69 protein-coding genes and 1 other RNA gene are annotated in these 87,576 nt (G+C 32.9%); 23 read left to right on the forward strand and 47 right to left on the reverse strand.

Translation table 11 applies throughout. The features are described 5' to 3' along the window. From BLR17_RS16515 to BLR17_RS15055, 6 genes are all read right to left on the reverse strand, one after another. Window positions 1–798, reverse strand: a 798-nt coding sequence (locus tag BLR17_RS16515) for a hypothetical protein (RefSeq protein WP_217635911.1), incomplete at its 3' end; no start/stop codon positions are given. 30 nt (window positions 799–828) lie between these two features. Then, window positions 829–2,016 carry a carboxypeptidase-like regulatory domain-containing protein gene (locus tag BLR17_RS15035; protein WP_066325964.1) on the reverse strand — a complete coding sequence of 396 codons (1,188 nt, stop codon included), beginning with the start codon at window positions 2,014–2,016 and terminating at the stop codon, window positions 829–831. Between the two features lie 43 nt (window positions 2,017–2,059). Continuing rightward, complete coding sequence (locus tag BLR17_RS15040; protein ID WP_139148984.1) at window positions 2,060–4,396, reverse strand: hypothetical protein; 2,337 nt, start codon at window positions 4,394–4,396, stop codon at window positions 2,060–2,062. Window positions 4,397–4,804: 408 nt separating this feature from the next. Then, window positions 4,805–6,466: a 2-succinyl-5-enolpyruvyl-6-hydroxy-3-cyclohexene-1-carboxylic-acid synthase gene (menD, locus tag BLR17_RS15045; RefSeq protein WP_066325855.1), complete on the reverse strand. Its 1,662-nt coding sequence runs from the start codon at window positions 6,464–6,466 to the stop codon at window positions 4,805–4,807. A 309-nt stretch (window positions 6,467–6,775) separates the two neighbouring features. After that, complete coding sequence (locus BLR17_RS15050) at window positions 6,776–7,363, reverse strand: glutathione peroxidase (protein WP_066325854.1); 588 nt, start codon at window positions 7,361–7,363, stop codon at window positions 6,776–6,778. Between the two features lie 74 nt (window positions 7,364–7,437). Beyond that, complete coding sequence (locus BLR17_RS15055; RefSeq protein ID WP_066325849.1) at window positions 7,438–9,651, reverse strand: TonB-dependent receptor; 2,214 nt, start codon at window positions 9,649–9,651, stop codon at window positions 7,438–7,440. A gap of 210 nt (window positions 9,652–9,861) precedes the next feature. Here BLR17_RS15055 and BLR17_RS15060 point away from each other — a divergent pair, with 210 nt between their 5' ends. From BLR17_RS15060 to BLR17_RS15070, 3 genes are all read left to right on the forward strand, one after another. Next, on the forward strand, window positions 9,862–10,392 hold the full coding sequence (locus BLR17_RS15060) for an RNA polymerase sigma factor (RefSeq protein ID WP_066325847.1): 531 nt from the start codon (window positions 9,862–9,864) through the stop codon (window positions 10,390–10,392). Between the two features lie 4 nt (window positions 10,393–10,396). Then, window positions 10,397–11,182 carry an anti-sigma factor gene (locus BLR17_RS15065; protein ID WP_066325845.1) on the forward strand — a complete coding sequence of 262 codons (786 nt, stop codon included), beginning with the start codon at window positions 10,397–10,399 and terminating at the stop codon, window positions 11,180–11,182. A 161-nt stretch (window positions 11,183–11,343) separates the two neighbouring features. Next, on the forward strand, window positions 11,344–12,288 hold the full coding sequence (locus BLR17_RS15070; protein ID WP_066325843.1) for a tRNA dihydrouridine synthase: 945 nt from the start codon (window positions 11,344–11,346) through the stop codon (window positions 12,286–12,288). 54 nt (window positions 12,289–12,342) lie between these two features. Here the strand turns inward: BLR17_RS15070 and BLR17_RS15075 are convergent, their stop codons facing one another. The 5 genes from BLR17_RS15075 to BLR17_RS15095 all read right to left on the reverse strand — a co-directional run bounded on the left by BLR17_RS15075 (window position 12,343) and on the right by BLR17_RS15095 (window position 18,288). Next, window positions 12,343–12,891, reverse strand: coding sequence for a chlorite dismutase family protein (locus tag BLR17_RS15075; RefSeq protein WP_066325841.1), 549 nt, complete (start codon window positions 12,889–12,891; stop codon window positions 12,343–12,345). Between the two features lie 157 nt (window positions 12,892–13,048). Beyond that, on the reverse strand, window positions 13,049–14,989 hold the full coding sequence (locus BLR17_RS15080) for a PAS domain-containing hybrid sensor histidine kinase/response regulator (RefSeq protein ID WP_066325839.1): 1,941 nt from the start codon (window positions 14,987–14,989) through the stop codon (window positions 13,049–13,051). Window positions 14,990–15,127: 138 nt separating this feature from the next. After that, window positions 15,128–15,934 carry an ABC transporter ATP-binding protein gene (locus BLR17_RS15085; protein WP_066325837.1) on the reverse strand — a complete coding sequence of 269 codons (807 nt, stop codon included), beginning with the start codon at window positions 15,932–15,934 and terminating at the stop codon, window positions 15,128–15,130. Window positions 15,935–16,053: 119 nt separating this feature from the next. Beyond that, window positions 16,054–16,941, reverse strand: a complete 888-nt coding sequence (gene ntrB, locus BLR17_RS15090) for a nitrate ABC transporter permease (protein ID WP_066325836.1) — start codon at window positions 16,939–16,941, stop codon at window positions 16,054–16,056. 114 nt (window positions 16,942–17,055) lie between these two features. Beyond that, on the reverse strand, window positions 17,056–18,288 hold the full coding sequence (locus BLR17_RS15095; protein ID WP_066325832.1) for a CmpA/NrtA family ABC transporter substrate-binding protein: 1,233 nt from the start codon (window positions 18,286–18,288) through the stop codon (window positions 17,056–17,058). A gap of 950 nt (window positions 18,289–19,238) precedes the next feature. Here BLR17_RS15095 and BLR17_RS15100 point away from each other — a divergent pair. The 3 genes from BLR17_RS15100 to BLR17_RS15110 all read left to right on the forward strand — a co-directional run bounded on the left by BLR17_RS15100 (window position 19,239) and on the right by BLR17_RS15110 (window position 24,859). Further along, a complete protein-coding gene (locus BLR17_RS15100; RefSeq protein ID WP_066325830.1) occupies window positions 19,239–22,757 on the forward strand; it encodes a nitrate reductase in 3,519 nt (1,172 codons plus the stop codon). A gap of 76 nt (window positions 22,758–22,833) precedes the next feature. Then, a complete protein-coding gene (locus BLR17_RS15105) occupies window positions 22,834–24,279 on the forward strand; it encodes a rubredoxin (protein ID WP_066325828.1) in 1,446 nt (481 codons plus the stop codon). Between the two features lie 28 nt (window positions 24,280–24,307). After that, complete coding sequence (locus BLR17_RS15110; protein WP_066325826.1) at window positions 24,308–24,859, forward strand: acyl-CoA thioesterase; 552 nt, start codon at window positions 24,308–24,310, stop codon at window positions 24,857–24,859. Between the two features lie 175 nt (window positions 24,860–25,034). Here BLR17_RS15110 and BLR17_RS15115 read toward each other — a convergent pair whose 3' ends face one another. From BLR17_RS15115 to rocD, 11 genes are all read right to left on the reverse strand, one after another. Further along, the gene (locus tag BLR17_RS15115; protein ID WP_066325824.1) at window positions 25,035–25,487 is read right to left on the reverse strand and encodes a hypothetical protein; all 453 of its coding nucleotides are present in this window, start codon (window positions 25,485–25,487) and stop codon (window positions 25,035–25,037) included. Window positions 25,488–25,563: 76 nt separating this feature from the next. Then, complete coding sequence (gene moaA / locus BLR17_RS15120) at window positions 25,564–26,571, reverse strand: GTP 3',8-cyclase MoaA (protein ID WP_066325822.1); 1,008 nt, start codon at window positions 26,569–26,571, stop codon at window positions 25,564–25,566. Further along, window positions 26,558–27,472, reverse strand: a complete 915-nt coding sequence (moaCB, locus tag BLR17_RS15125; protein WP_066325820.1) for a bifunctional molybdenum cofactor biosynthesis protein MoaC/MoaB — start codon at window positions 27,470–27,472, stop codon at window positions 26,558–26,560. Before moaCB ends, moaA begins: the two co-directional genes overlap by 14 nt. A 2-nt stretch (window positions 27,473–27,474) precedes the next feature. Further along, window positions 27,475–27,906, reverse strand: coding sequence for a molybdenum cofactor biosynthesis protein MoaE (locus BLR17_RS15130; protein ID WP_066325818.1), 432 nt, complete (start codon window positions 27,904–27,906; stop codon window positions 27,475–27,477). 69 nt (window positions 27,907–27,975) lie between these two features. Beyond that, the gene (locus tag BLR17_RS15135; RefSeq protein ID WP_083189211.1) at window positions 27,976–29,046 is read right to left on the reverse strand and encodes a HesA/MoeB/ThiF family protein; all 1,071 of its coding nucleotides are present in this window, start codon (window positions 29,044–29,046) and stop codon (window positions 27,976–27,978) included. A 27-nt stretch (window positions 29,047–29,073) separates the two neighbouring features. Then, a complete protein-coding gene (locus tag BLR17_RS15140) occupies window positions 29,074–29,310 on the reverse strand; it encodes a MoaD/ThiS family protein (protein ID WP_066325816.1) in 237 nt (78 codons plus the stop codon). Further along, the gene (gene cobA, locus BLR17_RS15145; RefSeq protein ID WP_066325814.1) at window positions 29,310–30,110 is read right to left on the reverse strand and encodes a uroporphyrinogen-III C-methyltransferase; all 801 of its coding nucleotides are present in this window, start codon (window positions 30,108–30,110) and stop codon (window positions 29,310–29,312) included. The genes BLR17_RS15140 and cobA overlap by 1 nt, the downstream gene beginning before the upstream one ends. A gap of 5 nt (window positions 30,111–30,115) precedes the next feature. Further along, entirely contained in the window at window positions 30,116–30,685 is a 570-nt protein-coding gene (locus tag BLR17_RS15150; protein WP_066325859.1) for a molybdenum cofactor guanylyltransferase, read from the reverse strand. 8 nt (window positions 30,686–30,693) lie between these two features. Further along, the gene (locus tag BLR17_RS15155; protein ID WP_066325812.1) at window positions 30,694–31,866 is read right to left on the reverse strand and encodes a molybdopterin molybdotransferase MoeA; all 1,173 of its coding nucleotides are present in this window, start codon (window positions 31,864–31,866) and stop codon (window positions 30,694–30,696) included. Between the two features lie 235 nt (window positions 31,867–32,101). Next, window positions 32,102–33,064 (reverse strand): arginase, encoded by a 963-nt coding sequence (locus tag BLR17_RS15160; RefSeq protein WP_066325811.1) that lies wholly within the window; start codon window positions 33,062–33,064, stop codon window positions 32,102–32,104. A gap of 6 nt (window positions 33,065–33,070) precedes the next feature. Beyond that, the gene (rocD, locus tag BLR17_RS15165; RefSeq protein ID WP_066325809.1) at window positions 33,071–34,321 is read right to left on the reverse strand and encodes an ornithine--oxo-acid transaminase; all 1,251 of its coding nucleotides are present in this window, start codon (window positions 34,319–34,321) and stop codon (window positions 33,071–33,073) included. Between the two features lie 216 nt (window positions 34,322–34,537). On the opposite strand from rocD, the gene BLR17_RS15170 reads away from it, so the two are divergent. The 5 genes from BLR17_RS15170 (at window position 34,538) to BLR17_RS15190 (ending at window position 38,655) form a co-directional block, all read left to right on the forward strand. Next, window positions 34,538–35,554 carry a M28 family peptidase gene (locus BLR17_RS15170; RefSeq protein WP_066325807.1) on the forward strand — a complete coding sequence of 339 codons (1,017 nt, stop codon included), beginning with the start codon at window positions 34,538–34,540 and terminating at the stop codon, window positions 35,552–35,554. 237 nt (window positions 35,555–35,791) lie between these two features. After that, window positions 35,792–36,439, forward strand: coding sequence for an HAD family hydrolase (locus tag BLR17_RS15175; protein WP_066325805.1), 648 nt, complete (start codon window positions 35,792–35,794; stop codon window positions 36,437–36,439). Between the two features lie 115 nt (window positions 36,440–36,554). Beyond that, window positions 36,555–37,190 (forward strand): HAD family hydrolase, encoded by a 636-nt coding sequence (locus BLR17_RS15180; protein ID WP_066325803.1) that lies wholly within the window; start codon window positions 36,555–36,557, stop codon window positions 37,188–37,190. Window positions 37,191–37,208: 18 nt separating this feature from the next. Further along, window positions 37,209–37,757 carry a DUF1697 domain-containing protein gene (locus BLR17_RS15185; protein WP_066325801.1) on the forward strand — a complete coding sequence of 183 codons (549 nt, stop codon included), beginning with the start codon at window positions 37,209–37,211 and terminating at the stop codon, window positions 37,755–37,757. A gap of 199 nt (window positions 37,758–37,956) precedes the next feature. Continuing rightward, window positions 37,957–38,655 (forward strand): Crp/Fnr family transcriptional regulator, encoded by a 699-nt coding sequence (locus BLR17_RS15190; RefSeq protein ID WP_066325857.1) that lies wholly within the window; start codon window positions 37,957–37,959, stop codon window positions 38,653–38,655. A gap of 1 nt (window position 38,656) precedes the next feature. Here the strand turns inward: BLR17_RS15190 and BLR17_RS15195 are convergent, their stop codons facing one another. Together BLR17_RS15195 and BLR17_RS15200 are read right to left on the reverse strand one after the other, a co-directional pair. Further along, window positions 38,657–39,706 (reverse strand): AMP-binding protein, encoded by a 1,050-nt coding sequence (locus tag BLR17_RS15195; protein WP_066325800.1) that lies wholly within the window; start codon window positions 39,704–39,706, stop codon window positions 38,657–38,659. 3 nt (window positions 39,707–39,709) lie between these two features. Beyond that, window positions 39,710–40,633 carry a CPBP family intramembrane glutamic endopeptidase gene (locus tag BLR17_RS15200; protein ID WP_066325798.1) on the reverse strand — a complete coding sequence of 308 codons (924 nt, stop codon included), beginning with the start codon at window positions 40,631–40,633 and terminating at the stop codon, window positions 39,710–39,712. A gap of 97 nt (window positions 40,634–40,730) precedes the next feature. On the opposite strand from BLR17_RS15200, the gene arsC reads away from it, so the two are divergent. The 3 genes from arsC to fumC all read left to right on the forward strand — a co-directional run bounded on the left by arsC (window position 40,731) and on the right by fumC (window position 45,518). Next, window positions 40,731–41,081: an arsenate reductase (glutaredoxin) gene (gene arsC / locus BLR17_RS15205; protein WP_066325796.1), complete on the forward strand. Its 351-nt coding sequence runs from the start codon at window positions 40,731–40,733 to the stop codon at window positions 41,079–41,081. A gap of 80 nt (window positions 41,082–41,161) precedes the next feature. Beyond that, window positions 41,162–43,648, forward strand: a complete 2,487-nt coding sequence (locus BLR17_RS15210; protein WP_066325794.1) for a TonB-dependent receptor — start codon at window positions 41,162–41,164, stop codon at window positions 43,646–43,648. Between the two features lie 484 nt (window positions 43,649–44,132). Next, window positions 44,133–45,518, forward strand: a complete 1,386-nt coding sequence (fumC, locus tag BLR17_RS15220; RefSeq protein WP_066325790.1) for a class II fumarate hydratase — start codon at window positions 44,133–44,135, stop codon at window positions 45,516–45,518. Between the two features lie 151 nt (window positions 45,519–45,669). Here fumC and BLR17_RS15225 read toward each other — a convergent pair whose 3' ends face one another. Beyond that, window positions 45,670–46,866 carry an NAD(P)-dependent oxidoreductase gene (locus BLR17_RS15225; RefSeq protein ID WP_066325788.1) on the reverse strand — a complete coding sequence of 399 codons (1,197 nt, stop codon included), beginning with the start codon at window positions 46,864–46,866 and terminating at the stop codon, window positions 45,670–45,672. A gap of 208 nt (window positions 46,867–47,074) precedes the next feature. Here BLR17_RS15225 and BLR17_RS15230 point away from each other — a divergent pair, with 208 nt between their 5' ends. Continuing rightward, window positions 47,075–48,286, forward strand: a complete 1,212-nt coding sequence (locus BLR17_RS15230; RefSeq protein ID WP_066325786.1) for a serine hydrolase domain-containing protein — start codon at window positions 47,075–47,077, stop codon at window positions 48,284–48,286. 91 nt (window positions 48,287–48,377) lie between these two features. Next, window positions 48,378–48,775, forward strand: a transfer-messenger RNA (tmRNA) gene (gene ssrA / locus BLR17_RS15235). Window positions 48,776–48,989: 214 nt separating this feature from the next. On the opposite strand, the gene BLR17_RS15240 is transcribed toward ssrA, so the two are convergent. Further along, on the reverse strand, window positions 48,990–49,307 hold the full coding sequence (locus BLR17_RS15240; protein WP_066325785.1) for a DUF6922 domain-containing protein: 318 nt from the start codon (window positions 49,305–49,307) through the stop codon (window positions 48,990–48,992). 425 nt (window positions 49,308–49,732) lie between these two features. On the opposite strand from BLR17_RS15240, the gene BLR17_RS15245 reads away from it, so the two are divergent. After that, window positions 49,733–50,113 (forward strand): PcfJ domain-containing protein, encoded by a 381-nt coding sequence (locus tag BLR17_RS15245; RefSeq protein WP_066325783.1) that lies wholly within the window; start codon window positions 49,733–49,735, stop codon window positions 50,111–50,113. A 349-nt stretch (window positions 50,114–50,462) separates the two neighbouring features. Here BLR17_RS15245 and BLR17_RS15250 read toward each other — a convergent pair whose 3' ends face one another. The 15 genes from BLR17_RS15250 to BLR17_RS15320 all read right to left on the reverse strand — a co-directional run bounded on the left by BLR17_RS15250 (window position 50,463) and on the right by BLR17_RS15320 (window position 75,002). Next, entirely contained in the window at window positions 50,463–53,441 is a 2,979-nt protein-coding gene (locus BLR17_RS15250) for a hypothetical protein (protein WP_066325767.1), read from the reverse strand. A 117-nt stretch (window positions 53,442–53,558) separates the two neighbouring features. Then, window positions 53,559–56,705 (reverse strand): efflux RND transporter permease subunit, encoded by a 3,147-nt coding sequence (locus BLR17_RS15255; RefSeq protein ID WP_066325765.1) that lies wholly within the window; start codon window positions 56,703–56,705, stop codon window positions 53,559–53,561. Window positions 56,706–56,714: 9 nt separating this feature from the next. Next, window positions 56,715–57,884 carry a signal peptidase I gene (lepB, locus tag BLR17_RS15260; protein ID WP_066325762.1) on the reverse strand — a complete coding sequence of 390 codons (1,170 nt, stop codon included), beginning with the start codon at window positions 57,882–57,884 and terminating at the stop codon, window positions 56,715–56,717. Between the two features lie 15 nt (window positions 57,885–57,899). Continuing rightward, complete coding sequence (locus tag BLR17_RS15265; RefSeq protein ID WP_066325760.1) at window positions 57,900–59,414, reverse strand: TolC family protein; 1,515 nt, start codon at window positions 59,412–59,414, stop codon at window positions 57,900–57,902. Between the two features lie 223 nt (window positions 59,415–59,637). Beyond that, complete coding sequence (locus BLR17_RS15270) at window positions 59,638–62,733, reverse strand: efflux RND transporter permease subunit (protein ID WP_066325758.1); 3,096 nt, start codon at window positions 62,731–62,733, stop codon at window positions 59,638–59,640. A gap of 155 nt (window positions 62,734–62,888) precedes the next feature. After that, window positions 62,889–64,013 carry an efflux RND transporter periplasmic adaptor subunit gene (locus tag BLR17_RS15275; RefSeq protein ID WP_066325754.1) on the reverse strand — a complete coding sequence of 375 codons (1,125 nt, stop codon included), beginning with the start codon at window positions 64,011–64,013 and terminating at the stop codon, window positions 62,889–62,891. A 56-nt stretch (window positions 64,014–64,069) separates the two neighbouring features. Continuing rightward, window positions 64,070–64,174 carry a DUF1573 domain-containing protein gene (locus BLR17_RS16670; RefSeq protein ID WP_074517205.1) on the reverse strand — a complete coding sequence of 35 codons (105 nt, stop codon included), beginning with the start codon at window positions 64,172–64,174 and terminating at the stop codon, window positions 64,070–64,072. 372 nt (window positions 64,175–64,546) lie between these two features. After that, window positions 64,547–64,921, reverse strand: a complete 375-nt coding sequence (locus BLR17_RS15285; RefSeq protein WP_066325753.1) for a DUF1573 domain-containing protein — start codon at window positions 64,919–64,921, stop codon at window positions 64,547–64,549. Between the two features lie 134 nt (window positions 64,922–65,055). Then, the gene (locus tag BLR17_RS15290) at window positions 65,056–65,697 is read right to left on the reverse strand and encodes a hypothetical protein (protein ID WP_066325751.1); all 642 of its coding nucleotides are present in this window, start codon (window positions 65,695–65,697) and stop codon (window positions 65,056–65,058) included. Between the two features lie 5 nt (window positions 65,698–65,702). Continuing rightward, window positions 65,703–66,824, reverse strand: coding sequence for a 6-bladed beta-propeller (locus BLR17_RS15295; RefSeq protein WP_066325749.1), 1,122 nt, complete (start codon window positions 66,822–66,824; stop codon window positions 65,703–65,705). A 63-nt stretch (window positions 66,825–66,887) separates the two neighbouring features. Then, a complete protein-coding gene (locus BLR17_RS15300; protein ID WP_066325746.1) occupies window positions 66,888–67,313 on the reverse strand; it encodes a hypothetical protein in 426 nt (141 codons plus the stop codon). Between the two features lie 221 nt (window positions 67,314–67,534). Beyond that, the gene (locus BLR17_RS15305) at window positions 67,535–69,364 is read right to left on the reverse strand and encodes an O-antigen ligase family protein (RefSeq protein WP_066325743.1); all 1,830 of its coding nucleotides are present in this window, start codon (window positions 69,362–69,364) and stop codon (window positions 67,535–67,537) included. A gap of 1,044 nt (window positions 69,365–70,408) precedes the next feature. Continuing rightward, window positions 70,409–72,199 (reverse strand): hypothetical protein, encoded by a 1,791-nt coding sequence (locus BLR17_RS15310; RefSeq protein ID WP_066325736.1) that lies wholly within the window; start codon window positions 72,197–72,199, stop codon window positions 70,409–70,411. Beyond that, on the reverse strand, window positions 72,199–74,355 hold the full coding sequence (locus BLR17_RS15315) for a coiled-coil domain-containing protein (protein WP_066325735.1): 2,157 nt from the start codon (window positions 74,353–74,355) through the stop codon (window positions 72,199–72,201). The genes BLR17_RS15310 and BLR17_RS15315 overlap by 1 nt, the downstream gene beginning before the upstream one ends. Beyond that, window positions 74,352–75,002, reverse strand: a complete 651-nt coding sequence (locus BLR17_RS15320) for a hypothetical protein (RefSeq protein ID WP_066325733.1) — start codon at window positions 75,000–75,002, stop codon at window positions 74,352–74,354. The genes BLR17_RS15315 and BLR17_RS15320 overlap by 4 nt, the downstream gene beginning before the upstream one ends. Window positions 75,003–75,530: 528 nt before the next feature. Between BLR17_RS15320 and BLR17_RS15325 the strand changes: the two genes are divergently transcribed. From BLR17_RS15325 to BLR17_RS15335, 3 genes are all read left to right on the forward strand, one after another. After that, window positions 75,531–76,358: a hypothetical protein gene (locus tag BLR17_RS15325; protein ID WP_066325731.1), complete on the forward strand. Its 828-nt coding sequence runs from the start codon at window positions 75,531–75,533 to the stop codon at window positions 76,356–76,358. 149 nt (window positions 76,359–76,507) lie between these two features. Beyond that, window positions 76,508–77,092: a hypothetical protein gene (locus tag BLR17_RS15330; protein ID WP_066325729.1), complete on the forward strand. Its 585-nt coding sequence runs from the start codon at window positions 76,508–76,510 to the stop codon at window positions 77,090–77,092. Window positions 77,093–77,188: 96 nt separating this feature from the next. Next, entirely contained in the window at window positions 77,189–78,034 is an 846-nt protein-coding gene (locus BLR17_RS15335) for a nucleotidyl transferase AbiEii/AbiGii toxin family protein (protein ID WP_217635912.1), read from the forward strand. Window positions 78,035–78,702: 668 nt separating this feature from the next. Here BLR17_RS15335 and BLR17_RS15340 read toward each other — a convergent pair. After that, window positions 78,703–79,743, reverse strand: coding sequence for a methyltransferase (locus BLR17_RS15340; protein ID WP_066325727.1), 1,041 nt, complete (start codon window positions 79,741–79,743; stop codon window positions 78,703–78,705). A gap of 274 nt (window positions 79,744–80,017) precedes the next feature. Next, the gene (locus tag BLR17_RS15345; protein ID WP_066325726.1) at window positions 80,018–81,142 is read right to left on the reverse strand and encodes a cysteine desulfurase family protein; all 1,125 of its coding nucleotides are present in this window, start codon (window positions 81,140–81,142) and stop codon (window positions 80,018–80,020) included. A gap of 82 nt (window positions 81,143–81,224) precedes the next feature. Between BLR17_RS15345 and BLR17_RS15350 the strand changes: the two genes are divergently transcribed. Next, window positions 81,225–82,193 (forward strand): hypothetical protein, encoded by a 969-nt coding sequence (locus BLR17_RS15350; RefSeq protein ID WP_066325725.1) that lies wholly within the window; start codon window positions 81,225–81,227, stop codon window positions 82,191–82,193. Window positions 82,194–82,275: 82 nt separating this feature from the next. On the opposite strand, the gene BLR17_RS15355 is transcribed toward BLR17_RS15350, so the two are convergent. Together BLR17_RS15355 and BLR17_RS15360 are read right to left on the reverse strand one after the other, a co-directional pair. Continuing rightward, entirely contained in the window at window positions 82,276–82,827 is a 552-nt protein-coding gene (locus tag BLR17_RS15355; protein WP_066325724.1) for a Smr/MutS family protein, read from the reverse strand. After that, the gene (locus BLR17_RS15360; protein WP_066325723.1) at window positions 82,817–82,999 is read right to left on the reverse strand and encodes a hypothetical protein; all 183 of its coding nucleotides are present in this window, start codon (window positions 82,997–82,999) and stop codon (window positions 82,817–82,819) included. The genes BLR17_RS15355 and BLR17_RS15360 overlap by 11 nt, the downstream gene beginning before the upstream one ends. A gap of 240 nt (window positions 83,000–83,239) precedes the next feature. Between BLR17_RS15360 and epsC the strand changes: the two genes are divergently transcribed. Both epsC and cysM read left to right on the forward strand, forming a co-directional pair. Next, complete coding sequence (epsC, locus tag BLR17_RS15365) at window positions 83,240–84,031, forward strand: serine O-acetyltransferase EpsC (RefSeq protein WP_066325722.1); 792 nt, start codon at window positions 83,240–83,242, stop codon at window positions 84,029–84,031. A 2-nt stretch (window positions 84,032–84,033) separates the two neighbouring features. After that, window positions 84,034–84,921 (forward strand): cysteine synthase CysM, encoded by an 888-nt coding sequence (gene cysM / locus BLR17_RS15370; protein ID WP_066325720.1) that lies wholly within the window; start codon window positions 84,034–84,036, stop codon window positions 84,919–84,921. Between the two features lie 80 nt (window positions 84,922–85,001). Here the strand turns inward: cysM and BLR17_RS15375 are convergent, their stop codons facing one another. Both BLR17_RS15375 and BLR17_RS15380 read right to left on the reverse strand, forming a co-directional pair. After that, window positions 85,002–85,412, reverse strand: coding sequence for an OsmC family peroxiredoxin (locus BLR17_RS15375; RefSeq protein ID WP_066325718.1), 411 nt, complete (start codon window positions 85,410–85,412; stop codon window positions 85,002–85,004). 163 nt (window positions 85,413–85,575) lie between these two features. Next, window positions 85,576–87,576: T9SS type A sorting domain-containing protein (locus BLR17_RS15380; protein ID WP_139068329.1), on the reverse strand; the 2,001-nt coding region annotated here is incomplete at its 5' end.

The raw sequence follows: 87,576 nt of genomic DNA on the forward strand, positions 1-87,576 counted from the left end.
ATATCCACTTTGTGAAGCTTTTGGCAAATCCTGCTGGAACTCAAATCCGTTTTTGGTTTTGATTTTCGCATAATAACTTTTGCCTTCAATTGGTAAAATTTGCAATTTTCCCATACCATCATGCACACTTTCGAAAGTGGAAACTAATTCATTGTCGGAATCGTAAATTTCGCCTTTAATATCTATTGGTTTTCCGTTTAAATCAACGGCTTTGAAACCAATCACACTAGCTACATTTTCTATAAGCGAGCCGCCTTCCGGAAAGAAATCAACTCGAAATGTATTTTGCTTAGTTACTACTTTTTCAGAAATTTTAGTTTCTAAAGGAATCTTTTGTGATGTTTTTAATTTATCATGCGATTCAAAAACATCAATAACTTCGATATCTTTTTTGAAAACAAAATCATCCCCGAAATTCCGATTCCAGTTGGTGTAAGCTCTTAATTGATAAGTTCCTGGTTTTATTCCAAGAGAATCCTGCAATTGAAAATCGCCATGACCTAAACCCATTGCTAATTGAGTTTTGTTTCGGGCAATGATTTTTGCATCGGGTGAAATCAATTCGACATATAAAATACCACTTAGATCAAAAAGCAAATTATTAGAAGCCCGAACCACATACGCCTTGTACCACAAATCTTCTCCTGTAAAATAGACGTTTCTATCTGTGTGCAGGTAGATTTTTTCGATATCCAAAATACTTTTTGATTCTTGAGCTTTTGAAAATACTGTTATCATTAACAATACTAAAAGTTGAAATAAAATATGTGTTTTTTTGGAAATAAAAACGTCAGGCATTTGAATGTTTTTTTTAAAATTAAACAAAAACTATTTCCCTTCTATAAAATCATTTTCTTCTTTGGATAACAATATTGAATTTGCAGTTGTAATATTATCTTTGGGCAAATTTTGATAAATAGGTTTTGATAAATTAATCAGCCCCACATTCTTAACTTTTTCTATTTGAGTATTTTTTAAAACAAATAAATTGTTTTTCAAATTTCCCTGATGAATACTGTCATTATATGTAATATTAAAATCGGCACTAACTTCAAAAGAGTTTAAAGCCCATTGATTACTCGTGTTTTTTCTAAAATTTAGTTTTGAAACAGAATTAATAGTTTCATACGAAAACTCTTTATGACCTCTGACAGTAAAATTCTTAGTGATTCTATTTTTATTTTCCACTTCATAAATAAATGAAATGATAGCTTTGGTCTTTTTATCAAAAATAATTTTCCCCTTACTTCTATAGGAATAACTATAAGTTCTTTTCCAATCAGACGTAAAAGAAACAATCAATTCATTTTCAGTAGAATTTTCTACAACAGCCTCAAGATCTGGATTATATTTTATAAAATTAACCAGAAAGCTATTCAGGTAAATAGAACTAATTAGATTTTTTGTATTTATAAATCCGCTATTCGAAGGGATATTTTCTTTCGGAATATCCGTAAAAACATCCATCGGATTATTGATATTATAATCGATGGCACCTAAACGCATTTTTAAATCACTTAAATGTTTGATTTTATAACTTTTACTCCACCAATTCACCTTAGTCAATATCAATCTTTTCAATTTATTGTCTATTGAAAGTGTTTCTTTAAAATTACATTCTTTTTCAAAAGCCTTATTCTCATACAAATTTTCATAATTTTTAAGTACAAAAAGTAATGCTTTATTTAGATTAAAAGAACCTACAACAACTTCATCGAGATTAATTAATTTTGGAATTAAATAAACAATATTTGAAGTTTGTAAATTTTTCGCATTGATAATCCTTTCCTGATAAGCAATGTGCGAAATTTTTAAATCATTATCCCAAATTCTTATGTTTGCTTTTCCATCTGCATTTGTAAAAGTACCTTCCTGAATTTCCGGATAATAAATATTTACGGTTTCAATGGGTAATTTCGTAGTACTGTCTAACACTAAAATTTCTCTGTATTGAGAATAGGAAACCATATTTATAAGTAACATAAAAACCTTAAAATACACTTTTGTTGTTTTCATTTGTTATAAATTTATTTTATCTTAATAAACAAATTCAAAGTTGTTATTTCTTAATAGAATAATAAGTATTTCGTACCACAGGAATTCCACTGCCTGTAATACCTTCTAAGGCTACTTTTACTTTAGTTTCAACACTACTATTAAAGTAATTCATACTCATATTTCCAGTTTTATCAGGATGTACATAAGGATTCCAATAAATCGTATTTCTTACGACTGTATTTTTATCCAACTCTGGATTGAGTTTTTCAGGATCTAACGAATAAAAAACTCTGGCTGCGTAAAATCCTTCCATTCTTTTGCTAATAGAACTAAATTGATTTTTGGAAGGTTGATTTCCAGAAAACGATTTGGTCCAAATTGCAATAAGACCATATGGTGATTCTTCACCATACCACTTTACTCCCTTAATATCTGCGGTGGCCCATATACTCCCAATATCTGAAAGTGAAATATTAGAAATTTCATTCAAAAGAACTATCTGACCATCCAATGTAAAAAGTGGAGGTTCCTTATAATTTAAAAATCTAACAAAATTCTTAAAGGGGGTGACATCTGGAATTTTTTTAGAAAGAAGATCAAAAATATTGAGATATGAATCTGTATCTGCACCTCGATTATATGTAAAACCTCGAGCTCCAACCCAAAAATCAAAAGGCTGTACTCTATTTTCCTTGCCAACTATGGCAACTTCGCTCAAAACACCTTCAGGTTTAAGATTTAAACCAGTATATTTTTTAAACACATTTTCGATCGCTATCTGCGTTGTTTCAGTAAAATTAATTGATTCGTTTTTAAAAAAAATTGGCAATCGAGCTTGTTCAATGGGATCCAATACAATTTCTCCTGCAAACTTTCCTTTTTCATTTCTAGCGTTCAACTGCATATTTGTCTTTCCTGAAAACATCAGTTTTTCAAATTGGAAACGTCCAATCGAATCGGTCACCGCACTGAAAATCCCATTATTTTTTTCTCCCATTAAAGCCAAAGTTACATTATTATTTACCAATGGTTTGTCAGCAAAAAGTTGTTTCACTCTGCCGGAAATAGTAATTCCTTTTTCTGCTTTATAACTGTTTTTATCATCAATTTTTGGCGAAATTTTCCAAACAAAATCACGCCAGCCCTGAGTTAATAATAAATTGTCTAAATGTTCTAATCGTTTTAGATTATTGGAGTCAAAATAATATGCAGGATGATAGACTTTTCCCCTAATATCGGATTCCATTAAGAAATACGAACAAATATTAGAATCATAATTATCCTCTTCTACTCCATTTGTATCGGTTACACTCAAAGAAAAACTGGCAGATTTTCCTTCTCCCGATTTTGATTTTGAAGAAACATTCAACGTTACTTTTTCTTCTGGTTGATAGCTCGTTTTATCAATGGAAAATTGAACTTCTAAATCGGGTTCTTTCTCAAAATAAACTAAGCGTTCACTTTGCGGTTTGTTTACATTATCAAACAAAGTAATTTGGCTAATGCCATCGGGAATTTTATCTTTTGGCAATTCAAAAGAAAGACTGGTTTCAGTTAAGGTTTGTGTGGTTTCTAAATAGGAAACTCCTCTGGATTTACAAATTACAATCAAAGTTGCATTTGGATTTTGGACTAAAGTTTGCTGATTTGTATTAATCGTTACAATGTTTCTCCCCTTAAAATTGCGATAACTTAGGGCATATCCACTTTGTGAAGCTTTTGGCAAATCCTGCTGGAACTCAAATCCGTTTTTGGTTTTGATTTTTGCATAATAACTTTTGCCTTCAATGGGTAGCAATTGCGTTTTTCCCATGCCGTCATGCACACTTTCAAAAGTACTGACTAATTCATTGTCGGAATCGTAAATTGTGCCTGTTATTGCAATTGGTTTTCCGTTTAAATCAACGGCTTTGAAACCAATCACACTAGCTACATTTTCTAATAATGAACCACTTTCAGGGAAAAAAGCGATTTTATATGGATTATTGGTAAAATTTCTCTTTTTTAGGGATTTAGATTCTGTTACATTATTTTGAACTGATTGTGATTTATCATGAGATTCGAAAAGATCAATGATTTCAATATCTTTTTTAAAAACAAAATCATCACCGAAATTCCTATTCCAGTTAGTATAGGCTCTTAATTGGTATTTCCCGGGTTTAACATCAAGTGAATCCTGCAACTGAAAATCGCCATGCCCTAATCCCATCTCTAAACTGGTCTTATTTCGAATAATTATATCTGAATTTGAGGAAATCAATTCGACATATAAAATACCACTTAAATCAAAAAGCAAATTATTAGAAGCCCTTACCACATAAGCCTTATACCATAAATCTTCTCCTGTAAAATAGACGTTTCTATCTGTGTGCAGGTAGATTTTTTCGATATCGGGCATGGATTTTTGTTCTTGGGCAGGAGCCCAAAAAAAAGTAAAAAACAATCCCAAAAGCAAAAACCAGAATGGCTTTTTGTAACAAAAAGAGACTTCAATCATTTAGCTAAATTTAAGTATTCAACAAAAAAAGATTAAAGAGAAATTGAATTTTCTAAAAAATATACAATTGTAATTTAAATTCAACCTTCTCTAAACAATTATTTTAGCCAACAATTATCAAGCCATTTATTACAAAATATATGTTAATTATTAAGAAAAGTTTTAAAATCAAGTTCAAAACGTAATTTTAGAAAAACCACATATAAAAAAAATGGGAATCATGTAGAAATTAAAATTCCACGATTCCCGATTTCATCTGACTAAAATTAGCGGTACAATACCACATTTCAGTCAGGAAGTACTATATTTTTAAACCAGCTCTTTGAAAAATTGCTTTAAAATAACATCGTTTTCTGTTGTGGGTGTAAATACTTCTAAAATGGCTGCCTTTGTGTTTTGTGCATACAATTGCTTCAAACCACTTTTTAAACTGTTTTCATCTGCAGCTGTTATGTATTCCAAACCATACATTTTAGCCAGATGCTCAGCTGTTAAACCATGCGAAGTTTCGAAAAAAGTATTAAAAACAGCATTCTCTTCATGACCCGGCAAAATCCTGAAAATACCTCCACCTCCGTTATTAATGATAATAATTTTGAAATTCTTGGGAATGTAATTATTCCACAAGGCATTGCTATCGTATAAAAAACTCACATCTCCGGTAATAAAAACCGTTGGTTTTTTACTTGCCAATGCTGCTCCAATAGCCGTAGAAGTACTGCCGTCAATTCCGCTCGTTCCACGATTGCAATAAACCTCAACAGAAGAATCAATAGCTATTAATTGCGCATAACGAATGGCTGCACTGTTGCTAATTTGCAATTGGCTGTTTTTAGGTAAACTTTTAATTACTGTATTAAAAACCGCAAAATCAGAAAAAGGTATTTTAGCTAAATAAAGCTCTTGTTTCTCTTTTCGAAGCAATTGAATACGCTTGTTTTTTTCGAAATAATCACTTTTTACAGCTGTAGTTAAAGGCAAAAAGCTTTCAAAAAAAGTATTCGGATTAACTTCGAAATGTTTTGTCAAAACCCCAAAAGTATCATAGGCTCGTAAAGAATCAATATGCCAATGCTGTTTTGGTTTGTACTTACGTAAAAAGGCTTTGATGCGTTTAGACACAATCATTCCACCAAAAGTAACTAAGATTTCCGGGCAGAAATCTTCAAAATCACCATTATCAAACGGTGTAATGATAGTATCAATATTCGAAATAAAATCAGGATGATATAAATTCGAAGTGGTTTCAGTCATCACTACCACCGATTCATCATTAGCTAAAGTTTCAATAGTTGCATTCGAAACAGAATTAGGATTGTTTACTCCTGCCAAAACCAATTTCTTAGTCGATTGATTCCAAATTTCAACAAAACTAGTCAAATCTTCCAAAGGAGTTAGCGGGTTCAAACTTGCAAAATGATGCACCATCACATCAACAGAAAGTTCTGAAACTGTTTCATACAAAGGCTCTTCAAAAGGGGCATTAATATGTACCGGTCCTTTTTTATAAAACGCTACATCTATGGCTTCGTTGATTTTACAATCGTTTTCTTTGGACGCTTCTTCGGTCAAATTAGCATTGTAAAGCGAATGATTTGCAAAAACATTTTCCTGACGGATGGTTTGACCATCGCCAATATCAATCTTACTTTGCGGTCTGTCTGCCGAAATAACAATCAATGGAATCTGACTGTAAAAAGCTTCAGCAATGGCGGGATAATAATTCAATAATGCCGAACCTGAAGTACATAAAACTGCTACGGGACGCTTGATTTGCTGGGCAATTCCCATAGCAAAAAATGCGGCACAGCGCTCATCAGCAATACTATAGCAGTTAAAATCAGGATTAGAGGCAAAACCTATGGTTAATGGTGCATTTCTGGAACCTGGAGAAATGACGATATCGACGATTCCTTTGGCTAAACAAATCTGAAGAATGCTTTGCGCTAAAGGTATTTTGGGGTAAATCATTGTTATTATTTCAAAAAAATCAAAGATACAAAGTTGCAGTGCTTTTTTCTTTATTTCAAACTGATTTTTTATACTTATCAAGCATTATAAAGATAAGAGAATTTAGAAAACAGATTTTTTTAAAACCACATAAGTCATATAAGTTTTAAGCTCAAAGCTTATATGACTTATGTGGTTAAAATTATTTTATCAAGAAGCTCATAAGTAAACATAGTATTTTCTCAATAGTAAAAACTAAAGAAAAATAAAAAAAGCGATTTCTAAATTCAATTAAAAATCGCTTTTGCTAAAACTATATATAAATACAACTTATTGTTTAATCCAGTTTACAATTTCCGGAGCATCCGGTTTAGTTTTAGAAAAATACACTTCTACTAAATGTCCTTTTTCGTCAATCAGGTATTTTTGAAAATTCCATTTTACTTCAGAATCTTTCACTCCGTTTTTGTCTTTTTGAGTTAAAAACTGATAAATCGGACTCATATCAGCACCTTTTACTGAGATTTTAGCCATCATTGGAAAAGTTACTCCGTAATTTAATTTACAGAAAGTCTCAATCTCTTTATTGGTTCCCGGTTCTTGTCCGTTAAAATTGTTTGCCGGAAAACCTACAATTGTAAAACCTTTGTCTTTATATTCTTTATAAATCGCTTCCAGTTGCTCGTACTGTGGCGTATACCCACATTTTGAAGCCGTGTTGACAATCAATACTTTTTTGCCTTTTAGTTTCGAAAAATCAAAAGTTTCTCCTGATAAATCTTCGACTTTAAACTGATAAATACTTTGGGTATCCACTGCTTTTTCTTTTTTTACTTTATCTGTCTTTTTACTTTGTGCCTCAATATTTCCGCTTAAAAACAATAAGGCAGTACAAAGGCTAAATACAATTTTTTTCATAGGTTTCTTTTTGGATAAAATTAATCAAATCAATTCTTTTTTACAGTCGAAAAGTTAACAAAAACTGTACCTTTTTAGAATCGATAGGTGATTTTAGCTTTTAAATTAAAAGGTGTTCCCGGAGTAAAATGAATTTCATCAACAGGATTTGCTTCATTTTTTAATCTTGATTCGGTTGCAAACTGGGTTTCGTTCCATTCGGTATTGAATAAATTTTGAATGGTAAAACCAAAACTAACATTTTTAAAATCGTAATTCAAATTCATATCGGTCACAAAATAGCCTTCGGCCACAATAGAATTATCTTCGTTTGCCGGACGACTCTTTAAATAACGATAACGTATTCCACCTGAAAAACGGTGCCAGTTCTGAAAACTTATCCCTCCTGCTGTAGTAAAATCAGGCGATAACGGAACATAATCCTGTCCTTTAGGTTCGTCGATACTTCTGGCAAAAGTATAATTGGCATCCGAATAGATATACAAAATCTCATTTAAATGATAACGTATTCCAAAATCGGCTCCCATTCTTTTAGTTCTTCCACTTGGCTCAATAGTTCCTCCATCGCCGGAATACACAAATTCCTGTTGCAGATACATGTACCACAAAGCCGAGTTGATGATTAAATTGTGTGATGGTTTCCAAATTGTCCCAATATCAGTCCCAACAGCTGTTGGCAACGTTTTATATCCGTTATTTTCAACCACAACGCGGGTATCATTCGAATGAAAGCCCATTCCTGATTTTAAAAAAAGCTGCAAATTGTTATTGTGAGAATAAATAAAATTCAATTTTGGAGACAATTTCACTTCGCTTTCTGATTGATTCGCATAGGTATCGCTTAATTTATCCTGATAATTAAATTTAAAATAGTCGAAACGCAAGCCTGGATTAATCATCCATTTCCCGAAAACAAATTCTGAATTCAAATAAGCATATTGGTTGCTTTCATCGATATCTCCTAATTTAATACGCTCCAGTGTTGTTTTTCGATTCAAAGTATGCGACAATTCACTGTCTTTTGTAGCATCGGCTCTAAAACCAAGTCCTAATTGGTAATTGATATCCCAAACGTTATTTTTAATTTTTTTATTGATTTCAGCATTCATTCCATAAAGCATCCTGCTTTCTTTTTGCCTGATTTGGTCTCCATTTACCGGATCATTTAAGAAAAACGTAAAATTCGAATACAGTTCTAAAGCATATTTACTTAAAAAAGTATTGACTTTTACGAAGGTATTTTTATCTATTGGTTTCACCAAAGATGCAATAATATTACTTCTGGAAGTGTTTCCTCCCTCGGTATCATCAACTGCACCAAATCTGGAAATAGTGCCATTATCTGTTAATCGCTGTGGAATTTGCCCGGAAGCATCCCACTTACTCGAAAAATGCGATGCCGAAATCGAAAATTTACTATTCAATCCTAAGAGATAAGTGTATTTCCCTTGTAAATTAAACCGATTAAAATTTTGAGGCGATTCAAAAGGGCCATCAGTCAAAAAATACTCTGTAGCAATATAAGCTCTTTGATTTTTTTCATTATTCAAAAGATTAAACAAACCCACAGTACGTTTCATATTAAACTGCCCTGCTTCAACACTAATACTACTATTATCCAGTTTTTCTTTAGTTTGAAAACCTACATATCCCGCTGTTGCAAAATCACCTTTATTGGCATAATACGTTCCTTTGCCATAATCAATTTTGTCTACTGTTTCCGGGATGACAAAATGCAAATCGGCATAACCCTGACCATGCGCATGCGAAACCATATTCACCGGCATTCCATCGACTGAAATAGCAACATCGGTCCCATGATCAATATCAAAACCTCTTAAAAACATTTGTTCGCTCTTACCTCCGCCAGCATGCTGACCAATAAACAATCCGGGTACTTTTTGCAAAATTTCCTGAGATGTATTAACAGGCGAAGTTTGTAAATCTATTTTCGAAATCAGGTTCATCGCCGAAAGTTTGTGCTGAATGACCACATCATTTAATTTCAAAACACCATCAGCTAATACGATCTTATTCTCCCCTTCAACAACAGTATGATTTTTAATTTTAAAACCTAAAGCAGTAATCCTTAATACATCACCAATATTGGTTTTCTCAATTACAAAAGCCCCTGATTCATCTGTATGAGAGTGCATCTCCGAAGTTGGATTGTAAATAAAAGCATTGGTAACAGCGTTTCCGTATTCGTCAAGAACAACCGCTTTTTGCGTTTGAGAAAAAGAATAAAAACTAATGAGAAAGATAAATGCTGTTAAAAGCGGTTTCATAAAACTTTATATAAATTGGGGTGACTGTTAAATAATCTTCAAACGCCAAATATAAAATGACTACTTATAAGTAGCATCCTGTATCTAATCAAAATGTTTAATTTTAAAATTAACTAAAATAAAAATAAGATTTTTATTCCTCTATTTTAATAAAACCAATACTATTCTAAATAAGTTTACCTAAGTTTGTAATGCAAAAACATAAAAACGATGAGTCAGGACGAATTATTAATTTTAATCTATAGAAAGGACGAAAAAGCCTTTACGCATCTTTATGATATGTATGCCAAAAGTTTATTCGCTGTGATTAGTACTCTTATCAAAAATACCGAAGAAGCTGAAGATGTGCTACAAGAAGTTTTTGTTAAAATATGGAAAAACTTAGACAGTTATAACGAAAACAAAGGACGTTTTTACACTTGGATTCTAAACATAGCCCGTAACACTTCCATTGACCGATTACGTTCTAAAAACTTTAACAACAGTCAAAAAAACCTTTCTACAGATAATTTCGTAAATCTATTAGAAGACAGTAATAAACTTGTAAACAAAGTAGATGGAATAGGAATGGAGGAATTTATCAAAAGATTGAAGCCAAAATGTATCCAAATAATAGACTTATTGTTTTTTAAAGGTTATACTCAACAGGAAGCTGCGGATGAGTTGGAAATTCCATTAGGAACCGTAAAAACGCACAACAGAAACTGTATTAATGATTTAAGAAACTATTTGAAAGTATAGTACAATGGAAACGAAAGAATATATAGAATCAGGTATCTTAGAACTTTATGTTTACGGCTCATTATCAGAAGCCGAAAGCGAAGAAGTAGCCGCAATGGCCAAAAAATATCCTGAAATAAATGCCGAAATTATAGCAATTGAAAAATCAATTTTAGCGTTATCTTCCAGTTTTTCACCATTTCAGTCAGCAGAAAATTACGCTCAAATAAAAGAAAAACTAAATCTAAAAGCAGCTGAAGTAATCCCAATGAAGCCTAAGAAAAATTGGGCAGCTGTTATAGGCTGGGCAGCTGCTGTTGTATTGTTGGCCGGTATTGGCTTTCTGTACACTCAATTGGAACAAACCCAAACTGCTGTAGCAAACGCTACTATTGAAAAGACCAAAATTGAAAAAGAACGCGAAGAATTAGCACTTAAAAAAGCAGCTATTGAAAATAATTTGGCAATAATTAAAGATGAAAAAAATACTGTAGTTACTCTTACCGGTCAAACTGTAGCCCCGGAATGTTCGGCAAAAATATATTGGAACAAAGAAACTCAAAAAGTCTATGTTGATGCTTCGGGATTACCAGAACCACCTAAAGGGATGGTATACCAAGTCTGGTCTATTACATTAAACCCTTTAACTCCTAGCAGCATTGGATTATTGGAAAACTTTAAAGACAATGAACAACACTTCTTTACGGTACAAGCTACACTCGATGCACAGGCATTTGGAATTACCCTTGAACCTGCCGGAGGAAGTATAGCACCTACTATGGAACAGCTGTATGTTTTGGGGAAAGTGTAATATTCTAAACATTTCTTATATGCTCTTAAATTCGAACAATAGTCAAAAACTTATATGACTTATATGTTTCAAAAAAAATCAAAAAGGCTTTCATTCGAAAGTCTTTTTTTGTTTTATAAAGTTCTAATTACATTGAGTATATTTGCACAATTATAATTTTCATGAACTACACACTTCTTTCCTCTCCTCTTCAGGGATTTACTGATTTTCGTTTTAGAAATGCCCAAAACAAATACTTTGGAGGAATCGACACTTTTTATTCGCCTTACATTCGTTTAAACGGAAAATTAGTTATTAAATCTTCTTACCAACGAGATTTACTTCCTGAAAACAATACAGGTTTGGAAGTCATTCCGCAGGTGATTACTAATGATGCCGACGAATTTTTATTTGTTTCTAAATACGTTCAGGAATTAGGTTATAAGGAACTCAATTGGAATTTAGGCTGTCCTTATCCGATGGTAACCAAATCAGGAATGGGTTCGGGATTAATTTGTCAAACCCAAAAAATTGATGATATACTTAAAAGGGTACATTCAGAATCAGATATTCTTGTTTCAATGAAAATGCGTTTAGGCTATGACAATGCCGACGAAATTCTGAATGTTTTACCACTTTTAGAACAATATCCAATCAAAAACGTAGCAATTCATGCCCGCATTGGCAAACAATTATACAACGGAGGAGTGAACTTAGACGGCTTCCAACAATGCGTAGACAACACTAAATTAAAGTTATATTACAATGGCGATATCACTTCGGTTTCTCAGTTCCATAAAATACAGGAACGTTTCCCGACCATAGACCATTGGATGATTGGTCGTGGTTTAATTGCTGATCCGTTTTTACCGGGCATGATTAAAAACAACAGCTCGGAATATCCATCCAATAAAATGGAATTATTCAGCGATTTTCACGACACCTTATACGCCGGTTACAGCGAATCCTTATCGGGAGCAACACATATTTTATTGAAAATGCACCATTTATGGGAGTATTTTTCGGTTATCTTTTCAAATCCGCATAAAGTTCATAAGAAAATTAAAAAAGCCAAAAGCATTCGAAATTATGAGCAGGCAGTAAGAGAGATTATTAAGGAGGGGTAAACATTTTTTTTTTTTTAAACACTTCCCAAATTCAAAAAAATTTCTCGAATAAACCTACCCCTTTAACAACCTCATATCTACTTCTCTGTCCACATAAGTCCATTCTTCTGTTTTTCGCAAAGCATATAATAATTCTTCGAAAGCTTCTTCGTCTGAAGGGGCATATTCAAACCAGGTTAAAAAATCAAAAGCTTCACCTATGTCACGACTGTGAAATAATTTTCGAGCGATGGCCGGCAAATATTTTAATCCGGTTTGGGTGTGCTTAGAGGACTCCTCCATGATTTTTCTTCTTTCATCCTGAGCGAGATTCCACCATTCATCCGATTTTCGCAAAGGAATAAATGCTGCCCGACTTGCTGATGGTCTTCCTAAATCTTCCTGAATAGCTATCAGTTTTTCTTTTTCGGCTTTCTCTGTATATCTAAGGTTACTAATAATACCTTTTAAAGTCCAAATCCCCTCATTTCCTCTAACAAGCGAACTTGAAATTTTATCAATATGAGTAATTTCGGACAGCGAATCCCCTTTAAGAGTTGTCATTTTTAGTACTTCCCATTCTCCTGATGTACCTCCTACGAAATCAAAAATTGTGCTACTCATTAAGTAATTAATTTAAAGTTATTATTCGAAACTAAATTTAAAAAACACCTAAAAATCCCTATCGCAAGACTACGACAGGGATTTAAAAACAAACAAAACAAATTAAACTAAACTAAAACTCTTGTAATTTTATTTTTATGCCTTCAATATCAAATTTTTATCCTGTTTTTTTCAAACTTTTATTAGTATTGAACAGATAAGACTTCTTCGTATAAAAATCAATTTTATTAAAAAGGGTCTCCGGATTAAATGGCTTACTGATATAATCATTCATTCCTGATTTTAATACTTCTGCTTTCACATCGCCTACCGCCGAAGCAGTAAGGGCTATAATAGGAAGTTCCCGGTATTTTCCTTTTAATTTTCTAATTTCCCGTGTTGCTTCATAACCATCCATTACTGGCATTTGCAAATCCATCAAAACCAAATCATAATTTGTTTGTTTGACTTTTTCCAAGGCAATTAATCCGTTTTCGGCCTTATCACTTTCAATATTCCATAATTTGAAAAACTGTTTGACCAATAGCACATTAATCTTATTATCATCAACTATCAGTATGCGTAATCCTTTGAGTGCATTTTCCTGAACATTTAGCAGCTTAGGTTCATTAACATCAACATAATCAGGAATAACGGAATAAGAGGCACTGAAATCCATATTTAAATGAAAAGAAAAACGACTTCCTTTTCCTGGCTTACTATCCAAATGTATACTGCTTCCCTGAAGTTCTATTAACCGTTTCGATATTGCCAGTCCTAATCCTGTACCTCCATATTTTCGGCTGGTCTCTGAACTAGCCTGTGTGAAAGATTCAAAAATTAATTCCTGTTTCTCTTTGGCAATACCTATACCGGTATCTTTAACCTCAAAAACGATATCCATACTATTACATTCATAGCTTTGAGAAACTACTGTTGCACTGATAACAACTTTACCTGTCTCGGTAAATTTAACAGCATTACTGGCAAGATTAGTCAAAATTTGCCCCAACCGAACCGGATCTCCCATAACCATTTCCGGAAGTTTATCATCTAAGCTTACCTTTAATAAAATCCCTTTTTTTCTGGCTTTTTCAATTAGAGCACCTTTAATATTATATATTAACTCTTTAATATTAAAATCTACTTTTTCAAAGTCAATTTTGCCGGCTTCAATTTTACTGAAATCTAAAATATCGTTTATTAAGACCAGCAGATTATCACCTGAATATTTAATCATTTTTAAATGCTCAATTTGGTCTTTTCTTGCATTTTGAAGCAAAATCGTTGTAAAACCAAGCACTGCATTCATAGGAGTACGGATTTCATGACTCATCGTCGAAAGAAAATTAGCTTTTGCAATAGCAGCTTGTTCCGCTCGGATTAATTCCTCCTTAACTTCTTTTTGTTCGGTGATTATCTCCGTAAACATAACCAGACCGCCAATTCTTTCTTTATCTTCATACCAGGGTCTGATTTCCCATTTCATCCATTCGACATTTCCATCCGGACGAATGAAAGAATCTTCATCATTTTTTATTATTTCTCCTGCAAGGCATCGCTTATAATTGGCTTTCCAATAACCATGGGTAATTTCGGGAAATAATTCATCATGGCTTTTTCCAATAACATCCTGTTCTTCTAACTTATATGTGGTTTTCCAAACCTTGCTGACTGAAATATATCGCATATCCATATCCAGCATAGCAATGGCAACGGGTGTATATTCGATAAAAGTTTTAAGCTGATTTTTTTCATAAAGGATTTTCTCCCCTGCCTTTCTCTTTCTTAGTTTATTTTTTTCGTAAAGATTTCTTCGTTGTATAACCAGCCATGCATTTACAATTACTGCAAAAATTGATATGCAACGATTAGCAATTACCATCCAATTTGTTTGTGGCGTATAAAAAATAGCCAATTTTAAAAAAATCAAAAATGAAACAACAATGGCAAAAGTGATAATGGTCTTTTTTGTTTCTCTACTGATTAATAAAAAATTAAACATATACAAAACTCCAATAACAACACCCAGCGGAAGGGAAAGATCAACACAAAAAACAATTGCCGCCCCGGCTGCTCCATAAAGTTGTGCCTTGTTTATTTTAAAATTGATTCCCATTTTTATAATTTCCTTCTGACAGAAACACTTCTTTGTGCCTCTAAAAAAACTGATTTATAGTAATAAAGGCTAAAAAATTAAGTTTCTAATACCAAAACTTACTGTTTTAAAACTTAATTTTTCAGCCCTTGATTTGTATCATCCTTTATAAACCATTCCCATATCTTCGATAGAAAAATGATCGGTTAACAAGTGTAACAATTTATCTCTTAAATCAATGTACTCCGGCATTTTTACAATTTCGATTTTATTTCTTGGTCTTGGCAAATGCACTTCCACAATTTCTTTTATCGTTGAAGACGGACCATTATTTAAAACGATGATTCTATCCGATAAGAATAAAGCTTCTTCGATATCGTGCGTAATCATTACAATTGTTTTTTCACGATTATCCAAATTCCATAATTTTAATACTTCTAATTGCATCGAACCTTTAGTCAAAGCATCTAATGCTCCAAAAGGCTCATCCATTAACAAAACTCCCGGATTGATGGCAAAAGCACGGGCAATAGCCACCCTTTGTTTCATTCCCCCTGAAAGCTGTCCAGGTAATTTGTCTTTATGCTCGAATAAATTAACCATTTTTAGGTTTTTTTCAACGATTTCATTTTTTTCTGAAGCAGTACCTGTCATTACTGAATCGACTACCTGATAAATGTTTTGATACACTGTTAACCAAGGTAAAAGAGAGTAGTTTTGAAAAACAATTCCTCTATCCGGGCCTGGTCCTTTAATGTTTTGATTGTTTAATACTACTGAACCGGCTGATGGTGTTAACATCCCTGCAATTGCATTTAAAATTGTAGATTTACCACAACCAGAATGTCCAATAATTGATATGATTTCGCCTTTTTTAATTGATAAATTAATATCTCTTACGGCTGTATATTTCCCTTTTGGTGTTGGAAATGAAATTTCCAAATCTTTTATTTCTAAATAACTCATGATAGTTTTTTTTAAGTTTCAAGTTTCTGAGATTCTAAGTGTCTAAGTTATTGGGGTTACTGAGTTATTGAATTACTAAAACTTAGCAACTCAGAACCTTACTAACTTAGCATCTTTCCCTATGCTTTATAAGCTACTTTGTTTTCTATGTAAGTGAATAATTTGTCAAAAAGTAATCCCACTACACCAATGATAATAATTGCTGATATTACTTTTTCAAGACTTAACGCATTCCAGCTGTCCCATACAAAAAATCCAATTCCGGCTCCTCCTGACAACATTTCACCCGCTACGATTACCAACCAGGCTACACTAATACTTAAGCGTAAACCTGTAATGATATGAGGTAAACTAAAAGGAATTAAAATTTTAGTCAGGTATCTCATCTTAGAAAATCCAAATGCTTTGGCTACATTTTTATGATCCTGTGGTAAAGATGCTATACCAAAAGAAGTATTAATTAATGTTGACCATAATGAGGTAATAAACACAATAAAAATGGTTGCTAATCCTGTGTCTTTGAATACAACTAAACCTATTGGAAACCAAGCTAATGGTGAAACCGGTTTTAAAAGTTGTACGATAGGATAAAAAATTTGTTTGCAAATTGTACTTGCTCCCATCAAAATTCCCATTGGAATAGCTACTAATGAACCTAAAAAGAAACCTAATAATACGGTTTTGATAGAGTTAATCAATTGCAATCCGATTCCTTTATCGTTAGGACCATAATCATAAAAAGGGTCGCTAAGCATTTCATATAAAACCGTCAATGTCGCTATAGGTGTTGGTAAAGCGCCTTCGGTTAGACTACTTACTAATTCCCATATTCCTCCAAATATCACCAATCCTAATACTGCCAAAAAAACTGATTTTGATTTTGCTACGAGTTTTTCAGTTAATAAACTTAATTTCTCGTTTTTACTTTCTTCACTTTGAGAAGTCGCTACTGAAGCAACTTTAACCTCCTCAAGAGCATCAATTGTTAATGTTTCTCTTTCTGCCATGATTCAATCTGTTTTAGTTTAACTTTTGTAATGTTTTGTTTTAATTGTTTTTGTTTAATCTAGGGTAAATTTTTAATATCCCTCCCTTTCAGGAGGGATTATATATTGTTCTTTTTATTTTCTTACTACTTTAAGATAAGCAGCAGGATTTGCAGGGTTAAAAACCGTTTTATCAATTGTTAGTGAAAATGGTTTCATATCATCAGCAGGCACTTTTACTTTCATACTTGCAGCCACTTCTTTATATAAATCCTGTAGAATTAATTTATCTGCAATTGCTTTGTAATTTGGAGCTTCTTTCAAATATCCGAATCTAACAAACTGTGCCATTGCCCAAATTGCATAAGATTTACGAGGAAAGTTTACCATTCCACCTTTATGAAAAACCATTTGGTCTCCTTTGTAAATTTTTTGTCCCAGTTTACAACCCAAGTTGTATTCACCGTTCAATCTATCCTGAATAACATCATTATTAGCGTTTACATAAGGTGCTTTACCAATGATATCAGCTGTCTTTTTACGATTTGCAGGAACATCTAACCATTTACAGGCTTCCAAAATAGCTTTCATCACTTTTTTAAGATCTTCCCTTCTTTTTGCACTAAAATCTTTATTTACAACCAACGCTTTTTCAGGATGATCTTTCCAGATGTCTTGAGTAGCAATTTGTGTAAATCCAACTCCCTGCATTGCTGCAACTCCTCCCCATGGCTCACCAACGCAGAATCCATCCATGTTGCCTACTTTCATATTAGCTACCATTTGCGGAGGCGGAATAGTAATGATTTTAGATGTTTTTTGATTTACACCCGCAATTGCTAACCAGTTACGAAGCCATAAATCATGCGTACCTCCTGGGAAAGTCATTGCAAAAGTTACTTCTTTCTCTGCTTTCAACTTAGCTGCTACTACCGGAGCAACTTTAGTCATATCTTTAAAACCTACTTTTCCACAAAAATCATTTGATAATGTAATAGCCTGTCCGTTTGAGTTAAGCATCATCGCAATTTTCATTTCAGAACCAGCTTTTCCTCCTACTCCGGTATAAACCGAAAATGGCATTGAATACAAACAGTGTGCTCCGTCTAATTCCCCTGTTAAGATTTTATCCCTAACATTAGCCCAGGAAGACTCTTTTGTTACAATTACTTCTACTCCGTATTTTTTAAACAAACCTAATTCTTTAGCCATTACAATTGGAGAACAATCCGTAAGTGGAATAAACCCTAATTTAACTGGCTCACCTTGTGCACTAGTTTTAATTGACGTTAATGAAACTATTGTCACCAATCCTGCTAGCATCAATTTCGAAAAAAGTTTTGCTATTTTTTGAGTCGTTTTTTTCATTTTACTTATTTTAATTATTTAAACTTATTATTCTATTTTTATTAAAAGCCTGATTTTTTTCTGATTAAAAATTCAATTTAAGAAGTTGAATTTTGCTGTTTTGATTTTATAAACTTCATGTTATTTATTGTTTTATGTTTTTGTATGAAGCAAATTTACGTAAGTATATTTACGTAAATAACATCTAAAAACCAGCACAAAACAGCTTTTTATTACAACTATTCAGTGTATAAAAACTTCTTTAAAACTTGCTAAAACGCAATAAAACAACACAAACCCTTATAAAAAGGAAGATTACAACAAAGTACCTACGTAGTAAAAAAAACTTAGTAACTAATTTAACCAAAGAAAAAAGGGATTTATAGTAAAAAAGAGAGTTCAAAAACTTCGATTTTATAAAATAAACTCAATAGTAAATGAAGAGATATACTATAATAAATAATAGGTTTATTTATAAAGAATAAATAGTAAAAAGAATCCGCTACGTACAGTTTGAAGTTCTTTAAATAACGTTTAAAAAAACAACAATTAAAAAATCTGTCTCTATAGCTTAAAAGATTCCAAAAAACTATTCACTCCAATTATAATAAAGGCATCTGAAGATTTTTAAACAATACATCAAAAGAATTTACCAAATAAAACACTGAATTACCTCAAACAATATATAAAACAATACTATTTTGTTCATTTATGTTATCAGTTATCTGTTTTCATCGGTAAATTCAAAAATATGACTTTATCTTAAATGTTATTATTTTCAAATAATCATTGTTTTTTTAACAAAAACCAAGATAAAAAGCATTATTTTAGGTTTCTCTTATTTTTTCAGCAAACTTGAAAAATAAATCAACCAAATAAGTATTTATACTTAATTAATACTTACTTTTACATTTTAAATAGAACTATTCAAGTTTGTATAAGGAGTTCGCCATTAAAAAACACAAATGATAATGCAAAATTCAGAAATCAAAACTACGTGTTCATATTGTGGAGTAGGATGTGGAATCATAGTAAGCAAAGATTCCAGTAATGGAGTTACGGTAAAAGGAGACATCGATCATCCTGTAAACAGAGGGATGCTTTGTTCTAAGGGAATGAACCTGCATTATGTAGCCAACGACACTTCTGACAGGATACTTTTTCCTGAAATGCGCTGGAGTAAATCACACCCAATGGAGCGTGTGACCTGGGACGAAGGCTTAGATCGTGCTGCAGCAGTATTTTCTTCAATTATAAAAAAACATGGGCCTGACAGTGTAGGTTTTTATATATCCGGACAATGTTTGACAGAAGAATACTATTTAGTAAATAAACTGGTAAAAGGTTTTCTAAAAACCAACAACATTGATACCAACTCACGGCTTTGTATGAGTTCAGCAGTGGCAGGATACAAAAAAACATTTGGAGAAGATGCTGTGCCAATTGCCTATGACGATATTGAATTAGCCGATACCTTTTTAATCACCGGAGCTAATCCAGCCTGGTGTCACCCTATTTTGTTTAGACGTTTAGAACAACATAAGGAGAAAAACCCTAAAGTAAAAGTAATTGTAATTGACCCCCGAAAAACAGATACTGCTTTATCCGCCGATTTACATTTACAAATTTTACCGGGAAGTGACATCATTTTATATCATGCTTTAGCAAAAAGAATCATCGAAAAAGGATACGCCGATATTGATTTTGTTAAAACACACACAGAAAACTTTGAAGCCTATAAAGAATTAGTACTATCTACATCTTTAGAAAAAGCCACTCAATTGTGTGGTATTTCAATAAAAGAAATTGATTTAGCTGCCGATTTGATAGGTAAAGCCGAAGGTTTCCTTAGTCTCTGGGCAATGGGATTAAATCAAAGTGCTGTGGGAGTTGATAAAAACACTGCACTTCTTAACATTTCGCTACTAACAGGACATGTAGGCAAACCGGGTTCCGGACCATTTTCATTGACAGGACAACCTAATGCTATGGGTGGGCGGGAAGTGGGCGGAATGGCCAATTTACTAGCCGTTCACAGAGAATTAGCTAATCCTGAACACCGTCAGGAAGTAGCTGATTTTTGGGGAGTAGATTCTATTTCAGAGAAACCCGGACTAACGGCAACCGAAATGTTTGAAGCACTGGAATCAGGTAAAATGAAAGCGGTTTGGATTATTTGTACCAACCCAATGGTAAGTTTACCTAATTCAAGACAAGCCGAAAAAGCCTTGAAGAATGCCAAATTTGTAGTTGTTCAGGAAATATCGCACAATGCGGATACCGCTAAATTTGCTGACTTATTACTTCCGGCGGCCGGATGGTTAGAAAAAGAAGGTACGATGACTAATTCTGAAAGACGAATTTCGTATCTGCCTAAAGGAATTAATGCGCCGGGAGAAGCACTTCCTGATTTTGAAATCCTTACCCGATTTGCTAAAAAAATGGGATTCTCAGGTTTTAATTTCAATACACCTGAAGAAGTATACAAAGAATACACCCAAATGACTAAGAACACCAATATTGATGTTTCTTATCTCAATTACAACCGATTAAAACACGAAGGAACTTTCCAATGGCCGGTTTCTGATTATGGACATCCGGGGACTCCCCGCCTTTTTACCGATAGAAAATTCTACACTCCTTCACAAAAAGCAATTTTCAATTTGCCGGCAACAATTGAAAATACTTCTGTGGAACCAGATGATAAATTCCCGCTTATCCTAACCACTGGTCGTATCAGAGACCAATGGCATACCATGACAAAAACAGGAAAAGTATCCCGATTATTATCTCACATTCCGAATCCTTTACTAGAAATCAATCCAATTGACGCTTTTAAAACCGGTATCGAAAACGGAGATGTAGTAGTTATTAGTAGCCGAAACGGAGAAGTTCGTGTAAAAGCAAATATTACGGATACAATCAAAGAAGGCGTTGTATTCTTACCAATGCACTGGGGAAAACAATTGGAAAACGATTTAAACAGAACCAACAACCTCACCAATACTTTGGTTGACCCTGTTTCTAAAGAACCCGATTTTAAATATACAGCAGTAGCAGTTAAAAAATACGAAAAACCATTCCAGAAAATAGCAATTGTAGGAGCCGGAGCAGCTTCGTTCCGATTTATACAAAATTACAGAGAACTCAATACTACCGATGAAATTGTAGTTTTCTCTAATGAAGCCAATCCTTTTTACAACCGCGTACTTTTACCGGAATATGTTACCAATGAATTATCCTGGGAAAATTTATTAAAAATCCGAACGGATGATGGCTTAAGCAAACTTAACATTAAATTGAAATCTTCTGTTGGAATTGACAACATTGACACTGTCAATAAAACCATTACCGACAGTCGTGGTGAAACACATACTTTTGATCGTTTGATTCTTGCTACCGGCAGCCGTCCTTTTATTCCTGAAAATGCTCAGTTACATTTACCGGGACGTTTTACCATGCGTAGAAAAGAAGATGCTGATCGATTGAAAAACTATTTAGACCAAACTAATTTGGCTCCGGAAAACCAACACGTGGTAATTGTAGGCGGAGGTTTATTAGGATTGGAATTGGCAGCAGCCTTAAAACACAAAAAAGTAAAAATTACGATTATTCAACGAGCTTCCCGATTAATGGAGCGTCAACTGGATCGTATTTCCTGTAAATTATTGGCTGAAGAAGTACAATTGAGAGACATTCAGATTTATTTTGATAATGAGGTAAGTACTGTTTTCGAATCGGATAATCCGAACGAACTGGAAATTGCACTAAAAAGTGGTAGAATACTAACTGCTAATGCTATTGTTTACGCTATCGGAACTGTTCCGAATATAGAAATTGCCAAAGAAGCAGGTATTGCCTGTGGTCGTGGAGTAAAAGTAAATCAGTATTTACAATCTTCAAATCCGGATGTTTTTGCAATTGGAGAAATTGCCGAATTCGACGGAAAACTATTCGGGATTACTTCCGCTGCCGAAGAACAGGCAGATATTTTAGCCAACTATTTTGCCGGTGATATCAGCAGCTATTACAAAGGTTCTGTACTGATGAATATTTTAAAATTAGAAGATATTAACCTGTGTAGTATTGGAGAAGTAAGTATTCCCGAAAATGATGATAGTTACGAAGAAATTGTTTTCTCTGATTTGAAAAAACGTTACTACAAAAAATGTATTGTAAAAGATGATTTGCTGGTTGGAGCTATTTTGATGGGAGACAAAAACGAATTTGCCGAATTCAAAACCATGATTGAAAGCAAAATCGAATTGTCAGACAAACGAAATCAATTGCTACGTGGAAGCAATGCCAGTGCTAAACCGGTAGTGGGCAAATTAGTTTGCTCCTGCAGTCAGGTAGGAACCGGAAATCTTGAAGAAGCTATCAAAGCCGGAACCATTAATTTCACTGAATTATGTAAATCAACCGGAGCCGGTTTAGGATGCGGAAGTTGCAAAACCGAAGTAAAAGAAATATTAGCTAAATGCAAATAAGTTTGTAGTTTATAGTTTGTAGTTCAGTGTTCGGTAACTATAAACAATAAATGACAAACCATAAACTTTAAAGAACATGGAATTAACACGATTAATAGTAAAAGGAGGCGTTATTTCGCCGGGCGAGTTAAGAAACATTGTCAACCTGAGCTTAGAACAAGGGCTAAAAAACATTTCTTTTGGTTCCAGACAAGATATTATTTTCCCTAATGGTTTCAAATATTCGGAATCAGAAAACAATGGAAAACTACATATTGTTTATCCAAATGAACAAAGCGGAAACAACATTGTTTCTTCTTATGTTTCTACTGATATTTTTAGAAACACCCCTTGGCTTACCGGTAATAAATTCCTGTATATTTTAGAACAATTCAAAGAACAACCTGTCTTAAAAGTAAATATCACCGATCCAAAACAACAATTAGTTCCATTATTTACCGGACATATCAATTTTATTGCTTCAGAACATGAAGATTATTGGTACTTATACATTCGTTTGCCTAAATGGCAGCGTATAGAAGTGTATCCTGTTTTGATTTACAGCTGGGATATTGCTAAAATTTATTACGAAATAGAACGTATTGTTAGCGAAGAAGCTATTGGAATTGACATGATTTTCAATTTGGTTAGCGAAAATATAGATTCTAATAACCGAACCATCGACAAAGCTTTAAATATTCCTTTTTATCCGTTTCCTTATTACGAAGGAATGAACCGTTTGGGTATTGATCAATACTGGCTAGGACTATATTGGAGAAACAACCTTTATGATTTAGAGTTTTTAAAGGAAATGTGTGATTTGTGTTTTGATTGCAAAATCGGAAAAATATGTATTACTCCCTGGAAATCTTTTATTGTTAAAGGAATTCCAAAAGACCGAAAATTAGACTGGGAAAAATTCCTTGGAAAAAAAGGAATCAATGTACGCCATTCCTTATTGGAACTAAACTGGCATTTGCCTGTAGCCACCGACTGGTCTTTGAATCTAAAAACGTTCTTAGTGAGAACATTAGATCAATTTGACATCAGTACTTACGGACTTACTTTTGGTATTTCCGATTACAATCGCGAAGGACATTATTTTACCTCAATTGTAATTGAAAAAAATAGGTTACCAAAGGATTTGGAGTCTATTAAAATCAGAGACACTTACAATGTGCTGTACGCCAAACATTTCGACCCTAACACCAGAGAATACATTGTTCACACTCAGGATATTGACAAACTGGAATTACCAAGTATTTTAATCGAATTGAGTAAAAAATACTTTAATGAATTAGGAAATATCACAACAGTTGAAAATAATGCGGCTGCGGCTGCAACTAAAAAAGAAAATCAGGAACATGATATTTACCAATGTACAGAATGCTTAACCATTTATAACCCTGAATTTGGTGATGCGGTACAAGGAATCAAAAAAGGAATTCTGTTTGAAGATCTTCCTGCTGACTATTGTTGTCCGTTATGCGAAGCTCCAAAATCAGATTTTGTACTTTTGACAACAGAAAAACAAGATATTTAAATTAAAATTATCCTAAAAAACACCTTTTATGAGTCTCGAATATAAAACTGTTGATTCTTCAAAAATAACTATATCAGAGTTAATGCTTCCTTCGCACACTAATTTCAGTGGGAAAATTCATGGTGGCTATATTTTATCCCTAATGGACCAAATTGCCTTTGCCTGTGGTTCTAAATTTTCAGGAAATTATTGTGTAACAGCTTCTGTAGATACCGTAAACTTTCTGAAACCAATTGAAGTAGGCGAATTGGTAACAATGAAAGCAAGTGTGAATTATGTTGGAAACAGCTCCATGATTATCGGAATTCGGGTAGAAGCCGAAAACATTCAATCAGGAGTGATTAAACATTGTAACTCTTCTTATTTCACAATGGTTGCCAAAGATAAAGAAGGGAAAAACACTCCTGTTCCGGGTTTAATTCTTACTACCTTAAAAGAAGTGAGTCGTTTTCAAAACGCATTAAGACAAATTGCATTGAAAAAAGAAAAAGAATACCAAAAAACCATTGCTACTTTTGGTTCTATTGAGAACATATTAAAATCAAACGAATACAAAGTAAAAGTAGACTTTGAAAAATAAAATGTTGCTATAAACCCGACCGTTTGCTAAAACGGCCGAATCTATAAACAACATCTAAAAACGCGAAAAGCACAGTGTAATACTGTGCTTTTTGTATTTAAACTACAAACTTGTCATTCCGACGAAGGAGTAATCTCATCAAATGACTTGAAGGAAAAATTCTTTCCAAAATTAATTAATACCTTGATTCTTTATTAAATTCTGCTTTTTGCCATTGGGTAAATTCATAATAAAAATATCCAAACCAAATAATCATCCCTAATATCAACAAGATTATTCTTTGTTTAAATTTCAAAATGTAATTTTCTTGTTTTAATTCGTAAAGAACTCTCCATTGCTTCATAAGTATAAAAGGAGAAACAACAACAATAAAAATCATTTCAAAAATATTATACTTTTCAAGTTTGTTCAACTTTCTTTTACTTTCTAAATTTTCATTCTCATTATTAATTTCTTTGAGTATTTTTTCAAAATAATCATCTTGTTGTTTTTCAGTAATATTTCTCTTTTTTAATTCAGATTTGGCTTGATTAATTGCATCTTGTTTCCAAACTTTAGTTGACGAATTTGCAATTAAAATTAGTTCATCAGTTTTTCTTTCAGCTATTTTGGGATAATATTCAGGCATTTTTAATGAAGATTTGGGTTTTATAGTTTCGCTTTTTGATTTAAACTTTCTTTAACTAATATGTTGGAACAACAAACTACCCCCCAATAGCAATCATAGAACGATTATCCTGATTTAAAACAGGATTATCAACATCTTCAATAGTTGTCATACCTGCTCTAACTTTCTTCTTATTTTTAATTGCAGAAGCGATAATCATTTCTATTGCTTCGCCATTTCTATAAGCCGTAAGTAAATCCGTTTCTGAATTGGAAAACAGGCAATTCTTGATTTTTCCATTTGCCGTAAGGCGGATTCTATTACAGCCATCACAAAACGGATTGGTAATCGAACTAATAATCCCGAAACTTCCTAAATGATTTTTGATTTTGAATTCTCTGGCAGTGAAGTTTTTTTCGTCTTGTAATTTTTCAATATTCGATTCCGAGAAATGAGTTTTCAGCTGATTTAAAATTTCCGTTTGAGAAACCATTTTGCTCCTATCCCACTGATTTCCGGCAAAAGGCATGAATTCGATAAAACGAATCGAAATAGGCAAAGATTCTGTCAGATTTATAAAATCGATAATTTCGTTATCATTAAAACCTTTAATCAAAACCACATTAACTTTTACCTTAAAATCATTATTCAAGAGTAAATGCAAATTATCAATTACCTTTTCAAACTGATTGCGAAGTGTAATGGTGTTGAATTTGGATGCCACCAAAGTATCCAGACTCAGGTTGATTTTTTTGACGTTAAACTGTTTTAAAACATCAATATGTCTGTCAATCAGAATTCCGTTTGTAGTAATTGAAATTTCTGTTTCTAATTGGGATAACTTTTCAATAATTTCAGGAAAATCTTTTCGCAACAGCGGTTCTCCTCCTGTCAATCTTATTTTGTTAACGCCATTATTTACGAATGTTTGGGCGATAGCAAAAACCTCATCGGCGGTCATTAACTCTTTTTTCGGAGATAATGCAATTCCCTCAGCAGGCATGCAATAAGTACAACGCAAATTGCATTTTTCAATTAAAGAAATACGCAAATAGTTGTGTTTACGACCAAAATCATCCGTCAATATGGTGTTATTTGGTATCATGATTACTCCCTTTTAGGATGTGAAAAACATGTAAAACATGTGGAAAAACAGCATCCATAGATTCTTTGGCACCGTTAACCGAACCTGGCAAAGCCAAAACCAAGCTATCTCCTATAGTTCCGACAACTGAACGTGAAAGCATTGCATACGGCATTCTGTCCTGACCATAATTACGAATCGCTTCTTCAATTCCCGGAATTCTGTTTTCTAATAACGGTTCTAAAGCTTCCGGCGTAACATCTCTTGGCGAAAGCCCTGTTCCTCCGGTAAAAATTACCAGCTGATTATCCTCAGCATATTTTTTAGTTCTGTCCTGAATAAAATCAACCTCATCTGGAATAATTTCGTAATGCGTAGTTTCAACACCATACGATTCTAATTTCTCAACGATAACTTTCCCTGAACGGTCTTCTTTTTCTCCTGCAAAAATAGAATCCGAACAAACAAAAACTGCCGCTTTTAAAACATCACGGAATCTGTTCTTATAAGATGATTTCCCGCCTTTTTTCTCCACTAATTTAATAGTCGAAATTTCGATATTCTTATCAATCGGTTTCAGCATATCATACATAGTCAACGCCACAATAGACGCTCCGTGCATCGCCTCTACCTCTACTCCGGTTTTGTAAACGGTTTTCACCGTAAACAAAATATCAATCGTTAAATCCTTGATTTCATAAGCCACCGCCGTATATTCAATTGGCAGCGGATGACAATCAGGAATGGATAAATGCGTATTTTTCACAGCAAATAAACCCGCTGTTTTAGCCATTTCAAGCACATTGCCTTTGGGAACCAAATTTTTCTCAATAGCTTCAATAGTTTCCGGCAAACTTACTTTTACCGTTGCCATGGCTGTTGCTGAGCGCAACGTACTTATTTTATGGGTAATATCTACCATTTTTATTTATTTTGCTTCCAAACGAAGTCTTCATTTTCAAATATTTCCTTACCAAAGATAGGTACTTCGGTTTTAATCCAGTTTACAATAGCTTCAGTAGCTTCATAAACCTCAGGTCTATGTCCTGCAGAAACAAAGACAAACAGACAAATTTCACCGGCTTTTACAACACCCAAACTATGGTAAATGTGCATACAAACCAGATCAAATTGAGCAAAAGCTCTTTCTCTGATTACACTTAAAGCTTCATTAGCCATTTCTTCATAAGCCGTGTACTCAATTGCTTTTACCACATTTTCCTCATGAATATCGGCACGAACCTGACCCAAAAAAATATTGTGCGCACCAATGGTATGTTTTCCCTGGTGTTTTGCAATCGAATCGGCTATGAATTCAGGAGTAATGGCTCCTTCTATGAAAACTTTTTTGCTCATAATATTATTTTTTACCGCAAATTCGCAGATTTTAAATAATTATAATTTGTGAATCTGTGGTTATTATTTTTAAATAGAAATAGCATTAGTGGCTATAACTCCTTCCAATTTTAAAGCGCCACCGGCAATACTTTGTACTTTTGAAAACGAATTATTTATCAAGATTTCGACCGCTCTTTTACTTCTTATTCCCGATTGGCAATAAACCAACAGCTTTTTATTCGAATCCAATTCAGATAAATTGTCTTCTAAATCGGAAAGAGGAATTTGGATCGCATTCGGCAAACTTATTTTAGGAAATTCGTCTTCATTTCTTACATCCAGAAAAAGAACTTCCGGATTGTTTATGCCTTCTAAAGCTTCATTAGCTGTTATTTCTAAAACTGTATTTTCAACAACATGGTATTTTTTTTCGAAATCCAATCTGCTAAATAAAGTAGAATTGCTTTTAACCAACTCAAATTTTTGTTGGTCATTCGTAAGCATATTGTAAATCAACAATTCGCCTGAAAGCACATTTCCTATTCCAAGAACCATTTTCAACACTTCATTCGCCTGAAACATCCCGATAATTCCCACCGAAATTCCCATTACTCCTGCATCAACACAATTTTTACTGTTAGACTTTTCATCTGGAAAAAGACAGCGGTAAGTAGGTCCGTTTTGATAATTAAACACCGAAACCTGCCCTTGGAATTTATAAATTGAACCGTAAACAAAAGCTTTGTTGGTTACCACACAGGCATCGTTAATTAAATATTTGGTTTGTAAATTATCGGTGGCGTCGACCATAATATCATAATACTCGAATAATGCAATAGCATTTTTAGCATTCAGAGTATCGGTAATGGCATTAATTTGTATTGAAGGATTTAAAGACAAAGCCATTTTTTTAGCTTCCAGAGCTTTTGATTTCCCAATCGCATCATTCCTGTAAATTACCTGACGTTGCAGATTAGTAATTTCGATGGCATCGTCATCAATAATTCCTATTTCTCCTATTCCGGCTGCTGCCAAATACGGTAAAATTGCCGCACCTAAACCACCAGCACCTATAATTAATACTTTAGCTTGACCTAGTTTTTGCTGACCTTTTTCGCCAACTTCAGAAAGTATAATTTGTCGATTGTATCGCATCATTTCTACCAATTAAGAAATAGTTTGTTTTTAACCTCCGGCAAAGGGAGGTAATAAAGCAACAACATCATTGCTTATTAACATATAACTATTTGCGTCTTGCACTATTTTTTGATTAACAGCAACACTATAAGAAAGCGCGCCCAAATCATATTTTTGTTCTAATTCATCAACTAATTCCTGTAAAGATAAATTAGAAAAAGGAATATCCTCTCCTTGAACCTTTGTTTTTTCGGCTACAGCACCAAAATATTTTACACTTAGCATTATTCGGTTACATTTAAATTTTGAAAAATAAATTCATCATCACTATAAGCAGCCTTAGTAAAAACTGACAACTCCGAAGTATGATTTACCACCTCTCCAATTACAATAATGGCCGGTGAAGCTAATTTATGTTCAGCTACCAAATCACTAATCGTACTTACTGTTCCAATTACTTTTTTCTGCGTATCCTTAGTTCCGTTTTGAATGATGGCAACCGGTAAATCATCGGTTCTGTTGTTTTGATAAATAGAAACAATCTCGTTCAATTTATTCATTCCCATCAAAATTACCACCGTAGCCGACGATTGCGCCGCCAGACTCACATCAGTAGATAATTTATGTGCTGAAGTTGTTCCTGTAATTACCCAGAAACTTTCCGAAATTCCGCGTTGTGTTAAACTGATTCCGTTAGAAGCAGGAACACCTAAAGCTGAAGATATTCCCGGTACGATAGCGGTTTGTAAACCATGTTTTTGAGCAAATTCAATTTCTTCACTTCCTCTTCCAAAAACAAATGGATCTCCACCTTTCAATCGCACCACATGACCGTATTTCTGAGCCATAACCACAATCAAATCATTTATCTGATCCTGAGTATAAGCATGACAACCAAAACGCTTACCTACAAAAACTATTTCAGTTCCTGCAGCAGCATATTGCAATAAATCCTCATTAACCAGTGCATCATAAAGCACTACATCCGCATCTCCTATCGCTTTAATGGCTTTGATGGTAATTAATTCCACATCGCCAGGTCCAGCTCCTACAATTGTCAACTTTGGTGTGTTTGCATTCTTCATATTCTTCAGTATTTGATATTCAATTCATTTAATTCAGCAAGCGAATTGACATTTCTAAATTGCTTGCTTTTTTCTCCTGCAACTTCAATTATCTGATGATTCACTTTATCTAACAAGCGCATCATTTTTAAATCATTCTCATCTATAGCCTTTTTCAAAACCGGAATTATTTTCTTCGAATAAATTCCTATCAAAGGGTGAATTTTATTGGCATCTGAAAAAACAGAAACTTCAAAATCCGTTGTATGTTTTGTTATCAATTCCGATAAAATTGCTGTTGAAATTAAAGGAATATCACAACTTAATATCAAATTAATCTCTGATTGAGAGTGAACCAAAGCCGAATAAATTCCGCCAATAGGTCCTTTATCTAATTCAATATCTTTTATTTTCGTATAGGACAAATAATCATAATCAGATGTATTGGTCACTAATTGTATTTCATTACTAATCGGCAACGCCGCTTCAATAATATGCTCGATAAAAGCTTTTCCCTGAAAAAGCACCAGTCCTTTCTCTGATTGCATTCGGCTGCTTTTGCCTCCACAAAGAATCGATACTGTAACTTTTTCCATTTTTTCTTTCAATTAAAAGGCAAAACTACTACTTCCTGATTTGCCATAACATGAGTAATATCATGTGGTATAACAATTAAACCATTTGCAACTGCAAAAGTATTTAACATTGCCGAGCTTTGACTCTCTAAAACTGTTACTTTTTCATCTCCATACAACGCTTTCAAAAACAAAGTTTTACCTGATGTATTTTTAAAATCTGTACTTATCTTTTTCTTCATTTCCGGTAAATGTATCGCTTCAAATCCCATCATTTTTTTCAAGGCGGGAAAAGCATATACATAAAAACAAGTCAGTGAGGAAGCCGGATTTCCCGGTAAAGCAAAGACAATTTTATTTTCTTTTGTTCCAAAAAACAAAGGTTTCCCCGGTTTTTGATTAATCTTATAAAACAACTCAGTCACTCCGTTTTTCAACAAGGCCTCTTTAACATAATCATAATCACCAACCGAAATTCCGCCTGAAATTAGCACTACATCAAAATGAGCCAAACAGCTTTCTACCGCTTTAATCGTTTTTTTCAAACTATCTTTTACTTTAAAAACAGTCGTTTTCTTAATCCCGATTGTTTGTAAAGCCGCTTCTATCATTAGCGAATTACTCTCGTAAATCTTTCCTTTTGGCAATTTATTTCCGGCAGGCACTAATTCGTTTCCGGTAACCAAAATAGCTACTTTCGGTTTTTGGTACACTTTGATTTTTGTAATTCCCAAACAAGCTAAAAAACCAATAGCTGCCGGAGTAATCACCGTATTTACATCAAAAACCAATTCGCCTTTTTTAATTTGTTCGCCTTTTTCACGAACATTAGCACAAGCCGCGGGCATTTTCTCTATTTGAAGCAAATTGTCCGTTCTTGTTGTATGCTCCTGCATCACCACAGTATCAGTATCATCCGGAACAAAAGCACCTGTAAAAATGCGAACCGCCTGATTTCTCTGAATTTTCTCGTCCAGAAAATCTCCAGCCTGCGAAGTACTTACCACTTCAAACTGTGTCAAATCGCCGTGTGTAAAAGCATATCCATCCATCGCCGACTGACGGAAAGGAGGCATATTTATTGGAGAATAAACTGCTTCCGCCAAAACATATCCCAGTGATTTACTCACTTTCATTTTTGTGATTGGCATTTTACAGCTGTTCTCAGCTATTATATTTAAAGCTTCGGCTACTTGAATCATAAAAAAATATTTTTTTTAAAAACTAAGTATAAATACTTATGCAAATATACGTAATTTTAGTTTGTATTGTTATAAATTAACGGTTTTAGAAAACGAAATACAATAAAGAGAATTAAAATTCCATTTATTGCGAAAAAACAAATAATAACTTGTTTTTTGTTACAAATTCTTAAAGTCAACTGCTTTAAGAACAAAGTACATTTAACATTTCACTCCCCAAAACAAGGCTAAAAAACTATTCAAAAGGTAAAATCAAAGCTGAGGTAATTTGCTCTAAAACCTCAAAAGCCGCTTCGGCCATTTTATTCCCTTTGGTATCTAAAAGCGGATTAATTTCGCAAATTTCTACGCAAACAACCTTTCCGGAAGCAATAATTTGGTTAATAATAGCTATCACTTCGTATTGATCAAATCCTTTAGAAACCGGAGTCCCTGTTCCGTTTGAAATCAAATCACAGTCTAAAGAATCTACATCAAATGAAACATAAATCATATCACAATGAATTAATTGTGCCAATGCTCTTTCTACGCAATTCTCTAATCCTTTAAAACGAACTTCCTCCACCCGGAAATTCTTAATTCCAAGTTCAGCTATTTGAATGTCTTCAGCCTCTTCGGTATCACGAACTCCAAAATAAATTAAATGTTCATGCTCGAGCTTAGGACCTTCAACACCAATATTTTTTATTTCTTCCCAATGTTGCTGGGTTTCAGGAATCACTTCATTGATTTGGCATTTCAAATTATCAAATCCCAAAGCAGCAGCTAATGGCATTCCATGGATATTTCCTGAAGGAGAAGTGTATGGAGAATGCAAATCGGCATGCGCATCAATCCAAATTACCCCTAAAGTTTTATCAGGATACACCGCTTTGATTCCGCTTATTGTTCCTAATGCCGAAGAATGATCCCCCGATAAAACGATGGGCAAAAAATGAGCTTCTAGAGTACGCTTAATAGTATAAGAAACACGAGTACATTGCTCTAAAACAAATTCGATTCGCTTAGCAAACGTATTTCTGTTTTTATCATAAATGGTTTCATTATGCGTTTTGACATCTTCAAAAGTAAATTGATTAAAATATTCACTTCCGTGATTGATTGCTGCAACTTCTAATGCATCCACTCCTAAATCAGAACCACGAGTTCCACCACCAATATCCGAGCGATTTTTTATTAATTTAATTACCCGATCCATACCATTTTATTTAAAATCGTTTAACGCTTTTTCAATAATAGAAAGACAATCCTGAATTTGATTTTCGGTGATAACTAATGGTGGTGCCAGGCGTATTTTGTTTCCATGAGTAGGTTTGGCAAGCAAACCATAATCTCTGAATTTCAAACAAATATTCCAAGCCAAATCAGACTCTTCGTCACAATCAATTACTATAGCATTCAACAATCCTTTTCCTCTCACTAAAGAAATCAAAGGATTTCTCGAAGCAATAGCATTCAAGCCGTCTCTTAAAATTTCACCTAAACGCTCAGCATTTTCGGCTAATTTTTCGTCTTTTATCACATCGAGTGCTGCAATAGCAACAGCTGCCGCCACAGGATTTCCGCCAAAAGTAGAACCATGTTGCCCCGGTTTAATAACATTCATTATCGCATTATTGGCTAAAACAGCCGAAACAGGATAAACACCACCCGACAAGGCTTTTCCTAAAATAAGAATATCGGGTTGCACATTTTCATGTTGCACCGCCAATAATTTCCCAGTACGCGCAATTCCGGTTTGCACCTCATCGGCTATGAACAACACATTGTGTTTTTCACATAATGCTTTGGCTTTTGCTAAATAACCTTCGCTTGGCACATACACTCCTGCTTCACCCTGAATAGGTTCTACTAAGAATCCGGCAATATTTTTAGAAGATTCCAAAACCTTTTCCAAAGCATCCAGATTATCGTATTCTATTTTGATAAAACCTTCGGTAAAAGGACCAAAACTTTTGCGGGCAGTTTCGTCATTGGAAAACGAAATAATGGTAGTCGTTCTTCCGTGGAAATTATTTTCGCAAACGATGATTTGCGCCTGATTTTCATGAATTTTCTTTACTTCATATGCCCATTTTCTACACAGTTTCAAAGCGGTTTCAACTGCTTCGGCACCGGTATTCATTGGTAATACTTTATCAAAACCGAAGTACTTCGTCACATATTCTTCATAAACACCTAATTGGTCATTATAAAAAGCGCGGGAAGTCAGTGCTAATTTTTGTGCCTGTTGTACCATTGCCCCAACAATTTTAGGATGACAATGCCCTTGATTCACAGCTGAGTAAGCCGATAGAAAATCATAATATTTTTTCCCATCAACATCCCACACAAACACTCCTTCTCCTTTTTCCAAAACTACCGGTAATGGATGGTAATTATGCGCACCATAATTATTTTCTTTATCTATTAATGATTCTGATTTAGGAGAAAGTATTTGCTGAATTTGTTCCATGATAATTGTATTGTTAGACTTAATACAAAATTACGTATATTTTATTGCCTGTCAAAACCTCAACACAAGAGTTCTATCATCAATAAAAGAAGACAATCGTACTATTTTCAGTTGAAAAAAAAGCTTTGCCAAGTACCTTTTTTTTATATCCTTTTTATTGAATTAATTTTCAGATATTTGTAAATACACCTTATACAACACACAAGCTTTAACTACATGAAAAAAACAATACTTCTTTTAACATTTAGTTGTTTAGCCTCCTGCCAGGGCACAAAAGATATCCCTACAAAAAACATAATCAACCCTGTAAAATATACTAACTCCATTACTGCTGAAGAGTTAAAAACCCATCTTTACATTGTAGCGAGCGATTCTATGGAAGGAAGAGAAACAGGTTCTGCAGGTCAAAAAAAAGCCGGAAAATATCTTATTAGCCAATATCAAAAAAACAAAATTCCTTTCCCTAAAGGAGCTCAAAATTATTATCAGCATATCCCGGCTGCTTTTTTAAATGCCATAAAAAATGAAAATTTACCTGATTCTGAAAACATTTGGGCATTTATTGAAGGCTCTGAAAAACCCAATGAAATCATCGTTATTTCGGCTCATTACGACCATATAGGCGTTAAAAACAATGCCATTTTTTATGGTGCTGATGACGACGGTTCCGGAACAGTAGCTTTACTGGAAATTGCTCAGGCTTTTCAATTGGCCAAAAAAGAAGGAAAAGGTCCGAAACGTTCTATTTTATTTCTACATGTTACCGGTGAAGAACACGGTTTACATGGTTCACGTTATTATACCGAAAACCCTTTATTTCCTATAAAAAATACGGTTGCCGATATCAATATTGATATGATAGGACGCCGAGATGAAGCACATACCAAGTCTAATAATTACGTTTATTTAATTGGAGCGGACAGGCTTTCCAGTGAGTTGGATAAAATTTGTAAAACAGTGAACGAAAATTACGTTCACTTAGATTTAGATTATAAATACAATGCACTAAATGATCCTAATAATTTCTATCGCCGTTCTGACCATTATAATTTTGCGGCTCTTGGAATTCCGTCCGTTTTTATATTTAACGGCACACATGCTGATTATCACCGTAAAACCGATACTCCGGATAAAATTGAATACGATGCTTTGGCAAAAAGAGCCCAACTGGCTTTCAATATTGCCTGGGAATTAGCCAATAGAGAAAACAGAATTGTTGTTGATAAAAAATAAGACGTTATGTTTCCACACGAATTACACTAATTAACACGAAATGCTTTTTAGTTATAATTACACGAATCTGCCAAAGGCAGAAAAAATTTGTGTAATTAAAGTTTGACTGCATTCAACTTTGTGTTAATTAGTGAAATCTGTGTGTAACATTTTTTATTTAAAACTTTGTGAACTTTGTGAAAAACTTAGCGAACTTTGCGGTTAAAATTATTACGTTACATTGACACTACATAAAAAATGAAATTTAAAGCCGTATTATTTGACCTTGACGGAACTCTGGTTAACTCACTTATAGACATCGCCGATTCAATAAACAAGGTTCTTCAGGAACGGAACTTTCCTACTCATAGTTATGAAGTAATTAATGACTTTATAGGCAGCGGACTTAGAAATTTGGTTACCAAAGCACTCCCAGAAAACCACAAAGACGAAGCAACTATCGAAAGTACTTTTCAGGCTATGATGGCCGCTTACCGCGAAAATTGCACCAATAAAACATCAGCTTACGATGGCATTATGGAGCTTTTGGACAAATTAAAATCTCAAAATATTAAGCTGGCTATTTTATCCAATAAAGCCGACGAATTGACAAAGAAAATTGGACTATCCTTATTTCCGGACTATTTCGAAATCGTAATGGGTTTAAAAAGTGAGGCAACAAAGAAACCAAATCCATCAGCTGCAATTGATATCAGTAACGAATTCGGAATTTCTCCCGAAGAATTTCTCTATGTAGGCGATTCGGGTATTGATATGCAAACAGCAAAAAACGCCAATATGTATGCCGTAGGAGTACTTTGGGGCTACAGACCAAAAGAAGAACTGCTGACTGAAGGCGCTCAAGCCATAATCAGTCATCCGTTAGAGTTAATTGCACTTTTATAATTAGAATACCAATTTAAAATCATGAAATCGCCATTAACAAAAAGTTTGCGTAAGCAAACACCAATAAATAAAAAGGCGATAACTATATGACCGCTAAAAAATAAATTTCACATATATGAAATACAAATGCATCATTTTTGACTGCGATGGCGTACTGGTGGACAGCGAGGCAATCTCTATTGGTACCTTAGTGGATATGGCAGCATCACACGGAGCAATCATTGATGAAAACTTTGCGCATCAACACTTTTTAGGAAAATCATTGGAATTTTGTTTTGATTATATTGCCGATTTAGCCAATAAACAGTTACCTGATGATTTTGAAGAAGATTTCAGAGCCCGAACTTTCGAAGCTTTTCAAAAAGAATTACAGCCTATAAAAGGAATCCATGAATTGTTAGCCAATATTAAAGTTCCTATTGCGGTTGCTTCAAATGGTCCTGCTGATAAAATAAAACTCAATTTAACAACCACTAAACTGATTGATAAATTTAACGGAAATATTTTTAGTGCTTACGATATCAACAGCTGGAAACCCAATCCCGAATTGTATTTGCATGCTGCCAAAACCATGGGATTTGAAGTAGAAGACTGTGTTATTATCGAAGACAGTCCTGCAGGTGTTCAGGCAGCTTTAGCAGGAGGTTTTGATGTTTTTGGTTTTACCAATCACGTTAATTTTGATGTTTTACAGCAAATGAACATTCCTTTATTTGATGATATGGCACAACTTCATTTACTTTTGCAATAACTTATTGACAGCAAAAATATGACTACACACCTGGCTTTACTTCGCGGCATCAACGTTTCGGGACACAACATGATGAAAATGGATGCCTTGCAAAAAATGCTTGAAAACATGGGCTTTACCAATGTAATTACCTACATTCAAACCGGAAATGTATTTGTAACCAGCGAAGAAGAAAATCCCGCCGCAGTAGGTTTCAAAATCAAACAGGAAATTTTCAAAGTCTTTGGTCATGATGTTCCTGTAGTGGTAATTAATAAAGAAGATTTAATAGCCTGTCAGGAAAATAATCCGTTTGTAAAAGCTTCTGAAGTTGATACTAAAAAACTGTATGTTGCTTTTGTTTCAATGGAATTACACAAAGACCGAATTCACGATCTTAAAATGAGCGCTATAAAACCTGATGAAGTTCATATTGATAAAAATAGAATCTTTATTAAATATGCTGTTTCTGCCGGAAAAACAAGATTAGACCAAAAATACATTGAGAAAAAGCTAAACTTAACCGCAACAATTCGCAACTGGAATACCGTAACACATTTATTAAAAATGTATAACGAACAAGAATAATAACCAAAGACATTATCAACTTAATATAATTTTAGTCTAAAAAATAAGATTATAATAAAAAGTTGTATTCCAATTTTCAATTCCATAAAAACAGCACAAACTAAGTAATTCAACAAAAAAAATACGTATTAATACTTATTTTTAATTACATTTGTTCTATTAAAACTTGAGTTCTACTCATCGCTTAATCAAAAAACAAATGAGAGGAATTAACACAGATTGTACCAGCTGCATCAATAGCAATTGTTTTATCAAGAAACATTTGCATCTGGAAAAGATGCAGGATTTCATATTAGAAAAAACCAATTACACCTGTAAAAAAGGGCAGCAATTTATGATTGAAGGAGCTCCAATTCAAGGATTGTATTTTATTTATAAAGGAAAAGTAAAGGTTTTAAAAACCGGAATTTACGGTCGAGAACAAATTGTCCGCCTTAGTAATGATGGAGAAACTATTGGTTTTAGAGGATTTGGAACCAGCAATCGTTATTTAATAGCCGCATCAGCAATTGAAGATACGGTTTTATGTAATTTCAGTAATGATGTGATGCATTCCATTCTAAAATCAATTCCTGAATTTACTTATGATATGATGCTGTTCTATGCAGAGGAATTAAACAAAAGCGAGAACAGAGTTAAAAAAATTGCTCAGATGAATGTACGCGAAAGAGTAATTGATATCCTGTTGTATTTGCTGAAAAAATTTGGACACACTAACAATTTACTCAACATTAATCTTTCCAGAAAAGAAATTGCTGACTTTGCCGGTACTACAGATGAGCAGGTAACCCGAATTCTTTCCAGTTTAAAAAAAGAAGGAGTTATCAAAATAATCAATAAAAAAATTGGTTTACTGCATGTTGACAAATTGAATGCCGAAATTATAGAACATAAATAAACTACACTAAGGTTTTTAAAATCGCTTTTCGTTTTATTTTTCCACTTTCAGTAGATTGAAATTCCGGAACAAAAAACAATGCTTTCGGTTTTTCATATTTATCCAATACAGTAAAAATAGCATCATCTAATTCCTGTTTTTCACCTTCAACTACTAAAACCAATTTTTCACCTAAAACGGCATCCGGAATTCCTCCGACAAAAAAACGGGAAGGAATACTATCGCTCAATTTTTCTTCAATTTTTTCAGGAATGAGTTTTACTCCTCCGCTATTGACCACATTATCAATACGACCTAAGAGAATAAATTGTTGGTCGTTTATAATTTGAACTAAATCATTAGTAAATAAACGCTCCTCGCTCACTAAAGGAGCATCAATAACCAAACATTCTTTTTCATCCTGTGAAATGCGAACATTAGGTAAAATAGAAAATACCTGCTTTCCTATTTTTTTGGCAGCAATATGCGTGATGGTTTCGGTCATTCCATAGGTTTCATATACTTTTGTATTAATTCCCAAAAGTTTTTGCTCTAAACTGCTGTCCATTTTAGCACCACCGATAATGAGTTTTTTTACTTTATACAAATCATCTAAAGAGTTTTGCACCTGCATAGGAACCATAGCTACAAAATCGTATTCTTTATTCAATTGAGCTAAAGGATTAGCGCTAGGCGCAACAATATCGATGGCTAAACCAAGAATAAAACTTCTTACCAGCATCATTTTGCCCGCAATAAATTGAACAGGCAAACAACACAAAGCGGTATCGCCCGGCTTTAAATCAAAAAAATCGCCCGTGGCTAAAGCCGAATTTACAAGAGCTTGTTTGCTTTTACGAATAATTTTAGGAGTTCCCGTAGTTCCTGAAGTTTGTAAATCGATATACCAATTTTCATCAAACCAGTCCAATAAAAAATTACCTATAGCTTTTTCATAGTCTTCCCCTTCTTTTATCAAATAATAAGCTGCTATTCGTAATCCGTTACTATCCAGATGGACACCATTGTATTTAAAAAAATTATGAATATTTTTATATGTAACTCTTTTCATGAATTAATCGTTTGAATCAATAGTCCCTGTTAATTTTTCTTTCCAATTTTCCCATTGGTATTTTCTACTAAAGATAAGCAAAAGCACAGGGTAAATCAAGACGACGGGCATAATAATATCAAATCCTGCATGAGGCTCGGAAATATCTTTAAAAACAGAATGAGTTTGAAAAGCCGACCAATCCGAAGTAATTAATAAAGCCCCGATAAGATTATTAGCGGCATGAAAACCCAAAGCCAATTCCATTCCTTCGTCCATCAAAGTGATAATTCCTAAAAACAATCCTGTCCCAATATAATAGACAAAAATAACATTCCCAATTTTAGCTACTTCCGGATTAAATAAATGCATTCCGCCAAAAATTAAAGAAGTCATCAATAAAGGAAACCATTTATTTTGTGCAAGATTTCCAAAACCCTGCATCAGATAGCCTCTGAAAACATATTCTTCCGTACTGGTTTGAATAGGAATTAAAACTACCGCTATGACAAATAAAATAGTGAAAGGAATAGGTTTAAAATCTAAAAGGTACAATTCAGGATTAATAAAAGTATAAATCAGAACAGAAGCAACTGAAATTAAAGACCAAAGTCCAAAAGAAAACAGGATTCTATTCCAATCGATTTTGTTTCTGGAAGTCGTTACCGAAAGCATCGTTTGCTTATGAAAATACTTTACCACAAAATAAATCCCTGCAAAAGCAAATACAAATGAAAGCAACAATAAAAAAAGAGTCAAATTCGAATCCAAAAAATGCATCACTCCTTCATTAGTCATCGGATAACTTTTCCCTGTTAAAACCGTTTTAGCTACAACAGTAATTACCAATGGGAGCTGCCCTATAAATGACATTGCAATAATCACTGTTGAACCCAGTAAATATTTCCAAAATTTATTCTCTTTTCTAATCCCTTGTTCTATAAACATATATTTTATGTATTTAAGTAGTACTATTAAACTTTCAAAAGCTATTTTTGCTTCTTCGAAAATACCCTTTTTATTTTAAACTTAAAAAATAGTACTCATGATTGAAGTATATCATAATCCACGTTGCGGAAAATCAAGAAATTGTCTGGCTTTTTTAGATAATTCCAATCAGGAATATACAATCATTAAATATTTAGAAGAAGTCCCTACCGAGAAAGATCTTAAAGATTTATTAGAAAAATTAGCCATTAAACCTATTGAATTGGTTCGTCAAAAAGAAAAAATTTGGATTGACAATTTTAAAAATCAGGAAATGACCGATGAAACTATTATTCAGGCTATGATAGCGCATCCTATTTTGATTGAAAGACCTATCATTGTGAAAGGTAACAAAGCCATTATAGCCCGTGAATCCGATAAAATCGAAGCTTTTTTTAAGGTGAAATAAGCTTTTTAACATTTATTTAATAAATTGATTTTAAACCAAATCCGATTTTCTGATTCAAAAGACAAACAAAAAATATAAAAATGCGACAAACATTAAGATTCTTTTTAAGCCTATGCTTACTTTTTAGCAGCTTGATTAATTTTGCCAAAACAATAGATCCTGTTAAGGAAAAGTTGAAAATTTCAGGTACTGTAGTTGAAAAAGCTACTAAACAACCTCTTGAATATGCAACAGTAACCATTACAGATACCAAGAATCCTAAAATGATAACCGGAGGTATTACAAATGCTAAAGGTGGATTTTCAATTGAAGTTGTCCCCGGAATTTACAATATTAAAATCGAATTTATCTCTTTTAAAGCTATAGAATTCAATCAGCGTAGTCTTGAAAAAAACACCGATTTAGGGATTATTGCGCTTTCTGAAGATGCCGCGCAATTGAATGAAGTAGTTGTACGTGCCGAAAAATCGACTGTCGAAATTAAATTAGACAAAAAAGTGTACAATGTAGGTCAGGACATGATTGTAAAAGGAGGAACAGTAAGTGATGTACTGGAAAATGTTCCTTCGGTTACAGTGGATGTGGAAGGAAACGTAAGTTTACGCGGAAACGAAAATGTGCGTATTTTTATCGACGGTCGTCCTTCGAATTCATTGAATATGGCTGATGCTTTGCGCCAAATTCCTGCTGATGCGATTGACAAAGTAGAAGTAATCACCAATCCATCTGCGCGTTATGATGCCGAAGGAGGAGCTGGAATTTTAAACATCGTTTTGAAAAAAGGAAGAAATCAGGGCTTTAATGGAAGTTTCATTGCTTCTACAGGAATTCCTGAAACTTATGGTTTAAGTGCTAACTTAAATTACAAAACAGAAAAATTAAACTTTTTTACCTCTACAGGATACGATTACAGAACTAGTGAGGGACGTGGTTTAACTCATTCTACATTATTAGACAGTAGTAATGGTACTATTACCGGATATACTAATGAAGATAAAGATACCGAGCGTATCAGAAAAGGAATCTCTACAAAAACAGGATTAGAATGGACTATAGCTCCTAACACTTTTTGGACTAACTCTATCAGCTATCGTGATAACAGAGGTTCAAATAATGATTTGGTAAACTACAATTCATTTGATGCCAACAAGAATTTCACTTCCACTCGTTACCGTTTGAGCGAAGGAGATGATAATGGAAAAGATTTGGAATTTGCTTCTAATTTCTTAAAAAACTTCAACGACAAAGGTCATAAGTTAACTATGGATTTCTCTTATGCTACCAATAAAGACAACGAAAATTCTCTTATTACTGATGAAACCATAGGAAGCGGAAACCCTGCTACATACAACACTACTTTTAACAATCAAAACCAAAATCAATTTCAAATCCAAACTGATTATGTATTGCCTTTTGAAAATGGTAGTCAATTTGAGGCTGGTTACAAAGGAAACTTTAACAATCTGGATAACCAATATAATGTTACTACTGACAACAGTGGAAATCCAATTAATGGATACCTTTCAAATACTTTAGAATACAATGAACGCATCAATGCTTTGTACACTCAATATGGTTTTAAATTAAACAAATTCTCTTATTTATTTGGTTTACGTTGGGAAGACACTAAAATTGATGTGAACTTATTAGACACTAATGATTTCAACACTAAAAAATACAACAACTTCTTTCCTAGCGCCTTTATCAACTATGAAATATCAGATGAAAGCAGTCTTTCTTTAAGTTACAGCAAACGTTTATCAAGACCAAGAGGGCGTTTCTTAAATCCTGCGACTAACTATTCAAGTAACATCAACTTGTTTAGAGGTAATCCTGATTTAAATCCTTCTTTCACTGATAAATTTGATTTAGGATACTTGAAAAAATGGGAAAAAGTAACTTTTAGTACTTCGATGTTTTTTGAAAACACCAGAGATGTATTCTCTTTTGTTCGAATGGAAACCGGAGAATATGTTGGAAACAATCCTGTAATTTTAAGTTCTCCAATCAATTTAGCTAAAGAACAACAATTTGGTTTTGAATTTACCTTAAACTATACTCCATTTAAAAAATGGAAAATCAACAGTAGTTTTAACCTTGCAAACGTTAAAACAACTGGAGAATATAGCTATACTAACACCAAAGATGAGTTGATTGTCCAAAACTTAAACAACGAGACTTTCTCATGGTTTTCAAGGCTAAACTCTCGTTTAACATTACCAGGAAAAATCGACTGGCAGTTAACCGGAATGTATTTTGGACCACGAAAAACTGCTCAGGGAAAAAGTTTAGGAAATTATGTAGTTAATACAGCCTTTAGCAAAGACATCCTGAAAGATAAGGCTACAATTGCATTCAATGTAAGTGATCTTTTCAATTCAAGAAGAATGAAATCGGAAACTAATTTACCAAGTGTTATGTCATACAGTGAATTTCAGTTCAGAAGAAGACAATTTAATTTGTCATTCACTTACCGTCTGAATATGAAGAAAACAGACAAGGACAAAAACATGCAGAAAAACAACGGAGATGGCGGCGGTGAAGGCGGTGGAGATTTCCCTGGATAATATGTAATAACTTCCAAAATTTTAAAATCCAAATTCCAAATACAACAGTTGGAATTTGGATTTTTTTATTGGAATTTAATTTTTTTAGCATAAAAAAAGGATTCGTTTTCACGAATCCTTTTTTATTAAGAAGCTCTATAATTATTGAGCTTCTTGTTTTTTTGCTCTCTTTTCTTTGAATCTCTCCCAAGTTGCACCTCCTACCCAATAAGATACGAAGCTAACCAAGAAAAACATTAACCAAAACCCCATAGTAAGGATGGTTAAAAAAAGTAAGAAGCCTAAATACTGTGAAAATTCAAACATGTTTTCCGGAATTTTGAATGTAGCCACAAATGTAACAGTTAATTTTTTTCTTAGCAATAAAAAAGACACTCAATTTTTATAAAAATACATTTATGCGTACATTTAAACAGCTTTTTGTTAATTAAAAAAGTTTCACATCTATTTTCTAAGAAAAACAGAACTCAAACCAAAGACGATTATGAACTATCGAATAGAAAAAGACACTATGGGCGAAGTGCAGGTCCCTGCCAATAAATACTGGGGCGCACAAACCGAACGTTCCAGAAACAATTTCAAAATAGGACCATCGGCTTCTATGCCCATGGAAATCATCTACGGCTTTGCTTATCTTAAAAAAGCAGCTGCATACGCTAATTGTGATTTAAGTGTTTTATCCGTAGAAAAACGCGATGCCATAGCTGTTGTTTGCGATGAAATCCTTGCCGGAAAATTGGACGACCAATTTCCGTTAGTAATCTGGCAAACGGGTTCAGGAACGCAAAGCAATATGAACTTAAATGAAGTTATTGCTAACAGAGCACAAGTCCTAAAAGGATTTAAAATTGGCGAAGGCGAGCAATTTATCAAAGCCAATGATGATGTCAATAAATCGCAATCGTCTAATGACACCTTCCCTACTGCAATGCATGTTGCCGCTTACAAAGCTATTATTGAAATCAGCATTCCCGGAGTAGAAAAACTAAAAAATACACTTGACGCCAAAGCTTCCGAATTCAAAAACGTAGTTAAAATTGGTCGTACCCATTTGATGGATGCAACTCCGCTGACTTTAGGACAGGAACTTTCAGGCTATGCATCCCAACTCAATCATAGAATAAAAGCACTTAAAAACACCTTGCCCCATTTATCCGAGATTGCTCTGGGCGGAACCGCCGTTGGTACAGGTTTAAACACTCCTAAAGGTTATGATATAAAAGTAGCTCAATACATTGCTCAGTTTACAGGACTCCCGTTTGTTACAGCCCAAAATAAATTTGAAGCCTTAGCCGCTCACGACGCCATTGTAGAATCCCATGGTGCTTTGAAACAATTGGCTGTTTCCTTGAATAAAATTGCCAATGATATCCGAATGCTGGCTTCGGGACCACGCTCGGGAATTGGAGAAATCCTGATTCCGGAAAACGAACCCGGTTCATCAATCATGCCCGGAAAAGTAAATCCTACTCAATGTGAAGCCCTGACTATGGTTTGCGCCCAAATTATGGGGAATGACGTAACCATAAGTGTTGGCGGCATGCAGGGACATTATGAATTGAATGTCTTCAAACCTGTAATGGCTGCTAACTTCCTGCAATCAGCCCGATTACTTGGTGATGCCTGCGTTTCGTTTGACGAACATTGTGCTCAGGGAATTGAACCAAATTACAAACGCATCAAAGAACTGGTTGACAATTCATTAATGTTAGTTACGGCTCTAAACACTAAAATAGGTTATTACAAAGCCGCCGAAATTGCACAAACTGCTCATAAAAACGGAACTACTCTTAAAGAAGAAGCTGTTCGTTTGGGTTATGTAAGTCCTGAAGATTTTGATGCCTGGGTAAAACCGGAAAACATGGTTTGATTTTTTTAACCGCAAAGTTCGCAAGGCTCTTTCTTCTCATTGTTTTGAAAAACGCAAAGTCCACAAAGCTTTGTGAACTTTGCGTTTTTTTTTAAACCTTACAAATAAAAATCTTAGCGGACTTTGCGGTTAAAACTTTTATAAGTTAAAATTAATCAACGTAGTCTTGCAAATAACTAAATCGCGGAGTCAATTTACCATTTTCAGTTATTTTTGCTCTGGCTAAAATACCATCTTGATCACCATTAAAAAAGGCAGGCATTACCTTTTCGATAAACATTTCTCCAAAACCTTCACTGGAATCCTTCGGCAATTCACAAGGTAAATTATCAACCGCCATCACCACAATCGCTGCCGGATGAAACATATCGACTTCTTTATTTTCTATTGGCAAATAACCATAAAAAGGCTCTTCAATTGTTGAAGAACGCAATGTAGAGGCAATTGGCCCATTGATATCACATGAAATATCGGCAACTACTTTTATTTTACAATCTATGGATTGTAACATCTCTTGGGTTAAAATTTGTGGCGCTTCATTGGCATAAAAATGTCCTGTGATTACAATATCCGAAACCTTGGTAAAACGCTCAAAATTGCTTTCGTAATCCTGAGGATTTTTGAAAAAATCGGTTATTTCTAAAACCGTTCCGTCTTTTCTTTTATTGTATTCCAAAGCATCAATTTGGGTATAAACCGGCTGTGTATAGTTCTTAGTCAAATAATTCTCTACTGTTACCGATTTCACTTTGATTGCATCCAAAATTTCTTTGACTCCTCCTCCTACTTTTCCGGTACCGGTAACCACAAATTTTATAGGCGGTAAAATGATTCTTTTTAAATAACGAATCAAATCTTCTTTTCCTGAAAGTGTTTCTGCCTTAGGCAATTTGAACAATTCAAATTTTATTCCGAAAGCCCGAATACTATTGTAAGCTCCCACCATTCCTGCATAACGTCCAAAACCAATTAATCTGTTATTATGATTATCTACAAGGGTTTCATGGTCATAAAAATCAATATTTTTTGCCAATAAACCCTGCAATAAAGCCCTGTTATGCGGTTGTTTTTTTATAGTATGCGAAAAAAAGAAATAAGACTTATTCGGAATTAAATTTTCAACCGGAACTTCTTTTACACCAATTAAAACATCGCAATCACTAACATCATTAGTAACAACTATACCTGCATTTTCATATTCTAAATCACTGAATACTCTTATTGGTGAACTTTCCACCACAACATTTAATTGTGGGTACAACGATTGCAATTTTACTAATTCATTAGGAGAAAAAACCACTCGTCTGTCAACAGGGATTTTCCTTTCTTGTATTATTCCAAATTTCATATTTTTTATTCCTTATTAATCACAAACGGCTAGCTTGTTTTTTTATTTAAAAAAATCTATTTTGTTCGATAAAACCCATTAAATACTGAAAGACAAAAACATAGAATCAATCCGATTAAAAACTATCAAAAAAATCTGTTAAGGTTGAAAAAAAACGCCTTTCAAAAGTATTTGATTCTATATATTTGCCAATATAGTACCCGAAAAAATGAATTTTATAAAAAAGACAAATATACTACAATTACTCCTGCCTATTTTAGTTTTATCTTCATGTGATTTAAAGAATAAAACAGGAATGTTTACGGAAAATCAAAAGCCCAAAGACACCATGCCTCATATGGAGCCTCCTGCGAAAAAACTTCCTAAATTATCTGCTCAGTATATAAATGCTAAAAAAAATGCTATAGAACATTTTTATAATAAAAACTGGTCCAACAATAGCATGAATGGTAGTTTTCTTGTAGCTCAAAATGGCCAAATTATCTTTGAAAAATACGAAGGTATGGCTAATTTCAGAGATGAAAGACCTATTACAGCTACTACTCCACTTCATTTAGCCTCAGTAAGCAAAGTATTAACAGCAGCAGCGGTTTTAAAATTAATTGATGCTAAAAAAATTGGTTTAGACCAAAAAGTAAACAGTATTATTCGAAATTTTCCTTTTCCTGAAGTAACCGTAAAAATGCTTTTAAATCATCGCAGTGGTATGCGCAATTACGCCTATTTCACCGATAAAAAAGACGGTGTCTGGGACAGACACAATATACTTACTAATAAAGATATTGTTAACTTAATGGCAACGAAAGATGTTGGCTTAGAAGCAAGAACCAATACCCGTTTTGCCTATTGCAATACTAATTATGCCGTTTTGGCACTTATCATAGAAAAAGCAACCGGACTTAGTTATGAAAAAGCTATGGCTCGTATGATTTTTAAACCTTTGAAAATGAATCACACCTTTGTTTTTAATTACGACAGAGACAAAGATTCTATAGTTCCTTCTTATAAAGGAAACAAGGTTGAGATAGGTAAAGATTATCTGGATAAAATTTATGGAGATAAAAATATCTATTCAACACCCAGAGATTTACTTAAATTTGATTTGGCCCGAAACTCTCCGGAATTCTTAAGTCCGAAATTATTAAAACTGGTATATACTCCTTTTAGTAACGAACGCAAAGGCGAAAGGAATTACGGATTGGGAATTAGAATGATTAACTGGGAAACCGGACAAAATTTCTATTTTCATAACGGTTGGTGGCACGGAAATACCTCTTCTTATGTCACATTATTAAAAGAACATGTCACTATTATTGCCTTATCTAATAAATACACTACTAAAACCTATCAAGTAAAAAAAATAGCTCCTTTATTTGGTGATTATCCGTTTAAATTAGGAAAAGAGGAAAAAGAGGAATAATTTTTGCTTTACAGTAACTTCAGATAAGAATATTATAGTAGAAAATTGTATATTCGCGCACTCATTTTTTTGATTGAGCCAATATAAAACTGGGGTCGACTGGTTTTGACAGCAAGTCGAATTGAACAGTAAGCACGTCGAGCATTGAGACCTTGCTCGTAAATATAAGATCTCAAACTTTTAAACGGCGAAAATACTTACGCTTTAGCTGCTTAATCCGAATTATAGTACGATTGCGCCACGTCCCTACAAGGTAGGGAGGCTGAATTCTCCTTGAAAGCCTTGGTTTATGGCGGTCAGTTTAGGGGAACCGTAAAAATAGACCTAGATTATCATGAGCTTCGGGTGATTTTCGAAAATTAAGAAGATAAGTGTTAAGTGGCTGTTTCTGGCCTTGCTTAACATCGAAAATTCAATCAGGAAATAAGCGTGTAGAAAGCTCTTTAGTTGCTTGTTTGGACCCGGGTTCGATTCCCGGCGACTCCACAAAGGCAGAAAACAATATAATTTTCTGCCTTTTTTTATGTTAAAATCTAATAAAATCAACACATAACAAGAGTTCGATTCATAAAATTTATTTTATCACAAAAAACATAAGAAACTAACAATCAGTAATTTAAAAATATCCAGCTTTTGATAGTACTTTGGATTGTCGAACTCTCTTGTAAAATAAAAAAATTAAAAGTAGTACTCCTATTTTATACTATTCATTGTTTAGGAATAGATTATTTAATATTGTATCAACTGTTTTAGCGCCATAAAAACGAATAATTTCATTTTTTCCCATCTCATTACCACGTTCAAAAACTCTTTTGATAATGGCTTTTTTGTGTTTTTCCCAATCAATTGTAATTATTTTAGTGTCCCAAAACAATACTGGTCTTAACTGAGGTAAATCTGTACGGGATTTCTTTTGCTTTATTTTTTCTTGTTCAATATCATAATAAACCTGTAAAATTATAAAATAGCCTTCTTCCAATCCAAGAGCTTTTTCTATTTTTAAAGCTAAAGAAATATTCATTCGCCTCCTACCTTTAGTAATTGCTGTGAATGTGTGGATACTCTTGCAAAGAAAGTGCAAACGCTTCTTTACGTAAGTGTCGTTTCTCCAATTCCCATTCTAGTATAAGACCGGGATGTATCCCTTTCAATAATTGTAAGTTAGATTTCATATTATAAAAACAAACAAATTTGTTTACTCAATATTGTTAATTTGCATTTCCAATGTTAAAATTCAATAAATCAGGAAAACCAGTTAATCGATCAAAATATAAAAAAAACAACTATACTATCGAAGATTTTAAATTATAAAAAATCATATTGAACTACTATGATAGTAAAAAAAGATCTTTACTCTCGTTTTTTGTATGTCCTAAAATCTTTATCAGACACATCATAAACTTGTAATAAAAAAGATATTTGCAACGAAAAAGATATTTTGAAAAAATGCACACCTCAATTTTAAATTCACAGGCAATATATGCAGAGGAAAAAAAGCCATTTTTCAGATTGACTTTTTCAGACAAAAACATCACTATAGCTGTATTGGAAAATGTACAAGATTTTATGAAAAAGGGTGACACTTTAAACCATTGCCTTTTTACCAATGAATATTTCAAGGAAAAAGATTCGCTGATTTTCTCACCCCGTATAGACAACATTCTTGTTGAAACTATTGAAGTTTCGCTTTCAAAAATGGTAATTCTACAATGTCGAGGACTAAAAAATGAAAACTCAAAACACCATAAAGTGATTTTAAATCTAATGAAAAATAATCTTTATCAAGTGCAAACACGTATGAAAAAACAAAAACAGGAAACTGTATAAAAAAACAAAATAAATTTCGGTTTTTTGGTTCACGTGCCGTAGACATATTTATGTAAAAGAAAAATCAAGAATTTTGTATTCTCAATTGACCAAAGCTTTTTTATTCATCTAAGATTCATTCAGTTTTATCAAATCCTATTTGCTTAGCTACATTATTTTTTGTTTATGTATTCTATTAATATTTCTTTTAATTGCCTTCTTTAACTAAAAAGAATTTAATATTTAAGTCCGTATTTTCTGCAGTTATTTTATTGTTGAACCTGATTAATATTTATAACACAACTAATCCATTGTTTTGCTCAATTCATTTTAGATGAAGATAATAGTTATACAACTTTTCGTTAGATAATTACCACCAAACCTGTTTTCCGTTTTTTATTGTAAATGGTCTTTCTTCAGTTCCTTTAGAAAGATTGTGTAATAAGAATAAAGCTCCAACAGGGACTTTATAAACTAGCACATCACTTTCAGCTTTTTTCTCACCTAAACTTTTCCAAGTCTTATCCCAATAAAACAACTCATACTCATCGCCTATTTCAACCATATTTCCATCGTTGCGACCAATAAATCTTATCTTACTTATATTTACGGATTTATTGAATGCTAACCCTACCCAACTTCCCGTTGGATTAGGGGCATTAAAACAAGTTAGAACATCATTATCAAATACCTTCTCAATGGTTTCCCCCTTGTCTTCAAAACTACCTTTTGTTCCAATTATTTTACCTTCTAACTTTTTACCTTGGGTGTTATACACAACTATTTCATTTATATTGCAAAAACTATCAGTAGCCCCTATATACCTAAAATACTTAAATTTTTTGGTTGAAGATGAAATAAGAGTATGAAAAACAGGATTAGTCATATTTTTTGTAACAACCCCAATAGTTATAGAATCTGAAAAATCAGATCGATTACTACCTTGGAATTTTCCTCCTATAATTCGTTTATCAAGCCAATCAACTCCCTTGTAATTAGGATATTTTCTTGAAATTGATATCGTCTTAACTTTTTTAGGATCGAAAACTATTTTTTTAACTTTTCCTAAAGAATCAATAAAAAAAGGATTATTGAAAGCTTCAAAATTATTACCATTAAACAGTGCTGGAAGATATAACACTTTTTTTTCTAATTTTTCGAAATAAAATGATGTCCCAATATACTCACCCCAACCTATTGGAGTCCAATTTTTATTATCATACACTTGTAAATAACCAAATTTATTTTTTATTTTTCTCACATTATTTACAGGAATTGAAACATCACTACTATTGCAGTACTCGTCCGTAACATCTAAAAAATAAGGATTATTAAATATAGAAGGAATTCCTTCTCTACCATTGTTCTTTATAAATAAACTATTTTTATTAATTGAATTGGTTTTTCTATATACTTTTCCTTTTTTGTTATGATTAATCCACCAAATTAAGGCACTTACAGGATTATGACAATTATTTTGAATTGTATTCCCTTTATGATCAAAGACAACACTCCATTCATGACTAGAAGGTCTATCTGCCCAATTAAAAACAAAATCAATCGTACTGGCTACCCCCAATGATCGTAAAACCATTGTTTGATATTGAGTCTCGATGGGACATGTACCATAAAAAAATTCAATGATATTTAGTGGATTAATAGCTGCCCCCATATTCGCTTCGCCAAACCAATGAAAACGATTTGTTATTTCACTAATTCTTGTAGCTGCTTTAATTGCTGGATCAATTGTATCTTTAAGTAGAGCTTTCTTCTCTTTTTTAAAATACCAATTAACATAAAAAGGGTTTTGCAAATATTGAAGTACAAAATTTTCATTTTTATAAGTTTTAAAACTACCTCTTGTGTTTGCTATAAGTCTCCACTTTTTATTAGTTATATCATAATTATTATAAGCTAAAATTCTTCTACTATTTTTTCCTGTATCTTTAAATAAATCTTTCCTTACCTTTTCAAAATGCCAAGCATCATGTAGAAAGTCCTCTGAACATTGAATTACAGTATTATCATTTTCATAAGTAAGAATTTTGTTTGTAGCCTTATTTCTAATCTGAAAACCACCTTTTTTGTTTGGTATCAATCCCCACTTTTGATTATTTGTAAAATAATTATCAAATACTAAAACCCTACTGCTGTTTTTTTCTTGAAAAGCATCAATTACTTTTGTTATATCATCTTGTTCTAATTTAAATTGATAAAACAATCCATCTGAAGTTACTTCAATAGGCATTGCCTTTGAAAAATCATTAGTTATTTTCAGACCCGCTTCATTAACCAGTGAATCTTTATCCAAGGTTAACCATCCAGCCGAATTTTTTAAATAAAAAATACCATTAGCAACTATTGGCAGTGGCATATCTATACTTATACATTCTGGTATAACAAGAAAATCTATAAAAAGATTTTTATCTAAAGATTCTATTGTAAGTTCATGTTTACCAGAATCAAGATTAACCATAAATTCTATTGGTAAACGAGAATTATTCATCTCTTCCCAAGTGCCTGTTGCAGGAAAAACGAAGTCTCCTATAATTTTATTATCAACTTTAATTCGAGCAGTTGAAGCCATTGGATTACCATTCATATAACGAATGGCAAATTTCTGATACCCTTTGCGGTCACTATTGATTGACATCTTAAATTTGTTTTTCCCTTTTTGATACAAATGAAAAACTTTAGCTGCTGATGCATTGGAAACCTTTTCTATCAAAGAATCTACTCTAGTAAAGGATTCAGCTTCATAAATAGATTTTACACCTTCGAATGGCATAAGATTGATCATAGGATGAAATTTTTTATTTGCATAAGATCTCCAATCAACATTATCTGATTCAGATAATTTATAAGGCAAAATATACTCGCAAAACATTTCAAAAGAATATTTTTTAGACCAATCATAGTTATATGTTCGAAAGGCCGACTCAATTTGGTCGATTATAAACTGGCTAGAAACATTTTGAAGGTCATATTTAATATCCTTGTCACCTCTCTTTCGTAATGAATCTGATTTAAAAAGTTTATTCCTATCTTCACCTTTCGCTCCATAGATATATTTATAATGGACATTAACACTATCTACTTCTGATCCAACTATCGAATATTGAAAAACCATATTAGAAATAAGATATTCTGCTGCTTTCAATTTTAATGAATCAGCTTTATTTTTACCATAATGAATCAGCACTTTTTCTAATTCTTTTCTATTCTCTCCTGCTAAGTCTAAGGCACGATTCGTATCAGATGACCAAGGTGTGCAGGCTAGAAATAAATTAGAAAAAACAAATAAAATATATTTTACTACTTTTCTCAAGTTGTATTTATAATTCCCCATAATTGTTCAATAATTTTAAAAATTAACACTGGTTAAAAAACCTACTTTTATTTGCAAACAAACGATTTAGAAATTGTTTAGATTCTTATTTTTTTTTATGGATAATTAATCACAAGCTTACTCACTTCTTTTAATACAAAAAATGGGCAAATAAATAAATATCCCTACTAATGAAAACAGCAATCCGCCTATTGAACCAGCGGCAAAAGAAAACCAAAAAGCCTCATTTTGTCCTCCCCATATAAAGGGGATTAAACCTATCATAGTTGAACTTATGGTAAGCATTACAGGTATAATTTTATAATTAAATGCTTTGAAATACATCCATTGGCTATTTCTTAACGGATATTCTTTTTTTAAATTATTATAATCATTTATAATATATAAAGCAGCGTTTACACTAATACCACACAACAATATAAATGAGGCATATCCACCTTGGTCAAAATTAAAATCAAAAAGATAGAAGGTTAAAAAAACTCCAATAAAGGAAATTGGAATCATACTGATTATAGCAAAAGGTTGTTTTAATGACTCCAGTAAGATAGAACAAATAAAGAATATAATTAAGATCACCACAAAAATGAAATAATATTGTTTTTTATTGTTTTTATCCCATTCTCCCCAATTGGATTGTTCAAAAACACGATATCCTATTGGTAATTTACTTTTCAATTCTTCAATATTATCTTCTCTAACTTTTTTTGCTAATGGCTCCGTTCCAATAAAATTATATTCAACCGTTAATTGGTACTGTTGATTGTATTTTGAGATGGAATTTCCTGATTTTCTTTTTTCAATAGCAGCCATTTGATCTAGTTTGTATTGATTGTTTCCAATACTAATAGGTACATGTTTTAAGTCCCAAACATTAACTTTTTGGTATTGATTAGAGACCATTTTAACTTGTTGTAATTCATTGTTATGAATAAAAGAAGTTACACCTCCAGCGTATGTTTGATTTATTAAACAGGAATAGAGTCCTGTTTGATACACCTCCGCCATTGCCATTTTTTCATTATCAAATGCTAAAAAATATTCATAAGAATTAGCATTCCCCCAAGAATCTCCATTGGTTATATCTACTTCTTTAATTCTCGAAGAGGAGTTTGCTATTAATTGCGCTTTTAGAAGTTCAGCATAAGCATATAATTTGTCATAATTGTATCCTTCAATAATGATTCTATTGTTTTTATAATCGGCCCCTAAAGCATTCGAAAAACCCTGACCAACTCCGCTAATTGACCAATCTAATCCTCCCAAACTGATAACTTTTGACTCCAACAAACTTTTCAACTTAAAAGGGAAACCACTAAATTCATTTTCGTTTTTAAAATAAATGGAAATCGTTGAATTTTTATAACTGCCTATGTTAGTCTCGAACATTTCTACTTCGCCAAAACTACTAATGTAATTTTCCATTTTAATAATAACTTCATTTAATTGCTCTATAGTGCAACCTTCAGGCATACTCCCAGTAACTCTCAATGTAGTCCGCTCTGGATCCGAGTAATGTGAATTCTCATAAACATTATCAGTAAAGAGCCGCAGTGATCCTCCTAGTATTTTTTCTAATGTCGGTTTTACTTCATCGTAAAACCAATCATTACCTATCGTCTGATTGTATTTTTTTTCCAAAAAACCTTCTCCCTCAATTGTTTTCGGTAAAAGCTGTATGGGCAAGCCGAATCCAAGCAATAAAATCAAGATAAACAGCCATTTCAAACGTGGTTTTTTAAACGCTAAGATTAATTTATAATAGTATTTAGTGAATTTTAAGACTCTCCTTTTTCTTTTTCGAGAAAAAAGTTTCTTTTTATGATTGATATGCAATTTTTCCAAAAGTGCGGGAACAAATAATAATGCTACAAATAAGGAGACCACTATATTTATGGCAATAACCAAAGTAAAATCACTTAAATTGGCTTGCAGGGATTCTTCTAATAAAAAAGTAGATAACAAGGCTCCAGCCGTGGTTAATGTTGTTGCTAAAATAGCTAGAAACACTTTCTTATTTCCTTTGTTTCTGAGGTGATCAATCATAATAATACAATTGTCAATCATAATTCCAAAAGAGATTGTGATTCCAGCAAATGAATACAATTGCAATTCTACTTTGAATAGATAATAGAAGATTATGGCAATTAAAAGATTAGTAATAATGCTTAAAAACAAAATCAAGATGTATTTTACACTTTTGTTGGTTACTAAAATCATAACAAACAAAATCAAGAGTGAAAACAGCATTTTCTCTTTAATTTTTTTCAGTTCTTCAGCAATATATTGAGAAGTATCATTCGTCAATTTTAAATTATATTCTCCTTTTATTTCTTGCTTTATAGTTTCAATTTCCTCTTTTACCTCATTGGACACTTCAATGGTATTGGCTCCTTTTTCGGCATAGACAACCAGGTTTATGGAATTTTTCCCATTTATCCTAAAATACGATTGCATCGGAGCTTCTTTAAATTGAACTTTAGCAATGTTTTTTAGATAAATGATCCTATCTCCTATTTTTTTTATAGGGATGTTTTCCCAATCTATCTCTTTTTCATATTTATAACTTAAAACCAAGGCAATTTCCTGACTCTCGGCATTGTTTTTAGATACAAAACTTCCATTTCCCAATTGTTGTGTTTCAAAATATTGACGAATGGCATTTTCAATTTCATTAACTGATATGGAAAGCTGCAAAAGCTGATCCGAATTGTATTTTACAACCCAATCAAAAGGATCTGCACCATACACATAGACTTTGTTAACTCCTTTGATTATAGCTAATTTTGGGAGTATATGGTTTTCGGTATATTTCTTAATCAAATACGGACTTTCGTTCGCATTGATGCTGTAAGTCAAAATGGGAGAGGCGCTCTCGTTTGTCCCGCTAATGGACAATTGGGGATAGCTTACTCCATTAGGAAGCTCAGAATAGGTTTGACGAATTAGATTGGCAATTTCAAACCGAACGGCATCCAAATTAGTGTTTTTTTTGAATTCCAGATTAATAGATCCACTTTCCTTGTTACTGTTTGAATTGATTTCTTTGATTCCTTTCACGGTATTAAAAACACCTTCTAGTTTAGAGGTTACTTCTTGCTCAATAACCTTAGCTGAAGCATCATACCAACCAAAACTAATACTTATAGAGGGTAAATTATTGGATGGATTCAATTGCACACTCAATAACGGAATCATACTGGCTCCAATAATAGACAGGCAAATAAAACAAGTTAATACAGTAAACGATGGGATTTTTGATTTCATATATTTATTTTAAAGCATTTTGAAAATCCTGTCCCACTGAAATTCGTCATTTTTATTAGAAAATAAAACACATTGTATTTTGCCTATGATATTGGTTTCCGGGACAAAACCCCAGGCTCGAGAATCCATTGTCCCTTTTCTATTATCACCCATCATAAAATAATAATTTTGTTTGAATGTGTAGGTAGTAGCTCTTTTATTATTTATAAAATAAATACCCTTTAACTCCTTAATCTTGCAATTCTCAGAGCCACTAATTACTCTCTGATACAATGAAAAAGTTTCTGGATTCAAATGTATTTGCATGCCTTTTTTAGGAACTATAAAAGGTCCCATAGTATCATAAGTCCATTGTTTATTGGGTACTTTACAAAATAGTCCATTATTTTCATTAAAAGAATCGAGTTGTATACTAACAGCGTTAATCAATTTTGCTTTTTTAAGTTGATCCAAATCATATTTCGATAGATTTGCTTCATAAAATTGATTGTCTATTCTTTTTAACATCACATAACTTAAACCTACAGCATCTAAGTATTTATATAAATTCTGTTTGTTTTTAATGCTGAATTTATAATTGTTTCTTTCCGTAGCTACAGGGGCAAAAAGCTTACTATTGGTATATACATTACCATCTTTAATTCTTAAAGTATCTCCTGCTAAAGCCATACAACGCTTTATCAAAATATATCCTTTGCTCCACGTAGAATTAAATACAAACACATCTCCTTGCTTTATTGTTGAAGTACCCGATAACCTTTTATAATCCCACCAATCTTCTTTTATTCTATTCTTTGCATTTTCATTAAAATAAAAAGCGATGTTGATCCAGGGAATTTCAAAAGGAGAACGAGGTAATCTTGGGCCGTATTTCAGTTTATTCACTACAATTACATCCTGTGGATACAATAAATTTTCCATAGAGGAACTGGGTATTTTATAGATATCAAACGCTAATACTTTTATACAAATACTTGAGGATAACAACAAAAGAAAAAGGAAAACTCCCGTGATCATTTTTCTAAAAAAACCAAAAGGTATTAAAGAAATAAAATGTAATGTAAGTTTATAAATTACTATGAATAGAATAAGGATAATAGCTAACCAAACCAAACCTAGTAATGATAAAAGTAGCACAGCTAAGGTTATGAGTAAAACTTTTTTGTTTGTTTTTGTCATTTATATTTATCTAATTTATTTATCCAATATTTCATCAAAGTTTTTACTAATGGTACTTTTATTCTGAAAATCGTAAAGGGTCAATTGCTGTACTTCATAATAAAACTTCCAATAATTGTATAAACTCGTTATGTAATTTTCAGAAGCTGCTTGCCATGCTTTTCTGGCGCTGGTGAGTCGTAATAAATCGATACTTCCTGATAGAAAACGTTTTTCGGTTATATCATAAGATGATTTTGAGATTTCGCTGGTTCGTAAAGCTCCTGTTACCAATTGTCTTTGAAGGTTAAAATCTATAATTTTCAAGCTTAATTGCTGACTTAGCTTGTCACTTTCTTGTTGTACCTCGATTTCACTCACTTCATTGTTCATTTTAGCCGTTTTGATGTTTCCTTTACGCTCTCCCCAATCTAAGATGGGGATATTCATTTGGATACTAATCATTTGTTGGTCTAATAATCTACCATACGCATCTCTAAAAGTATTCGCATTTTGATTCAAACCATAACTTCCTCTCAAAGACAAATCAAAACGGTTTTCCTTGATTACTTTATCCAAATCTCTTTGAGCTTCCATCTTTTTTATTTTTAAGTTAAAAATTTCAGGATTATTTGCTTCAGCTAATGCAATAGCTTCTTTAATATCAATTTGTAAATCGGAAATCAATTCGGGCAACTGTGGCTGGGAATACAAAGGACTTTCATCTCTTAAAAATAATTTTAATTCCGATTCTGCCTTTTCTAATTCTCTCTCATTCTGCGTTAAATTAGTTTCAGCATTATACACGTCTAATTCCAGATTAAGCACATCGTCTTTCTCTATAGAACCTAATTCATATCTTTTTTTCCCTATTTTAAAAAGTTTTTGTGTACTTAATACATTCTCTTGAGCTAATTCCACTCTTTTACTGGTTGAAGCCCAATTAAAAAAATAATTAACTGCTTTTAATTTAATATCCTGCAATTCATAGAGGTATTCTTTTTTAGCGCGTTCAAATTGAAGAGGGGAAATTTTATGTGCCCATTTGAAACTATTAAAAGCCATTATGGGTTGGATCACTCCAATACGGATAGGAGTGGCAGTAAAATCCTTAGAATCAACTAGTCCGTAATTAGCTAGGCGGTTAAAACTGGAATTCACATAAAATGTTGCCCCAGTCGCTTTAACATTCTGATTGATGCTAAGATTCCCATAAGAGTTTAAATTTTGTTGTGGTCGATAGACATCAATGTTATTTCCTGAATCGTATCTTTTTAATACCGATTTATTATAGGTCAGTGGTTCCAGTTCTAAATTCATTTTAGGCAATACACTTGCTTTAAACGATCTAAACTGCCAATAACTTGCGCCATATTGTTGTTTGGCTTTAAAAGCATCTAAGGATTTTTTACTTGCAATAGCAATGATATCCTCAAGTGATACTTTTTGTTTATTCTCTTCTATTTTGTTTGTGTTTTGAGCCGTATTTTGTAAGCTGTATAACCCAAAACTAAAAAGTAAAATCAGATGTGTGTTTTTAATAAAATTCATTATTTATAAAATTGAATGTTCATAACCTTACCTTAGAAACCTTTTTAAAATTCATCAAAATCAATTCCCCCTAACCCTAAAGGGTATAATTTTGATGAATTTTTAATAAATTTTTCGCCCTTTAAGGACGGAAAAAAGCAACTTTATTTTTTTTAATAAATTTAAACTGCCCTTGTAACTTATAATCCATAACTCATAACCCATAACCGATAACTTATAACTCTTAACCCTTAACTCTCCTAGCTTTCCTCTCCATACTTTCAGCAAAATAGTAATAACACAATGGGGTAAAATAAAGGCTTATTATAGTTCCTAATATCATTCCTCCTGTTAATACCGTTGCTAATGGTGCTTGTAATTCGGCTCCTAAACCACCTGTAAAAAGAAGCGGTACAACTGCCAGAATAGTAGTCAAACTGGTCATTAATATGGGTTTTAGCCTTCGTTGTCCTGCAATTAGCAGCGCTTTTAGAATAGAATTCCCTTGGCGTTGCAATTGGATAATAGTATCTATTTTCAGGATGGAATCATTAATTACAATCCCGCTCATTACCACAATACCTATCATGGACATTAAATTAAGACTCATCCCAAAAATTGTCAACAACAAAAAAGCCCCCGCCAAATCCAGCGGAATTTCGATTAATATAATCAAAGGTAGCACGAGAGATTCAAATTGAGAAGCCAAGATGAAGTAAAGCAGCAGCAATGAAATTAATAAAACAGCGATTAATTCACCCATTAATTCCTTGTTGCTAAAAAAACTACCACTAAAGGAAACGGTATACAATTTATTGTCTTTTACCACATTTTTCACGGTAGTAATGATGTGATTTACATTGTCTTCATTGGTATTTAATTCTATAGGGTAATATTCACCTTCAATACCTCCAGTAATGGTTTTCATATCCTGAGAGTTGACCGCCTTAATAAAATCACTGGCATGAAATACGGCTCCATCGTCAGATAGTACCGTGGTTTCGCTTAAGACCTGCTCAATTGTTTTGCTTTCTCCTCCAAGGATGACAGGGACAAAATTTTGATTGTCAATTACCGATAAAATTTCACGTTCATTAAAAGCACTTTTTAAAACATAAAATAGTGCATTAGCCGATACGCTGTATGTCATTAATTTTTCCTGATTTGCTATAAGATTAATGTGTTCCTGCCATGCAATAGGATTTAATTGTATGTCGTCAACATTTTGCTGCACCTGACCCCAAACTTTTTTTAATTGTTCGTTTTGTGCACTTCCTATATTGGCTACATTTCGCAATCGGGCAACCAATACTTCTTGCTTGTCTGAGAAAATCATATTGAAAATATTGTCCACATTGCTATAGGAAACAACGGCTCCGGCGTGTTCTTTTTGGAGAAAAAGAGTCATTTCTTTTTTAACTTTCGCTAGTTTTTCGGGAGAATTACAGCGAATATAAATCGCACTTTCTGAAGATAAAGAAGTCGATTCTTTGTCTAAAATAAATTGTTGTGAACCTACTAATGCGGTATAATTCAGGATATCTTTTTTTATAGGTTTTAGTAATTCTAATACCCTTCTTTTATTTTCTTCGACATTAATTTGCTTGTTCCAGTCAATTTTTAATACCGTTTCGGTTTTGGTTAAATAAGGCATCTGCGTTTTGGGAAGAAATTGAAATAAAATAACACCACTTACCAGTAATAGAATACAAATACTCCAACACAATTTTTGTTTTCTCATTACAAAACGAAATCCTTTTTCGTATAATTCGGCATAATCCAAAGTATTCGTTTTTTCAAGAAAACGTTCCATTCTGCTTTTCTTTCCAGTATCTTTCAAATGAAAAAGATGGTATAATAACGGCACTAAAGTAACGGAGACCAATAGGGAAACAAACAATCCTATCGTTATCGCCATAGCCTGATCATAAAACAAAGCCCCCGAAATACCACTTAAAAAAGACAATGGTAAAAAAACAGAACAGGTAGTCAAAACCGAGGAAAGTAATGGTTTGATCACTTCATTAGCTCCTAAAACACAGGCTTGCATCAAAGGGTATTTTTGCTCTCTGTATTGTATAATATTTTCAATTACAATAATGGAGTTGTCAATCATCAAACCAATTCCTAAAATTAATCCCGACAACGAAATAATATTGATAGAAATATCAAAAACATAGAAAAAGGCTAAACTAATTATCAAAGAAACAGGCACTGATATTCCTATCAGTAGAGGAGATTTGACATCTTTCAAAAACAAAAACATGATGGCAAATGCCAATAAAATACCCCATACCAAGTCTTGTTTGATATTGGATATGGCTACATCCAACAATTGGGTTTGATCTCTGGTTACCGAAAAATCTATTTCTGGATAATCCTTTTTTAGCCTTTCGACTAGCGAGTTCAACGATGATTTTAAGTTTTCCATTCGAGCATCACTTTGCTGAATGATAGCCATAGTAATGGCTTCTTTATCATCCGACAAAACCAATCCCGTACGCTTTTTTGGATGCTCAATAACTTGAGCCAAATCTTTTAGCTGGAAAAGGCGATCGCTTTTTTTGATATAAATAGCTTCAATTTCTTTAATAGTGTTCAGGCTGGATCCTAAGCGAACATTGTATTGGTATTGATTGTCTTTAATGAGTAAACTCCCCACCTCAACATCATACGCTTTGATGGCAGATTCCAATTCGTTCAAACTAATTCCCAAAGCATTTAATTTTTCTGTATCAGGAATAATTCGAATTTCTGAAAAAACCAATCCGCTTACATCTACCATAGCCACTTCCTCTACTTGCTCAATGCGTTTGCGAATCACCTGATTGGCAAAACGACTAAAATTCACAAATTGTTGAGAAACAGGATACAGATCAGTATTAGAAACGGTAGGGATTTCTTTGTTTTTTAAAATCAGACTTAAATAAAAAACAGGCACATCAGTAATATTAGCCTTAATTACTTTAGGACGTTTGACTGTTTTGGGAAGACTTCCCGTAGCACGGTCAATTTTTTCATTGACTTCAATAAAGGAGTAATCAATTTTAGTTCCTTGTTCAAATTGCAACCGAATGATGCCATTTCCATTGCTAGATTCTGTTTTCAAATCTTTCAGATGACTTACTTGCATTAAGTTGGAACGCAAATTTTTTATAATAACATCTTCTACCTGCCTTGCCGACATATTATCGGCTTCAACCTGTACTGTAATTTCTGGAATGTCAATATTAGGCATCAAAGCTACTGGGATAAAACCAAACGCGTACAGCCCTAAAATAAGCATGCAAAGCGTAGTCATTAAAACAGCAATGGGCTTATTGATTAAAATTTTTACCATAAGAGGTTATTAGTATTCAATTGTTAGTTAATAGTTGTCAGTTGTTGGTGGATAAACGAGAAATTACATTTTTTAACGAAAATTTGAAAAATCTGCATAAATCCGAATTTTTTCAAAAAACTAATTATTAAATTCGAATGTCCTGTTACTGATTTTTATTTTTGAGATTTAAGCACTACTTCACTATGATGCGCTAAATTCAAATTCCCACCGACAATCACGGTGTCTCCAGGGTTTAAAGTTGCACTGCTTTTATCGGGATGGGCAATTACTGCATAGGAACTGCTATTTTCTAAAGTGGTTTGTACATACGTCCAATAGGCTTTTCCATCAATAACTTTAAACAATACTTCCTGATTGTCTCTTAAAACTACTGCTGATTTTGGGACTACCAATTGTCTTTTTACTTCTTTCTCAATACGGACTTTCATATTCATCCCTTCGGTCAATTTTCCGTCATTTTTCACAACCGCTTTTACCAAGATCGTTCCATTTTTTTCTATCAATGGATTTATGGAAGAGATATGTCCGCTATAGGTTTTAGCCAATGCAAAAGGAACTATTTGTACACTGCTGTTCAAGGCTACATCGCTCATTTCGGATTCTATCAAATAAAATTCTACCTCAAAAACCGAATCATCAATCAGGGTCATAAAATTTTTTCCAGCATTTACATTCTCATAAACCCTGTTCTCTATATTAGCCACTTTTCCACTAAAAGGAGCTATTAATCTGGTGGATTGTAATTCAAATCGTGCGGTTTTTAATTCTAACAATGCGGCATCATAACCTGTTCTACTGGCTACCATGTCATAGATGGGCCTGGGAATACTGTCTTTCTTGGTGGTAAAAATCCCTCTACCTACCAACATGTCCTCAAACTGAAATTTGGCTTTTTCCAAGTCGATTTCGGCTCTGGCGAGTCTTTGTTGATATTTGAATGAATTTAAACATGCCAACAATTGCCCTTTATGAACAAAATCTCCATTTTTCACATACAAATGTTCCAGTTTATCACTGACCTCAAACTGCACACTGTTTTTTTGAGATGCGATAATTTTACCGTTACTGACCAACTCTTTTTGAAAAGATTCATTTTTCAACACCATGGTTTCTACTTCATACTTTTCGGCTACATATTTATTTTTTTCGATGGTAGTTTCATTGGCAGCTTTAGATTTGGCACAGCTATGAAAAAACAAAGAACTAATTATTAAAAAAGATAGAATTTTTAGCTTGGTTATTTTTGGGTAAGCATTTTTACTCATTTGTACAGTCATTTTCTTTTATTTAATTTTATTTGAGGAAGCTTTTATTCTTCTTTAGGATAAGGAACTTATCCTTTAATAGTTAACTTTATAGGCGAATTTTTACCATTGTAAACTACCTTTATCGTTTTGTTAAAACGACCGGGATATTTGGAATCATAGACGATTTTGATTTGCTTCTTTCGTCAGGTTTTATTATTTCTTTGAGTCATTCAGGCACTATACAGTCACCAAAATTATGTTCTTTTTATTAAAAGTTATGTAGACCAATACAGAGTCACTAATATCATCCTTGTCTTGTGTTTTTGATATGCAAGACACACAAGCCGTTATGAAAATAAATAGATGGAAATACTTTGAGAGAATACTATTTTAAAAATCATGTTTTCATTTTTAAATTACAATTAGGATTCGAAATCGTTTCATTATTAAAACTTTATTCTTCTTTTACGCTTTTTTGTATTTCTTTTACATACAATTGTTTTATTCCTTTTGATAGCATTAGATCTCCCTCAATAAAGTAGTGTTATTCTTTTTCTTTCATATTATAAGATCTCGCCTTTTATAATTAGCTTTTTTGGTGAATCTTTTCCATTGTAAAAAACAGAGAGTGTCTTATTAAAAAGACCACGCCCTTTAGCATCAAACATCACTTTTATAATTCCATTTCCATTTGGTTCAATTGGATTCATAGACCATTCAGGCTTTGTACACCCACAACTTGTTTTTACATCGTAAATAATTAATTGTGATTCGCCTACATTTGAAAATTTAAAAACGGTCTTCACATTTCCAGTTTTAGATATTTTTTTAAAATCATATATACTATCTTGAAATTGTACGGTCGCATTACTCACTACAAATTGTTTTTGGGTACATGAAATAAAAGAAACCAATATCAATAACATTGTTTTTTTCATAAATTATTTTTAAAATAGCTTTTTTATAATATTTGACTTGAAACACCTTATTTTAACACTCAGTTATATACCTTTCGGATTATTCATTCATAGTACGCCTTTTGCAAAGCACTGATTCTACAAATAAAAAAGGATCATTTCTTATGTTCTATTATAACATTCATAGCACCTTCGTAAAAAGATTGAACAAAGTTGTTAGTATTATCTGTTATTGGAAATATAAATAATGGTTTAAAGTTATTATTGGAAATAAAATAGTATGGTATGTGCTCTTTTTCAATATTTAATCCTAGTGAACTATTTGACATTGACCTGTAACATTTAAATTTTGAATTATACTTATACACTAACCATTTAAATTTATCTTCATTGTAATCACAAATAACAACAATTTTTCCATTGCCAATCTTATTGGATAGAATTTCCAAATCGAGTAATTGTCTATCAATACATGCACTACAACTATTTTCATAAAATCTAAAGCAAAGTTTATAATTCTCATCAAAAACTTGAGAAATATTATACTGAACATGATTTATATCAGTTAAAATTAAATCCGGTAGAATTTTATTTCCAATCGAATTAACTTGAATTGAGAATACCCTTGTTATATCATTAATTGAATTGTTAATATTTTTATCTTTATTTAATAATTTATCAACGGCTTCAGTGTATTTGTCAACGGTTTCAGTGTATTTATTCCTTTGAATAATTAATAAAACTACGAGTGATATACACGTAATCGCTAAGATTATAATACTTACTTTCTTTATCATAGATACTATTTTTTTAACTCGATGAAGCAGAGAACTGGATTACTATCTAAAGCAATAGGTTGCTCCAAATATTTATTAATTTTATCGCTAGGATTCATAGCCACAATAATTTTATTTTTTTGTTTACCAATCGGATCAAAACTAAAGTTGTCATTTGTAAAACAAGGATTGTTAAATATTTTTGTACTGTCATCATTTATTGAAAAAACAACTAATGAATACCCTTTTTTGGTAAAGTATCTAAATATAAAATTAGTAGAGAGGGAGAAAAAATCGCTTGTTTGGAAAATATAATCAGTTTTTTCTAATTCTTGATGAAATTTAACTATATCATCCATCTTTCTATCCCATAATTTTGATTTTTTGACATCAAGGCGTTCATCTATATCAATTAGTATGCTAGGCTTTATAGTAAGATTTTTATTGATTGAAAAAATAGTATCATTAAAGCAAGGATATACATACAATAAACTATCAGATTTTGACATATTTTTATTTCCCCATAAAGATAGATTACTTATTTGTTCTGGAATTATAGCTCCAGATTTAATGTATTGCTGATTTTGATCAGTGATAATGATATTATGATTTGAATGCTCTGGAAAAGTTTGATTATGTCGAAAAAAAACAAATGAGTTATTGAACCATTCAAAATTAACACCAGCGTTAGCAATATTAACTTGATCTGAGCTAATATGCCTACCTTTTAAATCATACCTTAAAATTTGCCTTGATCCAATATCCAAGAGAACTACTTCTTTTCTAATTTCATCAAAAGTAATATCTTTTATTTTAATATATTCTCCAGGTCCTTTTCCAACGTTTTTAAACATTGAAATAAAATTTCCGTCTTGAGAAAAAAGAAGTATTTTTCCTAATTTATAATCACAGATTAATATAGAATCTCCAATATTAATCATCTTTGATATTTCTTGAATTAATGAAGAATCATTTGTTTCCAGTGGCACAAACTTGATACTTTCTATTGTAGAATCTAAATTTCCAGTGATTTGAACATTTTTTTTATTTATATGAATGGTAGGCATATTATTTTCGTTTTTTCTTGTATTACAAGAAAAATTAATGAAGATAAATAGTATTAGAACAGTAAAAATTAGTTTTCTCATTTTATTATGATTTAAATTAAATATTAAGGAGAGAAAAAATCCTCCTTAATATTTTAAAAATTATTAGTTATACGAATATGCTGTATATTCTTCCTTTTGTGGACATAATTGTGACGCAAAATCTAATTCACACTCATAATGAATTATTGTAATATTATAAGTTTTATTTGAACAGACACCACCTCCAACTGATACACTTTTATTTGGAGCAACACTTAACGAACCATTAACAGCAGTTGCTGAACTCGATACAGGATTACTAGGACTAATTTTAGAATATGCTGAGTTTACATATGAATCTTTATGCCAAAAATCCTTAACAATACCCGAACAGCTTCCCCCAGCATCATCTGGCTCTGCATTCGCAGTATTTATAGTAATCAAACTAGCTAAATTAGTATTTGAACTATAACTATTCACATTATTAGCACTAAAAAACATCATTACAGCAATCACTACGACCCCAAAAGCTACTATTATTTTTTTCATTTTATAAAATTTAAATGGTTAAAATGGGACTTATACCCTTTTATATTTATTGTTTTGCAAAGTGGTATAGGAATGTTACTTTTGCCAAACATTACAACGCCTTATATCTAGCGGCTGTACGAAATTATAAAGTCAGTTTCTTTTATAAAATCTTCCTCTGGGTGATGGTCTATTACATAGGCTGTATTCTTTTATAATTTAATGTTAGAGTTTTTTAATTTTTAAATCCCCGGGGGATTTTTATATTTTTTCAGGATACTATTCATTTCTCCTTGTATTTCTTTAATAGCGATAGAAGGAATTTTTATTTCTTTATTTAATATTTTCTTAGCCATAGCTACGGCTTTAACCTTTTGTCCAGATCCATCATATAATTTTGCCAATAAGTAGTTAGCGTAAAATTTACCGGGTGTCATATTTACCGCTTGTTGGTAGGCTTCCTCTGCTTTATCATATTGCTTTGTGACTTTATAACTATCGCCCAAAGCGGTGGTTATGATGGTGTTGTTTTGATACTGTTTGGCTTGTTCTAACACTACAATTGCTTTATGCGGTTTTCCTACGAGTGAAAGTGTTTTACCGTAATTCATCAGGAAATCTCCATCTTTTTTAAAAATAGGATATGCTTTTCCAAATTCAAGTGCAGCTCCTTTGTAATCTTCCCATTGATGACTGATTAAGGCAGTATTCCATATAATAAATCCTTGATATAAATCATTAGTAGAAGCATAGATTTGGGATATATTAATCCAAGCCACTAGTATAACAATGATTTTGTATAACCATTGATTTCTTTTATTCAATTCAATGTTAAATTGATAAGTATTGGCTGCATTATTAGATAGCAATGCAAGTAAAAACACCAATATTAATTTTATTGGAAGGATTTGCATAGGATAAGAAAAAAAAGCAAAAACACCAATGGTTAAAAGTCCTGTTTTGGAAATAAAAGCCTCTAATAAATATTTCTCATTTACTTTTGTTCTAAACAAAATAAGCACTACAGCTAGCAGTAATATTAATCCTAACATTCCATTTTCAGATACAAATTGTAGCCATTCATTAAAAGCATAATAAGTATTATCGGCTACTACAGCTTCTGACGTTTCTCCATTTTTCTGAAAATATTGCGCCTGATAATTCATGTAATGTGCGTTGAAACGGTCAAATCCTACACCAAATACAGGAGCATCTGCTATCATTTCGGCAGTCACTTTCCAGATAAAAGCACGCCCATCTGAGGATCCTTTTTTAAAGATATAAACACCAAAAAGTCCTGCACTTAGAATTCCAAGAAAAAGAATTGCTACAATACTTTTTTTTAATGTGTTTGCTTTTTTGAATACATTTTTTAAAACTGAATATCTCAGTTCCAATAAAACTAAGCTGCTCACTACTGCAGCAATCCAAGAAGCTCTAGATTGTAATGCTGGAAGTATTATAGCAATACTAATAACTCCTAATAAGGGAATGTACTCAAAAATGTATTTTATAACTTCTTTTAAAAATGGTGAGTTGTTTGTTTTCTGTGATTGTACTTGGCTGGTTATATTGCCTTTAAACAAATACATCCCAAAAGCTACAGTCAACACACTCACCAAAAAACCTGCATAAGGTCCTGGGTTAAAAAAACTACCTGTCATTTTAAATCCGGAATGGTTGGAGGGATAATAGCCTAACAATTGTAGATTACCATAGACCGCTTGAATAATTCCCGAAAGAACAATAGCTATTAGTAACCAAGGATAATTTTTTGGCCCAATACTTCGCAAAACCAAATACAAGAAACTTAATCCCAATAATTCTATATAACGAATTGAAAACCCATAATAGGATTGAATAAAATAGCGATTCCAGGTAATGTAGAGAACTAATACAAAAAGAGCGAGGTCTATTTTAGAAAAAGAAAATGATTTATTTTTTGAAAAAACAATTGTAAGACTATATAATACCAAAAGAACTATGCTTCCATAAAGGAAGTAAATCAATTTACTGGTAATTGTAGAGTTGACAAATTGAGTGTCATTTACTGAAGGCAAAATTATAATCATCAAACATATCAATAGTACTGATATGTTGCATCCATTTAAATAACTCGAAAACTGTTTTATATTTATTATCATTATTTAGTAACCTCCAAATATTTTATTATGAATTTATTTTAAATACTTCGCCTAAAAAAACATAAAAAATAGATTATTAAAATTTGTTTACACAAACTCGTGTTTTTAAGAATAATCTTAACATATATCACAAAACTAAAGCAACAACCAATATCTTTATGGGGGTAAATTCGTATTTAATAAGGGGTAGAATTACTTAAAAGCACAAAAACACCATTTATTTAACTAAAAAAATGAATTGTATAAAAAAATATTCATAACCAAACTATCTAAATGGACACGAAGTAATAATAGTTATTATCTTATTTTTTTTTAATCCAAGCAATCAGAATAACGTGTTTTATAAACGATAATTAAACACTTAAGGTTGTTAGTATTATTTTGTAATAATTTATCTCAACTTTCTGATATGCCAATAAAAAACTACCGTACTACTTCGGTATTTAAATTATTAAGTAAACAGCTTATTCAATAAATTTGAATAATTATAAATAAAAACTCTGAAATTTTTAATGCGACTGTAATCCCTGCATGTCCAAAAAGGCATAAAAACAATGTAATTTACTGCCTTATATTAAAACCCAATAAAATAAAAGGTTTGTAAACGTTCGATTAGAAAATATATTAAACTATAGAAATAAAGCAATCCCTTAATTTTTTTTAGGTACTCAATAATTTTTGTTTTGGTAATTTTTAATTGGAATGTCGAACACTTTTAATAAAAAGTTAAAAAAAATAATTCCAAAGATATTGCATCAAAAAGAGTTCCACTACTAAAAAAAATCAATTTAATTCTGCCATTTATATAAAAGTAAATAGAAGAAAAATTTAGTTATCATAAAAGGCACTAGGAACTCATAATTAGAATAATGAGAAGTATTCAAAATACAAAACAATATGAACTGAATTGAGAAAAATATTGAATACTATCGATTTAAAAAAACAATAGATTACGAATAAAAAACACCTGTCTTATTTGTAGGTGCTTTTTGAGCTCGGCCCGGTACGATTACCGGGGATAACAACAGAAATTACAAAATCCGGGTAATTAAGTGTCATATCTGTTGATGGCTTGAGATGATGAATTTTAAACCAGTCTTTAAAATTAGGAGGAGCTTCTTTTTCTTTGGGGCTCAGTTCAAGCAGTACGAATATACCCAGTTGATCATACCCCGAAGTATATGTCTGGGCTTGGGCTAAGTAATTGTCCTCTAAAACTTTTTCATCCTGCCGCAATAAAGACCTTTTAAGTTCAATTGGAACAGTAATAACGTCTTTTTTATAAAGAATATCAACTCTTCCCCCATCAACAAACTTTGATTTTTCATGATCTAGACCATCAGCGATTTTTGAATGCTCTAAAAAAAACAGCATACTGTCCTGCAGATCCTGCTCGACTGCATCCTGACCTTTCCCGTTATTTTCAGATTTGCTGTATAAAAAAGAAAAACGGCTCTTATCATTACCTGATAAAGTCAATCTTGTATATCTAATTACTTCTTCCAAAATATTTAAAAATGCTGTTCTTTTCTCATTTTTATAATCCGGAAGGAGAGTATCGATTTGGAATGTTAAATCCAAAAACACTTGGTTTCCTTCGATACTTCCGGTTTTAAAGGAAAGTTCATTTTTATAATTTTTCGCTAACAGACCGGACACTGCTTTTTCTAGACCTATATCTTTATTTCTGATTTTTTGATAGGCCGCTATACCTTCGTCTCCAAAACTCTGCTGCAGGGAAATCAGCAGATCGTAATTCTCAGGATTGGGTTCATTGGTATCTGGAAAAAAGCTCAATATTTTTTCAATGAATTTAGTTAAATCCGGCTGGTCAATGGATTTCAAAACATTCAAACGTCTTTTTTCACCTTGAAGATGAACTTTATATAAATGGTTCTCCAAATTACCAAAAATATTATTATCAATGCTTTTCAATAGCCCTTTTCCGCTGCCTTGAAGGCTGCTCAATATTTCAATCTCAGAATTAAATGCCATCAAAGTACGTACATTTGCCATAAAATCTATCCACTCGCCAGATGCCTGTAAAATATCATAACTCGATTTAATTTTACTAATCATATTAAAAAGAAGAAAATCAAGTTCCAGTCCATCCCTATCGTAAAGACTTCTAAGCATCAAGGAGTCCTGCAGGGCTTCCAGCATATTATCAGATTCTTTTGAATCGTTTGATAGTACAGCCGATATCCATTCAAGTAGCATTATATAATAATCAGCGTCATCACGGTTTTCAACTGAAACAAATGCAGCCGTAAAATAACGTTTTGCCTTTTCAGTATTTTCTATTAATTGAGATATATCATTACCGCTTATATTTTCTGACATGACTCCTAATCCCAAGCACACATATGACTGGCTGGAAATTTCACCATTTGCATGGTCAGAAAATGTCTTGAGCAATTCTTCTGTTTCTGCAGTAAGCATTTCAGGAAAATACTGAAGATATTTCAAACCTATAGTAATCAATTCTGCATCTTCATTCTTGATAAAATCATGCAGAAGGCCCACCGTCTTAAATTTATTGGTGAATATTCCCCCCAGTGTTAGATTGCATATTATTTTTAAACACGAACGCTTGACATACATATTTACTGCACTTTCTGCACCAGTGAATAAAATATTGGACAAATCTGATGTGCTAAATTCTCCAACAGCATTACTACTGTAAAATTCATCTAGAAAACGGATCTGCTCAAAGCTGCTTCCAGTTTTAAAAAGTTCTATGCATTTCTGATAATTATCCATTAAAAAACAAATTCGTCTTCTTCTTTTATAAATGTACGATCCTTGCCAGTAATCTGAGAGAACTCCCTTAGTGCTGTACCTACAAATATCTGGAGTTCATTTTCAAACCTATCGTTAATATCCTTGAAGATTTCTGCCAGCCCTTTAAGGTGTTGCGGCACCATCTCTTCACTTCCTGGGGAATCAAAAATCAAAAATCGAGGATGCCTTCCAAGACTGTGTTCAATATCCAATTGTATAAGGCTAAGATAAAAGGCAAGTTTTGCTCTTAACTTTTCACCTTCACTCAGGTCATTAAACCCTATCTGGACATCGTTTTGAGTAAAAATCAATTCATACTTGTCGCTGATGGCAACTGTTGTGATGCTTTTTAAACCAAAAACATTCACTTCTTTAAGTATAAGCGTTTCAAGTTTACTTAAAATATCCTTATTCAACACAATCCTTTTTCTTTCTAAAGCATAAAGAGCATAATCCAAAACAGCTTTTTTTAAATTCAGACTGTGAATTTCAACAGAAACAATGCTGCTTTCATTTCGCTTGATTTCTTCCAATTGAAAATTTACTACTGCTTCTTCTTTTATCAACAGTTCTTTCTTCTCTAAAGGATTTTTATATTTCTCACGTTCTCTGCCTATCCTTGCTATTTCATCTTCAATTTCCTTAAGCCTTTTATTGTAAAGATCAATTGATTGAATCGATGAAATTGTTACGCTGTAATCTTCTACATTCTTTTTTATTTCCTCAATCAAAAGTGATTTTTTGCCTAAGTTCTCAACGATTTTTTTCAGACGGGCACTGTGACTTTTTATTTCCTGTTGAATCTGACCTGATTTCTGCAGAATTTCAGATTCTTCAATTTTCTGCTCTGTAGGCTCTTCACCGCAAAGACTGCAGATATGCTGATCTTTTTCCTTTTCCTTTTTAGCTTCGCTTACTTTGATTTCGCAGTGAGGGCATGTCTTGATATCCAGATTAGTAAAAAAGCTTTGCGACTGTTTGTAAAGCTCCATATTCAATTCCTGCTTTTGAAGCCTTATAATTTCTGCATCAACTTTCTTCCTGTCGCTCTTCAGATTGCAGAACTCTTCTTCCATGCTTAAAAGCCTGGATTTTTCCGACTGATACAATTCTGTCAGGTCTCTATGATTTTTTCTGATTTGATTTACTTTTTCCTGAAGTGACGAATATTCTTCAATCAAAGGGCGCTCTTCAAAATTAATTTCCAGATTTTTTTTGACTGATTCCTGCTCTTCCAATATTTCCTGATATCGTTTTTCAAGTACATCTTTCGAAGATTTTGCCGTATCCATTCTTGATTTATCAACAAGCTTTACCTTTCCTATACTTTCATTCACACGATCAAGCTGCAGCTTCAGCATGTTAATCGGATAAGTAAGAGGAAGTCCCAAAACCATTTCAAAAATTTTCTTTCCCTGCAGTCCAAGTTTTTCCTGCTCAAAAAACAAGTGCTCATAATTACTGGATTCCAAGTAAATTGATTTAAAATAGGTTGACCAGCTTAAGCTTGAAGTATTTAATTCAAACGAATCCTTGACGCTGCTCTTCTGGGAATACTTTAAATTATAAAATGAAAATTGATCAAAAAAGAAGTTCTGAAGTTTCTCTTCAAGATCCTGCCTGCTGTTAAAAGAAAACTCAACCTTCTTTTCTATCGTATCTAATTTAAATTCACTTTTGTAACTGTTATACTGATCAATAGAAAACCGATAAAGACTTCCCTTATCACGGCCAGTGCGGTCAATATAACAGGTATAGGTAACTTTTCCGATTGTAAACTCCAGCAGAATTTCCTCGATCCATGATTTGATATCTTTCTTAATGCTGTCGTTTCCGGTAAGTGCAAATTTAATAATCTTAAAAATTGTTGATTTACCTTTGTGATTATCCGCAATCCAGGCATTAATCCCGTGATGCAGTTTTTGATCAAAATCAATTTTATCTCCCGAACGTTTAGTTCCTAAAAAAACAAGCCTGGTCAGATAAAGGGATTTACCCAGCGAAGCCGGGCTGTCTTTATTGTAGCTTTCTTCCAAATAGAGAATCTCCTCAATTTCATCAGCAGTTAATTCTTCTTTGAATTTATCGTGAACATAAGTAACAAAGTCTCTGTAGTTGATTTCTGTACTACTCATAACAATTGTTTATTAAATCTATCCTTATAAACTGCTCTCACCTTTGAGTTTATATTCTGAATGTGGCTCTTATAAGATATATTGCTGTACTCTGTATAATTATACTGTCTGCTTTTGAGCTGAGATCCTGAAAATTTACCGAAATACTTCTTAATCAGTTCACAGCGTTCAAAATACCATTGCACTGCAGGTATTGATTTCAAATAATTTTCAATCTGCTCTGCACAGTGCTGTGTGACATAATAGTTTTTATCATATGCTTTTCCGTCAGTTCTTTTTTTGCTTTCATGCTTAAGAAAACCGATACTGACATGAAATGCAATGACCTCATCAATACTTTCATAAGCACCATGGAAAAATTTCTCCATCTCCTCGACTCTTAACTCCGGTTCTCTGCTTGAATATATTTTATCGATGACCTCGCTTATTTCATCCCGATCCAGGCTGCTGTCATTGTCCATTAAATCCATCAATTCCATTGACAGAAAATCAGGATATCTGAGCAGAAAATCTAAAGCCTGAATTTTTATTTCACTTCGGAACAATCCAAAATATGATGGGTCAAGACTTTCGCTTCGCTCGCAAAAAACATACAGAATAATTATAATACGCAATCGGTCTCTGTATTTTCTAAGAAAATCATCCATACTATCGCTGAAATAAATAAATCTTTAAATATTAATTATTAAAGAAATTAAGATTTTTCGCTAATATATAAATTATTGCCAATTATTAAGAAATTAATTTAAAATTAGATAAATATATTTGTCGTACCGTTAGTTTAATACATTCCCTTCTTCATCTACCACTAAATTTAGACAATTATTATCAAGCCTATCTTGAATTATTAAAACTTTGAAAACACAACTAAAGTATTAATATTCCTTTATTGCAAAACTTCTCTCTGTTGAATAAATCTTCTTTTAAGTTTTGTTTCAAAATATTATTTTTACTAAAGATTTTACTACCCTTAACCTATGTAATGGATCTTCCCGAATTTACGCAATGTATAAGGTCATGCACGAGATGAATAAGGATCTGCTTAATTTTATATTGATTGAACGGGTTGAAAAACTAGTAGAGCACCAAAATATTCAGATGAAATTAAATATAACAAAGAAGATCCTTAACCAGATAAATTTATAAAAACTAAACTCTAAATGTAAACAGTAATTATGGAAAAATTATTTTCAAAAGAAGAGTTAGACGAAATTCAAAAGAATGCAGCTGATAATTTTGAATATTATTGGAATGTAGTGGTGATAGATGGGCAATCAAATGAAAAAACAATCAAAACCATTTCAAAACACAAGCATTTGGTATTTGTTATTGGTAATACAGATACTGGTTTTAATCATCTCAATGACAGGCACGGTTACTTTTCATTTCAAAATTTTTGGATTCAAAACAATGAAATGAAATTCAAACTTGACAACCCAAGCAAATTTCATCCTAAAATGATGCCAATAATTGATTATGTAAAAATTGCTGATGCCATTTTTTGCCATGAAAATAAAAACGTTACAAAAAATCATAGCCCAGATCTTTTTGATAAATATACTGGAGTTCATCTTTTCGAGGAGGGTTTCCAAGAGAAATACCATCTTATAACTTATAAAGACACTAAAATTGTACACACCATGTTTCCTGACAAAAAAAAGTACAATAAAAAAGTTAGGTTCAAATATGGTAAAGGAATAGTAACAACAAAATTGAAATATACTCCGGCAGATTCGTATAATGACTTATTAGTTCCTTATGAAAACAAGGACAAAATTACAGTATATTCAATATTAATTCGAAAATTCTATAATGAAAAAGTCGAAAGATTCATCATTCAGCAGCATGATAGTGAAGGAAATCCTGAAACGCATTATATATTAGGAGAAAGAGATTTTGAAAACTTTGAGAGTTTCAATCGTGAAACCCTTAACCTTTTCCAAACCGCTGATTTAGGAGAATTAGAGGATATAATGGCTCAGATTGAAAAATCTAAAAAATAGTATCATCTAACGTGTACGGAAAAATTTAAGGTTTCTAATTTGTATTACAACTTAATCAATTTATGAAAAATAAAGTTAGACAAGAATTATTTGCATGAATTTTCAATAAAAATGTATGCAATTTAATATTATTTACTAACTTTGTACTTATGAATAAGTTACAGGAACTAAAAAAGCATTTAAAACGAGGAAAAGTATACCGCAGGGCTGATTTGTCCAAGTGGTCAAAGTCCGTTGATCGCCACTTAGAAGAGTTGGTACAGGAAGGGACTTTACAAAAGCTGTCACAAGGCTTATACTATTACCCTGAAGTAACAGTCTTTGGAGAGACACCTCCCGAAGAAGAAGTGTTGGTGCGTTCTTTTCTTAAAGACAAACGTTTTCTGGTAACTTCTTTAAATACGTATAACGCATTGGGTGTAGGAACTACTCAGTTATACAATGGCAAAACGGTTTACAACCATAAACGCCATGGAGATTTTAACCTCGGTGGTACGACGTTTTCATTTAGAGTAAAACCTCATTTCCCAAACAAAGTAACACCCGAGTTTTTATTGGTGGACTTGTTAAACAATCTCGACCAATTAGCTGAAGACCCAAAAGAAATAATGTCAAAAGTGAGATCCAAAGCAAAAACAATGGATGCTAAAAAACTAAAAAAAGCACTTCAAGAATACGGCAGTGTTAAAACAAAAAAAATGTTGGAACCTGTTATAACAGCACAATATGTCTGATTACTTACACAACCATAAAAACTTCCGTGAATTGATCCGTATTGTGGGAGCAGAATTAAATATTGAACCAGGCTTGTTGAAAAAGACTATTGGATTATGCATGTGTTATATGGGTTAAAACAGCAAGGCTTTCAATTCGAGCTTAAAGGAGATACATCTCTATCCAAGGGTTATGGAATCATACATCGTTTTTCCGAAGACATCGACATCCATATCAAGCCACCAGCCGAAATGGAAATCAATGAAAATCCAAAGAATACAAATCCTGGAAATATTCAAAAAAGAAAAGACTTTTACGATGGTTTGGCAAACGATATAAAAATAGATGGCATTATATCAGTAGTAAGGGACGAAGCTTTTGATGACGAAAGACAATATCGTAGTGGTGGAATACGGTTACATTATGAAAGTAAAACGGATGCCATTGATGGAGTTAAAGAAGGTATTTTATTGGAAGTTGGATTTGATACAGTGACACCAAATAATCCACTAACAATATCATCCTGGGCGTATGACAAAGCTGTTCAACAAGGCGTCGATATAATCGACAATCGGGCTGTAGATATTGCCTGCTATCACATTGGCTACACTTTTGTTGAAAAATTACAGACTATTGCAACCAAATTTAGACAGGAACAGGAAGACAAAGAAGAACGGCAAAATTTAATGCGTCAGTACTATGATGTCTACAGCCTTTTAAAAAACGACATAGTTAAAGCATTCATAGGGACAGTAGAATATCAAAAACACAAAGAAACTCGGTTTCCACCCAAAGACTACGAAATACCTATTGCTAATAATGACGCTTTTTTATTGAATAATCCGGAGCTTAGAGAACACTTTATAGAACGCTATAAAAAAACAGCTAAACTGTATTACAAAGGTCAACCTGACTTTAACGAACTACTTGCTGAAATCGGCAAATGGGTTGAAAAATTGTAAAATTCATTTATTTCGTTCTGTAGAATTTCAAAATTTGCAACTCTGAATTGAGGGGCAAAAGCGAGGCCTTAAAACATGAAAAAAATATATAATTCTTATATATTAACGCGTTAGAGAAAGAGTACAATTCTCTCTTTCTCTAAAACTATTCTTTAGATATCATAACAACTTAGAAACAATTGCAGACAAAAATTAAGGTGTTCGACAGTCGAACACCTCAAGGCATTTTTAATGAAACAATTTGCATTTAAAAAAATTCTATAATTAAAATTAAATATAAAAAACTCGTAATTACCATTAAAAAAGAGAGACAAAAACAACATAAAGAACTTTAAAATCCTCAATAAACATAAGGCTTCACAAACTATTTATCTAAGTTATCCAAGAACATTAAAATAGGTATAAGGTGTTCGATTGTAATCCCTTCGACTCCACTAAAAACCCCTTATAAAATAAGGGGTTAAATTCTAATTCACAAAAACACTTAGAAATCTCAGAAAAAGTAGAAGAATGATTTGTGATTCCTAAATTGTACAAAGATTTGTTAACTTAACAATAGCCATATCATAACGAATACACTCTTTTTGGTGAAGCTTTTGTAATATATGGATTAAGGGCAAACTTTTTAAAATTTAAAAAAGAAACTCTTTGAAATCGAGTTCAATATTTTATTTATAAGCAATAACAGCACTACTAGGTCCTGTAAGAGGTATTATTTCTGTTTTTTTGAAACCAATTGCTTTTGTCCATTTATCAAAATCTGCAAATGTATAATCGAATCCGGTGCCTGTTTCTATCAACATATTAAGACTCATCATCAAACCAAAAGCATTTTTATTTCTATCCTCATCTATAACTCCTTCAATAGCAATAAAAATACCTCCTTCTGGTAATGCATCGTATGCTTTTTGAATCAACATCATTTTAATTTCTTCATCCCAATCGTGTAAAATATTACCCATCGTTATAATATCAGCTTGAGGAAAACTATCTTTGAAAAAATCTCCTTCAGCTGTTTTTACACGATCTTGAAGTTGAAATTGTTGAATGGTTTCATTAGCAATAGGAGCTACAGCAGGCAAATCCCAACTTGTACAACTTATATGTGAATGATGTTTGGCAATCATTAACGACAAAAGTGCTGCTGAACCACCTATATCAACTAAGCTTTTAGCTTTAGAAAAATCAAATTGCTGTGCCAATGCTATAAAATTCCCCATCTGAATTCCACTCATCGCATGTATAAACTCTTTCAGCCGATCTGCATCTTCATATAACTTTTCAAACAGATTTTCTCCTTGTTTGGCTTCATTTTGAGGATGTCCGGTAAGTAATCCCGATTCTAAATTTCCCCAAAATCCATACAATCGATTATTTAGCATTTCAAGCATTCCCCCAATATAAGTTGGTTTCTTTTTATCTAAAAAAAGGTCTGTATCTGGTGCATTCGAATAGCTGGCCGTTTCCAAAAAACCATCTCTTTTTAAAAAACCAAAAGTAGTTAAGGCGTCCAAAAAATCAAACACATGCCTGTCAGTACATTTAAAACGGAGTTTGGATTTAATTTCATTAGCAGTCATTTGTTTTCGTTCAGCGAGTAAAGTAAACAACTCGAATCTGACAGCACTCAAAAGAATTTTGGACGCCCAAAATCCAGTTCCAATTTGCATAATACTTCCCGGAGAAGGTTGACCTGAATGATTTTCCATTTGTTTAAAAGATTGAATTTTACCTACGCTTTAGGGTTTTCGGCTTTCCCAATATTTCCAAAAACGCTACTGAAGCTTAGCTTAAAAAAAGACAACTTTTATATATACTTATAGACAGAGCAGATAATTTTTTGGAATACACTAATTTACAAACAACTAAGCAAAGTTTAAGTTTATTTTTCGGATAAAATTTAAACTTAAATTAAGTCTGACTTTAAATATTTTACAGACAACAATAAAAAACGTCCAGACAACAATCAGGACGTTTTTTATTTTATACTGTTTTTAAGGCTTCAATCAGGCCATCAATATCTTCTTTGGTATTATAATGACTCATGGAAATACGCAGGCTGGGCTTTCTTATCAAATCATCCGAAAGGATTTCGGCCAGCACATGCGAAGGTCTAAAACTACCACTCTGGCAAGCACTACCACGGGAAACCGCAATGCCACGCATATCTAAATGAAATAAAATCATGGCTGTTTTCTCTTCCGAAAAAGGCAACAACACATTCAAAATAGTATAAAAAGAATCCTTTGTTCCGTTAAAAGCAACACCCGGAAAAGCATTTTCCAATTGTTCAATCAGGTATTTTTTTAACGAAAAAATTTGTTCTGTTTCCTCATCTAAATGTGAATAAGAAAGTTCCAAAGCCTTTGCCATTCCAGCAATTTGGTGTACTGCCTCGGTTCCGGCTCGAAGGCCTTTTTCCTGTTCGCCTCCGTAAAACAAAGGTTGCAAACCTGAATTTCTTCGAACAAAAGCAAAACCTACGCCTTTAGGTCCATGAAATTTATGCGCACTGGCCAAAACAAAATCTACGGGAATCTTTTGTAAATCCAATGGCATTTTTCCCATCGATTGCACTGTGTCCGAATGAAACAAAGCCTTATATTGCTTGCAAATTAAACCTACACGTTCCAAATCTAAAACAGTTCCTATTTCGTTATTAACATGCATCAAACTCACTAAAGTTTTGCCTTCCTTAGACAATAAATCAGCTAAATGTGTCAAATCGATACTTCCATCTGGTAACACATTCACATAATCTACCCCAATACCAAATTCTTTTTGCAAGGCTGTTAAAGCCAACAAAACCGCATGATGTTCTACTTTGCTACTTATAATTCTTTTTACTCCTAAATCCTTTACTGCCGAGCGTAAAATCCAATTATTTGCCTCCGTCCCTCCTGAAGTAAAAACAATTTCCTGAGCATTAACATTCAACTGCTTAGCAATCGATTTTCTGGAAAGTTCAAGTATATTCTTTGCATTTCGACCAAAACTATGTGTAGATGATGGATTTCCATAATCTTCCGTCATTACTTTAGTCATTACTTGAATAACTTCAGGTCTGATAGCAGTTGTCGAGGCGTTGTCGAGGTATATTTTTTTCATCCCTGCAAAGTTATAAAATATCAATTATCAAAAGCCGATTCGCATTTGTCATTTTTTGCCTATTTTTGTCAAAATTTTTACAATGAAAAAAGCCCTAAGCCTTTTGGTTTTATTAGCATTTATTAATGCTTGTGACGATGGAAACTTAACTCAGGAAGATATTAGCTTCGAAGATGTAACAACTACGCAAAGTTGTAGCACCAACAATCTTATCTATAAACTAAAAGATCAGGAAGCGCTGATTATGGAAATTGATAAAACTATTTTCCCTACAGAACTTACTGCTGAAAATGATACAATTAATTTAGATATAAATACTTCAACGAACAGAGTGGTATATCGTTTTTATAACGGAACCGTATCCACCGATAATATCTGTGAAACTATAGCTCCGGCAACTCCTGTAATTACAGAACAATGGAATGCTACCAGTGGTATCATTCAAATTGTAACTTCTGCAAAAAAAGAGACAAACACAACGACTAATGCAACAAAAATAACCGGATACAATCATAATATTGTATTGAAAAATGTAACCTTTGCTAAGCCAAACGGAACTCAGGTTTATGAAACTTTTAAATTTGGGGATTACTCTTCTTCTGCAACTACACTGCCTTTTAACTTTGATCAAACACTTGAAAAATGTACTTCGTCCAATGATGTTTACAATTTTAACACCAGTGAAGCTTTAATTTTGAAAATTGATCCCAACCTAATTCTAAATGAAGTTACCCCTCTAAATACTCCGCGAACAGGATTAATAGGAACCAGCACAAACATATTAATCTATCGTTTGTTTTCTAACTTATTGACATCCGATTATTTTTGTCAAAGTACAACTCCTACTACCCCTACGTTGAGTGAGCAATGGAGCGGTATTGCAGGAGTAAGTGGAACAAGCGGAATTATAGAAGTAACGACCACTACTAATGGTCCTAACACTTACAAACATACTATTGTCCTGAAAAATGTTTCTTTACAAAAAGGTCTTGCCAACTTTAATCTCGGAACCAGTTATACTTTAGGAGAATTGTTTACAACATCAAATTAAAATCTATAATTATTTATAAAAAAGAAAGCTCGTTTGTACATTCAAACGAGCTTTCTTTTTTTATCTGAAATTGTAATTCGATTTATTTTTTACTCTGACGAATATAAACTTCCGTCGCACCTTGTCCGTATTTTTGATAATTGGCTTCTTGAAAATCAATATTATCATAACGGCCTAACAGGAAATCGAGTTCTGCTTTCAACACACCTTCCCCAACACCGTGAATAAAAACAATTTTTGGAATACGATTTTTAATAGCAAATTCAATATGCCGTTGGGCAGTTTCAGCCTGTAAAGTCAGAATATCATAATTAGACATTCCGTGTTTGTTTTTAACCAGTTTCTCTATATGCAAATCAAATTCAGGAACCGGAACATTTCCTTTTTCCCTTTTTTCTTTAACAAAACTTCTGGGTTTCGGGATTGCTTTTTCTTTTTTAATTTCTTCGGTATTAATTCTTTTTACAGTATCCATTAAATTATCATCGCCTCCGGTTTTAACCAGCTCGTTTACCGAAAATTGCATCACAAAACCTTCATCGGTTTCAATGGTAACTTCCTCACCTTTAACAGACAAAACTACTCCGTTGATAGCCTCATCCAATACCGCAACTTTATCTCCTTTAGTCAACATCTTCTTCTTTTTCTGGATTTTTACTAGGCGTTTTTGCACTTAAACGCATCATTCCAAACATAAAAACAGCCATTGCAATTACAGTTACATAAACATTTTTATCTGCCGCAGTTTGTTCATAAAAAGCAACAACAATAGCAATAAACATGAGAGGAAAAACTAATTTTTTCATTTTTAATAGTATCAGCTTTCAAAAGTAATAAATTTAAAATTGTGGTCTAAATAAAGAATAATTCAAATTCAGAAAATCCATTTTAAAACTGTTCGAATTCATTTTGTAAAAAACAACACTATCCTGTGAATGCATCCCGGTTCTTGCCTTTTTATTCAAAATAGTTCAATATATTTGTTTTTAAATTAAATAATAAAATTCAAGTAGAATTCGCTCTACCAACAACACAATCCAAAAGTCATGACAAAGGATTTAATTATAAAAAACATAGAGGAGCTAAAAAGCCACACTTCAATCAATTATGGTATCAAAACTAAAGTAGAAGCATTTACTGAAAAAATATTTTACACCTTATTTGATGCTAATGCGCCATTGGACGAAAGTATTGACGAATTGGAAAAACAATTCAAAGAGATTGCTGCTCTGGCTTGCAAAAAACCAAATGCTTTATGTGAAGCTGGCTGGGAACATTTTGTGGCAAAACTACCTACGGTACTTAAAAAACTAAATCAGGATGCCGAATACATTTTAGAAAATGACCCGGCTTCTAATAGTATCGAAGAGGTCTATTTAGCTTATCCCGGCTTTTACGCGATTGCTATTTATCGTATTAGTCACGAATTATATACCCAGGATTTATTGCTTTTCTCTCGTTTAATGAGCGAATATGCACACCGTATCACCGGAACTGATATTCATGCTGGTGCTCAAATTGATTCTCCATTTTTCATTGATCACGCAACCGGTATTGTGATAGGTGAAACGGCAGTAATTGAGAAACACGTTAAAATTTATCAGGGAGTTACACTTGGTGCTTTAAGTGTGAGTAAAGAAATGAAAAACGCCAAAAGGCATCCAACTGTTGAGAAAAATGTTTGTATTTATGCCAATGCAACTATCCTTGGAGGCGAAACCGTTATAGGCAAAGACAGCATTGTAGGAGGAAATGCCTGGGTAACCAAGTCGGTTCCTGCAAAATCAATTGTCATGAACACCACAACGACTGAAATAAAAGTAAAAGAAATTAAATAAATATGAAACCTCAAAAATTAGTTGACTTAATAGGAAATACTCCGCTTGTAGAAACAGTCAATTTAGTAAAAAATAAAAACGTAAAACTACTTTTAAAACTAGAAGGAAATAATCCCGGTGGTAGTGTTAAAGACCGTGCTGCTTATTATATGATCAAAGGCGCATTAGACCGCGGAGACATTAAAAAAGGAGACAAATTAATCGAAGCTACCAGTGGAAACACCGGAATTGCATTAGCGATGATTGCGCAATTACTGGGAATCGAAATCGAATTAATTCTTCCAGAAGATTCTACTAAAGAGCGTACACAAACCATGCGTGCTTATGGAGCAACTGTGATTCTTACTCCTGCCAGTGAAGGAATCATAGGTTCCAGAGATTATGCCGATAAAAAGGTTGCCGAAGGCGGTTATATTATGCTAAATCAATTTGCGAATAATGACAACTGGAAAGCGCATTATAATACTACAGGTCCTGAAATCTGGAAAGATACCGAAGGTACAGTAACGCATTTTGTTTCAGCTATGGGAACTACCGGAACCATCATTGGAACTTCGACTTATTTAAAAGAACAAAATTCAAACGTTCAAATTATAGGTGCACAACCTTCAGAAGGCTCTCAAATTCCGGGAATCAGAAAATGGCCGGAAGAATATTTGCCTAAAATTTTCAATCCTTCAAAAGTAGACAGAACCGTTGACGTAAGTGAAAAAGAAGCCCGTGAAATGACAAAGCGTCTGGCTTTAGAAGAAGGGATTTTTGCAGGAATGAGCAGCGGTGGTGCTGTAGCCGTAGCTGTAAAAATTGCCGAAGAACTTGAATCTGGTGTGATTGTAGCTATTATTTGCGACCGCGGAGATCGTTACCTGTCTTCTGATTTATTTGATTAAATTTAATTTATACTTATAAAAAAGGCTCATCTCGTTTGAATTCTAACGAGACGAGCCTTTTTTGATTTAGAAAACATTTTTTAAACCAAAGTAGCCGATGTTGTAATTGTAGTGTTAAACAACTTCGAAATTGGGCAATTTTGTTCTGCTTTCGTTACCAATTCCTGAAATGCTGCATCCGAAATCCCTTCTATTTTAGCATTTACTGTAAAGTTAGATTCTTTAATTGTCCCTTCCAATAAATTAATCACACATTTGGTTTCGATACTTTCAATTTCAAATCCGGCTTCGGTAATATAAGCCGATAATTGCATTGTAAAACAGCCCGAATGTGCCGCAGCAACTAATTCTTCAGGATTTGTACCTACTCCTTCCTCAAAACGGGAATGAAAGGAATATTGAGTATTTTCTAATGTTTTACTTTGAGTTGTCAAAACTCCTTTTCCTTCTTTTAGAGAACCTTTCCAGATTGCTGTCGCGTTTCTTTTCATACCTTGATATTTAAAGTTATTGTTTTTTACTCTTTCATTTTTTTTAACCCACTCTAATTTAATGTTTTTCTGCCATAAATCATTTCCGTAAATACATATTCAATTAAAAATTAAAAGCCAACCCAAATGAATGAGTTGGCTTTTAATAATATAATTTAAATTACTATTTCTTAATTAAATTAACGGTTTTACTTTCTGTTCCCTGAGTTATTTTAGCAATATAAGTTCCTCTTGGTAAATCTTCTCCAAACTGGATTATTTCACCATCTTTTCTATCAATTACTTTTAATAATCTTCCAGCTGAATCATAAACTAAAACCTGAATATTCTCAGTACTATTACCCGCTACTTCAATTGTAAATACACTTACCGTTGGATTTGGATAAGCGATAACGTTGAATATAGTTGATCCTGATTCAGAAGTAATTTCATCTGTTGACACAGTTTTAGCAGTGGTAGTATTTTCTGTTACACTTTGTGATTTAGAAGCAACTACTTTAGCCGTTTGACTTAAACCAGAGGTTGATACATATACATTACCTCCATTTAACAATTGCTGCTGTGTTTTTGTCACATTCCAATTACTCGAAAACCAAACTCCTCCGTTTTTACTTTGCAAAGTAATTCCAAATAAGTCAGTGGTTCCTTTTCCATTATCTGTCATAATAAGCTGTAATGTGATACCACTTTCAAGACCCACTGTTGTTCCATTTTCAAGTACTTCAACTAGATTTGATTTACTACTAAATGTAGCATCATTTTTAGCAGATGTTTGTCCAACAGCAAATACTGCTATTGCATTACTTGAAATTTCATAATGATGCAATTGAGAATCCAGTGTACCATTTGGTAAATAATAACTCCAAAAAGACACATAAGATTTCCCTTGAGGATTAGTCATCTTATTATTAAATTTCACATCCATACTAAAGGCTGTTTCAACACCTGTTGCACCTTTTAGAATACCCGATGAGGCACTATTAAGTAAATTTCCTCCAGCAACTACATACCCACCTGGTATAGGTTTTGAAACTGTAACACAAGCTATAGAAGTTGGATCCGTTTTCTTGTTAATGTAAGCACCGGAGATTCCTACAGCGATAGTATAGCTTGCTGAATTTTGACTACCAATATTTAACTGAACAATAGCACTTGCTGTTCCTACTGAGCCATCAGTTATATCTACCAATCCCACTGGTAAATTAGTTGCACCAGGAATCGGAGTATAACCTCCACTAGTAACATAATAGAAAGTCACTTTTGCACCTCTTACATCTCCCCCTGGTGTATTGGCATCTTTGATAGTGGCAACCAAGGCTACTGTACCTGTACTACTTGTTTCACTTGGTGTCCATACAAACTCATCCCCTGTATAGAAACCAGTTCCTAAATAAGATGCACTTCTTGGTGTTACCACTAACGCTTTAGAATCTTCTGAATTTGAATAATTACTATTTGAACTATTAAAACTTGCTTTTACCGTATAAGTACCTGGCAATTCAGATGCTTTCATTTGTGTAACAATCATAGCCTGTACCGAACCATCTACAGCACCTGGAACTGGAACAACAGCAGCGGAACCATAATTTGTTGTTCCTATTACAAAGTTCACATTACCTGTCAATGCTGAAGCAGTATTAGCTGGTTTTATAATTGCTGTCAATGTAACATTATCCATATATCGAACAGATGGAGCACTTAAAGTTAATGTAGTTGTTGTAGATGCAGCAAGAATGGTAAAACCTTGTACTTTATTTGATGCTAAATAATTAGCAGTTTCTACAAAATTAGCTGAAGCACTATAAGTCCCCGCCAGACTTGGAGCCTCTGTACTTGGACCATAAACAGTTGCTCCTGTTCCAACATAAGTAACTGTAAGATCTTGGTTCAATCCGCCTGCACCAGTTGCTGTGGCTATAGCAACTTTAGGATTACCATCGTAAGTAAGATTACCAAAAGTGAATGCAACGGTCGTTGGTGCTTTCGAAATTACATCATTAACTGTTCCGCTGGTATTATTATAATTCGATGCGCCGGTGAAGCTCCAAGCATCTCCGGTGTATGTTCCTGCATTGGTATGTGTTGTAGCTGTTACATCAATTGTCCCAACTGTAACTCCGTTTTCTCCATTCACTCCACTAATAGTATACGTTGCTGTATGCGC

The organism is Flavobacterium glycines (genome assembly GCF_900100165.1).
GTDB classification, from domain to species: domain Bacteria; phylum Bacteroidota; class Bacteroidia; order Flavobacteriales; family Flavobacteriaceae; genus Flavobacterium; species Flavobacterium glycines.

Excerpts from the sequence above, each read along its gene's own strand:
- BLR17_RS15050 (WP_066325854.1), bottom strand. The coding sequence starts at position 7,363 with ATGAAAAAAATTGTATTTAGCCTTTGTACTGCCTTATTGTTTTTAAGC.
- ntrB (WP_066325836.1), bottom strand. The coding sequence starts at position 16,941 with ATGGCAGAAAGAGAAACATTAACAATTGATGCTCTTGAGGAGGTTAAA.
- BLR17_RS15295 (WP_066325749.1), bottom strand. The coding sequence starts at position 66,824 with ATGAGAAAACTAATTTTTACTGTTCTAATACTATTTATCTTCATTAAT.
- BLR17_RS15360 (WP_066325723.1), bottom strand. The coding sequence starts at position 82,999 with ATGAAAAAATTAGTTTTTCCTCTCATGTTTATTGCTATTGTTGTTGCT.
- BLR17_RS15065 (WP_066325845.1), top strand. The coding sequence starts at position 10,397 with ATGGAAACGAAAGAATATATAGAATCAGGTATCTTAGAACTTTATGTT.
- BLR17_RS15350 (WP_066325725.1), top strand. The coding sequence starts at position 81,225 with ATGAAAAAAGCCCTAAGCCTTTTGGTTTTATTAGCATTTATTAATGCT.
- BLR17_RS15100 (WP_066325830.1), top strand. The coding sequence starts at position 19,239 with ATGCAAAATTCAGAAATCAAAACTACGTGTTCATATTGTGGAGTAGGA.
- BLR17_RS15335 (WP_217635912.1), top strand. The coding sequence starts at position 77,189 with ATGCATGTGTTATATGGGTTAAAACAGCAAGGCTTTCAATTCGAGCTT.
- BLR17_RS15055 (WP_066325849.1), bottom strand. The coding sequence starts at position 9,651 with ATGAAACCGCTTTTAACAGCATTTATCTTTCTCATTAGTTTTTATTCT.
- BLR17_RS15150 (WP_066325859.1), bottom strand. The coding sequence starts at position 30,685 with ATGGAAAAAGTTACAGTATCGATTCTTTGTGGAGGCAAAAGCAGCCGA.
- BLR17_RS15195 (WP_066325800.1), bottom strand. The coding sequence starts at position 39,706 with ATGAAAAGAGTTACATATAAAAATATTCATAATTTTTTTAAATACAAT.
- BLR17_RS15330 (WP_066325729.1), top strand. The coding sequence starts at position 76,508 with ATGAATAAGTTACAGGAACTAAAAAAGCATTTAAAACGAGGAAAAGTA.
- BLR17_RS15190 (WP_066325857.1), top strand. The coding sequence starts at position 37,957 with ATGAGAGGAATTAACACAGATTGTACCAGCTGCATCAATAGCAATTGT.
- rocD (WP_066325809.1), bottom strand. The coding sequence starts at position 34,321 with ATGGAACAAATTCAGCAAATACTTTCTCCTAAATCAGAATCATTAATA.
- BLR17_RS15300 (WP_066325746.1), bottom strand. The coding sequence starts at position 67,313 with ATGAAAAAAATAATAGTAGCTTTTGGGGTCGTAGTGATTGCTGTAATG.
- BLR17_RS15255 (WP_066325765.1), bottom strand. The coding sequence starts at position 56,705 with ATGAAATCAAAAATCCCATCGTTTACTGTATTAACTTGTTTTATTTGC.
- BLR17_RS15200 (WP_066325798.1), bottom strand. The coding sequence starts at position 40,633 with ATGTTTATAGAACAAGGGATTAGAAAAGAGAATAAATTTTGGAAATAT.
- menD (WP_066325855.1), bottom strand. The coding sequence starts at position 6,466 with ATGATTTACCCCAAAATACCTTTAGCGCAAAGCATTCTTCAGATTTGT.
- moaA (WP_066325822.1), bottom strand. The coding sequence starts at position 26,571 with ATGATACCAAATAACACCATATTGACGGATGATTTTGGTCGTAAACAC.
- BLR17_RS15155 (WP_066325812.1), bottom strand. The coding sequence starts at position 31,866 with ATGATTCAAGTAGCCGAAGCTTTAAATATAATAGCTGAGAACAGCTGT.
- BLR17_RS15185 (WP_066325801.1), top strand. The coding sequence starts at position 37,209 with ATGACTACACACCTGGCTTTACTTCGCGGCATCAACGTTTCGGGACAC.
- BLR17_RS15310 (WP_066325736.1), bottom strand. The coding sequence starts at position 72,199 with ATGGATAATTATCAGAAATGCATAGAACTTTTTAAAACTGGAAGCAGC.
- moaCB (WP_066325820.1), bottom strand. The coding sequence starts at position 27,472 with ATGGTAGATATTACCCATAAAATAAGTACGTTGCGCTCAGCAACAGCC.
- BLR17_RS15245 (WP_066325783.1), top strand. The coding sequence starts at position 49,733 with ATGCACACCTCAATTTTAAATTCACAGGCAATATATGCAGAGGAAAAA.
- BLR17_RS15320 (WP_066325733.1), bottom strand. The coding sequence starts at position 75,002 with ATGGATGATTTTCTTAGAAAATACAGAGACCGATTGCGTATTATAATT.
- BLR17_RS15135 (WP_083189211.1), bottom strand. The coding sequence starts at position 29,046 with ATGATGCGATACAATCGACAAATTATACTTTCTGAAGTTGGCGAAAAA.
- BLR17_RS15115 (WP_066325824.1), bottom strand. The coding sequence starts at position 25,487 with ATGCCTGAATATTATCCCAAAATAGCTGAAAGAAAAACTGATGAACTA.
- BLR17_RS15230 (WP_066325786.1), top strand. The coding sequence starts at position 47,075 with ATGAATTTTATAAAAAAGACAAATATACTACAATTACTCCTGCCTATT.
- epsC (WP_066325722.1), top strand. The coding sequence starts at position 83,240 with ATGACAAAGGATTTAATTATAAAAAACATAGAGGAGCTAAAAAGCCAC.
- BLR17_RS15080 (WP_066325839.1), bottom strand. The coding sequence starts at position 14,989 with ATGGGAATCAATTTTAAAATAAACAAGGCACAACTTTATGGAGCAGCC.
- BLR17_RS15075 (WP_066325841.1), bottom strand. The coding sequence starts at position 12,891 with ATGAGTAGCACAATTTTTGATTTCGTAGGAGGTACATCAGGAGAATGG.
- BLR17_RS15060 (WP_066325847.1), top strand. The coding sequence starts at position 9,862 with ATGAGTCAGGACGAATTATTAATTTTAATCTATAGAAAGGACGAAAAA.
- arsC (WP_066325796.1), top strand. The coding sequence starts at position 40,731 with ATGATTGAAGTATATCATAATCCACGTTGCGGAAAATCAAGAAATTGT.
- BLR17_RS15040 (WP_139148984.1), bottom strand. The coding sequence starts at position 4,396 with ATGCCCGATATCGAAAAAATCTACCTGCACACAGATAGAAACGTCTAT.
- lepB (WP_066325762.1), bottom strand. The coding sequence starts at position 57,884 with ATGACAAAAACAAACAAAAAAGTTTTACTCATAACCTTAGCTGTGCTA.
- BLR17_RS15070 (WP_066325843.1), top strand. The coding sequence starts at position 11,344 with ATGAACTACACACTTCTTTCCTCTCCTCTTCAGGGATTTACTGATTTT.
- BLR17_RS15290 (WP_066325751.1), bottom strand. The coding sequence starts at position 65,697 with ATGATAAAGAAAGTAAGTATTATAATCTTAGCGATTACGTGTATATCA.
- BLR17_RS15305 (WP_066325743.1), bottom strand. The coding sequence starts at position 69,364 with ATGATTATAATTTTGCCTTCAGTAAATGACACTCAATTTGTCAACTCT.
- BLR17_RS15240 (WP_066325785.1), bottom strand. The coding sequence starts at position 49,307 with ATGAATATTTCTTTAGCTTTAAAAATAGAAAAAGCTCTTGGATTGGAA.
- BLR17_RS15250 (WP_066325767.1), bottom strand. The coding sequence starts at position 53,441 with ATGGGGAATTATAAATACAACTTGAGAAAAGTAGTAAAATATATTTTA.
- BLR17_RS15110 (WP_066325826.1), top strand. The coding sequence starts at position 24,308 with ATGAGTCTCGAATATAAAACTGTTGATTCTTCAAAAATAACTATATCA.
- BLR17_RS15345 (WP_066325726.1), bottom strand. The coding sequence starts at position 81,142 with ATGAAAAAAATATACCTCGACAACGCCTCGACAACTGCTATCAGACCT.
- BLR17_RS15265 (WP_066325760.1), bottom strand. The coding sequence starts at position 59,414 with ATGAATTTTATTAAAAACACACATCTGATTTTACTTTTTAGTTTTGGG.
- BLR17_RS15170 (WP_066325807.1), top strand. The coding sequence starts at position 34,538 with ATGAAAAAAACAATACTTCTTTTAACATTTAGTTGTTTAGCCTCCTGC.
- BLR17_RS15105 (WP_066325828.1), top strand. The coding sequence starts at position 22,834 with ATGGAATTAACACGATTAATAGTAAAAGGAGGCGTTATTTCGCCGGGC.
- BLR17_RS15035 (WP_066325964.1), bottom strand. The coding sequence starts at position 2,016 with ATGAAAACAACAAAAGTGTATTTTAAGGTTTTTATGTTACTTATAAAT.
- BLR17_RS15355 (WP_066325724.1), bottom strand. The coding sequence starts at position 82,827 with ATGTTGACTAAAGGAGATAAAGTTGCGGTATTGGATGAGGCTATCAAC.
- BLR17_RS15325 (WP_066325731.1), top strand. The coding sequence starts at position 75,531 with ATGGAAAAATTATTTTCAAAAGAAGAGTTAGACGAAATTCAAAAGAAT.
- BLR17_RS15160 (WP_066325811.1), bottom strand. The coding sequence starts at position 33,064 with ATGGATCGGGTAATTAAATTAATAAAAAATCGCTCGGATATTGGTGGT.
- BLR17_RS15275 (WP_066325754.1), bottom strand. The coding sequence starts at position 64,013 with ATGACTGTACAAATGAGTAAAAATGCTTACCCAAAAATAACCAAGCTA.
- BLR17_RS15130 (WP_066325818.1), bottom strand. The coding sequence starts at position 27,906 with ATGAGCAAAAAAGTTTTCATAGAAGGAGCCATTACTCCTGAATTCATA.
- BLR17_RS15210 (WP_066325794.1), top strand. The coding sequence starts at position 41,162 with ATGCGACAAACATTAAGATTCTTTTTAAGCCTATGCTTACTTTTTAGC.
- BLR17_RS15140 (WP_066325816.1), bottom strand. The coding sequence starts at position 29,310 with ATGCTAAGTGTAAAATATTTTGGTGCTGTAGCCGAAAAAACAAAGGTT.
- fumC (WP_066325790.1), top strand. The coding sequence starts at position 44,133 with ATGAACTATCGAATAGAAAAAGACACTATGGGCGAAGTGCAGGTCCCT.
- cysM (WP_066325720.1), top strand. The coding sequence starts at position 84,034 with ATGAAACCTCAAAAATTAGTTGACTTAATAGGAAATACTCCGCTTGTA.
- BLR17_RS15180 (WP_066325803.1), top strand. The coding sequence starts at position 36,555 with ATGAAATACAAATGCATCATTTTTGACTGCGATGGCGTACTGGTGGAC.
- BLR17_RS15175 (WP_066325805.1), top strand. The coding sequence starts at position 35,792 with ATGAAATTTAAAGCCGTATTATTTGACCTTGACGGAACTCTGGTTAAC.
- cobA (WP_066325814.1), bottom strand. The coding sequence starts at position 30,110 with ATGAAGAATGCAAACACACCAAAGTTGACAATTGTAGGAGCTGGACCT.
- BLR17_RS15285 (WP_066325753.1), bottom strand. The coding sequence starts at position 64,921 with ATGAAAAAAACAATGTTATTGATATTGGTTTCTTTTATTTCATGTACC.
- BLR17_RS15270 (WP_066325758.1), bottom strand. The coding sequence starts at position 62,733 with ATGGTAAAAATTTTAATCAATAAGCCCATTGCTGTTTTAATGACTACG.
- BLR17_RS15095 (WP_066325832.1), bottom strand. The coding sequence starts at position 18,288 with ATGAAAAAAACGACTCAAAAAATAGCAAAACTTTTTTCGAAATTGATG.
- BLR17_RS15225 (WP_066325788.1), bottom strand. The coding sequence starts at position 46,866 with ATGAAATTTGGAATAATACAAGAAAGGAAAATCCCTGTTGACAGACGA.
- BLR17_RS15315 (WP_066325735.1), bottom strand. The coding sequence starts at position 74,355 with ATGAGTAGTACAGAAATCAACTACAGAGACTTTGTTACTTATGTTCAC.
- BLR17_RS15085 (WP_066325837.1), bottom strand. The coding sequence starts at position 15,934 with ATGAGTTATTTAGAAATAAAAGATTTGGAAATTTCATTTCCAACACCA.
- BLR17_RS15340 (WP_066325727.1), bottom strand. The coding sequence starts at position 79,743 with ATGGAAAATCATTCAGGTCAACCTTCTCCGGGAAGTATTATGCAAATT.
- BLR17_RS15375 (WP_066325718.1), bottom strand. The coding sequence starts at position 85,412 with ATGAAAAGAAACGCGACAGCAATCTGGAAAGGTTCTCTAAAAGAAGGA.